Below are 115343 nucleotides of genomic sequence, written 5' to 3'. Positions count from 1 at the left end.
AGTCTTTTTCAAGGTAGAGGCCGCATTATAAGCGGGCATAACCATAACAACTTTTTTACCATTAACCATTTTTAAATTATCTCCTGAGATTGACTGCCATAAATATTTACATGTGCTTTAAGCACTTCTATTCCTGATTGGATTTTGGCTTACCACCAAAGCCCGACCCTAATCAAGTTATGCTGTTGCCTGCGCTTCCTCTTTTTAGTAACCAGGCATCAGTTTTTAATGAACTTTGCAGCAGGAGACAAACAATGCAGGAAGCGGAAATCAAAAAATATATCTACAAAATCATCATGGATAAATGCACTGCCGATGAAGAAGCCCGTCAGGATGCCCTAGGTGAATTCATTGCCATGACCATGCCCAACATTGATGAAGGCGCGGTCCGCAACATCAAATCCATGATCCCGCCCATTACCGATCTTTACGATAAATGGGCCAACATGTTTGTCGAGCGTCTGCTGGAAACCGTGCCCCGCAATCAGATTGAAGAACTTTGCAGCGGTACCCCGGACAACGATTCCGCTCTGGTGTTGGTCTACATCATGTTCATGGAATCCGAACGGATGGAAAAACAGGTTGCTGAAGATATCGCAGCCTTTGCTCCCACTCAGGATGACGACGCCGGAAATATAGCCAGTGCCTACATACGTTCCAAGCTGACACTCATTGCCGAAGAGCAGAAAAAGAAAGACGCGATAATCCAGTAAAGGAGGCTGAAAAATGTTCAGCAAAGCAATCGTCAGGACCCCGGCGGAAAGCCTCGGGGAGGGAATTACCGAAGCGGGCCTCGGCTGCCCGGACATGGAACTGACCCGTATTCAGCACAATAATTATATTAAATATTTTGAACAGGCCGGAATAAGTGTGACCGTACTGCCTGCGGTTGAAGAATTTCCTGATTCCGTCTTTGTGGAAGATACTGCAGTCATGATCCCTCATGGCAATGAAACCGCAGCATTCCTGACCTGCCCCGGAGCGGAATCAAGACGCGGCGAAGTGGATGAAATTGACGCAGCAATTGCAGACCAGACAGACGCTATCATCCGCATGCAGGGTGACGGACTAATGGAAGGCGGCGATGTGCTGCTCATGGGCAAAACATTCTACGTGGGCATCGACAGCCGCACCAATGCAAAAGGATGCGAACAATTTGCCAAGGCCGCAGCCAGATTCGGATACAAGACTGTTCCCGTACCTTTTGACAACGGCATGCCCCATCTCAAGACCGAACTTTCCGCTCTTGATGAAGAAACCCTGATCATGAGCGCCCGTTTTGCCGGGCGCGAAGAATTCGCCGGTTTCAAAAAAATTATCGTTCCCGAAGGAGAGGAGTACTGCTCCAACTGCCTTTACCTGGGACAGAAGCTGCTTGCTCCGCAAGGATTTCCAAAAACAGCAGAGCTGCTGGATAAAAACGGATTTAAAGCTGATTTTATAGATATGTCAGAGTTCCGCAAAATGGACGGCGGGCTGACTTGTTTATCTTTAAGATGGTAGAATAAGAAAAGGGCGTAATGATTGTAATCAACACGCCCCTTTTATTAGATAGCTATCTTATTCAAAACATCCTGCAATATTTCTTCTTCACTCTGATCAGAACGCACTATGTGGTGCGCGGCTTCCATGAAGCTTGGTTCAAAGCGGTTGAGCATAAGCGAAATCTGTTCGCGAGCGTCTTCGGAGCCATCTGATGCATTCAGCAGACTCATAAAATCGCACATAATAAAAATAACCTTGCCGTTATCCTTGAGCATCTGACGAACTTTCTCGGACTTGGCTGCCCCGCGCGGCAGACTGACAATCTGATTATCGTCCCTAGCAACCTTTTCCAGAACCGGGTTACCGTCGCTACGGCTGACCACAAGGTATTTCCGGCCAAGCTTCTCAGCAACCTTGGCGGCAATCGATTTACGCAGTTCATCATTCAGACAAAAAATAAAAACATTACCGGAATCACGACCGCCTATAAGCATATCCTTTGCCATTCCCGGCACGTAAACGCTTCTCTTTTCCTGTTCGTCAACAACATACTCAATGTCAGTCATTTCAATATATTCTTTTGCCATTTCGATTCCTTATATTTCTCAAGATAAAACAGAACAGAAAAAATCTAATCACTTAAGCGCAAGGAGCAAGTTTACCTGCGCTTAAAATGGACGGTATTTTTATAATACCTCTTTTCTGGATGCTCTTTGGAAATATAGGTCATTTCCCAATTCTCAGAATAGAATCCAATCACGTAATCAAGCAGGTTAAACACATCATCTTCAACCTTTGCCTTTGGATATATTTCCAAAAACTCTTCGAGAGTCAGATTCAAATGCCTATCTACTATATAAACTGGACGAAAAGTAAGCAGCATTTCAGATTCGGACCTTTTTTCAAGCCCACGCAGCATTGAATCCAACCAACCGTTTCTTATCCCGGCTTTACCGATGATATCGATAAGCATGCCCATATCAAAGGTCCTGTCCGGCTCTTTTTTCGCAAAATTACAGATGCAAAAATCAACATTATCAACACAGTAAAGCCCGGCTAATTTCTTAGCCCCTGCAACGACTCTGGATTCCAGATCGTAACCTACAACCTCACGCGCACCTTGCTTACGGGCATGAAAAGAAAAATGTCCTATGTTGCAGCCAAGATCACAGACAGTTTTACCAGTGAAATCAAGTTCCTTAAATTCAGGATCAATGCCATCGATTTCATTACCTATCCCCCCTGCAAGGGGCTTGTTTTCCAAATCATAAAGCGGACGCCAGATAAGCTCTTCGCCAACCTCTGCAACAATCTTTTTCAATTCAGCGTTTCTGCTCATGCGGATCTTCCAGCGTATTGTTAATATTAAAAATATACGATTGCATATAGCTTCATAATGTCCTTAACTCAAGATTTGTTTCAGATTGCATGGAGTATTGATGCATGGTACTCCAATAAGCCGAAATAAGGAGTTTATTTTGCAGCAGTTAACTGAGCCCTTTGCCTACGGCAACTCAATCATCCATTCCATGCATCCCGGATTCCGGCTGGCCTGCGCTTTCCTTTTTTCACTTGCAGGGGCACTGGTTACAAATCTTGACGCAGCAGCAAGTGTATTGGCAGCTGGCATCATATTCTCCATTGCAGCCCGTTTATCACTATCAAAACTGCTCAAACGACTGCTTATCGTAAACTTCTTTATTCTTTTCCTCTGGATATTCCTCCCCTTCTCCAGCGCCGGAGAACCTCTTTTCAGCATAGGTCCTTTTACTGCAACCCTTGAAGGAATTCTCTACACTGCAATCATCACCCTGAAATCAAACGGGGTTATCCTCGCCATGACTGCCCTGATCTCCACCATGGAAGTTCAAACCCTTGGGGCAGGCATGCAATCCATGAAACTTCCGGACAAGCTCTGCCGCCTGCTCCTGTTCAGCTGGCGCTACGTGCATGTGATGAGCATGGAATACAACCGCATGCACAGGGCCGCAGCCATGCGCGCATTCAGTCCCCGGACTGATATGAGGACCTACCGCACATATGCGTGGCTTATGGGCATGCTGCTGGTACGGAGTATGGACCGCGCTCAGAGGGTCTGGCAGGCCATGCTTTGCCGGGGCTTTGACGGGACATTCCATACCCTCACTACATACCGCACAGGCAAACGGGACATTGCCCTGCTGCTGGCAACCCTAGGCTGTGTCGCTATTTTCATTTTTCTTGAGTTTAATAAAATCGAGGTCTTGCTGTGAGTTCTTCCATATTTTCCCTGCATAATATTAATTTTTCCTATTCCGGGAATGATGTCCTCACCAACGTTGATTTCCAACTGAACCGAGGACAAAAAATAGGACTGACCGGACATAACGGGTCAGGCAAAACCACCCTGTTGCATATCATAATGGGCCTGCTCAAACCTCAGTCAGGTCAGGTACGCTATCTGGGCCGTGAAATGAAATCCGAGAAAGATTTCCGTGAATTACGCAAAGGCGTTGGCCTGCTTTTCCAACAGGCCGATGACCAGTTATTCTGCCCGACCGTGCTGGAAGACGTGGCCTTCGGACCGCTCAATCTGGGAAAATCACCTGATGAAGCACGGAGAATTGCCGAGTACACCCTCTGCACACTGGGACTGTCCGGCTACGAAGACCGGGTATCCTACCGCCTTTCCGGTGGTGAAAAAAAACTGGTTTCCCTTGCCACTGTGCTGGCAATGAAACCACAGGCTCTGGTGCTGGACGAGCCCACCAACGACCTTGATCCGTCCATGCGCGAAAGACTGATCGACATCTTGAATTCACTTGATATCGCCATGCTTGTGGTTTCCCACGATCTCGATTTTCTGGTAAGAATCACTGAAGTGGAATATTCATGCAACAAAGGTAGAATCCTGCGTGAAGCTTCAAATTTCAAAGACAATCACGACTACGGAAAGTGCGAGCTTTAAGCGGAAAAACAAACAGGAGTCATCATGAATAAATTTCGCAACCTGACACTTATTATAGCAGCCGTCTTTCTGGTTTCCGGCTGTCTCGGAGAAGATAAAACTGTAACTATGAAAGTGGCTTCAACTGCCTACACCTCGCATGTAGACCAGACATCCTCCACTCCTTTTATCGGGGCATGGGGTGATAAGCTCAAACCGGGCATGAAAGCCATCGCTGTTTCACGGGACTTAATCAAAAAAGGGCTTACCCATAACACAAAGGTTAAAATCGAAGGCCTTGCCGGTGAATACGTGGTTAAAGACAAAATGAACAAACGCTGGACCAATAAAATTGATATTTACATGGGCCTCGACAACCAAGCGGCAAAGGACTGGGGAAAACAGGAAGTAACCATCTCTTTTGAAACTGCAGAAACAGAATAATCAGAAAAGGCGCATTCAATAAGAGAATGCGCCTTTTTTGTATATCTATTCAGACCCTTACAAATATTTTTCACTCAAAGTCGATCCGCTCTTTATTTTTCCCACTGATTTACGTAAAGATGGGCTTTCGCGGCCACGGGCAGAGCCCTGCCCTACAAAATAATGCCGCGATTAATGGAGAACAAATTGAGCGAACGGAAAAGAAATCCTCATCAGTCCATCAGGGCCTACTGCCTGTGGTGCATGGGCGGAAGCCCGCAGCTTGTCAGGGAATGTGAGGACAACGACTGCTCTCTTTATGAATTGCGCGGGCCCAAGACCGAAGAGTCACAGCGAACCTGCATCCGGGCTATCCGCAGGCACTGCCTTGCCTGTACAGTCGGTGACCGTCAGGCCATCCGTGATTGCAAAGAAAAAGAATGCGTAATTCGCCGTTTCCGCTTTGGTGTCCATCCCAAAACCATGCAGAAACGCAAAAAACGGAGAATTGAGAAAAGCCATCTCATGCTTCCCGGACTTTAAAATTTAAAAACCGGGAGTCAGTTCAACTGACTCCCGGTTTATTTTTTCTACATATCAGATTGACGCATACTCAGTGATATTCTTTTGCGCTGAATATCTACATCGAGCACCTTGACCTTCAAGGCCTGTCCCGGATGGACAACTGTTGCCGGATCACGCACAAAATCGTCAGCCATACGGCTGATATGAACCAATCCGTCCTGATGAACCCCGATATCCACGAAAGCCCCGAAAGCAGTTACATTGGTCACAATACCGTTAAGGATCATACCTTCGCGCAGGTCTGAAACTTCCTTAACGGAATCATCAAATTTCACTGCTTCAAACTGCTTGCGCGGATCGCGTCCCGGCTTTTCCAGCTCCTTCATAATATCCTTAAGTGTCGGTAAACCGAGATCATCCGAAACATACTTTTCCAGATCAATCTTGCCACGTAACTCTGCAGACTTGATCAAGTCGGCAACATCAGCGCCGAGGTCCTTGGCAATTCCGTCTACAGCTTTGTAGCGCTCCGGGTGCACCGCAGTGCCGTCCAGCGGATTCTTGGCTCCGCGAATGCGTAAGAAACCAGCACACTGTTCAAAAGCCTTGGGTCCGAGACGGGGAACCTTGAGCAATTCCTTGCGGGAACCGAAGGGACCGTTTTCTTCACGAAATTTAATCACATTTGCCGCCAGCACCGGGCCAAGACCGGAAACGGATTGCAACAACCGCGCACTGGCAGTGTTAAGCTCCACACCAACCATATTCACGCAGGATTCAACAACCCTGCCGAGACTTTCCGCCAAACCTTTCTGATCCACATCATGCTGATACTGGCCCACACCGATGGATTTTGGATCGATTTTGACCAGCTCTGCCAACGGATCCATGAGCCTGCGTCCGATGGAAACCGCCCCGCGCACAGTAATGTCATAGTCAGGAAATTCCTCACGGGCGATCTCAGAAGCCGAATAAACCGAGGCCCCTGATTCATTGACCATAATCACCTGAATTGAGCTATCCAAGCCCAGCTCTTTCACAAACTGCTCAGTCTCACGTCCGGCTGTGCCGTTACCGATTGCGACGGCTTCGATGTCATATTTATCGACCAGAGAATGAACTATCCGCGCCGCCTCTTTCTTCTTGCCTTCGGAGGTGACCGGATAAATGGTTTCGTTATGGAGCAAGGTTCCCTGCGCATCAAGGCAGACCAGCTTGGCCCCGGTACGGAAACCCGGGTCAAGGGCCAGCACCCGCTTACCGCCCAAGGGAGGCGCCAGCAGAATTTCACGCAGGTTAGCGGCAAAAATATTTATGGCCTCAGCCTCAGCTTTTTCAAGCAACACTCCGCGCAGCTCAGTTTCCATCTGCGGGGCCAGCAAACGCTTGTAGGAATCGGTTGCTGCCAGCTCGACCTGTCTGGAAGCTGCCGAGTTGGAACGGACCAACTTGCGGTGCAGAATATCCAGACCTTCAGCCTCTTCCGGACGGATGGACACCTTCAGGAACTTATCACGCTCACCACGTAACAAGGCCAGAATGCGGTGACCAGCAGCCTTTTTTGCAGGCTCGCGCCAATCAAACCAGTCCCTGAACTTGGAAGCCTTGTCCTTGTTTTCATCAGCCTGTGCAGCCTTAGTGGACTTGGATTCAATCAATGACTTCCGCTCAAACAAAGACCGAACCGCCTCACGGCTGACCGTGTTCTCGGCAATTTTCTCGGCAATGATATCACGCACCCCGGCAAGAGCATCGTCCACAGACTCCACACCCTTGGCGGCTGAAACATAAGCTTGCGCTTCCTGAACAGGATCGCATTTCTGGGCAAAAATCTTATAGGCAAGCGGTTCAAGACCTTTCTGGATCGCGACCTGCCCCTTGGTTTTACGCTTGGGTTTGTAAGGAAGGTACAAATCCTCAAGCTGACGCATGGTTTCGGCTGCTTCAATTTTCTTGCGCAGACCGTCATCCAGCTTACCCTGTTCATCAATAGATTTGATCACAGTCTCGCGACGCTTATCCAGCTCCTTAAGCTTTTCAAACAAATCACTGACAGCAGCAACCGCCACTTCATCAAGGCTTCCTGTTGCTTCCTTACGGTAACGGGAAATAAAAGGAATGGTGCCCCCCTCATCAAGCAGGGACACAACAGCTTTTACATTTTTTTCAGGAATACTCAGTTCAGACGAAATACGAGAAATATTTTTGGAATTCATAAAGGTAGGGACTTCGAAGGTCGCTTTAGTTCGCTACATACGAAGCATAATAAAAGGTTTTGGAAAAAAGTGTCCGGGGAAGAAAGATTTTCCTTCCCCGGATGTCGGAAACAAATATTTTACTCAGTTGATTCTTCTTTCTTAAGTTCTTCGGTAGAAAGCGACCAGAAGGGAGTACCGTCCTTGGTCAGGCGAAACTTGTATTTACGATCTTCTCCGGCCTTGAACTTTGCGCACATATATTCATACTCGCCGTTAATTTCGACCAGCACACCATAAACTTTCACCCGTGCTCCGGGACGCAAATCCTTGATACGCGGCTCAACAAAATCCTTGGGACCGAGATGAACTAACACTTCATCGCCGTCTTCCTTGTCTTGAACCAAAAGGCCGACACCTGCGGCCATTCCGCTTAAGGGTTCAATTTCCTCAATCTTCAGGAGTGTTCCTTTAATCACATCACGGTCTGTATTGTCATAAAGGGAATCATATTCGCCTCCCTTTTCCCAGCCCTTGATGTTCATTTCTCCGGCAAAGGCGGATGAAACGGTCAGAAGAGTAAGGCAAAATGCAACAAGTAAATTCTGAAAATTTATTTTACTCACGACAAAACTCCTTTTAAATCAAGCGTTCTATTGGGTAAGCCATTTATTAAAGGCACGCAAGGCGACCTGCTTAATCGTATAGTCGGCCCCGCCGTTCGTAAAATCTGTACGATCGAACTCAACCACGACTTTTCCGGTCTTTACATCAACCAAAAACAAACGGACATAGTCAGCACGGTAATCACTCATTTCATCACGAATCCCCAAAGCATTATCAGCCGAAACATCATAAAGAAGTGCCAAGTCGGCATCCAGACCGGAAAGAACAGCCTGCACTTCCGGTACAATCGGATATTGATTCCCATACTTGCGCCGTTCCCACAAGCTGGATTTATTTATATTTTCCAGAAACTCAACAGCACCGCCATTGACGGGATAAGCCGACCATTTCAATTCAAAGGCTCCGGCCTGTTTACAGGCGCTGCGCAAAGACTGGATCATGCGCCAGCGGTATTTCAGATCAAAATCCATAGTGGTTGTCTGCCAAGGAAGCAAAGCCAGCTTGTAAACCTTCCCTCCGGTATCAAAAGGAGTGCTGTAATTCTCGACTTTGGCGCACGAAGCGCAGGCAAGGCAGATCACCAGAATCAACAATATTTTCCTCATGGCAACCTCATACTTTTTGCAGATACATTGTTTTATAACGGAGGTATCCATATGTCCATAGATTGAGTTTAAACTTGGCGTCCGGCTGTTTTGCCGTTACACTCCGGCAGTTTTCAATGCGGAGGAGCACATGTCGGATAAAAAAAAGGCCCAAAAACTTTCCCGGAGAGGATTCCTTTTCGGAGGATTCAGAAAAAAAGAAGACCGTGAACAGGTCCAGAGCGCGGCCAAACCTATTGCCGCCAAAGAAGTCAACTTAGACACCTTAGCCGAAGCAAACGTAGCCTATGAAAACGGGCGTTTTGAAGAAGCTGCCGCCAAGTACAAAGAATTCATCAAGACCGAGCCGCAAAACGCTGATGCCCGCAAAAGGCTTGGACATTGCTTATACAAAGCAGAAAAATACATTCAGGCCAAAGTTGAATTCGAACGGGCAATCCGCATCCTCGGCAAGGACAACTTCTCCTATCTCTACCTCGGCCTATTACTCTGCCGCGCCGGAGCCGGGAAAAAGGCACTCCCTGTCTGGAAACTCTATTTCGATCCGGAAAACATTACCCTGCAGCGCGAAATAAACCTGCAAATAGCGCTCATTGAATCAGATTCCGAAGCATCCTTCGAAGATGCCGCCAACATGGTGGAAAAAGTAATCGAAGAAACTTCTATGATAGCTTAAGAAGCCTCCGGCGGCTGGGGAAGGGGATCTTTTGGAAAAGTTCCCCTTCCCCAGACCCCATCCCCTCAAAACTTTTCAATATGCTTCGCTGCATTGTTTAATAAATTTTGCTGTAAAAAAGCAATTTCGTACAAGCGCACGAAACTTCCCTCTGCTAAAAATTTTCCAAACTACTCAGCAGCAAGTTCTCCAAGCCTTCTTACTCCGGCTTGGATTTCATCGCTCCAGAGTGACCCGCTGGACAGGCGGATGTAATTTGAAAATACATCCTGCGGAGAGAATACGGTTCCGGGTACAATACCGATACCTTCTTCGCGGGCCTTGAAAAAAAGTTCCACCCCGTCTTTTCCTTCGGGCAACTCCACCCAGAGCACTGAACCGCCCTTGGGGTTGGTGACCTTGGTCCCTTCTGGAAAGGCGAGACCGATCTCGGTACGCATCTTCTGCATCTGATCCTTCATGGCCGCACGCAATTTCTTTAGATGGCGGTCATAAAGGGTTTCGCGCAGATAGCGGGCGATAGCCATCTGGGTGACGGCTACGCAAGAGACATTGGTAGTGGCTTTGATCTCAAGGGCTTTTTCCAGATACCGCCCCGGTGCCAACCAGCCCACCCGGTAACCGGGGGCAATGGTCTTTGAAAAGGATGAACAAAGTAATACCCCCCCCTCTTTGTCGTAAGATTTGAGTGTACGAGGCCGGGAATCACCGAAATAAATTTCCCCGTAAACATCATCCTCGACTAACGGAATTTTGCGTTTAGCAAGGAGTTCAACAATCTCCTTTTTACGATCATCTGAAGTAATACTACCGTCCGGGTTGTTGAAAGTCGGCGAAAAAATACAGGCCTTAATGTCGAAAGTGCGTGTAATATCATTTACCCGGTCCGGATTAATACCTTTCTCAGGGCAGGAAGGTATTTCAATTGCCCGCAGGCCAAGATTTTCCACTAACTGCAGGAAGCAATAATATGAGGGTGATTGAATAAGGACCAGATCTCCAGGTCGGGTCAGGGTACGCAAAGAAATGTACAGGGCTTCCATTGCTCCGGTGGTGATGATCAGCTCATCGGCAGTGATTTTGGAACCACAATCTACTGAACGGAAGGCTATCTGACGGCGCAAGTCAAGGTTGCCGGGAATCATTTCATACCCGACTGTATCAAGGGGATTTTCTCGGATTACGCTGTTCATGATCTTGGCCAACTGGCGGGTAGGCAGGAGGTCATTGCTGGGGCAGGGACAAACCACGCCCAACGGAAGCAAGTCTTTATTTCCCACAGTTTCAAGGGCGGTCCGAATAAGCTTATTCTTGGTGACCAGATGCGGTTCAAGCTTCTGGGTAGTTTTAATCTCCGGAGTGGGAATAGTGCGGAATTCGCTACGCACATAATAGCCGGAGCGCGGACGGGATTCGATAAGGCCGCGTTTCTCCAGTTCTTCGTAAGCATGCGCGACAGTCGAAATGGATACTTTAAGAGTTTTGCTCATCTGGCGCAGAGACGGCAGTTTGTCTCCGGGCACAAGATCACCGGCTTCAATATGCCTTGAAAGTTCCTGCTCAACTTTTTTATATCTGTACTGATTGTCTGAACTGTCCAGATTCATTGTGTTTAACCTCAGAAGCTAAAACTGTTACGGTTCATATTTATAAAATCTGTATCTGTACTGATGTCAGATTTTATGTAGACTAGCAAGCAAATCGAACTAGCAAAATTGAATTTCACAAACAGGAGAGGTGAGTATGGAATCAGTAATGAATTCCCAAAAGATAAAACAAAACAACATCTTGATTTCAGCATTCAAACAGGCCCTGCCCATCATGCTGGGATACCTTCCTGTGGGATTTGCTTACGGAGTTCTGGCCCGCAAGTCAGGTATTTCCATTGATAACACGATGATAATGTCCCTGATAGTCTTTGCCGGATCAGCACAGTTCATTGCAGTGGGACTAATTGCTTCCGGGGCTTCAGCTATCTCGGTGATCATTACCACCTTTATCGTCAACCTGCGCCACATGCTCATGTCTGCGGCCCTTTCCCCCTACCTGAAGAAATGGAGCAAACTAGAGATAGCAGGTTTCACCTTTCAGCTCACAGATGAAAGCTTTGCCGTCCACTCCACCCGCTTTGCAAAGGGAGATACACACAAAGGCGAAACCTTCCTGATCAACTCCATCGCCCATGCGGCATGGGTGGGTGGTACCGTACTGGGCATATTTTCCAGCACACTCATAACTGACGTTAAACCAATGGGCCTCGATTACGCTCTTCCGGCGATGTTCATCGCCCTGCTCATTTTCCAGATCAAGGACAAGAGCCACGTCATTGTAGGGCTCATCACCGGACTGTTATCAACCGCACTGGCTCTCGGCGGCGCAGGACAGTGGAATGTAATCATCGCCACCCTGATCGGCGCAACACTCGGCGCAGCAGTTAAATGGGGGAATAAATAATGGACCAGCAGACAATACTTTTCACTCTTTTCGGCATGATGGCGGTAACCTACATTCCGCGCATGCTCCCGGCCATGGCCCTTAGTTCCCGCGACCTGCCGCCCATCGTGGCCAAGTGGCTTTCCTACGTACCCACTGCGGTTCTTTCCGCCCTGCTGATGCCTTCACTACTCGCCCCCGAAGGAGTCATCGACCTGACTTTCAGCAACCTTTACTTTTGGGTAGCAGTGCCTACTTTTGCTGTAGCCATTTTCACCCGTAATTTCTTCGGCACCGTGGCTGTCGGCATGGGGCTGGTGGCAGCAGCCAGATATTTCTTGTAATTTCAGCAACAAAAGGATTTCAAAAATGATTTCACGTGATGAAGCACTTGAACTGCTCAAGTCAAATGTAAAAGAAGAAAACCTGATCCAGCATTCCCTTGAATCCGAGGCAGTTCTCGGCGCATTGGCAGAAAAACTCGGTCAGGATGTGGAACTCTGGTCCATAACCGGACTGCTGCACGATCTAGATTACAGCGAGACTGCCGAGACCCCGGAAAAACACGGACTTATCGCAGCAGAAATGCTCGACGGTAAACTGCCCGAAGAAGCAATTCAAGCCATCCGCGCCCATAACGGCGACATGACCGGAGTGACGCCGCAGAGCGATTTTGATTTTGCCCTGCGTTGCGGCGAAACAGTAACCGGCCTCATCCACGCCAACGCACTCATGCGTCCTGAAAAAATGAATGGCATGGCACCCAAGAGCCTCAAGAAAAAGATGAAAGCCAAGGCCTTCGCCGCCAGCGTTGATCGTGAGATCATCAAAGAATGTGACAAGATCGGCATTGAACTGGGTGACTTTTTCGCCCTGTCCATTGAAGCCATTACCAAAGTCGCACCCGAAGTTGGATTGGAATAAACTAAAATATTTTTAATTGTTTGAACTCCAAACGTTTGTTCCCTGCTGGAACAATCACCCAAAAAAGCGGGCCGACACTTGCCAGAAGTGTCGGCCCGCTTTGAGTTTATTTTATTTACCCCAACCCCCGCCTCCGGGAGTTTCCATGCGTATGATATCGCCCTTCTTGAGCGGCGAATGAAACTTACCGGGCTTCACAATTTCCTCACCATCGCGGATCAGGATATTCTTACCGGGAGTTCCGGGGCTACCGCCCTGCAGGCCGTAAGGCGCATTTACCCGCCGCTCGGAAAGCACAGTGATTTCGCAACTGGAGAGCAGCTCAATCTCACGCACAAGACCGTCACCGCCGGGAATTCTGCCTGCCCCGCCGGTATTCTTGCGGATGCAGTAAGTCTTTACGCGAAACGGATAGCTGTACTCAAGCGCTTCCACCGGAGTGTTCAGGGTGTTGGTCATGTGTGAATGGGTGGCATGCTCACCGCGACAGGTTGCGGATGCGCCCATACCGCCGGCGAGTGTTTCGTAATAGGCAAAAGGCTTGCCGGTACGCTCATCCATACCACCGATGGTCATGTTGTTCATGGTTCCCTGACTTGCTGCGGGGATACGCTGCGGAATGGCTTCAGCCAGCGCACCGAGAACAACGTCAACAACGCGCTGAGAAGTTTCCACGTTACCGCCTGCAACAGCTGCCGGAAAGTTCGCATCGAGGATGGAACCTTTACGGGTCAGCACTTCGATGGGACGCAGAATACCGGCATTGGTGGGTACGTCACCTTCAATGAGTGAACGAAATACGTAAAGCACTGCGGAAAGAGTGATGGAACGTACCGCGTTAACACTTCCGGTAACCTGATCGCCGGAAGCGGTGAAATCGAGCTTAGCACTGTCTCCCTTCACTTCCATGGTCACGGAAATGGGCACATTTTCGCAATCCACGCCGTCACCATCCATGTAATCGGTGAATTGATAGGTTCCGTCAGGGATGGATTTGATAGTGTTTCGGGTGATTGATTCAGCGTAATCGTTCAAGCTGGCAGCGTAAAAATCAACCTTGGCAAGACCGTATTTCGCGATAAGTTCCTTGAGACGGGTAACGCCAGTGATATTAGCCATGATCTGGGCTGCAAAATCGCCTTCGCGTTCCACCGGGGTACGCACGTTGTTGAGCAGCAGGGTCATTACTCCGGGTACGATCTCGCCATTCTCCACGATCTTTACCGGTGGAATGATGATTCCTTCCTGATAAAGGGAAGTGGAAAGCGGCATTGAACCGGAAGCCATACCACCCACATCGGAATGGTGGGCGCGGTTGGCTACGTAGAAAGCAGGCTCGGTGGAACCTTCACAGAAAACCGGAGCAACTAGAGTAATGTCCGGCAGATGGGTTCCGCCTTTGAACGGGTCATTGAGCATGACCATATCGCCGTCTTTAAAATCACTGTGTTCAATAGCTGATTTCACGGAAAGCGGCATGGAACCGAGATGCACCGGAATATGCGCGGCCTGAGCAACCATGTCACCTTTGTGATCGAAAACCGCACAGGAAAGGTCGCGCCTTTCCTTGATGTTGGGGGAGAAAGCGGTACGAGTCAGGGTCACACCCATTTCCTCGGAGATGGCCGCAAACCTGTTCTTGAAAACCTCAAGGAGGATCGGATTCACATTCATTATATATAAACCTCCTGACTACTCGATGTCGAAAATAAGGTTACCGTAAGGATCGACCTCACCCTTGGCAAAGGGCGGGATAACCAGAGTGGAGCTGTATTCGATAATAATTGCCGGACCGTCGACCTTGTTGCCGGGGCGCAGTTTCTCACGGTTGAGAATGCGTGTTTCCATCTTGGTGGAGTCAAATATGGTCTCAGTGGTGCCGAGCAGTGCTTCGGGATCCATTTCAGCAACCAGCGCACCCGCTTCCGGGAACTCCGGCTTGGTAGGCATGCCCTTGGTACGCAAGCGGATATTAACGATTTCAACGGTTTTGTTGTCGTTGCGGTAGCCGTAATTCTGCTTATGCAGGCGGGAGAATTCTTCAATCCAATCACCGCTGAAAGGCACGATAATCTCAAAAGACTGTCCCTGATAACGCATGTCCAGAAAACGCTCGACAATGATGTCATCAGAAGCAAATCCTTCTTCGGCAAGATCAGCACGTCCCTGCGCTTCCAACGGAGCAAAAAGCTCTTCAAGATCCACATCGTTGGTGTTGTGCTGGTCACGCATAACGGTCAGGGAGTAATCCTTGATAACGTCAGCCATGACCATACCTACAGCGGAAAGAATACCGGGGTTGTTAGGAATGAACAGCTTGGGAATGGAGAGCAGCTTGGCAAGGAAGGCACAGTGCATGCCGCCCGCACCGCCGAAGGAGAACATGGTGAATTCGCGGGGGTCAAAGCCGCGTTCAACAGAAATCACGCGGATAGCGCGTTCCATGTTGGTGTTGGCGATATCGAGGATACCTTCGGCCAGTTCAACCGGAGTAAGCCCGGCTTTTTCAGCCATTACTTCCATGGCCTTATTCAGCTTTTCAGTCTCAAGGGACATTTCCCCGCCGAGGAAATGTTCGGGAATGAGGCGGCCAAGATAAAGGTTGGCATCGGTAACGGTGATTTCAGAACCTTTGCCGTAGCAGATCGGTCCGGGATCAGCACCCGCACTTTCAGGGCCTACAGTCAGTGAGCCGCCGGCATCAAGGCGGGCAATGGAACCGCCGCCGGCCCCCACGGTATGGATGTCGATCATGGGAACCTTGACCGGATAATCCTCAATTGCGGACTCCAAGGTCAGGGGCAGCTCTTCATTAATTAATGCAACATCAGAAGAAGTTCCGCCCATATCGAAGGTGATCAGACGGTCATATCCCGCCATCTGCCCGATAGCATGTGCACCGACAGCGCCGCCTGCAGGACCGGAAAGAATGGTCCGTACAGACTCATTCATGGCAGTCTCTGCGGAGATGGAACCGCCGTTGCTCTGCATGATTCGCAGGGGATCATCACCGAGAGTCTTCTGCAACTTAGTCAGATACTTGGTCATTTTCGGTGAGACATAAGCGTTGATAACTGTCGTGGAAGTACGCTCAAACTCACGGAATTCAGCCAGAATTTCATGCGAAACAGAAACAGGGACACCAACGGCGTCCAAAAGTTCGCGCATTCTGTTCTCATGATCGGGATTTAAATATGAAAAAAGAAGACAAAGTGCGACTGATTCAACACCTGAATCTTTAATTCTTTGCAGAATAACTTGCACGTTTTCTTCAGAAAATGGCTCAATTTCATTTCCTTCGTGATCAATTCTTCCGGTTATTCCGAAGCGAAGATCAGAAGGAACAATATGCGGCTTTTTACAAAAAGATAAATCATAGAGGTCGGAACGATTCTGTCGTCCGATTTGAATCACATCTTCAAAACCCTCATTGGTGATCAAAGCGGTCTTTACACCTTTCCGCTCAAGGATTGCGTTGGTGGCGACTGTGGAGCCATGGACCACTTGAACAGCCCGTTCTCCGGCGATATGCTTGATGCCATTAATTACGGCTTCGGAAGGATCGTGGGGAGTTGAAAGACGTTTATGCACGCCCCATTTATCTCCATCCTTATAAATAAAATCGGTAAATGTTCCTCCGGTATCTACTCCAATTATCAGCACTATACATCCTCCGCTAAGTATTTATAAATCGCTCTAGCATGATTTGCTATTTGTCATTTTCATAAGCGTATATTGTTCGATTCGAGCGAACATTACCCAATTTTGTCCACATTTAAAAGATTTTATTTTTGTAAAATTGTGTGTATAAACACTCTTGATTCACAAAATCGTCCCCAAAAACAAATTATCTATTTTTAAAATACTCGCAAAAACCGTTTCCTTTTTTTCGAGTTTTTTAATTTTTACTAAACATTAAAATCTAAATAACGGACATTTTTAAGAAAAGTATTTTTCAAATAACAAAAAAGCAAAAATTCAACACGGAGGTCTCTCATGTTAAAACGGATCATCACTTCCTTACTCATGGTTCTGGCATTTGCCATTTCTGCTCAGGCTGCAGACCTGAAGATGGACTGTAATGCCATCTACGGAGCTACCAACTTCCATTCCCAAGGCGCCAAGCTCTTTGCAGACAAAGTAGCTGAGTACACCTCCGGTTCAGTGCAGATAACCGTCCACCCCGGCGGAAGTCTCGGTTTCAAGGGCCCCGAACTTCTTAAAACCGTTAAAGACGGCACCCTGCCCATGTCCGATATTCTCATGGGTGTTGTTTCCGGTTCCGATCAGGTTTTCGGCGTAAGCTCCATGCCCCTGTTGGCAAAAGACTACGCTGAAGCAAAAAAACTCTACGAAGCAACCAAACCTTATTATGATAAAGCCTGCCGCCGCTGGAATCAGAAAATGCTCTACGCCGCACCTTGGCCTCCCAGTGGACTTTTCACCAAGAAACCGCTGAACAACGTAGCTGACCTCGAAGGCCTGAAGACCCGTACTTACGATAAAAACGGCGCAGAACTGCTCCGCGCAGTTGGTGCCAGCCCCATGTCCCTGCCCTGGGGAGAACTTTATTCCGCACTGCAGACCGGACTTGTTGATTCCGTCCTGACCTCCGCAGTATCCGGCAAAGACGGCAAATTCTGGGAAAACCTTAAATATTTCACTAAAATTAACTACGCATTCCCCCTGAACATGATGGTCATCAACCAGGATTACTGGGATGCCCTGAATCCCAAACAGCAGGAAGCAATGCTCAAAGCTGCTGCAGAAATTGAAGCATACCAGTGGGAGCAGTCTGCAAAAAGCAACGATGATTCTCTCAAAATCCTTGAAGAAAAAGGCATTGTTATTTCAGAACCTTCCAAGGAAATCAGCGACATGCTGAACAGCGATGCCAAGCTTATGCTCGAAAACACCCTCAAAGGTGCAAAGAAAGGTTTTAAAGCAGCCATCAAGGCTTACGAAAAGTAGAATTCTATGCGTGCAATTATCAGGTTAATCGAAGGCCTCTCCATTGGAGGGGCCTTTCTTTCAGCTGCCGGAATGATCTTCATTGTCTGTCTAGTGGTCATTGAAATTTTTCTGCGTTCTGTGCTGAATACATCCACACTTGTTTCCAGTGAATACGGTGGCTATGCCCTCGTTTATCTGATTCTTACCGGTCTTGCTTACACCATGAAAGAGAACGGTCTGATCAGGATCAATTTGCTCACCTCCCATTTTTCCGAGAACGGCAAACGGATCGCTGACATCATTTCCGGACTCATCGGAGCTGCACTCACCGCATTTGCCCTGAATTACACTGTGCAGATGGTCTATGAAACATGGGACCTTGAAATGACAGCGGACACCATTGCCGAAACCCCGCTCTGGATTCCGCAACTGGCTATTCCTGTCGGACTGGCCCTGCTTCTGCTCCAGATTATCGCCTTTATTGCCAGGAGAGCTATTAATGATAAGTGATCCCTTGATGCTGGCCGTTGTCCTTGTAGGGGCTATGGTTATCTTTCTGCTTTTCGGCCTCTGGATCGGATTTTCTCTCTATGCAGCTGCCATCTGCGGCATGCTCTTCTGCAAGATGAACCTGCCGCCGACCATTTCCGTGTGGGATAAAATCGGCGACCTCATGGCTAACTCCCTGTGGAACACCATGAACTCATGGCCCCTTTCGGCCCTGCCCCTGTTCATTCTTATGGGCGAGATTTTGTACCGCACATCCATTTCCACCCGCCTGCTCAACGGGCTGGTGCCATGGCTGTCCAACATCCCGGGCCGCCTCTACCACATTAATGTTGTGGCCTGCTCACTTTTCGCAGCAGTGTCCGGTTCCAGTGCGGCTACTACCGCCACTGTCGGTAAGATTACCTTCAATGAACTTTCCGAACGCGGTTACCATAAGAGCCTTGCCATCGGCTCACTTGCTGGCTCCGGGACTCTGGGCTTTTTGATCCCGCCCAGCCTGATTATGATCATCTACGGCATCCTGTCCGACACATCCATCGGCCAGCTTTTCATTGCCGGAGTTATTCCGGGACTGACCCTTGCTGGTGTATATTCCGTATACATCATTGTGCGTTGCATGATGGACCCCACACTGGTTCCGCAGGACAAGGAAGAGTTCACTACTGCCCAGCGTATTGAATCATTAAAGGATCTTTTTCCGGTTTTCCTGCTCATAACCGTGGTTCTCGGCGGCATCTATGCCGGATTGACCACCCCGACCGAAGCAGCTGTAATCGGTGTTCTCGGTGCTTTAGGTATTGCCTTCTGGTTCAAGAACCTGACTCTTTCCAATTTCAAGGAAGCCCTGCTCTCAGCAGTAAAAACAAGCGGCATGATCTGCTTCATTATCTGCGGTGCGGCCTTCCTTTCTCAGGTTGTCGGATTCCTCGGCATTGCAACAGCACTCAGCAAATACATCGCCACGCTGAACCTCTCACCGTACATGCTCATCTTCGTGCTCGGCATCATGTACGTCATGCTCGGCATGATCCTCGACGGCATATCCATTGTGGTCATGACCCTGCCGATCGTGCTGCCCATTGTAATCGCAGCAGGATTCGACCCGCTCTGGTTTGGTATTTTCGTAGTATTCATGGTTGAGCTGTCGCAGGTAACACCGCCTGTCGGATTCTCCATCTTTGTCATCCAGTATATTACCGGTGACGATGTAAAAGACATCCTCAAGGCGACCTTCCCTTTCTTCGTAATCATGGTTCTGATGGTAATTCTGGTAACAATATTCCCGGAAATTGTATTCTATCTGCCTGAAAAAATGATCGGGACTTAGGAAAATCAAACAAAAAGTCCCCGCAAAGTTAAACTCTGCGGGGACTTTTTTTGCCTGAAATATAGTTTTTAAAACAATTTGGCAGCTACATGTTCGCGAAAATAAGAATACGTTACGTCAAAATCTTCACGGTTGTGCGGCTCAAGGGTAAAAGTCGGTAGGGGATCTATTTCACCTATGCGTGAAATTATGTAATTCCAATTCATACTTCCACGTCCGAGAGCAAGATGTTCATCCTTGCTGCCGTGATTATCATGTAGATGCACATGTTTTATGTGCGGCGCAAATGCATTGAACCAGAGATCAAAATCATCATGTTCTGCTCCTTTGGAAAAAGAAAACCAGTGTCCGAGATCAAAACAGATACCGATATTGTCACGGTCCAAATCTGTTACCAGCCGCACAATGGCGTCCGGTGTAAATTCATAGGTATTCTCAAGGCAAAGCGGCGGATGGTCAGGCCACGAATTGCTCAGGCGGCGAATACCTTCCACGCAATTTGTATAAGAACGTTCAAAAAGAGGCGGCTCAAGCCACGATGTAAATGACGGATGCAAAACCATCCGTTGCGGAGAGAAAAATTTTGCCAGCTCAAAGGCTGTGAGCAAAGTATCGATAGAGGCGTTACGAATGGCAGGGTTCAGGCTGGACGGCTTGAGATCAAGAAACGGCAGATGTACCGTGCATTTCAATTCGGCTTCTTCAAGACGATCCCGTATGGAAATCAGCCAATCCATGCTCAAACATTCATCGCCCAAACAATCCAAGCCTAATTCAGGCTGTATTGAATTTTCAATGAAAAAATCTAGATACTCAGGAGAGTTGTAAATATAGCGCAGGGGGAGATTAACGTAGCAGGTTTCAAATTCTGGCTTCATTACACTTCTCCCTTCCAGCTTATTTCATTTACTGCTCAAGTTTACTCTGCAGATAATCCGTTCCCCTGAACACCATCCGGCCTACCGGAACAAATGTTGTGGTATGACGCATGGTCAAGACCGTTTCCTTTCCGGCCTTAACGTCAAAGGTTTCACCCCATGAAATGGGGATATTATCCACAAAAGGCTGGATCTTGCAACGTTCGCCGTTACTCCAGACATCTTTCAAGACATAGGAGTCAGGGCTGACCTGCCTGACTTCTCCATCTGTCCAGTTGACGAAATCAGACCTGTCTTCTTCGGCTGCCAACTCAAGGGCCTTGATTTCGCGGGGTACTATGGAAATATAAAATTCTGTACGTTCCTTGCCGGGGGTTTCGCGCACAACCCGGTAACGGGAGATACCGTCAGGACCTTTAAGCATGTATTTTTCCATGAAATTGGATGGATCAGCTATAATCTCGTGTCCGACATCCTGACCGCTGTTAACCATTACGGAAGCCACAAAACCCTTGAGGTTGAGAATTTCCTCTTTGCTGCTGCCGAGAATTCCTTCCAGAATAATCTGATCCCCTTCGACCGCCTGCAGAGTTCCCCCGGCGCTTATAAACCGGGGCTGACCATTCAACCAGCAGAGGAAAACCGGACCGTTTACTTCCGGAAGATCAGGCTTGCTGCCCTTCCAGCGCACATTAGCTGAGGCCTGTCTGTTTCCGTCAATACGCACTTCAAGTACCGGAAACTGAGACAAAGCCATACGCGGAGCAGTAAGCAGGTTCAGGTTCGGGCGGTCGCTGGCAAATACAGCCACAGCGGGCTCCAGTTCAGAATCAACCGTAGTCTTCCCGGAAGTTGAAACAGGTGCCCCACGGACCAGCTCAATGCTTTTTCCCCGCAAAGGCTTACCATTGATCAAAACTTCAAAGCCCTGCCCGTTCTGGGATTTAGGAAAAGAAAACTCAGGAACTTCAAGATCGAGACCAAATTCGTGCAACAGGTAGACAGTAGCCCGCAGCTGCTGGCGAACTTTCCAGCCCAGATCCATAATATCCTTGCTGACCTCAACAGCCATGGCCGGAATACCCCGCTCGTGCAGAGCATAGCAGGTCAGGGATTTTAACATTTCCGGATATTGGGTGGCCTTAGCGAAAGTTTTGGTATTGAAAAGTGTAAACCAGTAAGACTTATTATTAATTTCGCTATTAAGCTTATTAATCGTGCGTTCGCACATTTCAGCCAGCTGGATGCCTTTGTAAACAGCGGCATCAATAATTAATGACTGACCATAACGGTTAGGATTGCGCAAGGTATTAACATACTTTGGATTATAAAAACCGCTACCCTCGTGAAGATGGATAAAACCTTCGGCTCCACCGATAAGAAAACGGATCGCCCGGGCAAGGCGATCCTCGTAAAAGCTGTTGTATTCTTTGTCGAAACGACGATTCAAGTCGACGTTTATCTGGCGGGTACGGCGTAAAATGGACGGCTCATTGGCACGGGGGACAATGATAAGATTACCCTTGCGCACGTTGCAGCGGGTCAGCAGCTGGGCAGTAAAAAAACCTGAAAGTTCATCCCCCTGAATACCGCCCTGTACCATGATTGTCGGCCCCGGCTCGTCACCGAAGACCCAGGTAACCCGCAGCGGATATTGCGTACCTTCAAAAAATGTATAGTTCCTTACCTGCTGTGCCGCAGCCGGAAAAGCCAGACACAGCATAAAAAGACTAATTAAGAACGCGCGACAGAGGATATACTTCACTGAAAATCAACTCGCCTTCTTTAGTAGTAATAATCAATCTAATACCGTAAACATCTTTCAGAGACTTTCCGGAAGGAAGCCCAAAACGGGTGCGAACAACCTTAAAACGCTGAATATGAAAAGACATATCATTGGGGTTGGCCTTAATCTGGACCCCCTTACCGTTATTCTCGATCAGTTCGACCGTGGCAAGGCCGCTCAAAGCCGATGCAGTCTGCAAATTGTTAAGATCGAAACTTAAGGCCAGACTGTCTCCGGACTTACGCACCTTAACATTCTCCACTCCGGCACGCATCAGGTTCTTATAGAAAAGCAGTTTATTCAGGTCCACCACAGGTGTGGACTCCACTTTTTTTTCTTCCACCGGAACAGCGGCCAATACAGACTGCAATTCATTAGGATCGTAAGAATCTAAAATCTTGTTGACGTTCTCCAGCCGCTCAAGCTGCACGGAAGCATCGTTAAGAGCCTTCTGCAATTCAATCTTTTCCTGCTTGAGTTGAGCATTCTCATCCCAGAAGGTGTATCCGGCCCATGCACCGGCACCGGCAAAGACAGTCAGCATGAATACAATCCAGAACAAAACCCTCAACCAAAAAGGACTAAGGCGGTAGCGTTTAACGGTGTCATCGTCACGCATGAAAAGAACATTGTACTTGGTATTGCCCATCAGAGCTTTCTCCATTGTTCGTCAACAATCCGCCAACTATCATTCTCAGGGCGGATAACCAGTTTTTTTAATCCCTTATCACTGTATCCGGAAGAGTCCGAATATGTCTGTTTAAAAACAGCTACCAATCCTTTCGGATGTTCACGCAAAGACAGCTTTCCGAACTCTACGAATGCAGGCTTACGTTCTTTCCAGATGGAAGTTTTGTTTTCCCTTATAGAATCTGCTCCCCTCCTGCGCCCTTGTTTGGCATGGGAATCATATAAGGAAATATATTTATCCATATCAGCGGAAAGCCAGCTTTTCTTCCATTCATCAAGAAATTTTAAAACTTCTTCACGCTTGGTTGCGAGATACTTTTTCTTAAGGGAATGGATCGAAGGACCATATTCACGACCGACAATCTTCCACTCTCCATCCACCTTCTGCCAGTAAAGCCTTTTGGAAGATGAAGAAGAAAGCCTGCCGGAGCGATAGTACTGGTCAAACCAGGTTACCCAATAATCAGGACCGCGCAAAGCACGCAGGTTATACAGCTCAATATCTATCCATCCGGCTTGGGAAAAAATTCTTTTCTTCCTATTCTTAAAAGCCTTGAACGGGCTTCTCTCAGACTTGGTAAACAGTTCCGGTGAATAAGCTGAGAAAAAAGCGTCATCACGATCTTCCCAGTCTGCAGCCCATTTATGAACGAGCTTGCCCAGTTCAACAGCCTCAGCAGACTGATCGTCACTGCTGTTGTTCCAGCCTACTTTCTCTCCGATAACAACAGGGGCACCGGGCTGAATATTCTCATCCAAAAAATCCATGTCAGAATTAACTAGAGCAACACATCCCTGAGTATCCATGGGAACAAGTTCTTTTCCACGGCCATGGATCCAAATCCCATATCCGGTCTTACCTTTGATACGGTCCACCGGGTTAGGAAAATCCAAAGGGAAAGCCATGTTCCCATACAGGGTAAAATCTTTAAGCCCGGTGCGTTTACCGGTCGTAAAGTAAATACCTTCAGGGGTCTTGAGATCCCCTTCCACAACCTTGTCACCTGCGACCTGCCCGGTGGCACAAGTTAAACTGGCCTCCGCATGGAGAGGACTTTTGTGAACCAGCAGATGCAGCTTTTGTGATTCCTTATCAACAGCAAGGATATAATCAGGGATCAGCGGGGTCGGGTCAATTACAGGCTCCCATCCCTCAGCAAATGCAAGGGAAGTAAGACCTGCCAGCAACAAAATGGCTGCCGTAAACACTCTAAAAAAATACTTCATTCCCAACCCGACACTCCATCAACTAAAAAGCAATATAACGTAATAACATTAACATATATTAAGGTAGAACCAAAACATCTGCCGAACTTTTGATTCACTAATCAATAGCTTACGCCACTACAAAACTGCAAAAGACGTATTTACAATCAGCTTCCTTACAACACTTTTTCATTATTAAAAAGTAGCTTTTTAAGACCCTAACATGAATGTAAAAGTACTGCAAAAAAGAAGACCCGGCGCAGCCTAAACAACTGCGCCGGGGCTAAAAATCAGTTCAAAATAAAACTTTTCAAGCTATTCACCGAATACTCTTTTGAAGATCATATCTTCATAACGGGTGTAATAGCCCATATCAAAAGCTTCATCGAGGGCACCACTATCAAGGTGGGAATTGATGGTTTCATCCTTGCGCACTTCATCAGGGAAAGAGACCTTGTTCTCCCAGCAGTGCATAGCAACTTTCTGAACCATCTCGTAAGCCTTCTGACGCTCAAGTCCGGTTTCCACCAGAGCGATGAGGACACGCTGGGAGTAGAACAGACCGTAGGAAGCCATGAGGTTGCGATCCATGTTGTCGCCGTTGATCTTCAATCTTTTGATTACGCCAGTCATACGGCTGAGGATGTAATCGGCAAGAATGGTGGAGTCAGGCATGATGACCCTTTCCACGGAAGAATGGCTGATGTCACGCTCGTGCCAGAGAGGCATGTTTTCCATGGAAACAAGACCATTGGTACGCAGCAGACGGGAAAGACCGCAAAGGTTTTCTGCGGAGATGGGGTTCTTTTTATGAGGCATTGCAGAAGAACCTTTCTGGCCTTTGCTGAAACCTTCCTCAACTTCCAGTACCTCGGTACGCTGCAGGTGCCTCAGTTCAACACCGAGACGTTCAATACCGCCACCGAGCATGCCCAGTGCGGTAAAAAAGTCCGCATGGCGGTCACGCTGTACAATCTGGGTGGAAATGGGGTCCACACCGAGACCGAGCAGTTCGCAGGTAATGCGCTCTACTTCAGGATCAAGCATGGCATAGGTTCCCACTGCACCGGAAATCTTACCTACACTGACGCTCTTAAGTGCATCGGCAATACGCTCGCGATGACGGGAGAACTCAGCATAGAAACCGGTCATCTTCAGACCGAAGCTGGTGGGCTCGGCATGAATACCGTGGGTACGGCCCATGCACATACGGCCCTTGTTGGAATGAGCCATTTCCTTGAGGGCTTCCAGAAATTCATCAAGGTCGTCCAGAATCATCTTCCCGGCACGGCTGAGCATAACTCCGTTGGCGGTATCGACAATATCGGAAGAAGTGCAGCCGAGGTGGATGAAACGGGAGGAAGGACCAACCTTCTCTTCCACTGCGGTCAGGAAGGCGATAACATCGTGCTTGGTCTTTTCTTCGATCTCAAGGATGCGATCCAGTTCGAAATCAGCCTTTTCACGGATAATCTCCATGTCTTCAGCGGGGATACGGCCAAGCTTGTGCCATGCCTCGCAAACAGCGACTTCAACTTCGAGCCACACTCTGAAACGGTTTTCCAGAGTCCACAGTTCACCCATAGCGGGACGGGTATATCTTTCAATCATTTTACCAATTCCGGTTAGTTGTTCTGAAAGTAAAGGTAATGTTTAAGACGACCAGGGCCAACCATATTATAAACAGCAGGCCGGGACAAGATACAGGGTAATTTTATCGGTCAGAGTTCAAAGCTCAAAAAAACAGACGGCCCGGAATACACCGGGCCGTCTGGCCTTTATCAGCTAGCTTGATGCGCTGTCGGAACTCTTTGCGGAAGAATCCGAGGATGTAGATGCACTGGTACCGCTTCCTGCCGGACTGGAGTTGCCGGTTTTTCCGGCAGCCGAGTCGGTTTTACAGTACCCGGAAGAATACCAGCCTCCGCCCTTAAGCACGAAGGAGGAATGGGAAAGGACCTTAGTGGCTATACCACCGCAGACCGGGCATTCCAGCTCTTTATCTTCAAAGCTTGTCTGCCATTCTTCAAATATCTGCTGACATTCATGACATTGGTATTCATAAATCGGCATAATACCCTCCAATAAAAAAAGGCACGCCATACCTCGCAATCGAGGCTGGCGGACCTGTCCCTGAAGATGAGGGGGCTGAACCGGATCAGTCCCGCTTTATGCCGGCAAAAAAACCTGCGCGGGGACTGAAACAGATCAGTAAAATAACTTAGCTGGCTGCTGCAGCCTTTGCTTCTGCGATACGAGCTTTGATTCTTTTAGCTCTGCGATGGCGTTTACGCTGAAGTTCTTTCTTTCTTTCGATCTTTTTGTGCCTACCCATTTGGAGGACCTCCTGAATATTTTTTTCGTACTTGCTGCACGATTATATGCTGCAAAGAAGGTGTCAGTACCCTAGAAAGGGGGCAATTGTAAAGAACTTAAGCTAACACAATTGACCTTACAACGTCCCACATTCAATAAAATATTTTTTTCACAAACTAAACACTTGAAATTTAAATACTTTTTATTGCAGACCAGATTTTACCCCTTGACTACAGGCCGCATCATGAACATATAAAACTTTCCCTGCCGGAAGCAGAGTAAATACCCTCCGGCGAAAAACCTGTGAGGAGAAAACCATGAAAAAAGCAAAGCCAAATAAAGCATTCAACCAAGCTGTCGAAGATATATCCGAAGTTTTCATGTTTGACCACTGGGTGAGATTTTACTTCATCTTTGAAGAAGGCAAGAAACTGACAGTGAAGGTCCCTGAAGAAGTCTGTACTCAGATTGATAAGGAGTTCCCTAAATTAAAAGGGTTGCTCGACCTGATGAATAATGAGGAAATCGACCAGCAGAAATCCATGAACACTGTCTGCTCATTCATCGGCGCACGCTTTGACGGCACCAAGTACAACAGCAAGATTGTCCCTAAGGTTTTCGACTCCAAAGATTTCAAAATGGAAATGTATCTTTTCAACCTCTGGATCAAAGGACACGAATCCTACCTTGAATCCGAAGTCATGGCCTTCCATGACTGGCAGGAACTCTATGCCGGCTGGAGAGAACAGGACGAAGTTAAAAACTACGTGGAAAGACTGGGCAATGCCGGAAGCGGTGCACACATCCAGCCTCCGACCTGCTCTACTGTTCAGTAGCGTCAGGATACATCATTAGATTTAAACAAAAGGGAGTCTGCAGTGCAGACTCCCTTTTTTAATTAATGACTCTGCGCGCCCCGATAAAATATTTGCGCCAGTAGTTCTTTTCCATGGACTCTTCGCGGACCGTATGCCCACTCTTGGGACTATGTATAAATGAGTAGCCGTTACCCGAATAAATGCCGGTATGCAGGCTTTTGGCCTGCCCGGGGATCTTAAAAAGCACTATATCACCGGCCTGAATTTCACTTTTGTGCACAGCCCTCCCAGCCCCCTTCTGCTGCCACGAGACCCGGGGCACACTGATTCCATGGCGCTGGTAGACCCACCAGACAAGCCCGGAACAATCAAACCCCTCATTAGGGGAAGAGCCTCCCCATTTATAAGGTTTACCAACCTGAGCCCGCGCAACTTTAACCACCGACGACTTCAGCGATGAATGCGAAGCACGCCCGCTTCCATCTACACCGGGAACTCCGAGCACCTTTTTGCCGCACCCGGAAACCAAAAGCAGCACACAGCAGACAATAACACGCCGCCAAATCCAATTATTCATAATTCCCCATCTATTCATACCATAGTTTCTATCTTGAAAAATCGGCATTAACAATAGATTTAGCCTCTACCACTCAATGAGATGGTTAAATTTTTCACAAAATAATTTTCAATTATCAGTAATTTCTATAGGTAGATAAACCCATTTCATCTCAATTAGCTGTTGACTTTTCTTCAAATTTTGAAGACTAATTTGTACTGTTTAGGTGATAATTGTGAAACATTTTCAAGAGTTGCACGAAACCTAAAAAGTTAACACGGCTGAGGCATTTTTTCCAAAATCTGGTACAACATCGCGTTACAGTGAGGTCCGTATGTTGCCCATGATGTTAGTTCTAGCCATCTTGTTGCCCTTGGTGGCTGCTGTCGGCTGCTACTTTCTGCGAGTAAGCGCAATCAGATCCCTGATCGTTCTTGCTACAGGTGTAGTTCTTGCCGCGGTCTCCCTTGCCCTGCTCGGTCAAGGGACTTTTACCTATTCTCCAGGTACAATTGTAGGAATCAGCTGGGATTCCCTCATAACCCTGGCGGATTTTGCCCTGCTTTTCGTAATGCTCTATTACGCATTCAAACTCAAAAACCAGATGATCAAGATCTTCGTGATCTTACAGATCGTTCCGCTTGCTGCGTTTGAATTGTTCTTCGTCGACCATGCAGTCGAGACTCCCGCTATCTTTGCGGACAGCCTCTCCCTGATTATGGTTGCCGTCATCTCCGTCATCGGATCGCTGATCTGTTTCTTCGCGATTCCGTATATGAAGGAGCATGAGGAACACATGCACTTGGTAAAATCCCGCCAGCCACAGTTCTTTTTCTTTCTCGTTCTGTTCCTCGGAGCAATGAACGGGCTGGTCCTTTCCAACAACATTCTCTGGCTCTACTTCTTCTTTGAAGTGACCACCTTCTGCTCTTTCATGCTCATCGGGCATGACCAGACCCAGATTGCGGTCAAGAATGCTACCCGCGCCTTGATGCTTAACGCACTCGGCGGTGTTGCTTTCGTCTTCGGTATGATCTGGGCCTACGCTGAAACCGGCTCCCTTGACCTGCAGGTCATCATTCAGGCCGGTCCCATGGGCGGCCTCATGCTTGCTCCTCTGGGTCTGCTCTGTCTCGCAGGTTTCACCAAAGCCGCTCAGGTTCCTTTCCAGAGCTGGCTGCTCGGAGCGATGGTTGCGCCGACTCCGGTCTCCGCACTGCTTCACTCCTCCACCATGGTTAAGGCCGGTGTATACATCGTCCTGAGACTCGCTCCCGCTTACGCAGGAACATTCCTCAGCCAGGGTGTGGCACTCTGTGGTGCCTTTACCTTCCTTGCCTGTGCGGCCATTGCGGTCAGCCAGAGCAACGGCAAGAAAATCCTTGCCTACTCCACTATCAGTAACCTCGGTTTGATTATCTGCTGTGCCGGTCTGAACACCAGTTGGTCCATCACTGCAGCAATCATCCTGATTATCTTCCACGCAGCCTCCAAGGCCCTGCTCTTCCTGTGCGTCGGCACAATTGAGCACGGTATCGGCAGCCGCGACATTGAAGACATGCACGGCCTGTATCTCAAGATGCCCCGCACTGCGATCATTACCATCGTGGGCGTCATGACCATGCTCCTGCCTCCCTTCGGTGTTCTGCTCGGTAAGTGGATGGCTATCGAATCCGCATCCGGCGACATGTTCGTAATCACCATGCTCGCTCTCGGTAGTGCGGTTTCCCTCGTATTCTGGGCCCGCTGGGCAGGTATCCTGCTCACCGCTCCCCTGCGCGACAAAGTTCCTGCAGAATCCCAGAGTGTACTGACAAGACTGACCCTGACCGCTCTTGCAGGTCTCGCAGTGGTCCTGTCTTTCTTCTCACCTGTCATCTACACCAAGCTCATTGAGCCTATGGTCGGCAAGTCCTTTGAAATATCTGCTGGCGTATTCACATCACCCATCGGTGTCTTTGCTGTATACCCCATCTTCATCATCCTTGCTGCCGCGTTCATCTACTCATGGATTGAGACCAAGAAGTCTGCAACCAATAAGACTTCCCAGACTTACATGTGTGGTGCCAACGTTCCTGAAGCCGGTGTTCAGTCCTTCATCGGACCCATGAACGGCCCGGTAGAACTCAAGGCAAGCAACTACTACATGAAAGAGTTCTTCGGTGAAGAAAAACTCACCCTCTGGGTCAACTTTGTTGCTCTGGCTCTCATAGTTCTTATGCTGGGAGGGGCTCTGTAATGAAAACTTTAATTCTCATCATACTCGGCATCGTTATTGCTCCTATTCTGGGCGGCCTTATTGCCGGTCTTGACAGACGCCTGACTGCGCGCCTGCAATCCCGCTTCGGTCCCCCGATCCTGCAGCCCTTCTACGATGTTGCAAAGCTGTTCGGTAAAGAAAAAGTTGTCAGCAACTTCTGGCAGGTTTTCTGCTCATGGGTTTACCTCATTGCAGCAGCCCTGTCCGTCGGCCTGCTCTTTGCCGGAAGCGACCTGCTCCTGATCTTCTTTGTTCAGGCTATCGGCGCTGTATTTCTGGTCATGGGTGGTCTTTCCACTCCTTCCCCATACAGCCAGGTCGGTTCTCAGCGCGAATTGATTCAGGTCCTGACCTACGAACCGCTCCTCATCCTCGTTTTCGCATCCATCTTCATGGTTACCGGAAGCTTCAGGATTGATGAGATCATGGCCTACGAACAGCCTCTGCTTGTGCAGCTGCCGCTCATGTTTGTTGTCCTCGGTTATGCTCTGACCATTAAGCTGAGAAAATCCCCCTTTGACTTCTCCACTTCCCACCACGGGCACCAGGAGCTGGTTAAAGGTATGCTTACCGAGTTCTCCGGTCCTTACCTTGGCATCATCGAAATCGGCCACTGGTATGAAACCATCTTCATTCTCGGTATCTGTGCCCTCTTCTGGCACACCAGCCTGGTAGGTTGCGTACTCTTGATCGCCTCCACCTACTTTGCAGAGCTGATCATTGATAACACTATGGCGCGCATGACCTGGCGCTGGATGCTCAAGTACGTATGGAGCATCGGTCTGGCCATGTCTTTCGTCAACCTCATCTGGCTGTACGCAGGTTAAGCTTATGTTCAAGAAATTCATTGGAAATTCACGCGCCAAGTCTCCGTGGATCATGCATTTTGACTGCGGAAGCTGCAACGGCTGCGATATCGAAGTTCTGGCATGCCTGACACCGCTGTACGACGTTGAACGTTTCGGTGTTGTCAACGTGGGTAACCCCAAGCATGCCGATGTCCTTCTGGTAACCGGAACCGTCAACCACAGGAACGCAAAGGTCCTGCGCAACATCTATGATCAGATGCCTGATCCCAAAGGTGTTATCGCCATCGGTGCCTGCGGCCTGTCCGGCGGTATTTTCCGCGAGTGCTACAACGTTCTCGGCGGAGTCGACAAGGTAATCCCGGTTGATGTTTACGTTCCCGGCTGTCCGGCGAAACCCGAAGCCATCATTGACGGCGTGGTCGCAGCCCTTGCCAAGTTTGAAGGCCTTAAAGGCTAAACATTACGAGGGGTAAGATCGTGATTGAAAATCAGATAGATGTAACTCTGGAAAGCCTGGTAGGCGAAGTCTCCAAGATGAAGAGTGGCGGACAGCGTATGGTCACCTTCTCCTGCACCAACATCGGTGACGGAAAAGCGGATATCATCTACCACTTTGATAAAAATGAAGTACTCACCAACCTGCGCCTGACCGTGGACATGGACAAGCCTGTGCCCTCCATCAGCGGCGTGTACTTCGCAGCTCTGCTCATCGAAAACGAAATACAGGACCAGTTCGACATCAAGTTCGACGGCCTCGTACTCGATTTCGGCCGCAAGCTGTACCTTGACGACGAAGTAACCATCATCCCTATGTGTAACAACACTAAGGCGATGAAAGTAAATAAATAACTCGTCTTCCCGGATGAACCCAAGACGATAACAACTATAGGGTAAATTATGGCACGTACCATCATACCTTTCGGTCCGCAGCATCCGGTTCTCCCGGAGCCGCTGCATGTGAAGCTTGTCGTGGAAGACGAGATCGTACTGGAGGCCATTCCCGCACTCGGATACGTTCACAGGGGTCTGGAAAAACTCGCTGAAATCCGCGATTACCACCAGATGATCCAGGTCGTTGAACGCGTCTGCGGTATCTGCTCCAACATCCACTCAATGTGCTACTGTCAGGGCATTGAGGAAATGATGGGTATTGAGGTTCCCGAAAGAGCCGAATACCTCCGCACCGTCTGGTCCGAACTTCACCGTATGCACAGCCACCTGCTCTGGCTGGGTCTCTTTGCCGATGCTTTCGGCTTCGAAGCCCTCTTCATGCAGTTCTGGCGCATCCGTGAACGCATTATGGATATCAACGAAGCTACCACCGGTAGCCGTGTTATCACTTCCGTGAATATCGTGGGCGGTGTCCGTCAGGACCTGACTCCCGAGATGTGCTCCTGGATCCTTTCCGAAGTTGATACCTGTGAAAAGGAAATCAAAGAAATCCAGAACACCATCCTCAACGATTACACTGTATGTGCACGTACCAAGGGCGTCGGCGTTCTGACCAAAGAACAGGCCTACGACCTCGGTGCAGCAGGACCGACCCTGCGCGGTAGCGGTGTTGCTTCCGACATGCGTCTCCTGAAGTACGCAGCATTTGATAAAATCGACTTCGAGCCTGTTGTCGAAACCGACGGCGACTGCTGGGCACGTTCCACAGTACGCTTCAGGGAAACCCTGCAGTCCGCAGACCTCGTAAGACAGGCCCTTGCCGGACTTCCTCAGGGCGACATTGCAGCTCCCTGCAAAGGTAACCCCGAAGGCGAAGTAATAACCCGCGTGGAACAGCCCCGCGGTGAATGCCTCTACTACATGAAAGGTAGCGGCAAGAAGTTCCTTGACAGGGTCCGCATCAGAACACCCACGTTTGCAAACATTCCGCCTCTCCTGGCGATGCTCCCCAACTGCGAACTGGCTGATGTTCCGGTTATCATTCTGTCAATCGACCCGTGCATCAGCTGCACGGAACGCTAGGAGGCCGAGACATGCTTAACATGACTCCCACTGTACTGAAGAACCTCCTTCAAAAAAGCTCCACTCGCATGTACCCCATCGAGAAACGCGAGCCTTTTGAACGCTACAGAGGTGAACTGTTCAACAACATTGACGAGTGCATTTTCTGCAAAAAATGCGAAATGAAATGCCCTTCACAGTGCATTACCGTCACCAAAGATAAAGACAGCGGTACCGGAACATGGGTCTGCGATCCTTTCGCATGCGTCTACTGCTCCATCTGCGTTGACCACTGCCCGACAGGCAGCCTGTACATGAAACCTGTACACCGCGCCCCGTCCGCAGAACGCGACATGATTGAGCAGACCGGCAAAGTCAAACCGCCCAAGAAAAAAGCCAAGAAATAATTCAAAGCTTAGTTCGAACTACAAAAATCCCCGTAACCGTGAGGCTGCGGGGATTTTTATATTACCGACTTAGTATAATGATCATTTACTCATGCCGTAAAGCATCAATAGGATTCATCCGTGCTGCACGTCGTGCGGGGAAATACCCGAAGACAATACCTACCAATCCTGAAAACACAAAACTAATCAGGATAATGCGCATATCAACAACAAAAGTGATCTTCATATAACCGGTCACGAATAGCGGAACCAACAATCCGAGAGAAATACCCAGTACCCCTCCAAAAAGGGAAAGCACCACTGCCTCCACAAGAAACTGAATCAGAATATCCTTTTCCTGCGCACCCACGGCCATACGGATACCGATTTCGCGGGTTCTCTCTGTCACGGAAACAAGCATAATGTTCATAATCCCGATCCCGCCGACCAGCAGACTGATTGCTGCTATGGCGCTGATAAAAGTCGTGAAGGTTCCGGTTTGCTTTTTTACGGTTTTAATAATCTCCTTCATATCTTCAATAGCGAAATTATTCCCGTGTCCGGGCGGAACCGGGCGGCGTTCAACCATAACCTGCTTGAGTTGCCGCTTAAGAGCTGTAGAATCCTGACCTGAACCACAGCCCACAATAATCATACCCACCTCTTTGTTACCGGAAATCCTGCGCTGAAAGACTTTAAGGGGAACAAGAACAATATCATCCTGTTCCTTACCGGCCATAGATCCGCCTTTGGATTTAAGTACACCGATAACCTGATAAGAAAAACGGTCTATACGGATAGACGACCCAATGGGATCCATTCCTTTAAAAAGATTCTTGCTGACCTTTTCACCGATGATACAGACAGATTTACCCGCCCTTTCTTCACTGGTGCTGAAGAACCTACCCGACTTTACCCGCCAATTCCTGATGGCAAAATAACTACTCTCAGTTCCGGTAACTGCTGTTTGGCAATTGTTATTCCCGAACACCGCAACCACTGAGGACTCAGAAACAGGTGCGACCCCGCCGCAATCCGGAAATTCTCGTTTGATAGCCTCAACATCCGCATTCTTGAACGGAATCAGATTGGAAGTTTCCCCGGCAAAACCAACCCCGTTTTCCTCATCAGGGTAGATCATAATCATTTTGCTGCCGAGGCTGGAAATTTCATCAGTCAGCTTTCTGCTGGCTCCCTGCCCTATAACGACCACAGCGATAACCGAGCCTACACCGATAACAATCCCCAGCACTGTAAGACAGGAACGAAGCTTGTTGCGCAGCAGGGTGCGGAAAGATAGCAGTACAGCTTGCAAAAACATCAATGACCTTCCTTGATAATTTTGCCATCACGAAACTCAATGGTGCGCGAGGCCCAGAGAGCCATTTCCGGTTCATGAGTGACCATGACTACTGTAATGCCATGCTCAGCCTGTAACGATGTCAGCAATTGCATAATCTCAGTACTGCGGGCTGAATCAAGGTTTCCGGTCGGTTCGTCTGCGAGAAGCAGAAAAGGATTGCAAACAATGGCCCGGGCAATGGCTACCCGTTGCTGCTGCCCACCGGACATTTCCGTAGTGGTATGCATTGCCCGATCGGCAAGCCCGACCTTATCAAGGGCGGTATAGGCCATATTTCGCCGTTCCTTCTTACCCAAGCCACGATAAACAAGGGGGAGTTCGACATTTTCAAGGGCAGTCGTCCGGCTTAGCAAATTGAATCCCTGAAAAACAAAACCAAGATACCTGCGCCGCAAACGGGCTTTCTGGCTTCTACTCAATGAAGTCACTTCAATACCTTCAAACAGGTAACTGCCTGCAGAGGGTGTATCCAAACAACCGAGAATATTCATAGTAGTTGATTTTCCAGAACCGGAGCTGCCCATGACAGCCACAAATTCACCATTTTCAATGGTCATATCTATGCCGTCCAGTGCACGCACCTCGGCACCGCCAGTATTGTAAACACGGGTGATGTTCTTGAGTTCAATCACTTTCCTGCCCTGCCTACTCTAAGGATAAAATCATGCTGCTGTCGGCAACGGCTTCAACACGGGAGAGGATGACCTCATCCCCTTCAGACAGTTGTCCACCGACAACCTGAGTGAAGCGACCATTGGTACTGCCCTTGCAAATTTCCACTTTTTGCGGATGACCGTCCCTGAGAACCCAGAGGTTTGCATCTTTTGGGGAAGGAGTGTTCATGGCACCCTCAGGAACGGCATCCGCCGGAGAAAAACGCAAGGCGCCGTTGGGAACCAATAATTCATCATGGACCTGTTCAATTTCAATTTTGGCCGCGGCAGTCATTCCCGGTCGCAGCAGTAACTCCCTGTTGTCCACGGAAAATATACCCACATAGGTAACAACACCCTGTACCCGCTGCGGGGCATAACGTAGCTTGATAAACTTGGCAGGAAACTTTCTCCCGGCATAAGCATCAACGGTGAACACGGCTTTCTGCCCGGCCTTGATTTTTCCCACATCAGCTTCGTCAACATTCAGCTCAAGACGCATTTCCGTAAGACTGGTCGCCAGCGTGTAAAGCTCCGGGGTATTCATCCCCGAAGAGACCGCCTGTCCAGCCTCCACATGCCGTGTCAGCACCAATCCATCAATAGGTGAAGTAATGGAAGCTTTTTTAAGATTAGCTTCTGCTTCATTCAGATTTGCTTCCGCCTGACGGACCATAGCCCTTACTTCGGCAAGATGAGCATCGGCCATATCGCGGGCAGCAATCGCACTGTCCAACTGTTTTTGGGAAACAGCATTTTTCTTGCGCAAGTTGCTCATACGCGAGCACTCATTGTTTTTATCTTTCAAGTCGACTTGAGATTTACGCACATTGGCTCGTGAAGATTCAAGAGCAGCCCGAAGTTGATTGACGCGAGCCTGCAATTCATCAGTGCGCATTCGGGCCAGAAGTTCACCCTTAACGACCTTGTCATTGTAATCTTTGAAAATTTTATCAATGGTTCCAGAAATTTCACAGCCCACAATAACCTTGTTGCGCGGCTGCAAAGTTCCGCTGGCAGCAACATCAACAGTGAAATTACCGACACGGGCAACAGCTGTCTTGTATTCGACAACCTCTTCACTGCCATCAAGAACAATCGCCGACACGCCTCCAAGGAGAGCAACCAAAACCAACAGAAAAATCAGTTTTTTCCATTTACCCATCTGACCCTCATTAAGGGAATCTACATCAATATTTCTATTTTCATGCTTAGCTGACATGTATTTTCCTTCCCGGTTTCAGGGAATAAAAAAGGCAGAACCGAATTTCCCCGGTTCTGCCGCAAGCCGAGACAACCATAACCCAGCCTGAATAAGGGGAGTCCTTAAATATTTACACTTCCTTCTTCATCCCGGAACTCAAGAATATCTCCGGGCTGACACTCCAGAAACTTACAGATGGCATCGAGAGTGCTGAACCTGATGGCCTTGGCCTTTCCTGTCTTAAGCACAGACAAGTTCTGCGGGGTAATTCCAACGGCCTCAGCCAGTTCCTTGGATGAAACTTTTCTTTTAGCCAGCATCACATCAAGGTTTATAAGTATCGCCATATCAATCCCTTAAATTGTAAGCTCCGCTTCATCCTGAAGCTTTCGTCCTTCATCCATGACCCAAGAGATGGCTAATATCACACAAGCAATAACGATATTTCCAAGATTAGTTTCATCAAATCCGATAGAAATAAGCCGATCACCCACTGCATTATTCATGGTAGCTATGTACGTAACCGCAGTCTGAGTAAAAGGATAAACGATCTCACCAATGAGCAAAGCCCATGCAGCCTTCCTGTAGCATGCTGAATTCTCGGCAGTAAAAATCTGTCCCTGTGAATACAGCCCGAACAGCTTAGCCAACTGCCAAAAACAGACCATACCCAGTGCCATATAGGGGGTAGAAGCCAGAGCTCCCAATATTTTTTGCCCTTCCGTCAAAGGAGCTAGATAATCAGAATCCAAGGTCAACAAAAATTCAGGGATGAAATACGCATCCGGATCACCGTCAAACAGAACCCAACCGGCGAATTCAAAAACCGGAATTGCAATCAACACCAGCAGAAACGCATATTTCAGGACAATGCTCATCTTCTTAATCTTATCCATCGATGTCTCCTTAAGAGTATTTGTAACCGTTTTATGATTCATGAATTACGGCAAAGAGTTATCGTTTGTCAATAACTTTTAAACCTAAAACAAGAACGGTAATTTTCGTCAGACACAAAAAAAGACAGCTGAACCGAGTTCAACTGTCTAAAAATGCGGACTAAATAACCTGACTGTTCTAAGCTTGTTTATCGAAATATTGATCAGAAATGTCAGGCAGATTTTCCCAATCCGGCAGGCAGCCGGCCGTGAACCAAGGGGTATCAATCCGCAGACAATGAAGTTTCATTCTCCCTTTTTGTCCGCCGTATTTCACATCACCCTCAATAGGAAAACCGCGTGATGAAAGCTGAACCCTGATCTGATGTGTGCGCCCTGTATGCAGCTTAACAATGAGCTGTGAAAACTTATCCCCCGTTGCAACGGGACAGACAGAACTCAAAGCATCCTTGCCGGAACCGACAACAACCTTTTCTCGTCCCTTGGGGCCGCACTTTTCCATCTTGTCGTGCAACTCTACCCAGTCTTCATCTGGCCACCTGCCCTCAACCTCTGCGAGGTAGAACTTACCCCCTTCGCCATGTTCAGCAAAGAAATCGGATAAATCCTTCTGCCCCTGATGGGATTTGCCGGCCAGAATCACACCGGATGTATCCCGGTCCAAGCGATGCGCCGGAGCAGGCTTGTAGGGAGCATCCGCAAACATGGACAGCAGGCGGTCAGCAACGGAATCATCATGTCCGGTACCACCTTGAGTAGGAAGTCCTGCTGGTTTACACACAGCCAGATAATTATCGTCTTCGTAAATGATGGGTAATGACGGAAGTTTTTTATGCTGCGCCGTTTCCTCTGCCTCATATGGAGGGATACGTACGGTCTGCCCTTCCTTAACCAGATCAAAAGCCTTACAGCGCCCTTTATCCACACGGACATTCCCCTTACGAATCCAGCGCATAATTGCCGAACGCGGGACGGCTCCATCCACTCGCCGCTCCAGAAAACGGACCAATTTCTGCCCAGCTTCGGCTTTTGTTACCTGTACAAATTCAGCTGCCATTTTGCCTCCGGCGGCTTAAACCCTTTTGAAAAAGGGTTTAAAAATCCCAAAACATTTTAATTGGGCTTCGCCGACATGTAATCACAAATTATAATAGGCCAGGCAGGAAAGTCACAGTTGCCGGGACCGCGAGCATCAAAGCCACGAGAACTACATAAGCAAGCATGAAATAGCTGACGCCCAGAAAAACCCGGTCAATGGACACATCTTCGGCCATAGAGGCGACAATGAACGTTGTTACACCTACCGGAGGAGTAATCGCTCCAAGAGTTGTCACGATGGTAATCAGGACCCCGAACCAGACCGGATCATAACCCATGGCACTGACAATGGGAAAAAAGATGGGAATGGTGATCAGTAGTAGAGCCAAAGCATCCATGACCATGCCGCCGATGATGTAGATCACACAGATGAGCAGAATGATCACCGTGGGCGGAATGGGAAGCGCAGCCACGAAGTTTGCAGCTTCAAACGGAATACGGGTCACAGCCAGAAAACGCCCGAAGATCACTGCACCAAGCATTACCACCATGATCATACAGGAAACTTTAAGAGTATCACTGACTGCAGCGGCAAAGCGCTTGAAAGTCATCTCTCGTGAAGCAATGCTGATCAGCAGTGCAAAAGCAGAGCCTGCGGCTCCGGCCTCTGTGGGAGTGAACCAGCCTGCGAATAGGCCGCCCATAACCAACACAAAGAGGATGATCATTTCTATGGAGCCGGGCAGGGAGGCCAGCTTTTCCTTGAAAGTAACTTCAGTTCCGGCCGGCCCCCAGTCAGGATGGGCCACACACATCATGTAAACAGTAAGCAGAAAAAGAGCGCAAAGCAGTATTCCGGGAATGACCCCGCCCATAAAAAGCCTGCTGATGGACTCCCCTGTCTGAAGGCCGATAATGATCAGCACCACACTGGGGGGAATGACTACACCGAGGGTAGCCCCGGCAGCAACTGAACCGGTGGAAAGAATGGGATTATACTTGAACTTCTTCATTTCCGGCAAAGCTACAGTGGACATGGTCGCGGCAGTGGCGGTGTTGGAACCGCAGATAGCAGCAAAACCGGCACAGGCCATAACCGTTGCCATGGCAATACCACCTCGAATATGGCCCATCCATGCATATGCAGACTTGTAGAGCCGTTCATTAACTCCGGAATAAAAACAAATCTGCCCCATAAGGATGAACAGCGGGATAACTGTTAAGCCATAGGATGAAAAGACGTTCCAGATTTCAGTACCCAGCATCCCGTATGCGGCCTTGAGGTTCAAAACCTTGGCAAAGCCGATAAACCCGATAATGCCCATGGCAAAACCCACAGGGACACGCAAGACAAGAATAACCAGCAGCAGGCAGAGTACGCCCACAATTCCAACAGTAATCGGTTCCATAATACTAAGCGGGTTTAAGCGGTTCCTTACCGCGCAGAATACGAAGGATATCGAGCATGATGACAAAAGACATTGCCACACAGCCAAAGGCCACAGCAAAGACAAAGGGATAAAAATGAATGCCCAGGGTCTCTGAGACTTCCTCTAGATCGTAGAGAAACATCCCCCATTTATAGGTCTCATTGGCACAAAAGATAAAAAACACACAGGAGACCGTACCGGACAATGCGTCCAGCACAACCTGAACAGGAGCGGGAAAATGCCTGAACAAAAGCCCAACTGCAATATGACTGCGGTGCAGCTGCGAAAATCCAAGCGAAAATCCAGCGGTAACCGCGCCGAGAAAGCCCATCAATTCAAAGGTTCCCTTAACCGGAATCCAAACCGCGCGGGACACCATGTTTGCACAGGCCAGTAAAATCATCAGGGTCAATGCCGCCCCGGCAATTACTGCCAGAATCCGGCATATCCAAACAGCTGCTTTTTCAAGATAATCAATCATAATTATATCAAGAGTCTCCCTGCCACTAGTGACGGAGAGACTCTTTGGTCATACATTCTTTAAATAAGCTACTTGCCTTCATATTTAACGCGAAGCTCTTCCACGTCGGAAAGAACTGCTGCGCCGTCCACACTTTTAGCTTCGGCTTTCGTTTTCCAATCTTCGATCAGCGGCAGGGTCTTATCCTTGATCGCCTGCATGTCTGCATCAGACATTTTAATCATCTCGATGGAATACTTATCCTTGGCCCAAGCCAATGAACGCTTCACATGTTCATCCATATACTTACCGGTCCATTCAGCCTGCTCACGGCCAAGGTCGTTAAGTACCTTTTTGACATCATCAGGCAGGGAATTCCAAGAATTCATATTCATGATGATGGCAAAAGGATAAACAGCAGTGTTGGTTTCGGTCTCATAACGGCAAATTTCAGCAAAGTTCAAGTCCTTGAGAACCTCAAAAGAGGAAAACAAACCTTTGACCACACCTTTCTGCAGAGCTTCAGGAGTGGCGGACATAGGCATGGAAACCGGAGTGGCACCAAGGGATTCCAAAATCTTTGACAGGATGCCGGAAGCACGGACTTCAAGCCCCTTAAGATCGTCAAGTTTGCGCACGGGAACCTTGGTCATGATATTGGAAGGTGCGGAAGCAAACATAGTCAGCACCTTGAAACGTTTAAATTCTTTGGGCTGGTACTTGGTATAAAGATCCCAGAGAGCAAGGCTGGCTGAAGTGGAAGTCGTGAACCCAAGTGGAAGCTCAAACACGGAACAGAGAGGGAACACGCCCGGATGGTAGGCAAGGCTTACACAACCGATATCAGCCTGTCCCTGCATTACACCGCGCAGGGTATTCTTGGCACCGAGCAGGGTTGAACCGGGATAAGTCTGAACCTGAACTTTGCCTGCTGTTCTTTTTTCCACTTCCTGTTTCCAGCGTTCCATCTGGACACAGGGAAAAGTTTTAGCTGGCGGGAAGTTGGCATAACTAAGGCTTATTTCAGCCGCAGAAACAATAGAAGCACTGAAAAGTGCCGCACACAACATTAATACAGCAAGCAACCCGGCGGTTTTTCCGGTTCTCATCACACTCCCTCCATTGTAAGGACATACTTTTTTGATTGAGCAGCGAAGCAGGGCAAGGCGGCTTCGCCGAAAAGGATGGTGGTTTATAACATAAAAAGGGCCCCCCGCAAAGAAGCGGGAGGCCCGGTAAAAACGGACTTATTGGCCCATATTCAGTTCGTAGGCTATAATCAGAGTCTTCCGGTGCTTAACGCCCAGCGCTCCGGGGAAAGTGTTCAGGATACAATACAGTTCATCTTCACCGTCATTATCAATGTCGGCAACACCATAGCTGCTCACTGTTCCTTTGATCCTGCGGGTTTTCCACGCAAGGTTCAGGCCTACGCCATCCCAGAATTCAGCATGGATCTCGCCCTGAGCAAAGTTCTTGTAGTTTGAAAAGATCTGTCCGGCAACGGAAAGGTCTTTATTCAACAGAACTTCCTTTTTGCGGGGATCGGAGATGGAAACAACTGAAACGGGCATGGGAATATAGTAGTTATGCTCCATGCGTTCACTTTTCTTCTCTTCGTTAAATCCCCTGGATTTTGAAACAGTGTCGATAGCAACAGCAGCAGAGTTGTAACTATCGGTACTTTCGTAAATAGGCTCAAGATTCTTGTCGTAAAGGTTGATCCGTCCGTATTTGTTCAGAACAAGAACCTTGTATTCTCCATCAGCAATCGGGAGATAGGTCAGGTTAAAAACGTTACTGAACTCAGGAACATTCAATTTACGAATCGGAACCAAAGCGCCATTGGAGAATGAATACTCTACGAGGTCTTTGGAATAAAATGTCCTGTGCGGATCAAAACGCTGCCCCACAAGAGTTTCAGTAAAGTTCGGCGGAGTTTTGATTACAGAAAGGAAATTCCTGTTACGGTCAAGAAGAACCTTCGGAGTCTTGTTCTTAAAAGAAATAATATAAGAGTAAGGTTTCCTGTCTATTTCAGTACACAAGACAACTTCGTAAACACCATCCCTGTCCAGATCAATACCGTTGATCCGCAGACCGGAAGAACGCTGCCCGTATGAGTAGGAAACAACTTCTTTCAGGTGCTGGCCGTCAATAGCCATGACCTTAATTTCATCTTCGCCCAGAACAACCAGATCTTTTTTACCATCACCGGTCACATCTTCTACAAAACCGCCACGGTTGACGAATTTCATAGTCTGACTGCGCCAGCGACCGGGGGTTTCTGTTCCGCCCTGATATCTGAACTGGGGGTTGATTGTACTTTCAAGGACTTTGCCCGCACCGGCAGCACTAACAAACTCGGGGTTTACAGGGCTGTCAGGACGAGCATCCTCTCGTTTCTTTTCTTCTTCGCTCTTTTTCTGACTGCCGGGTTTCTGGAAAAGCTGTCCCTTGATGTCCTGTGCAATGCCATCAATTGCGGGAATAAGTTCGGAAATTGTTGTCTCTGCGCTTTTGGTCCATGAATTCCCTTCGCCATTAATCATGCGCACGTCGATAGAGGCCTGTTTTCCGACGATGACCACGGATCCGATCGCAATATAATCAACGCCAAGAGCCTGAACGCTCTTAACTTCCCCAACCTTATCCTTGGGTTGATCAGCTGCCTTCAAGCTGGAAGAACCGGCCATGGGCTCAAAATGCCCAGTCCAGTTCAAGCGGGAAATCAGCATGGTCTGAACACCACGGCTCAAATATTGATACTGAGAAGGCCCATTAATCTCAAAAGGGTAAACCGCATAAGTACGGGATTCATTGGCAAATGCCGCAGTTGCAGACAGCATGGTAACGGCGACAATGAAAAAAATAATCAAACGTCGAAACGACATCGTTAATCCTCCAGACTAAAATTTACAGTCAATATATGTTGTGATTACAAATATTATTCATCAAGAATAACACACCGGTAGAACATCATGTCAGCAGCCGGTCCTGCCTAATTTTCAAAAACGGGTAAAACGCTTGTAACAGCTAATGCAACGGTACGCAAAGTCTAAAGATATGGATACCCGCATGATACACTTGTCAAACTGGCATTGCTGTTTTATCTCTCTGGCTCCTGTTTATAAGGGTTTTAAGTTTTTTTTATATCACAGCCTGTTTTGCTTAAGTTCTATCAGGCCAATTTTTTACATTTTTTTACTATTTTCTTGCGGACTCCAGCTCAAAGCCTTTCCAATCTCTCACACCCTCGACCGCAACTTACTTTATATGAATACAGATTTAAGAACATTCAGACTGGTCTGCTCTCCCAATGATGTGGAAACAGTGGAAGAACTGCTCCGCGCGCAAGGCTTCGAATTCAGGCCGGAACCTTTCTATTCCATGGCCCGTATTCTGGAAAAAGAACCTTTTCCGCTGGGAGAATCCGTAGCCGCACGATTCGGTCGAATATACATTCAGGACCGTTCATCAATGCTGCCCCCGCTCATGCTGGCCCCGGAAAAAGGTGATGTGGTGCTCGATATGTGCGCCTCCCCCGGAAGCAAAACCGGCCTGCTCGCACGCTTGGTGGGACGCGACGGATTTGTTCTAGCCAGTGAACCTTCCAGCGACCGGCTGGCCCTGTTGCGCCAAAACCTTCGCAAGGTACAGGCTGTAAATACAGCGACGGTGCACTACGAATCTCAAAAACTGCCCCTGCCCCCCTCAAGCTGGAAAACCATCCAGCTCGACCCGCCATGCAGCGGCTGGGGCACTCTGAATAAAAACCCCAAGGCCATGGAAGTCTGGAAAGGGGAAAAGACCATCCCGCTGGTCAACCTGCAGCGCAAGCTGTTGAACAAGGCCTATGAATTGCTTGCTCCCGGCGGACGGCTGGTCTACTCCACCTGCACCACCAATGTGCAGGAGAACGAAGACCAAACCCGTTTTGCCACAGAAGAGCTGGGCTTTGAACTTTTCGATCTGCCACGCCCGGAAGGATTCACCATAGCCGACCCGTTGCTTCCTAATATGGACGGGGTGCTGCGCGTGGACGGCTCCGGCGGAGGTCAGGGATTCTATCTCTGCGGACTGCGCAAACCGGGTAATGAAGAAACGCAAGTACCGGAGACCTGCAAGCCTCAGGGTAAAAAGGTCAATCTCAAGAAGACAGAAATTCCCGAATCGGTTGATCTTTCCGCCCTGCCCGAAGGTGATATTTACGAATTTAAAGGCAAAGCCATGTTCCTGAACAAACATGCCCTTGAAATCCTGCCCAAGGAACTGCGCTGGCAGGGTTTCCACATCGGCAAGTTCAACCGGGACAAGTTCAAGCCGGACCCTTTTGCGCGCTGTCTGCTACCCAATAAGCCGGACAGTTCGGCACTTGTAATTGAAAATCCGCAGGACATTGCCAATCTTCTGGCCGGACAAAGCCTTCCTGCTCCGTCCAAAGGCAAAGGCCCGGTCGGACTTTATTATAAAGATATGCTGCTCGGATTCACCGGAAAAAAAGGACCCCGGTATATCTGGACAGACAAGTAAGAATATAAGGATCAAAAAAATAATGAACGGAACTAACCGCCGCCTGAAAAGGCTTTTTGACAAAGAAAGCGGAAACGCGCTGATTCTGGCCCTCGACCACGGTGCCAACGAAGGTATGATCGATGGACTCGGTTCCATCCAGTCCATACTTGAGGCCCTGCCATCATCCGGTGTACAGGGGGTTATCCTCAACAAGGGGCTGGCCATGCATTACGGCCATCTGGTGCCGCCGGACGTGAACCTGATCATCCAGCTCAATGCCGGAACAAGGCACGGTTCCCCTTCCTACAACAAGAACATCGTCTGTTCCATTTCCGAAGCCCTGCGCCTTGGAGCGGATGCTGTTTCCATGCACGTAAACATCGGAAACGATCTGGAAGACCGCATGCTGGTGGACCTCGGCGAGATTACCGATGAAGCGCACCAGTATGGAATCCCGGTGCTGGCAACAGTTCTCGCAAGAGGCAGCCAAATCGTAAACGAGCACGATTCCAGCTTGGTGGCACACTGTATCCGCATCGGCGCGGAACTTGGACCGGACATCGTAGCCGTTCCCTACCCCAACAACGGTGACACATTCACGAAAGCTGTAGCCGCCAGCCCGATTCCGGTACTGGTCACCGGAGGTCCTCTGGGACAGAATGTAGAGGGGGCTCTGAGCACCACCACAAAGGGTTTAGAATCCGGTTGCAAGGGCTGCTGCATCGGCAGAAACATTTTCCAGACTGAAAACCCCATAGAAAGCATGGAAAGATTTGCTGAAATTGCACATAAAAACACAAACATTTCAGACGATTAAAATTTATTTTAAATATATTCAAAAAATCGTTTGACAAATCAGGCCGACATCGGCAGTATCCCTCTTCGTGGACGGGGGCAAACAGAATGAACACAAACATTCAAGCCACTTACAAATCCACATCGACAGTGGGCGGATAGCTCAGTTGGGAGAGCATCGGCCTTACAAGCCGAGGGTCACAGGTTCGAGCCCTGTTCCGCCTACCACTTGTCAATAAGCGCAGCTTAACGCGCTTTAAAATATACGCGGAGCCGTAGTTAAGTTGGTTATAACGCCGGCCTGTCACGCCGGAGGCCGAGGGTTCGAGTCCCTTCGGCTCCGCCACTTTTCAAGAGAAAGCCATCAATCGAAAGATTGGTGGCTTTCTCTGTTTTGGGAGCCAGCCCAAAGCCCCCCCCTCTTGATTATGCACAGAGCTTCTTGTAATCATATGTACACTTTATTTCATCAAGATATAGACAGAAGTCTAACTCGCTATGAGAAAAAAGCCTGTTCAATTATGAGTTCATATTTTCTGCAAATATTGGGAGAATAAAAATTGAGTTTAGGAATAATCGAAGTAAAAACACCGGAAGATTTATTATATGTCACCGCACTAGATGCTGCGGGTATCCCTTACAAAGACATCGTATATTCTGGTGATTTGACATTTACGATGATCATATCCGGAAATTCATGGGAAGATCATACTCTCGTTGACTACCGCATAGCGGGTATTGTTGATGCGTTTCAACGAGATTTTCTCGCGATAGTTAATGATTGTACCGGACTCAACATCGCATTGAAGGACCTTCATTTATATCCAAATCTTATCGTCAAATTTAAGCTAGAAAAAGGGTCAATTAAACTTGTTCTTAAATCCGTCAACAAAATACTTGAATACTCTAAAGACTTTACGACAGAGCAAAAGATGAATGTTCTTAAAGCTATAATGTACTCTACGTTGACGTTGAGCATCGGCTGGGTCGCCGTTCATGGCATTGATGCTTATCGAGACATCGTTGTTGCCGACATTGAGAGCAAAACGGCAGTAAGGCTAAAAGAGTTGGATGTGAGTATTGAACAAGTAAGGGCTGGCATTGATCCAATCATCAAACCTGCCCACAATAAAATTACAAAAAACAACCGTACCCCCAAGAAACTTTCTCAGGTAATGGAAGACAAGGACACTGTTTCTATAGGTAACGGATCATCCGTTTCTGGCGAAAGACTTAAAGAAATTTACCCTGAAGACCCGATAGAAACACCACATACAACTTTTTTTGTTGATCAAGAATATAATGTTACGAAATACGACTTTGAAAAACAAAGAGCATACATAAAAGGGACCGGAAGAGCATTCTGGGCGCAAACATCATACTTGGTCGAATCCGAAAGAAAAAGACTAATAAAATTAGCTACAAATGCAATCAACACCGGAACACCACAGAAAGCAAAACTTCAAGTCACCATTGACGTTAATGAGGGAAATATAACAGCCGCAACCATCCTCAAGTTTGGGGAGGCTCGCGAAGCATCCGTGACATTTGCAGAGGCATTACACAAGCATAAACCACGCCTAAAGCGGACAAGATTAAAACAAATATCTCTTCTATAAATAAGGTAGAGGTACACTTTTAACTATTCTGATGCAGGACACCCTCAGTCCGAACTCATTTCGACGTACTAAAAAAACGGAATACAAAAAGATGCCGAAACAGCAATAAAGTTTCAATATCATCTGACATATCCCAAACAACCATCGAGGATTAACCGACTGAATTAATTAGCTGCCGGGCGACTCGGCCTCCTGTCACGCCGGAGGCCGCGAATTCGAGTCTCGTCGTCTCCGACACACTACACATAAAAAAGCCACCAATCTCCCGATTGATGGCTTTCTTATTTTGTTAACTTAGCCCTTTTAAACCTTAACCCTACCCCTCACTCCCCTCCGGAACAGCTCCCAAAAGAGTGTACATTTCTACAGCCGGAGGACTTTCCAGCAGCCCATCAAGGCTATTTACAAGATTTTTATAATGGGCAGAAGCAAAGTGCGAATCTAAAACTTCCTGACTTTCAAACTTTTCGTAAAAGAAAAATGCCCGCTCAGAACTATCGAGCCTGTGCAGCCTGTATTCCAGAACGCCTTGTTCTTTAGCCGTCTCTAAAATCATGCCTGAGAGCAACTTTTCCAACTCAACTTCTTTTCCTTCTTTAGCCTGAAAAGACGCGCTTAAATAAATCATATGAACCTCCATTTGTTTTTAATGAAGGTTGCTAGCTAGCAAAGGCGCGGTCTGCTGGTATTGTAAAAATGCGTCATGCGGGTATCTGATCCTAAAAGATATGATGGAGAATGACCCGTATAGTTCTTAAAATCGTGTATGAAATGGGCCTGATCGTAATATCCGTGCGCAAGGGCACAATCAAGCATGCTGGCATGATCACCAAGAAGGCAGGCCCGGACTGTCTGTTGGAATCGGGAAAGACACATGTACTGTTTAGGAGTTACTCCGACTTCACTCTTAAACCTTCGCTGAAACTGCCTGATTCCCAACCCCACACTTTCAGAAACAGACTTCGAATTCAGGACGGAATGACCGTAATACAGACTATCAGCCGCATAAGGAATCAGCCTGTCTTCATCAGACTCAAGGATCATATTTTCAATCAGGAAATCCTCAAGCAAAGACACCCGCTCATCAAAATCTCCAGCTTCAACAATGCGCTCACCAAGCTCAGAAGCATTTCTGCCGAACAGATCAACGCCATCAGCCAGCGTATCATTTATTTCAAAGGGGGATATTCTGCAGAACGACCGGAACATCCCGGTTTTGAACCTGATGGAGATAAAACCGGAAGTATTACTTGGAAAAAAGGTAGCAACCTTTGAGCGCAAACAGACCAGATGACTAGGCGGCAAAATATTTTTAGCACCTGCATCCAGTTCATATGAGAAAGGCTCCCCATAATGGAAAAACAACTCCTTCCCAGTACCCGGCAAAATTCGCGGCAAGGCCTCTTCCGAAAGAGACTGACCTGACCATTCCCAATAACGGTCAACATAAGGCTGCAACTCTTTTCGCGGATACCGCCACCTATTTGATGGCTTATATTCAAATTTTTCAGACATATATAATATTATTGACTGACGCCTTTTCTGTCTTTCTAACAATCCAGCATGCGTTTCATAATCAATCCGGACTGATCACGTCCCCGCAAAGCCATGCTGAAAGCCCTTTCCTGCCCTTGCTTACGGGCAATTTTCCGTGCCAACGCAAGATTCTGCATCCCCTCATCAAGCCGATAGCTGTGTAAATTGGTCAATGCCAGCTCAAAAAGCAGCCGCCAATCATTGGAATCCTGCATGGCAAGGGAGGTAAGAAAACCGCCCCGAACCTGATCCAATTCCTTACGTGGGCGCAGCATTACATCAATAAGACGCAGGACCTCGGTACCCTGTGGATCATTATCATAAAGAGAGAGCAGGCAATCTAAGGCTGTATGCGGCAGATGGGTCTTGGGTTTAAAGGGAAATCCTCCCCGAAAAACACGTTGCTGACTCTTGAGTTCCTTGGCCCAATAGATGAGCAGATCCTTTGGCTCCTTGGGCGGGAGCTTGGTACTGTTTACAGCCTTCAAGTGCCTGTACCAGAATGCTTTTGCCGTATCCCAATTTCCAAGGCGCAATGCTGCAGCCGACCCCGTAAAATTAACTCCAAAAGAATCTTCAAACAACTTCCCGCCGAGCAAATTCATCAAATTTTCTTCCACTACCGGATTCGCATTGATAACTGTTTGCACTCGAAGCGTGGCGACAACCACATGCTCATCCTGACCAGAGGCGGCAAGCCGGGACAATACTTCGCGAACCGGCAAATCAAGCATACCGGACTCCCACATGGATGCAATCGTCACTGCCAGCCATTTCTCAGCTTCTGAACCAGTTGCCCTGTTACGCGCTGAATCTTTCGCGTATTCCAAAATACGTTCAACTCGATGAATGGGCAGATGCTCGGATTGTACTCGCTCGTGTGCAGCCTGCCCCATCTTTTGGATCAAATGATCATTACCAAGATAAAGCTTCAATTTTTCTTCAAACTCCGCAGCATCCGCATATGTATCAATTTCCCGTCCCGGTTCAAACAACGATGCCTGTTCATCTCCAAGATCCTGTGTGAGCAACAGACTGCCGCATGAAGTCCCCTCGAACAGCCGAAAATTGACCTCGCCCAGAATTGATTCATTAGGAATTATTTTCGTGTCCTGATACAAAGCCAGCATTTCACTGTGGCTCAGTGACTGTTCGACAGGAAAAGAATGATCACCCACCCTGCTCTTGATAAAATCGACCATCCATTTACGGCCCGGACGCTGATCACTCAGCCGTCCCACAAAAGCTATTTCATTCTTACGCTCGGCAATGGGCGGCGAAGCCAGATCGAATGCAAATCTGGGCAGCCAGCGGACATCGGAAAGCCCTTCAAGCTTGAATGGTGGAACCAATGATTGCTGGGTGGATAGAACCTGATCAAATAATCGGCCATAAGTATTATGCCAGTGTATATTCAAATGCGGATCAGTGGCCCAAAAAACAGTTGGGCAATCAAGGGTATCCAAACCTTGAATCAAGGTACGTTTACCGAGGCTTTCGACCTGCAACAGCAAGTCCGGGGTAAAATCATTCTTTTCAAGGATCTCGGGCAGATCACAAAAAAGATCATCACTCTGCGCAATACTGAGTACACTATGGCCCAATTGCCTTAAGGCGGTAACTCCTGTGCCAAATGGCCCGACAATACAGACATTGAGTTTATCTTTCACAATGCATAACCCCATAGAACTAAATCAAATCTACCAATGGCCCACACAATTTATTATTTTTCAATCAATACACTTTCAGAAACTCCAAGCCAAGCCGGATTACCCAGTAAATCAATAAAATAGGTCTAAATCCCGGCTGTAAACCATCCTCATTCATTTTACGCATTTTTTTCATTCATTAATCAGCAAGAGCCTCTTAAATCAAGCTCGCAACACAGGAATTACAAACAAAAACAGCCACCCGGACTAATAAAAATAAATATGTAATATCAGTCGTTTGCACAAAATTAAGTACATCAAACTTATGCTTATAAAACTTTTTATTCTTTATAATTGCGAGCAAATGCGGTTTTACATAGAACCTTCTTCACGAAAGCGCTTTTAAGCGTCACTTAACACGCTTAAATATATATGCGGAGCCGTAGTTAAGTTGGTTATAACGCCGGCCTGTCACGCCGGAGGCCGAGGGTTCGAGTCCCTTCGGCTCCGCCACTTTTCCGAAAAGGGTATTGATCGAAAGATTAATACCCTTTTCTGTTTTGTGCTGCTGCACAATCAAGCCGATCCCACCTGAAGAAAGAAGCGCACGCCGAGTGATCAAATTTTCAACTGTTGATTTTCTTTTCGACTACCCGCATAAAAGTCCAAATAAAGGAGACTCACGATGAAAAATAAACAAATACTAGTCCTCAATATCCTTGATGAAACAGCTTTCAAGATAAGTTTCGACAATAGGGTCGCCGAGGTATTTCAAGCTCTGGGTATTCCTTATGACACCGTATATCTGGCTGACCTTGAAAATGTCTCTGAAATTGAAAGCTACACCCACCTGCTGATTTCCGGCTCTGAAGCAAGCGTAACAGAAGAACATAACTGGGATTTAGCACTGGATTCAATTATTCACAGCTTTATTGCGGCAGACAAATCGATCCTAGGCCTATGCTTCGGGCATCAGTTCTTAATCAAACATATTCTCGGCAAAGCCCACGTGCGGAAGTCACTGACCCCGGAAATAGGCTGGACCGACATATCCATATCCGAGAACAAGATCTTCAGCGGGATACCCACTTTGAAGTCAGCTGTTTTTCATTTTGACGAAGTCTTTGATTTGGATGATAGATTCGAAATCACCGCAAACTCAAACCGTTGTGCTATTCACGGTTTTAAGATGAAAGACAAGCGTATCTGGGGCCTACAGTTTCACCCCGACTTTATGTATGAAGATGTTGATAAATTCACCGAGATAATTCGAAACAATGTTGCTGATTTTGAACAGATTCACTGCCAGACACCTGTATCCTGCACTGAATTCGCGAAGAATAATGAGATCTTTAAAAACTGGATTGAAATATCTTAATTGCCGTCCTTTTCTATTGGAACAGGCTTCAATTCCTCATAGTCAGCATCCAGCTTTATCCCGAAGTACTTAGCCAGTGCGTCCAGATATTCCTGTCCTTCCGGAAGAGCTATCACTTGCTCTTCATCTCTCTGGATCAATTTAAGCCTGTGATTGAATAAGACAGCCCAACCTTCCTCAAACGGTTTAACTGCAAATCGTGATGTCGTAAAAAAAGAGTGCGGACTCGTCGATGTATAATGATTTCCGTAGGCAATATCTGCCTTGCAGACGTGTTCCATGTCAAAGCTGTATAGATTCTTCCACTGCTCCCCTTCGAGCTTTTGCACCATTATCCCGAAAACACCTCCATCCAACAAACGAAATGACTGCCCTTTAAACTCCTGAACCACCCCTATATCCAGGAGCAAAGGACCAAGCGGAGTATCCTTTCCAAACCCCACATCGGCAATCCAATAACGACCACCAACTTTAACAAGAGATATTTGATGCCCGCGACCGGAAGGTTCACCTGTCAAATGGACCCTTCCCAGAAGCGGACGGGCTTCAAAATCAAAAGCCTGAAGCGCCATAAGAAATAAACCGTTTACCTCAAAACAATATCCACCACGAGGACTGCACACCAATTTCTCAAAAAGAGAAGAAGGAGCAAGATCAATACCGCGCCCCAACTGAATATCAAAATTTTCTATGGGAATTGAATAAAGCTGGGCCTGTTGGAGAACGCGCAGGCCTCTAGCTGTATTTGAAATATTTTCTGATAGATGCAGCCGGTCACGATATAATCTTACATCGAAGCTAAAGCCGGACATGTCACCCTCCTTAACTCAACAGAGAAAACCTGAAAAAGTCTCTAACACCGCATAATAAAATTCACCCTACCGAAAATTATCCTCACGCCACAAGATATCATTACCTGAGAAATAAAAACTCCTGTCAAAAATATCAACTTGGAACTATACTATTTTTAAGACCGTATATTTACTAAACTACCTATTCATTTTTTACACTCAGGAGCCCGAAGCCGAAAATGCTTATTAAGTATTGGAGCACACGTTTGTGCTTATTCATCATATTCTACCTTCTAGCTTTATCAGCTATAAGCAACATTTTCCCCTGTTTTGTTTTTGCGGGGCAAAAAGTCGACGTCTGGTGCTACTATTGCGAACCGCCATTTACTATCAACACTGACCAAGGTCTGAAAAAAGACTTCGTAGATTTACTGAATGAAGAAGCAAAAGAAAATTTTTCGTTTGAACTGCTCTCCATGTCCCGAAAAAGACTTGACCTTTTCCTCGCAGAAGGAAGGCCTGGTATTGTTTTATTTGTCAGCCCCATATGGATGAAAGAACAGGACAAAGCTAAATTTGTGTGGAGCCCGCCGATACTTCATGACCGCAATGAAATTGTTTCACGCAAAAATAACCCTGTTAACTACTTAGGGCCAAAATCAGTTTACGGGCTTACTATGGCTGGTGTTTTTGGACATAAATACAAAGACCTGGATGAAGCTGTTGCCCAAGGGAAAATCACACGCAAGGATGCGGCATCCATGGACTTGAATCTGCGCACAGTAGTGGAAAATCGAGGCAGGGATTTCACAACAATACCAAATTCCGTGTTAGGATATTTACTTCATAAATATAATTATGAAGACAGAGTTTATATATCCCCAGCCCCACTGACCAAGTATACTCGCCATATATTGTTAAACACACCTGATCCACTATTAAAAAAATTCATATTTAATTTCACTTCAAGCCTTGAAGATAATAAGAAGTGGAAAAGGATCAAAGATAAATACAAGCTTAAATAACATCAGACAATCCTCACCCTCAAATATTTACAGTACATTTCCTATTGCCTCCACCTCCCCACTACTGTATTTTAATAATCGGTCAGCAGTTCACCAAGGCGCCGTCACCCTTTTGGGAGCTAAACCTGCTGCAAATTTATTCCATTCGACACTTATCCTGTGCCGAGTCGGAAGGACGGCCACCGGCAATCCCTTTTTTATGCGGTAGGCACGAAAACAAGGATAAGCCATGTCACGAACACAACTCCCACTCATCATTACCGATGTTTCCGCTTTGTCGCGTAATCTGCGCAGACAACTGGAAGATGCTGAACGCATTCCCAGCCACGTGGAAATGCTTAATCTGCTGGCTAAGGCCGGAGGTTACAAAAACTTCCAACACCTCAAAGCCGAGCACGACATCCCCCAAAAACACGAGACAGCGCCCCTCGACTTGAAACGGGTTAAAAAGGCCGTTCGCTACTTTGATCTTAACGGACGACTTCAGCGCTGGCCCAAGAAACATAACCAACGGGTTCTATGCCTATGGGTACTCTGGGCCCGGCTGCCGGCACGCACAGCACTGACAGAACTTGAATTGGATGAACAATTGATTCTGAACCATTCATTTTGCGACCACACCATGCTGCGGCGTTGGCTGGTGGATGAGGGGATGATTTCAAGAACTGCTGACGGGAGGGAATATAAACGGGTCGAATCCCGTCCCCCGCTCGAAGCTGTGGAACTGATCAGACAGATCAACTAATAATCAGAAAAGGGTGCCGGACTTAATTGTCCGCACCCTTATTTTATTTGAAACAAAGATAGTGGCTGTTAAAACCGTCTTCGGGAATGTCATTCACCTCAACCCGACTGAATCCGGCCTCCCTGCACATAGAGACTGCTTTTTCCCGGCCCCACATCATACCCAGCCCGGTTCCTCCGTCCACCAGACCGACAGGCATGCAGTGCATCAGGCTGACCGTATAAAGAAATGCCCCCATGGGATGATCCATATTTTCCCCGACCGAAGAACTTGCCTTGATGTCGATCATGGAGAAAACACCACCGGGCTTGAGCATTTTATGAATATTACACAAAGCCTCAAAGGGACGGGTCTGATCATGGATAGAATCAAAGGCTGTAATATAATCAAATCTCACCGAATCAATATCACCACCGGCGGCATCCTGAAGTTGGAAAGTAATATTCTTTAATCCCAATTGCGCAACCCGATTACGACCGTTGTTCAAAGAATCTTCTGAAATATCAATCCCGGTAAATTGCGAAGCAGGAAAGACCTGCGCCATAACTTCTAGGGCAACTCCTTCCGCGCAGCCGATATCACAAACCGAAATACCCTTTTTCATGCGCCGAACAATCTCACCACCCAAGACAGAAGGCAGAAAGGTTTGTACCAGCACATCACGATGCTTGGCATCGGCCAGCTGCTCCATGAATGAATAAAATCTTGGATAACGTTCATAGGGTATACCTGCACCGCTCTTCACGCCTTCAAGCACTCCTTCCCGTGCGCAATCCGTAAGCAAAGGAATTTCCTGCGTATAGACTCCAAGGTTTGAATTCCCCCCCGAACGACAAAGAAAGGAGACATACTCCTCAGGTAATTCAAACAGTTCCTGCCCCTGAGCATCGGTATGGATCTCTACAATTCCCCCGCAAACCATCACTCCCAGCCACTCACGTAAATACCTCTCGCTTACTCCGCCCTCTTCCGCAATAACCGAGCAAGATGACGGAGTATCCATATTGGCAAGTACTTCAAACAAACCAGCTTCATAGCCGATACCCATGGCTAGATTGAGTGCCCCGTAATTTAATATGTCGCACATTTTATTGCTGAATATTTCAGCCTTATTACTCATCTAGAATTCTCCACCTAAATATATTTTTTTATCAACTCTCTATATTCCTGCAATAAAAAGCAACTGTTAACAATGAAACTCCAAAATGGCCAAAGGCTGACTTAACCAAAAAAACTAGCTGTTCATGTTTGCATCCCACCTGAAATAAGCTATTACAATAGACAACCATATAAACTTTCAACCGCCAGCTTTAAGAGGTTTTTGCATGACTCTGCCCACTGATTTTGCACCAGCCGAAAGGACTCCCTTGCCGGAACTTCAGGAGCTGGCAGACATCATACAAAAAAATTCAATGGCAACCGCGTTTCATGCGCTGCCCGTCCCTTTACTGATAATCAATAGCTGCCGCCAAACGGTATTCTGCAATTCTGTATTTCAATCTATGGCTAAAAGTAAAAATCCGCGCGAGACAGTGGGACTTAGGCCGGGAGAAGCATTGGGTTGCATCCACTCAGTTGCGCATGAAGGCGGCTGTGGAACGAGCAAATTCTGCCGCGACTGCGGGGCCGCAACATCAATCATCAAATCCCTTGAAGGAAATGCTCACACTGAAGAATGCCGTATCTTAAGAAAGTCAGCAGACTTCAATGAGGCATTAGACCTGCAGGTTTTTACCTCTCCCTTCAAATATGAAAATTATGATCTTATCATTTTTACAGTACTCGATATCAGCCATGAAAAAAGAAGGAAGAACCTTGAACGCCTGTTCTTCCATGACATATTGAATCTCGCCACAGGACTCCGGTATGCGTCACAGATGCTTTGCCGAAGCTCCGCATCAGACAGGATATACAAGCAATGTCTAAAAATGGACAACACGATTTCTCAACTGACAGAAGAGATTCAAGCCCAACGCGATCTAAGCAAAGCAGAAGAAGGAATCCTGAAAGTATCCATCAGGCCGACCTCCTGCAAAGGAACACTCAGAAAAATATGGGACATGTACAGCAGCCATCCACTCTGCACAGACCGCCGGATTCAGATAGATGAATTCGAGGACTTCTACTTTAATACGGACCCTACAATTTTAATCAGATCTTTGGGAAATATGGTCAAAAATGCCCTTGAAGCATCCGAACCGGGAGAAACTATTACATTAGGATGCCAAAAAGAAGACGGGCAGGCCCACTTCTGGGGCCATAATAATTATTTCATACCTGAAAAAAGCCAAAGGCAGATTTTCAAACGATCTTTCTCTACTAAAGGTGATGGAAGGGGATTAGGAACTTACAGCATGAAACTGTTGATAGAAAAGCACCTCAATGGAAAAGTGTGGTTTGAATCCACTCCCGAAAATGGTACCGTTTTTTCCATATCAATTCCCATGAATGAGCAACTAACTACGGAGTAAACCATGATTGAAATGATTGAAATCGCCCCCAAGGTTCTGGGGCTCAAGATCAACGGCAAAATTCATGAAGAAGATATGAATAAAATGATCGCCGTCTGCAAAAAAAAGATGGAAGAATCAGAAAGGATTGCCGTTTATGTTGAAGTCGAAGAAATGGGCGGAATTTCCTTCAATGCTCTGGTTGAAGATTTGAAGTTTGCCCTGCCCAACTTGAAACGGTTCTCCAAGAAAGCGGTGGTTTCAGAGATCAAATGGCATGAGCCGCTGATCAAAGTCAGCGACAAGCTTTTTCCCTCAATTGAGGTCCGCCATTACAACCCGGATCAAAGGGATGAAGCCCTTGAATGGGTGCAGGAATAACTTTCTGAAACTTTTTTAAAAAAACCTGTTGACAACTTGAGCGAGTATCTTTAGAACTGATTCCTCACTGGGGGCGGATAGCTCAGTTGGGAGAGCATCGGCCTTACAAGCCGAGGGTCACAGGTTCGAGCCCTGTTCCGCCTACCACCCCAGATACTAAACGTTGCTTAACGCGTTTAATATATTGCGGAGCCGTAGTTAAGTTGGTTATAACGCCGGCCTGTCACGCCGGAGGCCGAGGGTTCGAGTCCCTTCGGCTCCGCCACTTTTCAAGAGAAAGCCATCAATCAAAAGATTGATGGCTTTCTCTGTTTTGGTTAACCGTAATCAAGAAAATGAGTTGACGCAGAACGATCAAACGGAGAAATGGATTATGGCAAATGCAACCTCTAGTTGAATGTGATCAAAACAGTTGTTCCATGCTCATCAGAAGTCTGCATAGAAATATCTCCGCCAAGAGCATTAACCATCAGTTTTGCTGAATATGTCCCAAGTCCGGTTCCCTCCCGTTTGCCGGCAGTTGAATATTTATCAAAGAACACGCCGCGGATTGATTCAGGCACTGCCCCTTGATTGTGAATGGATACAGTTTTGGAGGAACCTTCGGTAAAAACGATATTGACCTCCCCACCTTCCGGAGAAGCTTCAAGGCTGTTTTTTATACAGTTTGAAAATATTGAGTAACATAACAATTCTTCCGCTTGAACAATCATCTTCTCCACTTTTTCGTCGGGGGAATTTGATTGTTTTTGCAATACCTGAATATGCTTGCCATCAATTAAATTCCTGTTTTCATCAAGGACACTCTGGACGGTCTGCATAATATCAACCGACTCAGGCATATATTCGTATAAGCCATGTTCTATCTTGTAGATATCCAATGAAAGGTTAATCATGTTCAGCATGCGGTAACCGGACTCTTGAATCTTTTGGACAAGAGTCCGCTCAAGCTCGGTAAGATCAGCCTCTTCCAGTAAAATGGTCGGCGCTCCGATAATCAATTGAAGCGGAGATTTCAAATCATGCTTGGTAATATGTTCAATATCTTCACGCAGCCTGGCGTTCTCTCTCTGCTTATGCACAAAGGACAAGAGCAGCCCGGCAATAACCAGAGAGACTAAAAAGGAATCAACAACACCTATGATAAGGACCTGACTTGAGACTTTGCCCCATAGAGCGTAGCTAACGGAGCAACTCAAGATGAATGTCAACAGCTCAGAAATGAGGACACAGGCCAAAAGCCATTTCCATGTCGGGATTTCCCAAAGCTTTTTCTTCGTCCTGTATGACACAACCAATCTCCCAACTCTTGTGTGCTACTGCATCCCGGAAAACAATCAAAAGGAACAAATTTAATTAATCCCTAAAGTTAAAAACACACTACAATAAACCGGACAAAAAAACACATTATAATTAACCCTACCCACGAATTGACTATTCATTATCAATATATATTTTTAGGATCATGAAATCCTGCTACAATAAAACCAAACTTTTTCAAGAGTAATAAAATGCATAAAAAAATATTTCTGGCACTGACAATTCTCCTTTTATCTACTGTTTCGACCCAAGTTCAAGCTGGCGACCAAGAAATAAGCAATGACATAACAGTCAGAGAAGAAGCCGCTTCGGAAAACTTAACAGCCAAAACCAGACTTGATAAGCTGGCAAAACCCTACGATGATGTTAAGATATCAGATGGAATAAGCGCAGGGATTATTTCTGAACGCGAAGACAAAATGATAGAAAACAAACACGGAACTCCGGACAAGGAAAAAGGACGTGAAGTCGGGGTTGGCATAAGCCTCAGCTTCTAATAATATTTTGAACAAAAAAGAACGGAGGCCGAGCCATGAGAAAGAGGTTCTCAATATTCTTTGCAATCTGTTTCACCAGCTTTTTACTATTTGGATTTTCACAAAAAGAAGTATCCGCAGAGGAAGGAACGCCCTGTCCTTGGATCATCTCGAAAATACAGGTTAGCAAATGGGCCAATGGTAACCAGAAATCAAGAATTTGGGTTAGTGGCAGCTTTCCGATACCTCCTGGAGTTTCAGAAAGACCTACATGGTTTATTAATGGGAATAATGTGGGGCATTCACAAATGTTTTTTGGGCAAAGAGTTATCCCAAACTCCTCCCATTTACTCAGTCCCGGACAAAATTCCATCACGGTTCGTTTTTTAAAAGCTCCGTATAATGGTGCCTCTTTCACAAAAACGATTTCAAATTTCAGTTGGGATGAAGTAGCCCCGGGCCAATACAAAAGTTTCAACTAAACAGAACGCAGAAAATGGTTACTTGAAAAGAACACAGATAATCGCTACTCAGCTTCTGCAACAATTAATTTAAAATAGGCAACGCGCCTGTTCCTGAAAACCACCCCTCCTCAAGAGGGATAAACAAAGAGTTTAACATAATGGAAAATTTACCTAATTGCCCGCAATGTAATTCTGAATATGTATATTCTGACGGAAGCACCCTCATCTGCCCGGAATGCAACTATGAATTTCAGGCTGAAGACGTTGCTGAAAAAGTTTATAAAGACGCAAACGGCAACGTTCTCGTTGACGGTGACACTGTCATCGTCATTCAGGATCTGAAAGTTAAGGGTGCATCTTCATCCATCAAAAAAGGAACCAAAGTCAAAAACATCCGTCTGGTTGAACCTGAAGACGGCGTGCATGACATTTCCTGCAAGATTCCCGGCTTCGGCGCAATGATGCTGAAGACATCCATTGTAAAAAAAGGCTAGTAAGCCCGAACAGCTTTACAGCTTTTTTTACCCCTCAGTGTTCACGCAAAGGCTGCATCAAATGATGCAGCCTTTTTTTATTACCGCCATCACACTGAACGCCTGTTCAGGCCACAATTGTCGCTTTTTCTTTACATTACCACCAAATTTAATGTTATATATTAAGGTAAGCTTAGCATCCGGTTGTCGCACTACATCCACTAAAGGTAGTAAGCTTTTCAGGAATATAACTGTCATCTTCATCGAGGGAGGAATTGCATGAACTTTAAGGACTGGAGCCTAAAAAACAAAATTATCATACCCACTTTCTGCATTGTGGCGATTATCCTTACCGCCAGCACATGGGTAATGACTGATCAGGCAAGAAGCTTAGCAGTAGAGCAAGCCAGCAAGGGTGCTGACACTGAAGCAAAAGGATACGGTAATGAAATATCCGAAACATTAGGGAAAGCTCTTACCGTAACAAGAACTCTAGCCGCCATGTTTGAAGAGGGCGCTAACTACAAAGTCATCCCTGACCGTGAATTCCTCGACTCCGTACTTGTACACACTCTGAAAAAGCACCCCGGCCTTTCCGGTGCATGGTGTACCTTTCCGAGCAAAAGCAGCTACGACAACCGGGAAGATGAATACCGCGAAAAATACAAAGGAGCGTACCGCAACTGGTATTACCGCGACGGCGGAAGCATAGCCGCTTCATATGTAGGAGATGAAAACCTTGAAGGACAGGCATGGTTTGAAAAACCCATGTCCGGCAATGTGGAGACCCTCTCCGAACCATACCCGTGGGAAGTGGATGGAAAGACTTTCTGGCTTTGCTCCACCGGATACCCGGTTAAGAAAAAAGGGCGTAACATAGGTATTGTAGGCGTAGACTTTTACCTGAACGACCTTCTTGATACCGTACTTAAAATCAAACCGTTTGAAACCGGCTATGCGTTCCTGGTAACAAATGAGGGAACCATTGTTGCGCATCCCGATTCCGAGCTGCAGGCTAAAAACATAACCGAAATTCTCACAGGCAAAAATCAGAGCGATATTCTGGCCGCAATCAATAACGGCAGGACCTATTCTTATGTAGCAGACTCTAAATCAGGTAATAAGGAATACATTACCTATGCTCCGATCAAAGTCGGTAAGACTTCTTTCCCATGGTCCATCGCATTGGTAATCCCCATGGACAAGGTTGAAGCACAAGCCAATGCCATTGCCAAGAATAGTATCATGGTCAGTGTTGTGGCAATTCTTATCCTGCTGGCTATTCTCTTTGTACTGGCCGGAGTTATCAGCAAGCCTATCCTCAAGACCGCAGGCTACACTAACAAAGTTTCTGAAGGCGACCTCGATGCCTCACTGGAAATCAACCAGAAAGATGAAATCGGACGTATGGCCGACTCCCTGCGGGCCATGGTCGGAGAACTCAAGAAGACCATCCTTAAAGCGGAAGATGAAACCCGCAAGGCAGAAGAAGAGTCTGCAAAAGCACGCGAAGCAACTGCCGAAGCGGAAAAGGCCCGAGCCAAGGCAGACATGGCCCGCACTGAAGGCCTGCATCACGCAGCAGACCGAGTTGAGCAGGTACTTGAACGGGTAGTCTCCGCTTCTGAACAGATGTCCGTTCAGTCTAACGAAATGCTGCAGGGATCAGAAATCCAAAGCGACCGCATTTCCTCCACAGCAACAGCCATGGAAGAAATGAACGCAACAGTTCTGGAAATCGCCCGCAACGCCAGTGACGCTGCAGAAGCAAGTAACGATGCCCAGATAAAGGCCAGAGACGGAGCTTCGGTTGTCGAGAAATCCAAAACAGCACTGACCCAGACTGTAACCGAGGTAAACAACCTCAAAGGCAACATGGAAGAGCTGGGCAAGCAGGCCAAGGGAACCGAAGCCATTGTCGGTGTAATTACCGATATTGCCGACCAGACCAACCTGCTGGCCCTCAACGCAGCCATTGAAGCCGCACGTGCAGGTGAAGCCGGACGAGGTTTCGCTGTTGTTGCCGATGAAGTGCGCAAACTGGCGGAAAAAACCATGACTGCCACAGGGGAAGTATCTAATTCCATCAACGCGATCCAGCGTGTAGCCGGGGATAACATCCGCTCCATGGAAACTGTCTACACCCGCATTGCTGAAGCAAATGATTTCTCTGAAAGCTCCGGCGGAGTTTTAAAGGAAATCGTTACCGGTGCCGAAGAAAGTGCGATCCAGATTCAAAGTATCGCCACAGCGGCTGAAGAGCAGTCTGCCACCTCAGAAGAAATCAACAACTCCATCGAAGAAATCAGCCGGATTACCGCTGAGACGGCAAATGGAGCACGAGAATTTGCTTTGGCTCTTGAATCGCTCGCTGAACAGGTATCTGAAATGCAGAAAATCGTAGAAGACCTGAAAGATGAATAGAAAACAACTGCAATAATAAGATAGAAGGCCGTATCAACCGATACGGCCTTTCTTTTTGCATCTTCTCTGATTTCAATAAATAAATCTTTTTACAATTTTTCAGCTTCCCCCCTTTACTTTTTCTTAAAGATTGTTGAAACAACCCCTGCAAAACTAGATAAAGTACTGTAATTACTAAATAAAAACACGACAACATTGTCTTAAACACGCCGACAGTGTCGCAAAAACAAGGGGTATTTAATGAATTTCAAAAACTGGAGCCTGAAGACTAAAATTATTTTGCCGACTTTCTGCATAGTGGCCCTTATACTTGCCACAAGCACATTGGTCATGACCAATCAGGCCAAGAAAATGGCTGTAAAACAGGCAAGTGAGGCTGCCGATCATATCGCCAAAGGATTCGGCAATGAAATTTCCGAAACAATGGGTAAAGCCCTGACCGTAACCAGAACACTGGGCATCATGTTTGAAGAAGGTGCCAACTATAGTGTTATCCCGGACCGCGAATATCTCGACTCTGTACTGGTTGGTGTTCTTGAACGGCATCCCGGTCTTGCCGGTTCATGGTGCGCATTTCCCCCGGATGTTTATGACGGCCGGGAAGATGATTACATGGGCAAATACAAAGGAGCCTACCGTAACTGGTACCATCGCGACAATGGACAAATTGCAGAACTGTTTGTCGGTAATAAAGATGTCTCCAATGTGGGCTGGTTTCAAAATCCCATGTCCGGCAATGTGGAAACAATAACTGAGCCATATCCTTGGACAGTAAATGGTAAGACCTATTGGGTATCTTCCACTGGAATTCCGGTCAAAAAAAGCGGGCGGAACATAGGTGTTGTGGGTGTTGATTTTTACTTGAACGATCTTCAGGAAACCATTCTTGAAATCAAGCCTCTTGAAACCGGCTACGCATACCTTGTAACCAACAAAGGGAACATTGTAGCCCACCCCGATTCAGAATTGCAGGCCAAAAATCTCGGTGATGTGATCGACCACGAACACAAAAAGGAAACCCTGAAAGCCATTGAAAGAGGCAGGGCTTACTCTTACGTGACCGAATCTGAAAACGGAGAAAGACAATATATCACCTATGCTCCGATCAAAGTCGGAAAAACATCCTATCCATGGTCTATCGCACTGGTCATCCCCATGGATAAGGTTGAAGCTCAGGCCAATGCCATAGCCCAGAACAGCCTGATCATCAGCGGTATAGCCATCGCCATCCTGCTGGCAGTTCTTTTCATGCTTGCCGGACTGATCAGTAAACCGATCATCAAAACCGCAGCCTACACGACAAAAGTTGCTGACGGCGATCTCGATGCCGATCTCGACATTAACCAGAAAGATGAAATCGGACGCATGGCTGATTCCCTGCGGGCAATGGTAGCTGAACTTAAAAACACTATTCTCAAGGCGGAAGATGAAACCCGCAAGGCTGAAGAGGAATCAGCAAAGGCACGCGAAGCAACTGCCGAAGCAGAAAAGGCACGCGCCAAAGCTGACAGGGCCCGCACCGACGGTCTGCACCACGCAGCAGAACGAGTGGAGCTTATCCTTGAACGGGTAGTTTCCGCTTCCGAACAGATGTCCGTACAGTCCAATCAACTGCTCAGCGGAGCAGAAATACAGAGCGACCGAATCACCTCCACAGCGACAGCAATGGAAGAGATGAACGCCACAGTACTGGAAATCGCCCGCAACGCCGCCGACGCCGCCGGAGAAAGCACTGAATCACAGGACAAAGCCCGAAATGGAGCTGATGTCGTGGATAAATCCAAAAGAGCACTGGGCCAGACTGTTTCCGAGGTGAACAACCTCAAAGTCAACATGGAAGAACTGGACAAGCAGGCCAAGGGAACCGAGGCTATCATCGGCGTAATCACCGATATCGCCGACCAGACCAACCTGCTGGCCCTGAACGCCGCCATTGAAGCTGCCCGTGCAGGTGAGGCCGGACGAGGATTCGCAGTCGTGGCCGACGAAGTCCGCAAGCTGGCGGAGAAAACCATGACCGCCACCGGTGAAGTATCTAATTCCATAGGCGCCATTCAACGTGTTGCCGGAGAGAATATTCGTTCCATGGAAACCGTTTACGCCCGCATTGAGGAAGCAAGTGATTTCTCGGAAAAATCCGGCTGGGTTTTAAAAGAAATCGTAACCGGGACAGAGGAAAGTGCAGTTCAGATTCAAAGCATTGCCACCGCTGCCGAGGAACAGTCTGCAACATCTGAAGAAATCAACGGAGCAGTCGAAGAAATCAGCCGTATCACGACTGAAACAACAGACAGCGCAAGGGAATTCAGCAGAGCACTCGAATCCCTTGCCGTTCAGGTTTCGGAAATGCAGAAAATAGTGGAAGACTTGAAAGCTGAATAAAAAGCTTACAAATTAACTCAAAAACAACGGCCCGGAATGTCATGTTCCGGGCCGTTATCATTTAATATTCTTCATAATGAGCAGGATGCTGGTCCTTGCGCCTGCCGTCAGGTTTATCGAAAGCACTGATAGTTGCCATATCATCAGCTGACAATTCAAAATCAAAGATATTAATATTCTCAAGCTGGCGTGACGGGGATGTGGCCTTTGGAATGGGTATCGCCCCCAGTTGCACGTGCCAGCGCAGGATCACCTGTGCCGCGCTTTTTCCGTACTTATCACCGATAGCCTTGATTGAAGCTTCCTGCATGGCGGAACTGTCACGGCCCAGCGGACTCCATGACTGGGTAATGATCCCATGCTGCCCATGCCAGTCGCGCTGTTCCTGCTGGATAAAGTAAGGATACAGCTCAACCTGATTCACTGCCGGAGCGACGCCGGTTTCATCCATAAGCCGTTGCATGTGTTCAGGCAGGAAATTACTGCAGCCGATAGACCGGACCAGCCCCCTTTTACGGGCTCCAATAAGAGCCTGCCACGCCTCCACGTACAAATCCTGACTGGGATTGGGCCAGTGGATAAGGTAGAAATCATAATAATCCAACCCGGCCCGGTACAAAGATTCCTCTACAGAATAAAGGGCTTCATTGTAACGATGACGCAGACCGGGGACCTTGGAGGTCACCAGCAAATCTTCGCGGGGAACCCCGCTGCGGCGGACAGCCTCACCCACAGCGCCCTCATTCTCGTACTTGAAAGCTGAATCAAGCAGGCGGTATCCGCTGCGGATGGCATTGACCATAGTCTCCACCCCGGCGGAACCGTTGAGTTTGTATGTACCGAATCCCAGTGCAGGGATCGAATTACCATCATTCATCTTCAATTCAGGTACGGAAATAACACTCATATACTTCTCCAGCTTTTAACCTTCGTCATGGTAAATTAATTGCTCGGGCACCCAGAGATAAATTTCAAGATCAATCTGACCGTCAAGGCTGAACTCAACACCTTCGTGTTCCAATAATTCACGCTGCCTTTCATAGCCCTGCCCTTTTTTCAGGGAAATACGCCCTTCACGGTTTACCACCCGCTGCCAAGGCAGATTCTCCTTTTTCCCGCTGCTATGCAGGATACGCACAACCTGCCTTGCTGCACGGGGATTACCGGCCAAAGCCGCAACCTTGCCGTAAGAACAGACTTTTCCTTCCGGAATAGCCTTAATAACCTCGATCGCCTTTTCAGTAAAAACAGTCCTGCCCATGTTAGCTACCTTCAGACTTCAATTAAATACAAAATGCATTTTCCACGCAAGATATACATGTTATATTTATTCAGCTGAAACCGTTTAACAAACGTGAGTTTGCAATGATTGAAATTTTCAGAAGAGTATCCGCACTGTTCCTGCTCTGCCTTGGCGGTTACCTCATGATCTGGCCTGGGGGCAAACTGCTTATTGTCAGCCTCTATGAAGGCTCCACCATTGAGAGTCAAAGAATAACTGTCACTACTCCGGCATGGTTTGAGCTGGCAGCAAGCATGACCAGCCCAGAAGGGGTACCGGAACTGGAAGACAGAGCATACGGATATAACCATAAGCGATATATATTCAAACCGGACGAACCGCCCTTTAATGAAATATCCCATTACCCCGAACAAGCTGTTTTTGTCTCCATTGGCAGCGGTCAAAAATGGCTGCGTATATACGCCAGCCACCCCGGAGATATCTACAGCCTGCCGGAACAATTCAAGCACCCTTATTTTTACCATGGTCCGGGACTGATAATGCTTGGCTTCGCCATCTACTTCTTTATTCCGCGACGCCAATATGAAACGGACGAAATCCATTATCCACGCGGGGCCACGGTAATCGTCCCTGATATTATGGGATTGATCCTCACGCCCATATTCTTCCTGCTGCCCTTCCTCATTGTCTGGGAGATGGATGCCGGGGGGAGCGTATTAAGCCTATCCAAAGGCTGGATATGGTTAACCGGAACCATGTGGCTGATGGCCGCCATCTGGTCGGTGCTACTGCTCACCGCACTGAAATACAGCGATCTCTGCTACAGAATAACAGATCAGGGGCTCCATGTTGTCAAAAGGGGAAAAGATAAACTCATAAAATGGCATGAAATTGAATACTTCAGAAACTACAGAACCCGGCTGGGCGGAAAAATATCCACCCTGCTGCTTATCCTCGGGACAACTTTGCAGGCCCTAGCAACCGGACTGATGCTCCGCCATCAGGAAGAATGGGGCATCCGCATACATCCCAGCAAGGGTAAGGAAATCAAGATAATGGGTAATGCTCTCGATCAGTTCGATGAAATTGTCCGTGCCTTAAAAGATCACGGGGTTAAAAGAAAAAACAACAAGTAATCAAAGAGAGCAATTTTTTACAAGACCGCTGACCGCATGCTGTCTAGCTTGTGTTCCATAAATGTTTATGCAACTCTTGTGTGAAAGCGGTGCTACTAATGAACAAAGGGACAATCAGATACCTGCGGCCTGAGACTATCGAGGGCCTCGAAATTCAGGAAGTTATTAACTCTAACCATTCCTTCCCGAACCATACCCACGGTTTTCATTCCGTAGGCGTCATGGAGGCAGGCGGTTGCTATTGCCGCCAGCCGGGTTCAGGCAGTTCCTTTGTGCGTGGAGGGGAAATAGCCCTCTTCAATCCCGGGCTTGTCCATTCCGGTGTAATTACCGACTCTGACACCCGGCTCACCTACCGAGTTTTCAGCTTTGACAACCGTTTATTTGAGAAAGCCCTCCGCGACCTTAATGAAACAGAAGGATTACCGGAATTCAGGTCCGTTGTAACCGAAGATAAATTGACCACCGGAACCCTGACCGAACTCAACTACGCCGCATCAACAGTAAAAAGCAGGCTGGCCCTTGATACAGCCCTTGCCCGTGCTGCAGCGGCCCTCTTGACCCGCCATTGCGAAGCCCAATCCAAAGTACCGCACACCAAGGAACCTGCAGCGGTAAAAAAAGCCCGCGAATATCTTCACGAGAACCTCTCGGAGAAGGTTTCACTTGAAGAACTTTCACAGGCTACCGGACTATCCCGCTATCATCTGCTGCGGGTATTCAGAAAAACCACCGGACTTCCGCCGCACAATTATCATTTGCAGCTGCGCATTGAACACGCCAAGAGACTGCTGCGTTCCGGAATGTCCTTTGCTGAGACAGCCCTGCAAAGCGGCTTCTCAGACCAGAGCCACTTCACCAACACTTTCCGCCGCTATACGGGCGCGACTCCCTCGCAATACACTAATATTTAATTGTCGCGTATAAAACGGGCATATTTACGGTCACTCTTAATGATGTGCTCAACCAGCCAATTATTCAGATATTCAAGCATATCCTGAAAAGGCACATACTTAGTAAAAACCGCTTCCTTGTAATCTTCCAGCTGGCGGATAAATCCTTCATGTTCTTTAATGTGCTCATCCAGATGAAGGTAACCGTTGTCGCGCATAAGCTTCTCTTCATCCTGAAAATGTTCCTGCGCGTATTTTTCCATACGACTCAAGCATGTACAAGCCGCGCTCTCTTTATCTCCAGGACCGGCTGCAGCCAGATCATTAAGCATTTTAATTAAAAATCTATGTTGCTTATCTACCAGCTCATTTTCAAGGCTATATTTATCTTTCCATTCAGCAAAAACCATATGCATAGCCTCCTTTTCGCTACAAAAGAACACCTACATATTCGAATCATCATTTCTATTATTTTTTCACCATTATCCAAGAGCAATTTTTTCCAAGACCAAGGTCAAACAAGCGGCTACTTTTCTCTTTAAGGAGAAAAATATGAACGCAAACAAATCGAACACATCTATAATTCCTGTATTTTCCATACTGGCGGCGGTGCTGCTTTGGGGAAGTTCTTTTGCGGCAATGAAACATCTTGTAGGAAATTTGAATCCGTGGGCGGTAATGTGGATGCGCACGGGAATAGCCACCCTAGTGCTCACCCCCTTCATTTCAAAACTTGCTGGCCCGGTAAAAAAAGGAAAGGACAGATTTGCACTTGCCATAATGGCTTTATTCATGCCCTGTCTTTACTTCCTCTCAGAATCCTATGCCCTGACCTTCACCACCGCCACACAGGCCGGATTGATCTCCGCCTCCCTACCGCTGATGGTTTCAGCCGGAGCAGGATTCTTTTTCAAGGAAAAAACAACCCTGGCCGGATGGATAGGGCTTGCTCTCTCCATGCTTGGAGTTGCAGCATTGACCTTGAGCGGCAGTCCCTCCGGTAACGGCTCAAACCCGGCACTGGGAAATATGCTTGAACTTCTAGCCATGGTTTGTGCTGCGGGATATATGCTGCTGGTAAAAAGGCTCTCCGCCAGCTACGGTCCATGGACTCTGACCGCAGTCCAAAACAGTGCCGGATGCATATTTTTCCTGCCAGGCATGTACCTGCTTATCCGGGACGGTCTCGGGCAGAACCCGCTGCATGTTATCCTAGTTGCCGGATACCTCGGGGCCTTCGTCACCCTCGGCGCATTTGGACTTTATAATGTAGGAATGAGCCGCCTGCCTGCAGGAAAAGCCTCAGCTTTCATCAACCTTGTACCGGCCATTGCAGCATTTTTCGGATGGTTTCTGTTGGGTGAAACACTGAATTTCACACAACGGCTGGCCTCAGTTGTCATCTTCGCCGGGGTAGGACTTGCCCAAATCGGAGGAAAGATTAACTGGAAATCCATGATCGTCACCCCTCACGGGTCACTTTTAAAACAAAAAAACTAATCTTATTATCCTCAGTTTATATTTAATCCCGGCAAAATTAATTTTGCCGGGATTTCTTCATTGAAAAGACATATGCAGAGCTTGCGGAAATAACCTTTTATAAATTACACTTTTATATTAAGTTACGTTTTATTGAAGATACTTCTAAAAATAAGACAGACCTTAAAGGCATGTTCATTGCTGCACTACACAGCTTTCATTACTCCGGGGTAATTATGAAAAAAATTTTTGTCGCAATTTTATTCTTGTTTTTTGCAATAGGGACAGCTTGGGCGGACCAGCCCGTAGTAGGTTTTGTTACCGGAGCTTCAGGTCTTGGCGACCTTTCATTTAATGATATGTCTTATGGCGGAATCCGCAGAGCACAGCAGGAATTCAATTTTAAATTAATCATTCTTGAGCCGGAAGTGGACGGCGAATCCAGAATCGAAGATTTCACCAATCTTATCAAACAGTCAGATATCCTGATCCTTGTAGGTGCTCAGCATGCGGAACTGGTAAAAAAGACGGCCCCGAAGTTTCCGAATAAAAAATTCATCATCAGCGAAGTTCCTTTGGATGGAATGGAAAATGTTTCGTCGGTCTTCTTTGAGCAGGGTGAAGGATCCTTTCTGGCCGGGGCGTTAGCGGCACTGACCAGCAAGACCGGCAAAATAGGATTCATCGGAGCAACCCCGGTTCCTCCGGTCCGTAAATTTGAACAAGGCTATGTGGACGGGGCAAAATATGCTGTCCCTGACATTAAAGTCGAAGTGACCTACCTGAGTCCGCTGGGAGACTTTTCAGGATTCAATGCTCCGGCCAAGGGCTACAATGTTGCCATGGGGCAGTACAAAGCCGGAGCAGACATTGTTTTCACTGTTGCCGGACTTACCGGAAACGGTGTAATTGAAGCAGCCCGACGCAGCGGCAAATACGCTATCGGTGTTGATTCGGATCAGGATTCACTGGCCAAAGGTTTCGTATTGACCAGTATGATCAAGAAACTGGACGTAGCAGCCTACAATGAACTGAAGGCAGTTATGCAGGGAAAATTCAAATCCGGCCCCACCAGCTACGGCTTAAAGCAGAACGGTGTAGGATTGAGTGAAATGAAATACACTCGAGACAAAATCCCCACTGCTGTATTAAAAACAATCGATGATATCAGGAACAAAATAATAAACGGCGAAATAAAGGTCCAATACCGGAAAAATCCCAAATAGAAACTACGGACCGCACCAAGGTAAATTCAAAACATGGTTATTGTACTGGAATGAAGGACAGCTTACGGTTTAAAATATCTATAGGCACCGGCCTTATCCTGCTGCTCTTCTTTTTTATGCTGGGATATTACATTGTTGATTCCCAAAAGAGGCTGCTTGAAGACAGTCTCTACGAACACGGCAACCGGATAGCCTCCCTTGCAGCACGTTCCTGCGCCGAATACCTGCCCCGTTTCAGCTTCTTCCTTATCGAAGACCTTGCCCTCTCCATCGAACAATCACCGCAAGTTGCTTTCTGCGAAATTTACAACCGCGAAGGAAACCCCATCCTGCAGTCGGGAAATATCGTATCCAAATCCCATATATCTAAAAACACACCTTCATACGGAGCCAATGTACTAATTGTCTCGCGACCGATTATTAGCGGTCAGGAACATATAGGAAGGGTTGAAATCGGCATGAAGCTGGATAAAGTCAGAAACGAAATCCGTGAGAACACGGTCAGCCTGACAATTCTTTTCACCGCTTGCATGCTCTGCACCATTATTGCTCTGGACGCCTTTTTCCAGCGAATCCTGATCTCCCCGCTCCGAATGCTGGCCAACAACACCAGAAAGATTGCCAGAAGGAAATTTGTCACGGTAGATGTCGGTTCCCGCATGGATGAAATCGGGATTCTAGCTCTTAACTTCAACCACATGAGCCGCAATCTTGAAAGCCTCTACAAAAATCTGGAGGTTAATGTTCAGGAACGGACCCACGAACTTGAATCAGCCAACCAACTGTTGGTCAAAGCTATTGCCAAATCTGAAGCGATGGCAGTGGAAGCAGCCAAGGGAACCCGCGCCAAATCCCAATTTCTGGCTGCCATGAGCCACGAGATACGAACCCCTATGAACGCAATTCTCGGCATGGCTGAGATTCTCGCTGACTCAAATCTGGACGATGAACAACGCAGATTTGTGGAAATACTTCAGGAATCCGGAGAATCCCTGCTTCACTTAATCAACGAAATTCTTGACCTGAGTAAAATCGAGGCCGGTGAAGTTGCCTTTGAAAAAAGAGACCTCAATCTCGACCGGATTATCGGCAAGGCCTTCAAGGTTACCGCCCATGCCGGACACGGCAAAGGTCTGGAACTGGCGTATAACATCAACCGGGATGTACCAGAGCAGCTCATGGGCGATCCCTCAAGGCTGCAGCAGATTTTCGTCAACCTCATAGGTAATGCCATCAAATTCACGGAAAGAGGCTTCGTTGTCGTAGAGACCTCTCTTGTTCAGCCGGATATGGCAGATAAAGACGGGGCGCTTAAAATCCATTTTGCAGTCAAGGACAGCGGAATCGGCATAGAGGACGATAAACTGGACTCTATTTTTGACCGCTTCACTCAGGCCGACTCCTCCACTACTCGCAAGTACGGCGGGACCGGACTTGGCCTTTCCATATGTAAATCCCTGTGCGAGGCCATGGGCGGAAGAATCTGGCTTGAAAGCCGTAAGGGATTCGGAACCACCGTGCACATGGAACTTCCCTTTGAAAAAGACCCCCGGGTTTCCATATCCAACTCACCTCTACGCGGGAAATCCATCCTGATCATTAACGATCAGGACTACTCCCGTCAGGCTCTTGCCATCAGGATCAGCACAAGGACCAAAAGAATCAGCAAAGCCCAGAGTATGGAGGAAGGCCGCAGCTTTATCGAAAACAGCCGAAAATCAAACTCCCCTTATGATCTGGTCATTGTCCGCGGAAACATCCACGACTGGAAAAGACAGCGGACTCTGGACGAATTAAGGGCCATGCAGATCGATGAAGAAAAAATCATTCTGATCACCACGGTCGGGCAGGATTATATTAAGGAATTCCACGGAAGTGTTCTACTGGCACCGCTGGACATGCACTCCCTTGAGAATTCGGCAAAAAAAGCCCTAAGCAAAACAAATACGCAGCAGCAACCTATTCCAGTCCAGCCCCCGGGCAGAATTCGCCCTCTCGACATTTTGCTTGTGGAAGACAACAAAGCCAACTGCATGCTGATCCAGCTCTTTTTCAAAGACATGCCCCATAACCTCAGAATTGCCCATAATGGTGAAGAAGGTTTCGGGCAGGCCAGCACCCATAGCTTTGACCTGATATTTATGGATATTGAAATGCCGGTAATGGACGGTTACGAGTGCACCAGAAAAATTAGAGACTGGGAAAACCGGGCCGAGAGAAAACCGAGCATCATTGTCGCCCTCACCGCCCATGCCCTGACTGAAGCAAAGCACAAAATACTTGAAGCAGGCTGTGACTCCTTCCTGACCAAGCCAGTGTCCAAGGACAAAATCATCAGCACCATCAATGAGCTGTGCAGCCCGTATTTCAGATAAATAAAAGACCCCGAAGCGAAGTATAAACTCAGCTCTAGGGCCCTAAAAACAGAAAGGCCGCGTCCTCGGACGCGGCTTTGAAAACTGCTGACAATTCAGATTCAAGAGAGTCGGATTAGCGACCTTTCTGGTTCGGAATAATTATTCCTGTGAGGTCCGTCTTAGTTGATAACGGATATTTTCTGGGCTTCGATTCCGGCGAAGACGAGATCCTGCTCGACCCTGCCTTCAATCTCGATCTCAGCATTAACGTCAGCAGGGAGGGATCCCGCTTTCGGGCTGAGGTCGATGATGATTTCACCGGTCTTGTCCTGAAATACGTATTTATTGTCGTTGATCTTTCTTACAATGTGTCCTTTTACAACTGCTTTGGTGTCAGCACCGGACACACGCGCTTCAGCAACAGTGGTTACGTCTTTGGATTTGAAATCCAGAGTTTCGGAAGTTGCTGCAGCAGCCACAATCACCAGGAGTAAAAGAAAAAGTACGCTCATTTTTTTCATCTCTTATTACCCGTCCCACCTTGGAGGTGGAAGTTAAAGATTTGAAACCTTATTTATGAAAATTATTTTTTTACCTTTATGAAAACGTCCGGATATTTTTTCCGTCCATTTTTTCTAAGAGGACCTGTTCTTGATCCGTTGATCAAGTAATAGTCCTCTCAATTTGATTATGCAATCAAAAAAATAAGCTATTTGTGAAATTTTGTACAAAACACCCCTTAACCCCTCATATTGCTTATAGATATTTTTTTCACAACCATTTTTTTGACATATGTATAACAATTCTAGTTTCGTAACACTATATTTTACCCCTAATTCAACACTGAACCCGGGTTCAACAAGAGCAATATCCCTTTACTGCAGTAGGAAATACAGGGTTATTTCCTTTCAGACCTCAAAATCACCATTTTCATTCTCGAAAAAGACTTATAATACGAATAAAAATCGAATTTATAAGCTCAACACAGTTTACAATTCTGAATGAACAGCAAATAACTTATTTCTTCACATTTAAATCCATTTGCTGTATTCACACTCTTCCATTATAAATACTGATAGCTAAACTTTGTCTAAAAAAATGGACTTAAAACTGATGAACGACGAAAAACTTCTCGACATAGTCTATGCGGACCGCAAAATTGTGGTGGTCAACAAACCCAGCGGGCTTCTTTCCGTGCCCGGACGTGGACCTGAGAATCAGGATTGCGTTGTAACGCGAGTCCAGAAAATGTTCCCGGAATGTCGCAAATTCCCCACCGTACACCGTCTGGATATGGATACTTCAGGATTACTGGTACTGGGATTGACTTCCCGGGCAGTGCGGGAACTGATGGAACAGTTCCAGCAAAGGCAAGTAAAGAAGAGATATGAAGCCTTATTGGAAGGTATAGTAAAGGAAGACAGCGGAGTTATTGAGATGGCTTTCCGCCTTGATCCCTATAACCGCCCGTATCAGGTCTACGATCCGATTCACGGCAAACTGGGCATCACCCACTGGCGCAAGCTGGGGATTGAAGACGGCATGACCCGAGTGGAATTCACCCCGCTGACAGGGCGAACCCATCAATTAAGAGTGCATTCAGCCCATCCCCAAGGACTCGGCTGTCCCATCGTAGGTGACAGACTCTACGGCTCCGGCACTGAGCCCGGACAGCTCAAGCTGCACGCCGGATATCTCTGCTTTGAGCATCCGAAGACAAAAGAAAAAATGGAATTTAAGATTGCGCCCTTGTTTTAAACAATAAAAGCCCTGCCGAATCACTTCAGCAGGGCTTTCATCTTAGAATCCATACAGGATCACCGGACCGCCCGGTTCTCCTATTCTTTAAGACTTTATATTATCCCATGGGACTGTTCTCTACGATATTCCAGATACCGCAGGGACATACATTGGCGCAGAATCCGCAGCCAATACATTTTTCAGGATTGCAGACCATTTCGAAATCCTTGCCTTCGCCGCCCTTGCGGGAAATTGCCGCCTGCGGGCAGACGGTTTCACAAAGACCGCAATCACGGCAGGAACCGCAGGAAGAACATTCCTGAGCACATTCCTGAACATCCTTAAAGTGAGTGAGGCGCGGATCAAAGTATTCGAGGGTCATACGGCTGTAATCGATAACGTCTTTAGGCTCAGCATGAGGACGCTTGCCGGTGAAGATTTCATCGAGAGTCTCAGCAGTTTCACGACCATGACCGATAGCGTGGGTCAGCAAACCGGGACGCACTGCGTCACCGATTGCGTAAACACCGGGTTCGGTGGTCTGGTAATCTTCGTTAACCACGATGTGACCACGGTCGAGAGCAATGGTATCGGGCAGGAAGTCGATATCCGGAGTATCACCGATGGACATGATTACAGTATCAGCCGGAAGAACTTCTCCGGACTTGAGAACCACGCCTTCATCAGTGATTTCCTGAGTAAAGCAGGGGTAACGGAACTTGGCGCCTACGTGCTCAGCTTCTTCACGCTCTTTACCGAAAGCGGCAGGCTTCTGAATGTCGATAAGCAGAATATCCTTCGCGCCGAGACGGGCACATTCGGTAGCAACGTCACAACCAACGTTACCTGCACCGATGATTACTACTTTCTCACCAACTTCTGCCTTGCCTTTCATGGCACTCTTGAGGAACTCAAGGGCCGGAGTGATGCGCTCATGACCGGGAATGGGAATGATGCGCGGCTTCTGGGCACCGATAGCGAGCACCACTGCGTCGTTGTTCTGGCGCAGTTCTGCGAAATCGTCAGCAGTCAGCTTCTTCTGCATGTGTACATGAGGAATAACCTTGGCTACGCGCTCAAGTTCAGCATCCAGTACTTCCTTGGGAATACGGCTGGAAGGAATAGCAGAAGCGATCTTACCGCCAAGCTTCTCCGCCATATCGTATACAACTGCTTCGTGACCCTTGCGGCGAATCTGCCAAGCAACGGAGATACCTGCGGGACCACCACCGATAACCGCTACTTTCTTACCGGAAAGGGGCGGCAGTTCTGGGGCCGGACTGTTAACGCCCTCGCGGCCCAGCTTGGTGATATCCACAGACAGCATATCCTTCACCCCTCTGGTACAACCGGTCATACAGAGGTTGGGGCAAAGATAGCCGCAGACAGTGGCGGGAAAAGGAGTATAAGAAAGAGCAAGGTTCACAGCTTCGTCAACAAGACCGTCACGGACCAACTGCCAGCGCTTCTGTACCGGCATCCCGGTAGGACATGCAGACTGGCAGGGAGCCTGATATTTACGGTTTTCCCAGACCGGAACAAAACGGCGCAGTTCACCGTGGGTGATAAGCGGAATGGGGGAACGATCAAGGTCGGTCAGGTCACCAATGAGGCCACCCTGCCCAAGCTCGCCATCCCATACCTGAGTACGGAACTCAGACATAGAGCGACGCTTGCGCCCGGTTTTCTCAAATGGGGACTTGGCGCGAATGAGCTGCCATTCCTTGCGTTCGGTCAAGGTATCATAAAGATCTTCACGGCCAATTTTGGCAAGGTTCTCTTTCAAGTTACTGCAGAGCCATTCCCAGTCCGCATCAGAGATGGGCTCAAGGATAGCATCGGCTGTGGAGAATTCACCGTGGGGTCCGCGTACGAAAATACGGCCGCCAACCATACCTACACAAGGACGGAAAGCGAGAACATTCTCAGGGTTCTGTGCTTCGTAACCGCAGACTACAGCGGTACCGCCAGCCATGAATTCAGCAAAATAGTCACCAACACCGCCAAGAATCCAAAGCTCCGGGGCATCAAAGCGCGGGTTGGTCTTGGTCATGGTCATACCGCGAGCACCTATATCGCCGTTGATGATAACCTTACCCTGAGCCATGGCGTTACATGCGCCGTTGGACGCATTGCCGTGGACAATGATTTCAGCACCGGCGTTAAGCCAACCTACGTCATCGGAAACTGAACCGTGAACATTGATAGTTGTACCGGGGAAGCCCTTGGAACCGAGACGCTGACCGGAAGTACCGATAACGTCGATCTCAATGGGTTCTTCCTTGGAAATCCAGAGCCGTCCGCCGATGCCGTGTTGGCCCATGGCGTCTATTTCAAGCTTGCGGGCTCCATCGGCAACCGCTTTCTGAATCCGCTCCTCAAGGATGCGGGATTCAATACGGGCGCCTTCTTCAAGACCGCTGATGCATATTTTTTCTGTTGCCATTTTAAATCTCCGTAAATCGTGAGCTGTTGTTAAACCACGTACTTGATGCCGAGTCTGTCAGCAGCATCACGGTCACTGATACCAAGCGCATCCGACATGCCGATAGGCAATGATGTGGAGCGGCCCAGAGGGGCGATAATCTTTTTGATTTCAGTGTCAAAGCTCAGATAGAAGTCAACAACCCTTTCAGCTACCTTTTCAGGATCAAGGCGACGGTAAAGTCTGGGGTCCTGAGAAGTAATACCCTTGGGACATACGCCGATGTTACAGACGTTGCAGCGGTCTTTTTCGGAACCGAGACAGCCTGCACCTGCCTGCATGACGTACTTACCGACCTGGACGGCACTTGCACCGAGCATGATCAGGGCAGCGGCGTTGGCTGCGAGGTTACCGGATTTACCGATACCACCGCCCGCGATAAGGGGCAGTTCGTTCTGCTTACCGGTTGTAACCAGAGCGTTGTAGCAGTCACGCAGGTTGCTGGCGATGGGGTGTCCCATGTGGTTCATGGAGACGTTGTATGCAGCACCGGTACCGCCGTCTTCACCATCAATGGCCAGACCTGCGGCATAAGGGTTACGGGTCAGGTTATTGAGAACCGCCAGCGATGTAGAGGAAGCGGAAATCTTGGGGTAGACCGGTACCCTGAATCCCCAGGCCATACTCATGGACTGGATCATCTTTGCAACTGATTCCTCAATGGAATACTGGGTCTGGTGGGTCGGGGGGCTGGGCAGGCTTACACGCTCGGGAACACCGCGGATAGCAGCGATGAGCTTGTTAACCTTGTACCACATGAGCAGTCCGCCATCACCGGGCTTAGCACCCTGACCGTACTTAATCTCAATTGCGCAGGGGTCGACCTTCATCTCGGGAATGGCGTGGATGATTTCATCCCAGCCGAAGTAACCGGATGCGATCTGGAGAATTACGTATTTAAGGAAACGGGAACGGAGAAGTCTGGGAGGACAACCACCCTCACCTGTGGAAATACGAACAGGCATGTTCAGCTCTTCGTTCAGGTATGCAACACCCATCTGGAGCCCTTCCCACATGTTCGGGGAAAGTGCACCGAAAGACATGCCGCCGATAACCAGTGGATAAATCTCACGTACCGGGGGTTTCCAACCGTTTTCCTGATAAGCCTTGAGACTGTCTTCCGGAGAAAGCACACGACCGAGTAAAGTATTCAGGCGGAACTCATGGCGACCTGCATCAAGTGCGGGGTCGGTAAGCATGGAAATACGCATGAACTTAATCTGGTCCAGCAGGGATTCACCGGAGTTGCGGCGTCCACCACGGGTGCGGGCGTTACCGCCGCGGTCATTGTGGAATTTCTGAGTGGTGGAACCTTCTTCGCGCTTGGGACCGATAGCATTGTTGGGACAGACCATGTTGCACATGGAGCAACCGATGCAAGCATAGGCTGGGTCGGTCTTCTGGCGGATGCCGTAAAAAACTGTATATTCATTCTCGGCTTTTTTCAGCAAGCTTGCGGGAGTCTTGATCTCGCGTTTGCGGAAGACACCGAGTTCAATAGCGTTGACCGGACAGACTGAAGTGCAGCGACCGCACTGGGTACAGAGATTCTTGTCCCACTCGATCTGCCAGTTCAGGTCTTTAACGCCTAAAGTTGACGGGGTAATTGGTCTTTCTGTGAGCATGTCTCTATCTCCTTGCAGTCGGGTCCGACGATTACTGTATCGAGGTGCATGGGCTGGAAGTCTTTTGACTTGTCGCGGTCGGGAATGACAGCGTCGATTCCGCAGACTTCGGAAGAGAAGGCGTAGATGCCGTCTTTACCGCCCACAATGCCGGGACGAAGCTTCTTGCGGTCCTGAACCATGAACATGGAACCGTCATCAAGTGTTCCGATTACACAGTTAGGGCCGTCGATAATCATCTTGCGGCAGGAACGCTTAAGGGTCGCGAGAAACTCGCGGTCCGGATGGTCGGCCATTTCATGATCCATAAGCGGAGTGATGATGTGCTTGTAGGCTCTGATATCCAGTCCCAGACGCTTGGTGGTGTAATGAGCGATATGGGTGAAGACCTCGGAGTCGGACTGATAACCCTCGTAACCAGTCACATTTCTGGACTGCAGATATTCCTTGATGGGGATAAACGCGGTGTTCTCACCATTGGTCATGGAGGCTACGCCTTCAATAAAGAACGGATGACAGGCGTAAAGGTTGATGGCGTAGTTTGTGTTCTGCCTGCCCTGTGCCATAATACGGCGGGCAAAAAGGTTACGGTTGGCACCGAGCTGAAGCCATTCACCGATTTCAAGCGGATCACCTACTTCTTTGACAACGATGGTATCAGGCCAGAAAGAGAAGACCATAATGTCTCCGTCTTCTTCGCCCATCTTGCGCAGTTCAAGACGCATTTCAACCAGCTTCTGACCCTGCTGTTCAGGGGTCAGTTCGTCCCATCCACGGGGAACCTTGTAAGCAATGGCTGCATATGTACCGCGAACAGGAGTGCCTTCCGGCGGTTCGGTATCCGGGGTGTAAAGGATGCTGTACTGGGACTTAAAACCATGATCCATGGTATATTGTTCCAGTCTGCGCAGACCGGCTTCGGTAAAGATACCGGAAAGAATGGGACAGCCCTGCAATTCTTCTTCAAAACGACCGCCCAGTCCCCTGAGGCAGAGCCCAACGCCGGAGCCGTCATGACCTTCTTTCATTGTATTAAGGGCATTGATGGCCAGCATGGGTGAAATCGGATCGCGACTTGTAAGCGCAAATAAACGGCACATATTGTCAGATCACTCCATGATTATAAGGTTCAACAGATACAGCAGCCCGGGGAGGCAGAAGTCGGACGGCTCCGAAACTCTGGAAGGTTTCCGGCAGGCAGCTGACGCGTTTTTTTATTGAAAAAGTATCAGCCAATGCGGCTCTAATCTATTTATATTTCGAAATGAGTAATATGTGCCAGCTCTTTTTTGACATTTTGAGTTTTTCCACCTCTCAAAATTGGCACAAACGCTTTTTCAGGAATCTGAAATTGAATCGAAATCAGAATATAAAGATCATTTTTTTGCAGACTAGAGCGATTCAGAGATTAGACAATGTCAGAAAAAAACAATTTTGGCAAACAAAAATACGAAAATGAAGTTTTTAAATCCGAAACTGACTATTCAAGACTCTCAAACCGGTCATAACACCTCAAAAGCAAGGGAAACCTACCGCCAAGACACACAACGAACAACCCCAGACAATACACTAAAATAAAAAGATATTTAGCTTCAAAAACGAACAAGATATTTGCCGTTTATACCAAAGTGGCAATCTCGAAAAACACTCAATTCTACTTTTAGCAAAAAGCGACAATCAGCCATAAAAAACGCTCTTCAGTCATTATTGATAGCGTAATTATATGGTCACAAATCAAGCTTGCGAACAGAAGAGCGAAACAAGCTCCCCTGCAAAGTGACCGGTCTCCACATCTTAAACCTCAAAAAATTACATTTTTGGAAATTTTCTCAATGAGCATCGAACATACCCTACAAAAATGTAGCCAGAGACCCGACTGAGAAGAAAACAACCCAGAACATCAAAATCAGGTTTCCACCCATACTACTTGCCCATTTTTAAACAAAATAGTTATGCTCAAAACGCAATAAACCTAAGGAGAATGCAAATGAACCGCGCAGACATTAAAAGAATATTTGAAGCCTACTTTGAGAAATACAAAAAAACGGAAGGAGACCGCACTGCATGGTCGGCTGTCTGGCTGGAAAGCACAGCGGCTGGAGTGTTGGAGCTGAATATGACCAAATGCCCCAAGGGGACCACGTTTAAAATTTTCGTAAACAAGAAAAAAGAGTCACAGGTTCTGGGCTGGGATTCATATTTCGCAACCATGGACGAAATATCAGCCAGATTTCCGGACCTCTACGATGAAGACAAGCTTTTCACTGAAATGGAATTTGTTATTTGAGCAAGAACCTATCCAGCATCACTATCATTTGAGCAACAAGACGGTCTTCTCCAACTTCGGAATCAAATACAACCACCCGATGCGAGACCTGCTCTATCACCAGATGAACCAGTTCGGCAGCAGCTTCAAGATCGGCAACCTTTAGTTGTTGCCTCCGGGAACCTAAAAAATCCATTAGCCCTTCGCGAGTCCTACGATCCCGCTCGCGCCCGATAGCTGAAATTTTTTCGTCGGTAGCCTCAAGAGCTATCATTTCCCTGAAAAACATACGGTTGTTGCGATAATACTCCACAGAAGAAACTGCAAGCATGCGCACTACTGCGCTAAACGGCTCTCCATCATCAAGCATAGTCCGAGCCTTGGCAAATAGATCTGAACCTATTCGACCCTGAAGCAGATTCATTACTTCAATGAAAATCACCTTTTTATTTTTAAAGTAGCGGTACACCGATCCCGTGGCCACTCCGGCAGCGGCGGCAATATTCTTGGTATTGGCTCCGGCGTACCCCTTTTCAGAGAAGACCTCCAGAGCTGCTTCCAATATATCATTTCTGGTTACATCCGCCCTGTCCTGCACAATTTCAAAATTCCCGTGTTTACGAACCATATGCCTCGCCATCTAATTGCTTAGTTAAATTATCTTTTGAGAAATAGATGAACTCAATGTCACTTACCGTCAACAAAAAAACCGGAATCAGATAAATCTGATTCCGGCTGCTAATAAATACTGTGACAGATTTAGACCAAAAAACGTGAAAGCTGCTGCATATCAACCCCCAAAGACTGCGGGTCAGGCTGGCGCATAACCTGAACACCCTGACCGTCTTTTTCATATGTAGCAAGATCAAGACACTCGGAGTGCACAGGCTGCATCTTACTATTAAACAAGACTTTAACCTTCGGATGCCGAGGTTTTGTCTCATTGGTTTCCAGAACAAGAGCAAACCGCAAATCATCCAGCTGAACCATGGTTCCCGGAGGATAGATCCCCATCACCCTTATAAATCGGTTCAGGTAGGCAGGATCGAAATCCGTACCCTTCCATTTGAACATCAGACTCAAAGTCTTGGCAGGAGTTACTGCTTTTTTATAAACCCTGACGCTGGTCAGCGCATCATAGACATCACTGATAGCAATAATCCTCCCAAAAGGGTGGATATCTTCACCTGTTACGCCATTGGGATAACCGTTTCCATCAAAGCGCTCGTGATGTTCAAGCACACCACGCAGCACAGCCTGATCAAGCCCCTCAACTCCTTTGAGAACCTCAAGACCTTTACGGGAATGGCTTTTCATGACTTCATATTCAGAATCAGTGAGCTTGCCGGGTTTATTAAGAACCTTGTTGGGAATACGCCCCTTTCCAACATCATGAAACAAGGCCGCAATCCCCAGCATCTCAAGCTCCTCGCGCTGCAAACCAAGAGCCTTTCCCAGCAACAGGGAATAAAGGTTCACATTGATGCTGTGCGTGTATGTGTATTCATCATACCTTTTGAGAAACGCAAGCGTCAGGGCGGCAGGCTCATTGGTTGTCAGGCTGTCGATCACCTCACCTACAATGGGGGCTGCTTCTTCAACAGCCACAGTCTTCCCCTGACGCACGTCCTCAATAAATTTACGAGCATAATTCAGTGCTTCCTCATGAACCCGGCGAGCTTCAGGCAAGGCTTCAGCCATATTACGTGCTGCATCGCCAGCTGTATGAGCCCCCTTCTCACAGGAGAAGCTCATATTCGGCAGGATCTTACCGCTTATTATCTCAACCTGTTGGGTTTCATCAGGCAGATACTTCGCAATATCCTCATACGATTCAATATATTTACCGACTTCAACCAGAGGATCTTTAAACGTACCGGCTCCATAGCGCTGGACATACATTCCCGGTTTTACGTCTTTCTTTTCAATTATCTTTACCTCATCAGACACCACAACACCCTCTCATTCATAAAACAAAAATCTTCCCGCAAGGACAAATAACTTATCCTTAAATTATCAATTTAAAAAGCACCTTTCAGATAAAATAATACCTCAATAAAACCAGTTTATTACCGTTACAATTATAAATTAGATTCAGTCGAAAATGTCCATAACAGGTATCATTGAAAGTAACTCAACACCAGACAACACTTTAATAATATTAAAAAAACACCAAAACAATTTATCTTTTGGCAAATGCGACTTGACCTACTTCAAAGGATGTTCTACCCAGAACTTTCAGCAACTGAAAGGTTGCCCTGCAACCTGTACCCAAAGCAGCCTCACTTCCGGAAAGACCTTTTCGGCAGTGGCTGCATTTTTATTGACAACGACGGAATAATTAGAGGTTTATGGAATGAGCACTATACCCATTTCAAAAGAAGGATTTGCAAAAATCAAAGCGGAGTTGGCATCTCTTAAAAAAGAGCGCCCTGAGGTAATCAAAGCCATTGCGGAAGCTCGCGAAGAAGGCGACCTGAAAGAAAACGGCGGTTACCACGCAGCCCGGGAAAGACAGGGAATGCTTGAAGCGAAAATCAATTACATTGAATCGCGCATCCCCCAGTTCAACGTTGTAGACATGGCCACACTCGGCGGTGAAAAGATCACCTTCGGAGCGACTGTGACTCTTGAAGATATCGATACCGGCAATGAAAAGACTTACACCATCATGGGACCGGATGAGAGCGATTTCAAAAAAGGAATCATCTCCATTGAATCCCCCGTGGGCAAGGCACTTCTCGGTAAAGTTGAAGGCGATGAAGTTGTGGTCAACGCACCCAAAGGCAAAATCGAATACGGAATTGTCTCTGTAATCTTTAACGGACCTATTTCCTAGTAAAACAGGTTTTCCGTCAGCCAGTAACAGGGCCGCAGGTTCTGAACCAATACAATTAAACGGGGGTGCGTCAAGGCGTACCCCCGTTTTTATAATCTTCAGCGAGCGTTCACATGCACGGCACGGAAATATTTACAAACAACATATCCTGCTCCGGCTACTGCTCCCGGTGTGAAACTACCCACGCTTTAGGCCCGGGAAACGCTGTACGGCTATGCATTGAATTGATGCAGAAACTGAACAACGAAAAATGCACTGACTTTGAGCTGCCACCGGAGCAGCGAAACCCTCTTTTTTCAACCGACTATCTTTTCGGAAACGCGCGCGGACAGATGTTTGGAGTCATGACCTATCTGGATCATGATGGATGTGAACAGTATGCCAAGGCTTTTTCCGGACAATACAACGGATACTGGGAAATTCCCGGATGGGTTAGCCCGATTATCGATCCGACCGAATTCATGAACCTTACCGATTCCACGGAAAAGGAAATCAAAAGAATCGGCCGTGAAATGACCGGACTTACTCCCGGGACTGCGGAACATGCAGAACTTTCTTCCCGACGCAAAAAGCTTTCGCAAAACTTGATGCGCGAAATTCACGCCATCTACAGAGTACGTAATTTCCGTTCCGAAACATGTCCCATGCCGGAAATAATATACGGCGCAAAGGGTATTCCCACAGGAACAGGGGATTGCTGCGCCCCGAAACTGCTGAATTTTGCATCCTGCAACGGATTTATTCCGTTGGGAATTGCAGAGTTTTATTACGGCAAAGAGAACCGTTCCCGCACAAAACAACATAAACAATTCTACCCTTCATGCATTGAAAAATGCAGCCTGATCCTCGGCTACATGCTCTGCGGGCTTTAAAAACATTCTTCGGCAATTTCTTTGATATTTTTCTGTCAATAAGGAATCTTTCACAGTACAATCCAATCTACGGAGGAATATTTTAATGACAATTGCTAGTTTTAAAAGACTTATCCTGACCATTTCAACTGTCTGCTTGTTCATATTTATTTCAGGATGTGCACAAAAACAGACCTACTACCCTGTTTATGAAAACCCCACTAACATCAAGTGGATTGCAGAAGATATTGACGGCAAGCCTATCGAAGGATTCACCCATATCTGGATGCGCCTTGACGACAACGGCAAGATTTACGGTTCCGGCGGCTGCAACAGCTTTCGCGGCGAGTACTCCCGCACAAACGGACAATTCAATACCGGACCGCTGGCAATGACCCGCAAGGCATGCCCTAAAAACATAGCCCTGCAGGAGTTCAAATTCATGCAGGCATTGGAGAGGGTCCAAACCATGCAGGAACGAAACGGCATGCTTTACATGGAAGGAGACGGCAACTCCTTACTTTTTTATAAGGGCCACTAATCCGAAAGAACCACGGGATATCGCATGAGTGAAGACGTATACTCTCCGAAGAGTCCGGCCGAGGAGTACAATCCTTGCAGCTCGGACATTCTGGATCAACACGAGAGGATAAAAAAAGACGTTACAGCGGAATTACTAAACTCCGTACCTAACCCGGCCTTTATTCTTAACAGTGACAGAAGAATCATTCTGTATAACCCCACTCTTTCCGAAGTTGCCGGAGAAAAACGGACAGACAAAATTCTCGGACGCCGTCCAGGTGAGCTTTTCCGATGTTGCAACGCACAAGGGAAGAAGTGCGGGGAGTCGATACCATGCGTACAATGTGGAGCATTGCGAGCAATTCAAACAGCAATGACCGGAGAAAGTGCTGAGGAGATCTGTATGCTGCTGTCACACGTGGACGACAAGGTCAAGGCATACACGCTCAAGGTTAACGCATCCCCATTAACAATCGGGGAAGAACAATTTTTTATAGTTCATTTGACGGATATTTCAGACAGTATGCATAAGGAAATGATGGAAAGGGTTTTTCTCCATGACCTTCTGAATGCGGTAAACGGCATAGTCAATGCCGGAACATTACTCAAAGAAGATTCCGAAAGTAGCGAACAACGAGATCTGGCAGGGATGATTGTGGACCGGGCACGTTTTATGGCAAATGAAATTGACGCCCACAGGCTGTTTCTATCCGCCGAGACCAGACAGCTCGAGGTCAACAACGAACCGGTAATCGTAAAGCAGGTACTTGACTCAGTCTGCGCTTTATACACCGGCAGCCAGATGACAAAGGACAAAAACATCTCCTTAAAATCTGAAACCGAAGAGTTTGCTTTAACAACTGACAAACGAATCCTTTACCGCATCATTGAAAATCTGGTCAAAAACGCCATTGAAGCTTCTCCGGCAAACAGCACTGTCGGGATTAAGGCCACGACTAAAAACAATCACGCCCTGTTCACTGTTTCCAACAAGGGGACTATTCCCATGACGAATGCCCACCAGATATTCCAAAAATCCTTCTCGACGAAAGGTAAAGGAAGAGGACTGGGCACATACAGTGTAAAAATATTTACTGAGAATTACCTCCGTGGAAGAGTCTGGTTTGATTCATCACAAGATGACGGAACCAATTTTTATGTGGAAATTCCCCTCAGCCATTCAACGGGAGCATCAGCGGTTGACCCTTGTCCCAATAATCTGCAGAATTAATAAGGAAGGATTTCCATGATTGACAATTCCAAAAAGTTGTCCCTCTGCACGGCAGTTGCTGCACTTGTGACACTGCTGCTCATTATTCCCTTTTATCAATCTTTTGACCTGCCCATAGCCGAAGCCGCCCATTCATTAAAAGGGACGTTTGCAATAACCCTCGGCAAACTGCTCAGCGACCTTGCCTCCAAGCATGCAATCCAAACCATTTCTTTTTTAGCCCTGCTGGGCGGAAGCATTGACGCCATGCTTAATGGACTCAAGTACAGGTCCCGAACTATGCTGCTGATAGCTTTATCAACCATGACCGCCATGCTTATCGGAGACGAACTTAAATGGTTCTTCGGCCGCTGCCGTCCGCCAATGTTTTTTGAAGACGGTTCCTACGGTTTTACTTGGTTTTCCGGCAAATATCTTCAGAACTCGTTTCCTTCAGGACACACCCTGCGCATCTTTTCATTAACAACGACGATAGCCTTGGTCCTGCCACGCAAAAAATATATTCCTATCATTCTGGCCGTGCTGATTGGAATCAGCCGGGTTGTTGTGGGCAAGCATTATCCCTCAGATGTAATTTTCGGATGTTTCATCGGCATTACCTGCGCAGTCTGGACGCATTACTTCCTATACAGAAACGCTAAAAATTGAATTTAATGATTCTAAAAAAAATGGGCCGCCGGAACATTCCGGCGGCCCATTCTATTTAAGCTTGAATTATTAACTACTCTTCAGAAGATTCTGCCTTCTCGACAGATCCCTTCCTGTTCTGGATCTTAATCAATGTCACATAGAACAGCGGCACAAAAAGCACCCCGAGAATTGTAGCTGCGATCATACCCGCAAAGACCGAAGTACCAAGAGCATGACGGCTGGCAGAACCGGCCCCCTGAGCTATTACCAGCGGTACAACACCAAGGATAAACGCAAAAGAAGTCATCAGGATCGGCCGGAAACGTAATTGCGCTGCCTGCACGGCTGCATCGAGAAGGGATGCTCCCTGTTCATACTTGGCCTTAGCGAACTCAACAATCAGAATTGCGTTCTTCGCGGCAAGGCCGACAAGCATGATCAAACCGATCTGGGCATATACGTTGTTGTCCAGCCCGCGCAGGAACTGCCCGGATATGGCCCCGAACACACCAAGCGGTACAGCAAAAACAATCGCCAGCGGGATGATCCAGCTTTCATACTGCGCAGCAAGCACGAGAAAGACCATCATGACTGCCAGCGCAAAGATTACAATAATCTCGCCGCCGGACTTCTTCTCCTGATAGGCGATGTTGGTCCAATCAAAACCATAGCCTCTGGGCAGGGTATCACGGGCGACTTTTTCCATTACCGCCATGGCCTGTCCTGTACTGTAACCGGGAGCGTTGGAGGCTGTGATTTCAATAGCACGGAATAAGTTGTAACGCTGAATGTACTCCTGACCGAAGATCTTCTTCTGGTTCAACAGAGTGGAAAGAGGAATCATCTTTCCGGTATTTCCGCGCACATAAAACTTGGAAACATCCTCAGGACTGGTCCTGAACTCGGAATCGGCCTGAGCCATAACCCGATAGGTCCTGCCGTACTTGTTAAAATCGTTAATGTAATATCCGCCAAGGAAAGTCTGCATTGCTGTGAACACTTCGTTAAGCGGAATACCAAGCTTGCGGACCTTATCACGGTCAACATCAACAAAGAGCTGTGGTACATTGGCACTGAAAGTGGAGAACACGCCGGTAAGTTCAGGACGCTTGCGCAGCTCGGCCATATAATCCTGCGCAGCCTGCGCCAACTCTTCAACTGTTCCGCCGGAACGGTCCTGCAGTTCAAACTGCAATCCGCCAGTAGAACCGATGCCGTTAATTGGCGGCGGGTTGAAGCAAATTACCACAGCCTCCTGAATTCCAAGGACCTTCTGCTGAACTTTTCGCAGAATGGCATTTACATGCAGTTGCGGATCCTTTCGCTCATCCCATGGATCAAGGGAAGCAAACAGAGTCGAGGTGTAGGACGAATAAGCACCGGTAATCAGGTTAAAGCCGCCCAGTGCAAAATAAGTCTTCACCCCCGGCTCATTTCTCAGAATATCCTCAACCTGTTTAACAACCGCATCTGAACGCTCAAGCGAGGCTCCCTCGGGAAGCTGAACGTTAATCATGAAATAGCCCTGATCCTCGTTGGGAACGAAGCCGGTAGGCACTGTTTTGAACAAGGTATATGTTCCAAACATGAGAACCCCGAAAATTCCCAGCGCAACAATTGATTTGCGCAGAATCAGACGGACCCCGGAAGTATAGCCAGACGTGACTTTACTGAAATATTTGTTGAATTTTTTAAAGAACCATCCCAACGGACCGCGCATATCCTTTTGCGGACGCAGCAGCAAAGCAGACATGGCCGGAGAAAAAGTAAGCGCGTTAATGGACGAAATGGCAACGGACACTGCGAGAGTCAGTGCGAACTGCTTGTACAGCTGTCCTGAAATACCACCCATAAAAGCCACTGGTACGAACACGGCGATAAGAACCGCAGTGGTCGCTACAATCGGCCCGGAAACCTCTTTCATGGCTTCCTTGGTAGCAGTCTTGGCGTCCATTCCTTCCTCATCAATCTTGGATTGTACAGCCTCGACCACAACGATAGCATCATCGACAACAATACCGATGGCCAAAACCATACCGAACAGGGTCAAGGTGTTGATGGAGAATCCCAGCACTTGGAAGAAAGCAAAGGTACCGACCAGTGAAACCGGCACCGCAATCATGGGCACGATGGTAGCACGCAGGTTCTGCAGGAAAATGAAGACAACTACGAATACGAGAGCCATAGCCTCGTAAAGTGTATCCATAACTTCATCAATAGATGCAGTTACGAACAAGGTGGTGTCATAAGGAATGTCGTATTTCATCCCGGTGGGGAAATCTTTGGAAAGCTCATTCATCGTGGAACGAACGTTTTCAACAATATCCAGAGCATTTGCACCGGGCAACTGATAAACCAGCAGCATTGCGGCATCAATTTCACCCTGTCTTCCGAAGGCAGAATAGGATTTTGACCCCATTTCCACACGTGCCACGTCACGAATATGTACGGTGCTGCCGTCGGGGTTGGCTTTAACGATAATATTGCCGAATTCCTCCGGTTCACTGAGACGTCCCTTAACCCTGACAGAGAGCTGGAACTGCTGGCCGGAAGCTGCCGGGGGCTGCCCAACCTGACCAGCAGGAGCCTGTAAGTTCTGCTCCTGTACTGCGGCTATGATATCATCCGCTGTAATTGCCAGCCGGGCCATTTTATCAGGATCAAGCCAGATGCGCATACCATAATCCTGATCTCCAAACAGAGAAACGCTACCCACTCCCGGGATACGGGAAATGGCATCAAACAGATTAATCTTGGCGTAGTTGTTCAGAAAAAGAGAATCATATGTTCCTTCCGGTGAAAGGAGGCTAATTACGCAGATCATGCTTGAAGACTGCTTCTTAACACTTACCCCGGACTTGGTTACTTCCGAAGGCAGCTGGGGGGTAGCAAGGCTGACCCTGTTCTGAACATCAACGGTCGCCAGTTCAAGATCACGTCCCAGATCAAAAGTAACGTTGAGCACCATACGTCCGTCGTTGGAGCTGATGGAGTTCATGTAAAGCATGTCCTGCGCACCGTTAACCTGTTCCTCAATGGGGGCCGCAACAGTCTGCTCCACGACATCCGCACTGGCACCGGTGTACTGGGCCGCAATCTGTACCGTAGGCGGGGCTATCTCAGGATACTGGGCAATAGGCAGGGTAAAAATACTCAGCAAGCCCACCATTGTAATAATAATGGAGATAACGGACGAAAAAATGGGTCTGTCGATAAAGAAATTGACCATGGTTCTTCCTGCGAAAAATTATCTCCCCGCGATTGCGGGGAGATTTATTGAATGGGGTTACTATTTATCAATTTTAGAGCTGTCTTGAGAGATTTGCGGGGTAACTGGAGTTCCGGGACGAATCTTGTTCACGCCGTCAGCAATGATCAAGGTTCCGGACTCGATTCCGGTTTTGACAACGGTGTTGCGGTCATCGCTATAATCAACAGTTATGTGCTTTTCTACAACAGTACCGTTAGAAACGGTCAATAACGATTTACGTCCCTGAACATCAAGCAACGCCCTTGTGGGGACCACCAACGCGCTGGGGTATTCCTTAAGGCAAACCACAACCTTGGCATACTGACCATCACGCAGAATCCTTTCCGGATTAGGAAACTCAGCTCTGATTCCAAGTGTTCCGGTTGAAGAATCCACAGCACGGTCAGCCATGTTAAAAGTTCCGTTGTGATCGTAGAAGCCGCCGTCAGCCAGAATGATCCTGAGATTCGTGGGCGTTTCAGGCTTTCCTTCTTTTCTGCGTATTTCCATTTCCCGAGCAGCAACGAGATATTCTTTTTCAGGAATGCTGAAATTTACATAAACCGGATCGACAGCAGAAACAGTAACCAGAACGGTTGCCTCTGCGGCAACCAGAGTCCCCGGTTCAACCTGAGTTCTGCCGATAATGCCATCCATGGGAGACTTGATCTGGGTAAAACCCAAATCCAGATTAGCCTGCTCAACCTGTGCCTTGGCGTTACTTACGTTAGCCTCAAGCACCTGCTTGTCGGTAATCTTGGAATCAAACTCTTCGCGGCTGACCGCTCCTTGATCAAAAAGAGCCTTAAACCGCTGATAGTCCTTCTTAGCCTTGGCAAGGGTTGCCTGAGTACTGGCAAGCTCAGCCTCTGCTTTTTTCAGAGCTTCGCTGTAAGGCCGGGGATCAATGACAAAAAGGAGCTGACCTTCCTCAACCCGCTGACCTTCGGTGAACAGCCTTTCTTTAATATGTCCCTGAACACGGGCTTTGATGTCCACGGTCTTCAAAGCTTGAATCTGAGCTACGTATTCTCCCATTACAGGAAATTCGTGTTCCGTAACTTTGATCACTTTGACCGGCATGGCTTGGGCTGCTGCCTTGTCGTCTTTTTCATCACCAAAACATCCGCCCAGAAAAACCGACATGGTCAACAGGACAAAGAGAAAAACAACGGATGCCTTCAACTCAGCAGCCGCACGAAAAAAAGATTTCACAAATTCCCCCTAAGTAGCATTTCAAAGAAAGGGACCACGCTTGAAACAGTAATCCGACTCCCAATTGCATTATAACAAAAAAAGTAAGGAGACATTAACCGATTACTATTCCAAAAAAAAGTAAATTATTATGTACTGCACTTAAGAAACTAATGATGCAGCCTGCCTTTTATCTGCTCAATTGCCCGCGGAATTTCCTCGGCAGCCAGCAACTTTAAATTGTCATATCCAGCCTTGAATTCAGCGCTGGGATAGGTGCGGTCCACAAGACTGGAGCAATACAAGCTCGGAAGCTTATTTAAAACCACGCAAACAATATCAAATAAGCACTTATCACACTGACAAAACTCAACTTCTGCCCGCTCGATAAAGGCTTGCAACTCGTTATAAACTATCTCTTCAGCAAGATTAACAATTTCATCGCTCGTAAAGAAATCCTTCATTGGCAACATGGTCTCCCCCTATGCTTAAACTATTACACAGTTAATACTTATTATTAAAACTATAGCGCACAACAAGAGCTATTCAAAGCCAATTTTAAAATCCACTAAACAAAAAAATCCGGTACGAAAGCCGCACCGGATCATCTAAAGTATATACTTTGAGTATGCTACCAATCACACAGAACTTTATTTCTCCCTGTTTTTTTGGCCTCATAAAGTCTGTTATCAGCCCTGCTTACCATTGCGGTAAGGGATTCATCCATATTAGCAGTGGCTCCAATTGAAACAGTAAATGTTATAATTTCTCCCTTAAAATCCACAGAAAAACACTCAACCTGTTCTCTAAAATCTTCAAGGAAATCAAGAAGCTCATCAGCCTGAATTCCATCAAGAATAATCGTAAATTCTTCTCCGCCAAACCTTGAAACCAATCCCGAATCACCTACATATTCTGCCAGCAAAGATGAAAATTCCTTTAAAACCTCATCTCCGGCATCATGACCGTAAGTGTCATTAATTTTTTTGAAATGATCGATATCAAGCATCACCACACAAAGATCACTTCCTAAGGTCATAGCCTGTTCATAAATGGGAGTTCCACGCTCAAAGAAATATCTCCTGTTCCACAATCCGGTAAGATAATCCTTGTTAGCACGATCACGGGAGGCCTGAATAAGTTCGATAAATTCAAGGTTTGAGTTTACCCGGCAAAGAATCTCTTCAACAGAGGCTGTCTTCTGAATAAAATCATTCGCTCCTTGTTTAAGAAAAAGCGGTGCAGTGCGTGATTTACTATCTGATGACAGCACTATAATGCTAAGCTCATCCATGGAACGAATGGAACGCAGATGCGCGGTAAGTTCAAGCCCATCCATTTCGGGCATGTAATAATCTGTCAAAACCAGCTTGATATCATTGTTTTTGTAAAAAACTTTTGTAGCAGAGCGGCCATCTTCAGCCTGCAATACTGTCAGCCCCTGCCGCATGAGAATTCTTGAAATCCAGTCTCGTACGGAGGAAGAATCATCAACTACCAGAACTTTGATCCCCTGGTTTTTGAAAACACGACTGACAATACGGGAAATGTATTCGGCCTGATCAGACTTCTTAAGTACGTAATCGACAATACTTTTCTTGGCCAGAGACTCCAGAGCCTTTTCATCCATGGATGCAGTCACAGCAATGGCTGGAATCCTGTTATCAAGCAACAGGTCTATTCCCATGCCGTACTCCGCATCATCAAGCAGCATGCTGCTCAACCCTACAAAATACTCGTTTGCGGCAATCAATTCCTTCGCACTATCATAAGTGCAGGCAAGGTCACATTCAAAACCGGCCTTCAATAGAGTTGCCCGGATAAACTTGGCCGTAGCCTTGCTTGGCTCTATAACAAGAACTCTACTCACAAAAGAACTCCCCCATAGACAATAAAAAGGTTAAGCCTGAACTTAACCTACAATTAACAACTGATTCTTCATAAGCCATTATTTTTTTTGTTAAATGGCACCCTTATTCTCTAACACATGTATCACATCCACACACAGCGTACTTGGATTCAGCTCGTTGCTGCCCAAACAAAAGTTTTATTTTTTTACGCAGTTCTTCCAGCATTGCCGGGTCAACTTCAGTAACAGGGCACCCGACTCCCATCTTAGTGAGGCAAAAAGTATGTACAGGTTCTATCCCCATCTTTTTCAACATAATCTGGGAACAGCCCTTTTCACAGCCATCTATCACGATGAGATCACGGACCTTGCCTGCTTCCGCAATGAACTCGTCCAAGCCGGCACCGATCCCCGCAAGGCAGACCATTTTGGCAAAACCGCTCCTATTCAACTCTACGGCAAGGCTGTTCGCGGCCTGCCCTGAACCTGATCCTCCCGAACAACTGACTACTAAAAAACCGGTTTCATATTCTTCATCTATCATGCAGAACCTCCCGAAAATATTATTCCGTTTCCACAGTATCACAACTTCGACCCCAGAAAAAAGTCAAAAAAAAAACAGCCGCACTGCTGAAACAACAGTGCGGCTGATGAAGACAAATCAGGTCAGTCTAAATGATCATATTAAAAAGATAGCCCACGATGAGGATTCCGCTAGCCACAACCCCGACAAAGACAGCAATCAGCTTGGGTTTAAGAACCTTGCGCAGAATGACCATCTCCGGAAAGGAAAGAGCGATGACGCTCATCATGAAAGCCAGCACTGTTCCAAGAGCTGCCCCCTTACCCAGCAGGGCATCGACAATAGGGATAACCCCGGCAGCATTGGTGTACATGGGGATACCCAGAAGCACAGAAGCAGGAACGGCCCACCAGACATCCTTACCCATAATGGAAGCCATCATATCTTCGGGAACATAGCCATGAATAGCGGCACCGGCTGCAATACCGAGCACAACGTACAGCCAGACCTTACCGACGATGTCCTTTACTGAATCAAGACCGAAAACAATACGGTCCTCAACGCTCATGCCATTCTGCGGGCCGTTGTTCTGTGCAGTAGCCAGCTTAACCCAGCCTTCCACATGCTTTTCCATGCCCAGCCTTCCGATAACCCAGCCGGCTACAATCGCAATGGAAATACCGGTAACAAAATAAAGGGCAGCTACTTTCCAGCCCATAAGTCCATACAAAAGGACCAGCGCCACTTCATTAACCATCGGCGCGGAAATCAGAAAAGAAAAAGTCACGCCCAAAGGAACTTCCCCGGCAACAAAACCGATAAACAGTGGAACTGCTGAGCAAGAGCAGAACGGGGTAACAACACCGAGCAGTGCGGCAAGAACATTACCGTAGGATTCTCGTTTCCCGGCCAGAACTTTCCGAGTCCACTCCACGGTCACGTATGAACGGATAATGCCGATACCGAATACAACCAGCACCAACAGCATCAACACCTTGGGGGTATCGTAGATAAAGAACTGTACAGCTTCACCCAGGTGACTGCCCGGTATCAGGCCGAACAAACCAAAGGCTGCATACTTGGAGAATGGCAACAGCTGTGAATAAATTGCATACCAGAGCAGTAACCCACCGGCCATAGCCGCCCAAAGCGCATTGCCTTTGATGGGTAAAGATGAATCTTTCTGAGCCCCTACACTCGTTTCAGCTTCAGGATTCAAACCCAGAGGTTTCAATCCCTTGGGTTCTGACGAACACGCACACGGTTTGATATTTAACTCTTCCATTACTTTCTCCCATCTTTATATTTTGCCAAATAAGAAACTATTAACTCAAAAAAGAACAGCCGCAACAAAGTCACAGCTGTTCCTGCTTACAATTTTTTTATGGAACTTGCAGCGTAGGCCTTGGCCTGCTCTTCAAATTTTCTGGCAAAAAAGTTTTCAAGACAATTCAGGAATCCCGGCACACAATCCATGTTCAGGCTGTAGTACACGTTGGTCCCCCGCTTGTTGTCTTTAAGCACTCCTGCATCCTTGAGCAGGGAAAGATGCTTGGACACGGTGGAAATGTCCCGGCCCACAATGGGCACAATATCGCAGACGCAAAGTTCGCCATCACACAGGGCTTCCACAATGGCAAGCCTGCTGGGATGCCCCAGTGCCTTGAACACTTTTGATTTTGTCTCGATATTTGCTGTCATGATAACTTCTCCAAACTTTCCTGTTTGGCAAAATATAAAAATTAACTCAATTCTGTCAAGTTCCGGCAATTAAAAGAATCCTGAAACAACAGATCGAGAAAAGATAACTGTTCAATATAGCGCCTAAATAAAATTAAGCGGAATGTCTAGATGATTCCATTTTCCATTCACGAACCATCTCCCGGACATCTTCATACTGCGCACTTTCTTTTTTATAATGCTCAGCAAAAACGTGCAGCGCTGTTCCGCCGCGAGGTGAGAATATTCCTTTCACCCGCATCCACAGGGGGGAAAGACGGCCGACGAAATGATCGAGGATATTGTTGGTGATGGTTTCCATAAAAGACTGATGGTTGCGGTAAGCACCCATGTACAGCTTGAAACTCTTGGACTCAACACAGAGTTCATCGGGAATGTATTCCACAATGATAGTCGCGAAATCAGGTTGCCCGGTAACCGGGCAAAGCGACGTATACTCCGGAAATTCAATGCTGATGATGTAAGGCCTGCCCGGGAAATTGTTCGGGAAGGTTTCAAGTATTTCGGGACCGGGAGCGCTGTAGTTATACTCTGTAGCCCCGGCCTGACCGAGAGACACAAGGGATTCGGTCTTATCCTGACTTTTGGTTGTTTTCATAGTGATCTTCTCCATAGATAAACAGTCTAATCTGAAAAGGGCCTTAAACGAGTCCCGGCTGTTAGCAGCTTGCCCGCCAAAAGAAAACCTTCCCGGACCCATATTTCCATTTTGACTTTTCACTCAAATGCTGGCAACCCTGCACCTTGAATATTTGCCCCGAAACGGATTTGTCGAGGCGCGGGACTTTCTCCCTTTTGCTCGTGTCGGGCGGAATCCGTTTCAAAACAATAACTTCCAACACAAGGGAACCCAATGCTCTCTTCAACATTTGAACGCAAAGCGTTCACTCTTCTGACGAGCCTTTTCATAGGCTCGCTGGTCATGGCCGCGGTTGTATCAACCAAGATCATCAACATCTTCGGCTTTTACGCCCCCGCTGGAGTACTGGCTTACTCTATTACCTTTATTGTCTCAGATATTATCAGTGAAATCTGGGGAAAGGAAAGGGCAAACGAAGTTATCCATTGCGGATTCATCGCCCTGTTGACAGCCATTGCCCTTTCATGGGCCGCCCTGTACTGGACACCCGCCCCCTTCTGGAACGGGCAGGAAGGTTTTGCAAGTGTACTCGGCAATACCCCGCGCATAGTACTTGCCTCTTTGATGGCGTATCTGGTCAGCCAGACCAATGATGTCTGGCTCTTCCATTTCCTGCGCAAGCTGACCAAAGGCAATCATCTCTGGCTGCGCAACAACCTCTCAACCATTGTTTCACAGCTCATTGATTCTACCATCTTCGTTACTGTCGCCTTCTACGGCGTCATGCCCGTAATAGATATCATCATCGGTCAATGGGTCGCAAAAATCTGCATTGCCTTTCTGGACACACCGCTGGTCTATGCCGGAGTAAACCTGCTTAGACAACGTACACCGCTGGCCGCCACAATCTGATCTCCCTGCTCTAAAAATGTTCTCCACGGTCTATACCGGCGGAGTTACATTTAGTTGTTATTCTGATACACTGTCTCCATATTTCGCGTGTAAACATTGAAATATGGAGACAGTAATGAATCTCAGACAACTTACGCCCCTCATATCTCTCTTTTCAATTCTGCTTTTCGCGATACCTGCCAAAGCCGATAAATATATAACTCTCGACCAATATATAAAGCTTCATCCTACTGAAAAAATTCTGGAAGAACGCTTTAATAAAATAGTTAAAAGAAATGACGTTGAACGCCTGAAAGAACAATTCAGCCCTAAAATCGCCATTGTATATCCTGGCGGTCAAGTATCGGACTACTGGCGCAGGAGCAGTAAATCCTTTGAAAACAGGATGAAACAATACGGCGCAACTCCCCGCATTTTTAAATTTTTTATCAATCCCTCGGACTCAATGGGGAAGCAAACCGAAACTTTCCAGAAGGCTCTTGAAACCGAGCCTGACTATCTGTTTTTTACCCTTGATGCCATACGGCACCAAAGAATGATCGAACCTATCCTTATTAAAGAAAAACCGAAAATTATACTCCAAAACATAACCACCCCGCTCACAGCATGGGAAGATAAGCAGCCCTTTATGTACGTAGGTTTCGATCATGCACGGGGCACGAGGATGCTTGCAGAATATTTTGCCCGTAAAACTGATGGACGCGGCAGTTACGCTATTCTTCTGCCGAATCCCGGTTACTTAAATGAGGAAAGGGGCAATACTTTCATTTCATTTATGGACAGCGAAACTTCCCTTAAACTGGCGACAGCTTTCCTTACCGGAATCAATAAAGAAAAAGCACGGGTGGCAACTCTGAATATTGTCAAACAATACCCTGAAGTTAAGTTTATTTATGCCTGTTCCACTGACATTGCCCTCGGAGCAGTTGAAGGGCTGCAGGAGACGGACATGCTTCAACGGATTATGGTTAACGGCTGGGGCGGGGGCTCGCCTGAGATTAAAGCCATCCAAAAAGGAGAACTGGATGTAACGGTAATGCGCATCAATGATGACAACGGAGTAGCTATGGCCGATGCAGTGATTCTTGATATGCTTGGAAAAAAATCACTAATACCCCTTGTTTTTTCCGGCAGGTTTGAAATATTGGAAAAAGGTGTAAGTGCGAAGCGTCTGCACCAACTGCAACAGGAAAGCTTTCGCTACTCCGGAAACGAATAGGATTCATTAATGAAATTTTTTTCAAGGAAAGCTCTGGGCCTTACAATACAACTACTTACGCCGATGCTGGCTTTGGTCGTTGTCATGGGAATATTCATATTTTCATGGTCTTTCTATTTGTCCAAAACCACCCTTGAAAACGAAATAGCCATTGATATTGAAAAGACCGAAAGCATTGTTGCCCTCTCTTTGAACAACACCCTTGAAGACATCAAGGATGACCTCATTGAAATGACCCTTAATCCAAATTTCCGGGGGGCAATCATTTCCGGGGACAGCGAAACCCTTGACCAGAAATTGTATGAATTCATGGACTCACGGCAAGGATATCTTCTGGATGTCCTGACCATTTACCGTGAAGGACGGAATTGGGTTGAAGCAGGGGTTATTGAACTGCCTATCGTACAACTGCGCAACAAATTCAAAAATACGATGACCACTTCTCCGGCGTGGGGTTATCTTTCATTCCGATCATTGAATAACATCAGGACCATGCTGGTCTGCGCTGTCCCGGTCTTTAATGAACATACCGGCGAAGTTGCCGGCATCCTTTACGGCGGAATAGATCTTAACTCCAATGTATCTTTTATTGACCGGCTGAAAAAAGAATCCGCGGCAATCAATGCTGCCCTTGTCAGCAGACACAGGCTGATCATAAGCACATCCAATCCATCCAAACCGGAGATGAAAAAGCTCGTTGACTGGACGCTGGGCATTAAGCCGGGTGAATTCAAAATAGACGAGGAACTGATTTACTCCACTATCCAGCTGCTCCCGCAACAGGCAGACAGCCCGCTGCTGTTCAGTTTTGTAAGGAAAAATCCCTCCTTTCAATCACTGAAAGAAAATTACATGCAGAATCTGGGCATCCTTCTTTCGCTGGCAACCCTCCTAGCTATCTTTACTGCTTGGGGATTACAAAAAAGAATCCTGAAGGCCCTGAAAATGTTGACAGACTACGCCCAAAATGTAGCTGCAGGAGAACGGGAAACAAGCTTCATCCCCGGTCGGGTAAAGGAATTCAACCAACTGGGCTTTATGCTGGAGAACATGGTTGCGAAGCTGGATGAAAACAACGTCTATATTTCCAAACTCTTCTCCTCGGCGAAAGCGCCTATTATCAACTGCGACACAACCGGAGTTATTCTTGATATGAATCCGGCAGCAGCAAAACTTGTGGGCTTCGACGAAAAACAGGTTATCAACAAAACACTGAATAATCTGTTTCCGGGCACCTACAGGGAAACAATAAACAAGGCACTTGAACAAGCCATGAAAGGAGACTTCACCCCGGTTCTGGAATTACCCATCCACCCGATGGAAGGAGATGAAAAATATTTTATCTGGACATTTTCCCCGGTACGAATGGAAGCCAAGGAAGATGCAGACTTTATCCTTCTACAGGGGCTTGATATTACTGAGAGCAAAAAAGCAACTCAGAAAGCGCAGGAAAGCGAAGCACGGCTGAGTCAGGTAATCAACCTGCTGCCGCAAGAAATATTCGCCAACGACCTTGAAGGCAAATTCCTGCTGGTCAACAGCATCAAAGCCGAAAAAATGGGCTTGCCAGCTGCAGATATCACCGGAAAATACCTTCCGGAAATAATCAAGGACCCGGTGGAAGTGACCCGTATTCTTGAAGATGACCGCATGGTCATTGAAAGGAATGAAAAACTTCTGACCGAAGAAAGCTTCCGTGACGAAAACCGGACTACCCACTGGATTGAAACAACACGGGTTCCTTATATTTCGGCTGAAAACAATACCCCGGCCATACTGACTATCTCCACTGACATTTCCCGCATCAAAGAAGTTGAGCAGGAAATGAAATCCTTGAACAAAGAACTGGTGGAAAGGGTCGCAATGCGAACAACGGAATTGGAAAATGCCAACTCCGCACTGCTGAAATCGATGGATGAACTGCGCCAGACTCAGGATAAGCTGGTGGAAACAGAAAAAATGGCTTCCCTCGGAGAGCTTGTTGCAGGTGTAGCCCACGAAATCAATACCCCGCTGGGCATCAGCGTAACCAGTGCTTCTTTTATTAAAGAATTGACTGAAACCCTGCAGCACAGCTTTGAATCGGGAACCATGAAGAAGTCCGATCTTGAAAAATTCCTGAAAACTGGCCGAGAAGCCCTCGACAACATAATGAAGAATCTTGAGCGCTCAGCAACACTTATCAGTAACTTCAAACAACTGGCAGTGGACCAGTCCTCAGAGGATGTCCGCCAGATCAACCTGCACGAATACATACACGGAATCATGCTGTCACTGAAACCAAAACTAAAGAAATACAAGCATGAAATCGTTGTAGACTGCCCCAAGGGGCTGGAAATCAATATCTCACCCGGGTCTTTAATGCAGGTCATAACAAATATTATAACCAACTCTCTGACCCATGCATTCCCGGATACAGACCAAGGCAAAATATCTATTACAGCCGAGCGCAGCGGCAAGGGCGTCAAACTTATCTTCTCAGATAATGGTATCGGTATGGGAACGGAACAGGTGATGAAAGTATTTGAACCGTTTTACACCACGGCCAGAAGTGAGGGATATACAGGTCTGGGCATGCACCTGGTGTACAACCTCGTAACCAGAGCATTGAACGGAAACATTGAATGCCATAGTTCTCCGGGAGAAGGAACCACATACGAAATATGGTTTCCTGAAGGAGAATAGAATCAGGTCAGGTCAGTCCAAAGGACCATATTTCTTCCCCTGCGCTTTGCCTCATAAAGCATGGAATCAGCGCCGATGGTCAAATCCTGAGATTTTGAAAAAGAGGAAGGGACCACAGTCACTCCGCCAAGGCTTACCGTCAGCACGTTACTGACTGAGGAAAAACCGTGCTTGATACCCAATTCGGAAATTAAGACCCTGATCTTTTCGGCAATATACCTGCCGCCATCTGAGTCTGTCTCTGGCAACAGGATGACAAACTCTTCTCCACCGTATCGGGCGGCAACATCAGCAGGGCGCTGAACCTCGGACTGCAGTACATCTGCGACCTTCTTAAGAACCTCGTCTCCGGCTGTATGCCCGTAATTGTCGTTATACTGCTTGAAACAATCCACATCGAGCATGGCCAGAGACATTTTGTCCCCGGAACGGCTGCAACGACGCCACTCTCTGTCCAGAGCAAGCTCAAAGCTTCTGCGGTTGGGCATTTCGGTAAGACCGTCAAGATTGGCAAGGCCTTCCAACAGCTTACGCTGTCTGGCTATGGTCAGGTGGTTCTTGACCCTTGCTTTGACAATCGGAGGATGGAAAGGTTTCCGGATATAATCCACGGCTCCCATTTCAAGCCCACGGGCCTCATCATGCTCGGAATCAAGGGCAGTAACAAAAATAACCGGAATATCTTTACTTTTATCAGAAGATTTGATTTTGCGCAGAACTTCATAACCGTCTATTTCCGGCATAAGCACATCCAGAAGAACCAAATCAGGTGGATTATCAGAATTAACCCGGTCAAGAGCCTGATTGCCATTCTTGGCCAAAACAACCTTGTATTCCTGACGCAATAAATCCGAAAGTACATTAAGATTCAACCGCTCATCATCAACAATCAGAATTTTAGCTCTCTCTTCCATTAATTCTATCCTTTATTCAACTGGATATTCAATTCCACAGCGATTCTGTCCAGCAGGAAACGGGCATCATCAAAATCAAAATTATCAATGAAACGGCTTAACTCTGCAAGCTGCCCTTCAAAACGTTCCGGATTAAAATGATTTCTCAATTCGTCAAGAACATCGCCGCATTCAACATCTCCTTCACCAAGCATTATATACAGCTTATTGATAAGATTAAAACTTTTTTCTTTATCGTACACATATTCACGGGAACTATCCTCATCGGCAACCTTAAGCCCCTGCAATCCCTTGATTACCAAATCAAGCTCCGAAACAAAAAGCAATAAATCTTCCTCATACCCGCTACGCCCTTCCTCCCGTAGATCTCCCTCCAGAAGACGACAGAATTCGTAAAGTTTTACAGCTCCGATATTTCCGGAAATTCCTTTCAAGGAATGAATTTTCATCAAGGCCTGTTCCGGTCCTGAATCTATCAGGGCAGCCTTCAATTCATCTTGAAAATCTACATACCGGTCTTTGAAGCCTTGCAATACTTTCAGGTAACTTGTCTTATTACCACCGATATTACGCAGCCCCCTTGCACAGTCTATTCCTGGCAAATCCGGAAATTCTTCATCCACATCCGGGAAATCACTGGAAGAAGGCACGTAAACAATTTCAGCTGCATTCAGATATTTTACCAAAGTTTTTTTCAATTCTTCCGGTTCAATGGGCTTAGTCAAATGTTCATTCATACCTGCTTCAAGACTCTTCTCCCTGTCCCCCGGCATAGCGTGGGCTGTCATAGCCAGAATAGGCAGATTACCGTAACGCTCATCGGACCGAATTATCCTTGCCGCAGTCAGCCCGTCCATTTCAGGCATCTGAATATCCATGATGACCAGATTGTAAGCCTCAGCTTCCAATGCCTCCAAAGCCTTGCGGCCATTACCTGCCACATCCACTTCAAGGCCCATGCCTTCCAGCATTCTCTTCGCAACCTGCTGGTTGAGCTCATTATCTTCCACAAGCAGAATTTTAGGAATCTGCCCGGTTAAGTCCAAATCAACGGTGCCATGCGCATCTGTCTCGGATAAAACATTCTGCGGGACATCATTAAATTCACCCTGCATAACAGTATACAATGAAAATCGCGAAACCGGCCGGGTAACAAACCCGTCAACACCAGTCAGTGCGGCTTCCCTGCGAAAGGAATCATCCATATTCACAGGGGCCATTAAAATGATCGGAACATGCTTCAACTCGGAAATATTCCGAATCCGCTCAACTACCTCAAAAACATGCATGTCCTGAATTTTTCCAGAAATCAGAATCAATCCGAATCCGTCTATATCTATAGTATTTTCAAGCCGTTCAAGTGCACTTGAAGCCGTGCTGTCCACCACAACTGCAACACCGGATTTTTCCATTGTGGACCGAATGAATTCACGGGCCATCAGATTACTCTCGATCACAAGAGCCTTCAGCCCCTCTTTACCTGCCGGCAAGACCAATGGGCATTCCTTATCCATCGCGGTCAGTTGCACTGTAAAATAAAAGGAGCTTCCCTCTCCGGGCTTACTCTCAACACTGACTGTCCCGCCCATCAGCTCCACGAGGGAACGGGCAATAGCCAGCCCCAGCCCTGTTCCACCATATTTACGGGTAGTAGAGGCATCAGCCTGCGTAAAAGAATTAAAGAGTACAGATATTTCTTCGCTGCTCAACCCGATCCCGCTGTCCCGCACAAGAAACTTTATCTGCCCTTCACCGGTGCAGTTTTCCTCACAGGAGACAACAAGGTTCACTTCCCCCTTCTCAGTAAACTTAACCGCATTGTTTACAAGATTAGTCAGCACCTGTTCAAGGCGCAACGGGTCACCGCGCAGGCTTAACGGAACATCAGAACCAACAGATAGGACAAAATCAATACCCTTGGACTCAGCTTTAACTGCAACCATATTGCAGATTTTTTCCAGCACATGGTCCAATTGGAACTCGACAGACTCCAGCACGAACTTACCGGCTTCAATCTTCGAAAAGTCAAGGATGTCACCGATAATCGACAACAGGGAATCAGCCGAAGACATCATCTTGTTCAAGTACTCGCGATGCGCCGGATCAAGATCGACACTTCTCATCAAGTGTCCGAATCCGATGATGCTGTTCATGGGGGTACGAATCTCATGACTCATATTGGCAAGGAATTCAGATTTAGCACGTGTTGCTGCTTCCGCTGCCAGCCTTGCCCGGTTGAGTTCCTGTTCCACCCTTCTACGTTCAGTAACATTACGCATACACTCAACAGCACCGACAATCTTACCGGAATGATCGCGCAACGGTCCGGCAACTCCCCAAAAATATGCACCCTGTCCATTGAAAGCCCTAGGAGTATATACTTCTCCATAAAGCATTCCGAAACGTCGCTCCAATGACTCATACCGGTCAATCAATGGAGCTAGATCGTCTTTAAGAGCTGAATCAATAAGAATCGGCCTGCGCTCACCATAAAAAGGCAATGCATACTCGTAATTAGACTTGCCGATCATATCCTGCTTGCTGACCCCGGTAACCTCTTCAACTGCTTTATTCCATGCCAGAACAACCCCGTTACTATCGATAACAATTGTCGGGTCAGGCAGGAACTCGATAATATCATTCAGCCGCTGATAGGAATCCCGCAATTCATTTTCGCTCAAACGCCTTCTGGTAACATCTCGAAAACTCCAGACCCTGCCGACAACATCGGCTCCTACACGCTGAGGATTGGAATATTTTTCTACAATTCTTCCATCCCGCAATATGAGTTCCTCAACCTGCCCCGCCTCTGACTCCAGAGAATAATCCCAAAGGCCGTGAACGGAAGAACCCTCTTTCAACTGTTCAGCAATATAACCGAACACGTCCGAGACAACCCCGGAACGCAAGACATGATCCGAAATATTCCACATGCTTGAAAAACGAGAGTTCCATGCCACTACCTGTCCGTAACCGTCCACAGCAAGAATACCGTCAGCAGAGGATTCAATGGTTGCGGTCAGAAGGGAGACAGAGCGTTCAATCTCTTCTTTGCTCCGGCGATTCTCGGTGACATCTCTCAAGGTAGCCTGAATAAAGGGGGTTCCACTGATAACCATCTTGCGCGCACGTACACTGGCAAAAAATTCTTCCCCGTCTGACCTCCGGCAAATAAGGTCAAAATCGAGTCCCCCGGCATCAATAGTTGTACCTACCCACTCGTCCAGAAGTGCACTGGAAGATTTCCCGTCCAGTTGGTTGGGAGAAATCAGGTTCTCCGGCCGAAACGAAAGCAGTTCTTTCTCAGATCCGCAGCGGAACATTGAAACAGCTTCAGGGTTGGCACTAAAGAAATTGTAATCCAAATCCATCAGTAATATTGCTTCACTGGCATTATCGAAAATTGCTCGATACTTTATCTCCCTTTCCTTCAAGGCCTCATTCTTTTTCCTCCCCTGCTCCATAAGATACAGTCGTTCAAAGGCAAACCCCACGTATGAGGAAAGGAACAGCAAAACTTCAAAATCTGTCCTATCAAGAGACTCTTTTTCGCTATAGCTTTGGACAGCCATAACCCCCACAACTTCTCCTTGAAGTTTCAAGGGGACACCAAGCCAGATATCGCATTCAGGACCGATAAGCACGTACTCCCCTTCTTCACGAAGCGTCATACGGGTAGCAAAATCACCGAATAAAGGTTCTCCGGTTTTGACAACATAATCAGTCAATCCGATCCCCATTTTCCGTGACTCCGGGGCCTCCTCCTTCTCATCAGAAAAATACGGGAAGCTGATCATATCAGTTTCCCGGTCATAGGCAGCAATGTAAAAATTTCGCGCATGCATCAGCTGGTTAACCTGTCCCTGCACGAGGGAATAAAACTCATCGATACCTGAAACCCGGGATACTGACAGGGCTATCTCATAAAGAATGCTATGCACCTTCTCCATGCGACGACGCTGCGCAACTTCTGTGTTCAGGGATTCATTCAGCTTGAAAAGTTTACGGTTCCAAAAAATGATTGCGGTAAGAGCAAGAGCCATGAATGCAAAAAGAAGCAAAATCTCGGTATAGTCCACCGACTGTTCATAACGTACGTCGAACCATTTTTTACGAATTTCACGATGGGAATTGTCACTGATGGCAGCAAGAGATTTATTGATAATAGATAAAGCTTGAGGGAACTCCGGGGAGACACCTATCCGATGTTCAAACTTAAATCTGGCGGTTCCTGCAATTTTAAGATTTTCAACTCCGAGTCTGTGCATATTATCTACAACCACGGCAAGATGGCCCACAAAGGCATCCACCTGCCCCTTGGTCAGCAGAAGAAGTCCATCCTCCACATCGGAAGTGCCGACAAGTTCAATATCTGGATAATTTTCTTCAACATAATGGTAACTGGTATATGATTGCCCGGCGGCAACCCTCTTGCCGTTCAGCTGCGACAAATCCCGCACAGAGCCGTACTTTTCACCGGTAACGATAACCAGAGGAAATGAAACATACACATCAGAAAAAAGGACTTTGCGCCCGACCATATCCTCGTTGCTCAAAGCAGGAAGGACATCAAGATCACCGTCAGTATACTTACGTAGAACATCAGCCCATGAATCACTGTTGACAAATTTGAATTTCAAGCCTGATATCTCAGAAATGATATTCATATAGTCAGCAATAATTCCCCTAAACTGCCCTTTATCATCAATTATGGACAATGGCTCCCAGTCCACCTCACTGATTCTGAGCGGCACTCCTTTTCTGATAAACTCCTCTTCTTCGGGAGTTAATTTCAAAGGAAACGATGAATTGTCCTGAACAACATGATCTGCATATACATTTCCGGCAGCGATGCAAAATTTTGGAACTATAAACCAGAACAGCAATAAAAAAGCGTAAAGAAATTTAAAACGAAAAGAAAAATCATTGCCCGAAGTCTTAAAAGTCAATGTCAATGTCCCCTTGTAAAAAACTTTTACTATCAGTTCGAAAATAGCATCAGTAAGTACAATGAACAAGGCTGACATTCTTCCAGCGATTCAAAATCCATTTTACTCCTGAATCACATGGCGGAAACATTTATTACCACAAATCATAATTTTACATATTCATCTCGCACAATTAACGACAACCCAAGACCACTGGAATAAAAAGTTACCACTTTCTCTTTTCTTTCCACTTAGAAAAAGATACTGTCAGACCCAAACAATATGCAAAGCGGGGAACGTATGGTTGAAAACAAAAAGTACAAACTTCTGTTTAAGGACCGAATCGGGATCGTTTTTGACATCACCAAACTTATGCTGGAACACAAGCTGAACATCATCAGCATGGAAGTTCAGCAAAAAGAAGGGTTCGCTCAAATATCAGTAGAAATCGAGGGAGGACATACCCTTGATACCGAAGAAATGCTGGAGCTATTCTCATCACTACCTGGAATAGACAGCCAGACCGAACTCAAAAGACTTCCACAGGAAAAAAGAGAAAAATGGTTCCGGACTCTTTTTGACGGCATGAGCGAAGGGATTGTTTCGGTGAACTCAAAAGGTATCATCAATACTGCAAACAGTGTTGCCTGCCGCATCCTAAATACTCCCTATGAAAGCCTTGTTAACACATATGTCGGTGAAATTACTCCTAAAGACAACCTACTCATGGAGTGCATGGAAAAACGGATTCCGGTCAACAGGAGGAAATCCGCAGTAACCAGCACCGGCCGGGTCGACTTTTACGGATCAGCAAAACCCATCCACGACTCACAAGGCGATTTTGTCGGCGCTGTTCTGCTCATGAAGGATCTGCAGGAAGTAAAAGCCATGGTTGATGCGGTCATGACCCCCATCGATTTCAAATTTGACGACTTCATCGGCGAAAGTCAGGCTATCAAGAATCTGATAACCTTTGCCAAGCGCATTGCTGAACTGGACACAATAGTATCCATCACTGGGGAAAGCGGGACAGGCAAAGAACTTTTCGCCCGGGCCATCCACTTTGAGAGCGGCAGAACTGGCCCCTTTATCCCCATCAACTGCGCCGCCCTGCCCGAACAGCTCATTGAAAGTGAACTCTTCGGTTATATTGATGGAGCTTTCACCGGTGCCAAGAAAAAAGGTAAGCCCGGACTCTTTGAAGCTGCCAAGAATGGGACAATTTTCCTTGATGAAATCGGCGATATGCCTCCCGGTCCGCAAGCCAAAATCCTGCGAGTCCTGCAGGAAGGCTGTGTACGCCGTATCGGCGGGGTGGAAGAAATCCCGGTCAATGCCCGGGTTATCACCGCAACGAACAAAAACCTTAATGACATGGTTGCCGCCGGAGATTTCCGCGAGGACCTTTTTTACCGCATCAACGTCCTTAACATCCAGATCCCCCCTCTTCGCGAACGGCACACAGACATAACACTTATGGCCGGAAAATTCCTGAACCGCTTCAACCGCAAACTGGAAAAGAAAGAACAGACCATCAGCATGGCAGGACAGCAAAAGCTGATGAATTACAACTGGCCGGGCAATGTTCGCGAATTACAGAATGTAATTGAAAGGGCATCAATATTCAGCAATTCAAATGAAATTTCTGCGGCCTCAATCCTCTTGAACTCTAAGCAGCAATCAAGTTGCGGCCAGCAGTGCAAAGCCATACCCACAACAGTCGCAGTCGGGGATTCCCTGAAAGAGATGGTCGGCAAATACGAGATGCAAATACTGCTTGAAGTCCTCAACTCTAACCCAAGCATACGTAAGGCGGCTAAAACGTTAGGAATCTCCCATACAGCATTGCTCAAAAAAATTGAAAAACACCAATTACGTAACGAAAGCCGAACCCTTCCATGGGGATCTGCAGCATCCACCAATTGACTAGGCCGTTCATCCATCCCGCACACTTCCCCGTGACTCTGAATGAGTCACGGGGTTTTTCTTATGGTATCTTTTCGCACCACAAACCACCCCTTTTATTTAAACTGCTCATCACATTATTTTGCCCTCAAAACCTTAATGGAAACATTTACTACCACCTCAAGTAATTCCTTACATTTTCGACCATTAGACCAAAAATACCCTATTTTTGGCAACTTTAATTACCAAAACAACTCCCTTCGAAACATACTCAAATGCATGATTATTTTGTGAATATTCGCACAATATTTAATTTTTTCTCATAAGTTTACGGTTTCATGAATTTTAATCTCATCCCAAAACTTAATTCCACACTCTTAACATTTTTTGGCATGCGGATTGCCTTAGGGAAAATAACCAAGAGTTCAGACTCTAATTTTCAACAGCTGTCCCGTGGTGATTGCGGGACGTAAACAATCAAATCAGGAGAAGTGGAAATGAAAGTTGGTATCTTGAAAGAAATCAAATCAGAAGAGAACAGAGTTTCCATGACACCATCCGGTGTTGAAGTCATGATCGCAAACGGTCATGAGTTGTGGGTTGAAAAATCCGCAGGTGTTGGAAGCGGTTTCTCCGATGAAGACTACATTGCTGCAGGTGCAAAGATCATCGACACCCCCGCTGAAATCTATGCGGAATGTGAAATGGTCATGCACGTTAAAGAACCTCAGGCTTCTGAATACGACATGGTTCGTGAAGGCCAGATCGTTTTCACTTACTTCCACTTTGCTCCTGATGAGCCCCTGACCCGTGCATTCGTCAAGAACAAGTCCATTGCTATCGCCTACGAAACCGTTGAAGGTGACAAAGGCGACCTGCCCCTGCTGACCCCCATGTCTGAAGTTGCAGGACGTATGTCCGTTCAGGAAGGCGCCAAATACCTCGAACGCTACTACGGCGGACGCGGAATGCTCATGGGCGGCGTAACCGGTGTTACTCCTGCAAACGTTGTTGTTATCGGCGGCGGTGTTGTTGGTACCAACGCAGCAATGATGGCCTGCGGTCTGGGCGCCAAAGTTACTATTCTCGACATGAACCTCGAAAGACTGCGTTACCTCTCCGAAATCATGCCCAAGAACTGTTTCCCCATGATGAGCAGCCCCGCACTCCTTCGTGAGCTGGTTCAGGAAGCTGATGTTGTAGTTGGTGCAGTTCTGGTTGCCGGTGCTAAAGCACCCAAACTGGTTACCCGCGAAATGCTTAAAACCATGAAAGACGGTTCCGTTATCGTTGACGTTGCCATCGACCAGGGCGGTTGCTTTGAGACCTCCAAACCCACCACCCACGGTGATCCCGTCTACGACGTAGAAGGCGTTATCCACTACTGCGTTGCCAACATGCCCGGTGCAGTACCCATGACTTCCACCATGGCCCTGACCAACGCAACCCTCCCCTACGCACTCCAGATTGCAAACAAGGGTTGGAGACAGGCAGCTCAGGACAGCCACGCCATCAAGACCGGTCTGAACATTGTTGGCGGCAAGGTTACCTACAAGGGCGTTGCCGATGCATTCGACCTCGAATACACCCCCGTTGAAGGCGTTCTTTACGACAACTAAAAACACAACAATCTGCTGACAATTCAGATAAATAAGTCAAATCAGGAAGACTGTTGAGAATGAGTTAGAAATAATCGCACAAATACACTGGGGCAGTGCGCAGGCTGTTCTGCGCACTCCTCAGTGTTTTCCTATAACCCCACAGGAAAGAGAGGGAAGGTCTGCTCACCGGAACTCTTTACACCACAGCTGGAGTTTTCTCGGCAGTCTTGGATGTAACCTGAAACACTTACAAGGGGATGATATGGAATTCTTGACTTTACTGGACGGACTGGTTGGAAAAGTAGGGGCCTTTGCTTGGGGCCCGCCCATGTTGGTTCTGCTCGTAGGAACCGGAATATGGTTAACTTTCTCTCTGCGCGGACTGCAGTTCAGAAAATTGTGGTACGCACTTTACCTTGCCCTTATTAAACGCAAGGAAGACACTGACGAACCCGGCGATATCACCCACTTTCAGGCTCTGATGACCGCCCTCTCCGCAACAGTCGGAACCGGTAACATTGCCGGTGTTGCAACAGCCATCGCAGTTGGTGGCCCCGGTGCACTGTTCTGGATGTGGATGACCGGCCTCGTGGGTATGGCCACCAAGTACGCGGAAGCTGTTCTGGCTGTTAAATACAGAGTCGTTGATGAAAACGGCGAAATGAGCGGTGGACCAATGTACTACATATCCAAGGGCCTCAACATGCCCTGGCTGGGAACCCTCTTCGCTATCTTCGCATCAATCGCCGCTTTCGGTATCGGTAACATGGTTCAGTCCAACTCCGTTGCCGATGCAGTTGAAGCAACTTACGGGCTCTCCCCCTATATTACCGGCCTCGTGCTGACAATCCTGACCGCAGCAGTTATCCTCGGCGGTATCAAAAAGATCGGTAAAGTTACCGGACTGCTCGTTCCTGTCATGATCGTTTTCTACATGGCCGGCGCATCCTACGTCATTCTGCTCAACATCACTGAAGTTCCCGCAGCCCTTGCTTTCATCGTAGAACAGGCTTTCAGCCCCACCGCTGCAGTTGGCGGATTTGCAGGTTCCACCATCATGCTGGCTGTCCGCATGGGTGTTGCCCGCGGTGTATTCTCCAACGAATCCGGTCTCGGTAGTGCTCCTATTGCAGCAGCTGCTGCCCAGACCAAGCAGCCCGTAACTCAGGCTCTGGTTTCCATGACCCAGACCTTCATTGACACCATCATCGTCTGTACCATGACCGGCCTCGTTCTGATCCTTACTGGAACATGGTCCTGCGGTGCCACCGGTGCTGAACTGACCACCATCGGTTTCGGCGCAGGTTTCTCAGGCGGTGAACACGTTGTAACCATCGGCCTTATTCTTTTCGCCTACTCCACCATCCTCGGCTGGTGTTACTACGGTGAAAAATCAATTGAATACCTGCTCGGTGTAAAGGCAGTACTGCCCTATCGCATAGCATTCATCTGCTTCGTAGGTATCGGCGCCATTGCAAAGCTCAGCTTCGTATGGAACCTTTCCGATACCTTCAACGGTCTCATGGCTATCCCCAACCTTATCGGCCTCCTCCTGCTGACTCCGGTTGTAGTATCTGAGACCAAGAAATACTTCGCAAGACAGGAAGAAAAATCCACAGATATGAAAACCTCCACTGCTACTGAAACCGAAAAATAGTTTCATAAAAGCATAAGACATACGGACCCCACATCGCACCTCTTCCGGGCGCATGCCACCGCCCGGAAGAGGTTGCCAAAAAAGTTCATCAAGTATGCAGTAACACGAGGTGTGACATGAATAATCCCAAAACTTTCGCCCCCATATGGGCAGAAGTGGACCTGTCCGCAATCAAACATAACTTCAATGAAGTTCAACGTCTGGTAAACAAACAGTCAAAGATAATGGCTGTTGTAAAAGCTGATGCATACGGACACGGTCTCACAAAGATAGCGGACTGCCTGAACAGAGCCGGAGCCGATTATTTTGCCGTGGCGCGACTGGATGAAGCTGTTGCCCTGCGCAATCACGGCATTGAAAAGCCGATTCTGATTCTCGGCTACACTCCCCCTGAAGCAACAGCGGAACTGCTTGAATACAACATCACCCAGACAGTATTTTCAAAAGATTATGCCAGTCAACTGAATGCAGCCGCCAGTCAGATCGGAAAAATTTTAAAAACACATATTAAAGTCGATACCGGAATGGGTCGGTTAGGCCTTGTTGACGCCAGCCATGACGGAACTTTTCTGGAATCGATAAGCGCAATCAATCGCCTACCCAACCTTGAAACAGAAGGTCTCTTCACCCATTTCGCAGCCAGCGATGAAGCGGACAAGTCCAGCGCGTTCGAGCAACTGGGCCAATTCAAAAATATTATTGCAGCAATTGAACGCAAAGGGATCAACATCCCCCTCAAACATGCTGCCAACAGTGCCGCAATAATTGACCTTCCGGAATCATACTTGGACATGGTCCGTCCAGGAATCATGCTTTACGGACTTTATCCGTCAAACGGAGTCCACCAGCAGAATGCCGATCTCCGGCCTGCCATGCAGATAAAGGCCCGCATTGCGCAAACCAAAGAAGTCCCTGCAGGATTCAGGATCAGCTACGGTCACACCTACACAACACCGATCGCAACAAAACTGGCGACAATTCCGCTTGGCTATGCGGACGGCTACAGAAGACAACTGTCTTCAGCCGGAAAAGTACTGGTCCACGGACAACATGCACCTATAGTGGGAAGAGTCTGTATGGATCAAAGCGTAGTAGATGTAGGAAAAATCGATAATGTTGAAGACGGAGATGAAGTCGTCATTATCGGCAGACAGGATCAGGCTGAGATTTCTGCAGAGAGAATGGCCTGTGAACTCGGGACAATCAATTACGAGATCGTGTCCACACTTATGGCCAGAGTGCCGCGAATTTATAAGGATCAATAAACTTATTTCATAAATTTTCTGACTGAATCCATACATGCACATTCCCTCAAAATCTGTGCAACCCGCTTCAGGACACCACTGCCCGGAGCACAGGCTTCATCAGGAAACTGCTCTCGGCCTAACAGCGTTCTTCCAATCCGCATAACGGAACAACGCACTCAGCCACAGGAGCTATCTGGAAGTTCATGAAAATGGACATTGCCCGCCGACAGAAGATACCCCGACACCTTCTGCCGGATACGACCTAAGACACCGCTGGAAAGAACATGAAAACAATTCATGCATGACAACGGCGAATGGAGGTACTTATCAAACCGAAAGTATATACTCTGAAACCAAAAAAGTCCGGGACAGCCTCATGGCTAGACATGGCTGCATAACCGGAAACACGCCGTTCAACTCTGGCGGCAAACGAATTCTTAAGCTGAAAGTACAGACAGAGTTAATGGATTCTTACCCAAACACTGCCGTTTGGGGTCATGGCTAAGGCGTGTATTATTAAAGCCCAGTCCCGTATTAGCGGGGCTGGGCTATTTTTAAAAAAACACAGCATGTCTAGCTAATTGATATTAAAACTAGGATTATTTATTTTGAAATCTCTAAGTAAACGAAGAGCTTTAGGATCAGCTTGAGCAGCAGCTTTATTGACCCATTTTAATCCTTCAACATTATTCTCGTATCCACCCAAGCCGAATAAGAGTGCGGCTAAATTAACCTGTCCTCTTGAGAAACCATCTTTAGCTAATTTTAAATATAGCCTTTTGGCTTCTTCTATATTTATATCAACACCAATGCCATGCTCATAACAGAACCCAAGAAGAAGTTTCGCATCTTTAGAACCCATCGCTGAAGATTTTTTTAGCAAGGACACTCCCATATTATCATCCTTTGGAATACATTCACCTTTGAAATACATATTAGCCAAATTGAACATTGCTTGAACATCATTACTTCCAACTGCTGTTTTATAAAATTTTACAGCCTGCTCGCAATCAACAGCAACACCTATTCCAGTCTGATAAAAATAACCTAGTATACCAGCAGCATCAACAACACCATGATCATAGGCTGCTTTATACCAGTGTATAGCCTTCTCGTAATCAACGGATCCACTAAGCCCATGTTCAAATAAATATCCTAACTCATAAAAAGCTCTAGCATGTCCTAACTCCGAAGCTTTTTTCAACAAGGATATCCCCTTATGGATATCTTTATTTAAACACCTTCCATCAATATACATCTTTGCCATAAACATCATAGAAGGAAGATCATTTGCTTCAATAGCTTTTTTATACAACCGTACGGCCTCAACACAACTAGGCTGAACCCCTTGCCCATGCTCATACAATGAAGCTAATGCTCTTGTTGCAACAATGCTCCCTTGTTCATGAGCAGACCTTACCCAATATGCAGCCTTTTTATTGTCCACAGGTCCACCCAAACCTTCGTGGTACAACACCCCCAAATTATATTGAGCATTTATATTTCCATCATCGGCTAGTCGCAACAGAAGTTGGCGTTCTTTTACGTACTCAGCTCTATCATGATAGAACAATCCTATAGTGCACATCTGGAGATCACCGAAATACTGACTCTTGAGGAACATGATCACTAATCCCCCAAGAAGCCAGCAAAGCATTATGACTATATTTTTTCTGTTTAATTTCAAATTCATAAAGACATTTTCTGCAAAGAGGAAACAACACCAAGCTAAACAATGACAACCACTCAATTTAACATTACAAATACAGATCAACAAAATGGATCATATAAAGTCTTATCTCCGAAGCTAATCACAGTAGACAATTAACAATTCTAAGTCATTAGCCGAGCTCGCACAATTGTAAAATACAAATGATCACAA

General features: G+C 47.2%; 104 protein-coding genes and 5 tRNA genes (1 of these 109 cut by a window edge). 57 read left to right on the top strand and 52 right to left on the bottom strand.

Features of this window, described 5'->3' with window-relative positions; all coding sequences use genetic code 11:
• Positions 1-69, bottom strand: partial view of a glycosyltransferase family 2 protein gene (locus tag ACKU40_RS19120; protein WP_320174371.1) — the start only. The gene continues 696 nt to the left of window position 1, outside the view; only the first 69 of its 765 coding nucleotides appear in the window; its start codon is at positions 67-69; its stop codon lies off the left edge, out of view.
• 185 nt (positions 70-254) lie between these two features.
• Here ACKU40_RS19120 and ACKU40_RS19115 point away from each other — a divergent pair, with 185 nt between their 5' ends.
• Both ACKU40_RS19115 and ACKU40_RS19110 read left to right on the top strand, forming a co-directional pair.
• On the top strand, positions 255-713 hold the full coding sequence (locus tag ACKU40_RS19115; protein WP_320174370.1) for a hypothetical protein: 459 nt from the start codon (positions 255-257) through the stop codon (positions 711-713).
• 13 nt (positions 714-726) lie between these two features.
• Entirely contained in the window at positions 727-1503 is a 777-nt protein-coding gene (locus ACKU40_RS19110; RefSeq protein WP_320174369.1) for an arginine deiminase family protein, read from the top strand.
• A 44-nt stretch (positions 1504-1547) separates the two neighbouring features.
• Here the strand turns inward: ACKU40_RS19110 and ACKU40_RS19105 are convergent, their stop codons facing one another.
• Both ACKU40_RS19105 and ACKU40_RS19100 read right to left on the bottom strand, forming a co-directional pair.
• Positions 1548-2072, bottom strand: coding sequence for a shikimate kinase (locus ACKU40_RS19105; RefSeq protein ID WP_320174368.1), 525 nt, complete (start codon positions 2070-2072; stop codon positions 1548-1550).
• A 71-nt stretch (positions 2073-2143) separates the two neighbouring features.
• Positions 2144-2824, bottom strand: a complete 681-nt coding sequence (locus ACKU40_RS19100) for a methyltransferase domain-containing protein (RefSeq protein ID WP_320174367.1) — start codon at positions 2822-2824, stop codon at positions 2144-2146.
• A 139-nt stretch (positions 2825-2963) separates the two neighbouring features.
• On the opposite strand from ACKU40_RS19100, the gene cbiQ reads away from it, so the two are divergent.
• The 4 genes from cbiQ (at position 2964) to ACKU40_RS19080 (ending at position 5377) form a co-directional block, all read left to right on the top strand.
• Positions 2964-3737 (top strand): cobalt ECF transporter T component CbiQ, encoded by a 774-nt coding sequence (gene cbiQ / locus ACKU40_RS19095; protein WP_320174366.1) that lies wholly within the window; start codon positions 2964-2966, stop codon positions 3735-3737.
• Positions 3734-4432: an ABC transporter ATP-binding protein gene (locus tag ACKU40_RS19090; RefSeq protein WP_320174365.1), complete on the top strand. Its 699-nt coding sequence runs from the start codon at positions 3734-3736 to the stop codon at positions 4430-4432. Before cbiQ ends, ACKU40_RS19090 begins: the two co-directional genes overlap by 4 nt.
• A 24-nt stretch (positions 4433-4456) precedes the next feature.
• Positions 4457-4855, top strand: a complete 399-nt coding sequence (locus tag ACKU40_RS19085) for a hypothetical protein (protein WP_320174364.1) — start codon at positions 4457-4459, stop codon at positions 4853-4855.
• A 186-nt stretch (positions 4856-5041) separates the two neighbouring features.
• Positions 5042-5377 (top strand): restriction endonuclease, encoded by a 336-nt coding sequence (locus ACKU40_RS19080; protein WP_320174363.1) that lies wholly within the window; start codon positions 5042-5044, stop codon positions 5375-5377.
• Between the two features lie 47 nt (positions 5378-5424).
• Here ACKU40_RS19080 and ACKU40_RS19075 read toward each other — a convergent pair whose 3' ends face one another.
• The 3 genes from ACKU40_RS19075 to ACKU40_RS19065 form a co-directional block, all read right to left on the bottom strand.
• The gene (locus ACKU40_RS19075; RefSeq protein WP_320174362.1) at positions 5425-7575 is read right to left on the bottom strand and encodes a Tex family protein; all 2151 of its coding nucleotides are present in this window, start codon (positions 7573-7575) and stop codon (positions 5425-5427) included.
• A 119-nt stretch (positions 7576-7694) separates the two neighbouring features.
• Positions 7695-8180: a hypothetical protein gene (locus ACKU40_RS19070; protein WP_320174361.1), complete on the bottom strand. Its 486-nt coding sequence runs from the start codon at positions 8178-8180 to the stop codon at positions 7695-7697.
• Between the two features lie 27 nt (positions 8181-8207).
• On the bottom strand, positions 8208-8786 hold the full coding sequence (locus ACKU40_RS19065; protein ID WP_320174360.1) for a hypothetical protein: 579 nt from the start codon (positions 8784-8786) through the stop codon (positions 8208-8210).
• 130 nt (positions 8787-8916) lie between these two features.
• On the opposite strand from ACKU40_RS19065, the gene ACKU40_RS19060 reads away from it, so the two are divergent.
• A complete protein-coding gene (locus ACKU40_RS19060; protein ID WP_320174359.1) occupies positions 8917-9462 on the top strand; it encodes a tetratricopeptide repeat protein in 546 nt (181 codons plus the stop codon).
• A 170-nt stretch (positions 9463-9632) separates the two neighbouring features.
• Here the strand turns inward: ACKU40_RS19060 and ACKU40_RS19055 are convergent, their stop codons facing one another.
• Positions 9633-11069: a PLP-dependent aminotransferase family protein gene (locus ACKU40_RS19055; protein ID WP_320174358.1), complete on the bottom strand. Its 1437-nt coding sequence runs from the start codon at positions 11067-11069 to the stop codon at positions 9633-9635.
• A 136-nt stretch (positions 11070-11205) separates the two neighbouring features.
• Between ACKU40_RS19055 and ACKU40_RS19050 the strand changes: the two genes are divergently transcribed.
• From ACKU40_RS19050 to ACKU40_RS19040, 3 genes are read left to right on the top strand one after another with little or no spacing between them, the layout of a single operon-like run.
• Positions 11206-11916, top strand: coding sequence for an AzlC family ABC transporter permease (locus ACKU40_RS19050; RefSeq protein ID WP_320174357.1), 711 nt, complete (start codon positions 11206-11208; stop codon positions 11914-11916).
• Complete coding sequence (locus tag ACKU40_RS19045; protein ID WP_320174356.1) at positions 11916-12239, top strand: AzlD domain-containing protein; 324 nt, start codon at positions 11916-11918, stop codon at positions 12237-12239. The genes ACKU40_RS19050 and ACKU40_RS19045 overlap by 1 nt, the downstream gene beginning before the upstream one ends.
• A gap of 25 nt (positions 12240-12264) precedes the next feature.
• Entirely contained in the window at positions 12265-12819 is a 555-nt protein-coding gene (locus tag ACKU40_RS19040; protein WP_320174355.1) for an HDIG domain-containing metalloprotein, read from the top strand.
• Positions 12820-12930: 111 nt separating this feature from the next.
• Here ACKU40_RS19040 and ACKU40_RS19035 read toward each other — a convergent pair whose 3' ends face one another.
• Both ACKU40_RS19035 and ACKU40_RS19030 read right to left on the bottom strand, forming a co-directional pair.
• Positions 12931-14493: a hydantoinase B/oxoprolinase family protein gene (locus tag ACKU40_RS19035; protein WP_320174354.1), complete on the bottom strand. Its 1563-nt coding sequence runs from the start codon at positions 14491-14493 to the stop codon at positions 12931-12933.
• A gap of 18 nt (positions 14494-14511) precedes the next feature.
• A complete protein-coding gene (locus ACKU40_RS19030) occupies positions 14512-16482 on the bottom strand; it encodes a hydantoinase/oxoprolinase family protein (protein ID WP_320174353.1) in 1971 nt (656 codons plus the stop codon).
• Positions 16483-16815: 333 nt separating this feature from the next.
• Here ACKU40_RS19030 and ACKU40_RS19025 point away from each other — a divergent pair, with 333 nt between their 5' ends.
• From ACKU40_RS19025 to ACKU40_RS19015, 3 genes are read left to right on the top strand one after another with little or no spacing between them, the layout of a single operon-like run.
• A complete protein-coding gene (locus tag ACKU40_RS19025) occupies positions 16816-17790 on the top strand; it encodes a TRAP transporter substrate-binding protein (protein ID WP_320174352.1) in 975 nt (324 codons plus the stop codon).
• A 6-nt stretch (positions 17791-17796) separates the two neighbouring features.
• Positions 17797-18282 (top strand): TRAP transporter small permease subunit, encoded by a 486-nt coding sequence (locus tag ACKU40_RS19020; protein ID WP_320174351.1) that lies wholly within the window; start codon positions 17797-17799, stop codon positions 18280-18282.
• Positions 18272-19609, top strand: a complete 1338-nt coding sequence (locus tag ACKU40_RS19015) for a TRAP transporter large permease subunit (protein ID WP_320174350.1) — start codon at positions 18272-18274, stop codon at positions 19607-19609. Before ACKU40_RS19020 ends, ACKU40_RS19015 begins: the two co-directional genes overlap by 11 nt.
• Positions 19610-19677: 68 nt before the next feature.
• Here ACKU40_RS19015 and ACKU40_RS19010 read toward each other — a convergent pair whose 3' ends face one another.
• From ACKU40_RS19010 to ACKU40_RS18985, 6 genes are all read right to left on the bottom strand, one after another.
• Positions 19678-20487 (bottom strand): sugar phosphate isomerase/epimerase family protein, encoded by an 810-nt coding sequence (locus tag ACKU40_RS19010; protein WP_320174349.1) that lies wholly within the window; start codon positions 20485-20487, stop codon positions 19678-19680.
• A gap of 28 nt (positions 20488-20515) precedes the next feature.
• The gene (locus ACKU40_RS19005; protein ID WP_320174348.1) at positions 20516-22210 is read right to left on the bottom strand and encodes a M99 family carboxypeptidase catalytic domain-containing protein; all 1695 of its coding nucleotides are present in this window, start codon (positions 22208-22210) and stop codon (positions 20516-20518) included.
• A gap of 7 nt (positions 22211-22217) precedes the next feature.
• Positions 22218-22922, bottom strand: a complete 705-nt coding sequence (locus tag ACKU40_RS19000) for a hypothetical protein (RefSeq protein WP_320174347.1) — start codon at positions 22920-22922, stop codon at positions 22218-22220.
• Positions 22922-24190, bottom strand: coding sequence for a L,D-transpeptidase family protein (locus ACKU40_RS18995; RefSeq protein ID WP_320174346.1), 1269 nt, complete (start codon positions 24188-24190; stop codon positions 22922-22924). Before ACKU40_RS18995 ends, ACKU40_RS19000 begins: the two co-directional genes overlap by 1 nt.
• A 294-nt stretch (positions 24191-24484) precedes the next feature.
• Complete coding sequence (gene purB / locus ACKU40_RS18990) at positions 24485-25780, bottom strand: adenylosuccinate lyase (RefSeq protein WP_320174345.1); 1296 nt, start codon at positions 25778-25780, stop codon at positions 24485-24487.
• A 174-nt stretch (positions 25781-25954) separates the two neighbouring features.
• Entirely contained in the window at positions 25955-26242 is a 288-nt protein-coding gene (locus tag ACKU40_RS18985; RefSeq protein ID WP_320174344.1) for a zinc ribbon domain-containing protein, read from the bottom strand.
• Positions 26243-26802: 560 nt separating this feature from the next.
• On the opposite strand from ACKU40_RS18985, the gene ACKU40_RS18980 reads away from it, so the two are divergent.
• Positions 26803-27321, top strand: coding sequence for a hypothetical protein (locus ACKU40_RS18980; RefSeq protein ID WP_320174343.1), 519 nt, complete (start codon positions 26803-26805; stop codon positions 27319-27321).
• Between the two features lie 58 nt (positions 27322-27379).
• On the opposite strand, the gene ACKU40_RS18975 is transcribed toward ACKU40_RS18980, so the two are convergent.
• Entirely contained in the window at positions 27380-27880 is a 501-nt protein-coding gene (locus ACKU40_RS18975) for a C40 family peptidase (RefSeq protein ID WP_320174342.1), read from the bottom strand.
• A 313-nt stretch (positions 27881-28193) separates the two neighbouring features.
• On the opposite strand from ACKU40_RS18975, the gene ACKU40_RS18970 reads away from it, so the two are divergent.
• Genes ACKU40_RS18970 through ACKU40_RS18945 form a run of 6 tightly spaced genes read left to right on the top strand, consistent with a single transcriptional unit; the run spans position 28194 to position 33288 of the window.
• Positions 28194-30098 (top strand): proton-conducting transporter membrane subunit, encoded by a 1905-nt coding sequence (locus ACKU40_RS18970; RefSeq protein ID WP_320174341.1) that lies wholly within the window; start codon positions 28194-28196, stop codon positions 30096-30098.
• On the top strand, positions 30098-30946 hold the full coding sequence (locus ACKU40_RS18965; protein ID WP_320174340.1) for a complex I subunit 1 family protein: 849 nt from the start codon (positions 30098-30100) through the stop codon (positions 30944-30946). The genes ACKU40_RS18970 and ACKU40_RS18965 overlap by 1 nt, the downstream gene beginning before the upstream one ends.
• Positions 30947-30950: 4 nt before the next feature.
• On the top strand, positions 30951-31385 hold the full coding sequence (locus ACKU40_RS18960; RefSeq protein WP_320174339.1) for an NADH-quinone oxidoreductase subunit B family protein: 435 nt from the start codon (positions 30951-30953) through the stop codon (positions 31383-31385).
• A gap of 20 nt (positions 31386-31405) precedes the next feature.
• Positions 31406-31777 carry an NADH-quinone oxidoreductase subunit C gene (locus ACKU40_RS18955; RefSeq protein WP_320174338.1) on the top strand — a complete coding sequence of 124 codons (372 nt, stop codon included), beginning with the start codon at positions 31406-31408 and terminating at the stop codon, positions 31775-31777.
• A 48-nt stretch (positions 31778-31825) separates the two neighbouring features.
• Complete coding sequence (locus ACKU40_RS18950) at positions 31826-32902, top strand: nickel-dependent hydrogenase large subunit (protein ID WP_320174337.1); 1077 nt, start codon at positions 31826-31828, stop codon at positions 32900-32902.
• Positions 32903-32913: 11 nt separating this feature from the next.
• A complete protein-coding gene (locus tag ACKU40_RS18945; protein WP_320174336.1) occupies positions 32914-33288 on the top strand; it encodes a 4Fe-4S dicluster domain-containing protein in 375 nt (124 codons plus the stop codon).
• 85 nt (positions 33289-33373) lie between these two features.
• Here the strand turns inward: ACKU40_RS18945 and ACKU40_RS18940 are convergent, their stop codons facing one another.
• The 10 genes from ACKU40_RS18940 to ACKU40_RS18895 form a co-directional block, all read right to left on the bottom strand.
• Positions 33374-34588, bottom strand: coding sequence for an ABC transporter permease (locus ACKU40_RS18940; protein ID WP_320174335.1), 1215 nt, complete (start codon positions 34586-34588; stop codon positions 33374-33376).
• On the bottom strand, positions 34588-35262 hold the full coding sequence (locus ACKU40_RS18935; RefSeq protein ID WP_320174334.1) for an ABC transporter ATP-binding protein: 675 nt from the start codon (positions 35260-35262) through the stop codon (positions 34588-34590). Before ACKU40_RS18935 ends, ACKU40_RS18940 begins: the two co-directional genes overlap by 1 nt.
• Before the next feature lie 13 nt (positions 35263-35275).
• On the bottom strand, positions 35276-36505 hold the full coding sequence (locus tag ACKU40_RS18930) for an efflux RND transporter periplasmic adaptor subunit (protein WP_320174333.1): 1230 nt from the start codon (positions 36503-36505) through the stop codon (positions 35276-35278).
• A 104-nt stretch (positions 36506-36609) separates the two neighbouring features.
• Positions 36610-36834, bottom strand: coding sequence for a helix-turn-helix transcriptional regulator (locus ACKU40_RS18925; RefSeq protein ID WP_320174332.1), 225 nt, complete (start codon positions 36832-36834; stop codon positions 36610-36612).
• Between the two features lie 9 nt (positions 36835-36843).
• On the bottom strand, positions 36844-37383 hold the full coding sequence (locus ACKU40_RS18920) for a DUF2975 domain-containing protein (protein ID WP_320174331.1): 540 nt from the start codon (positions 37381-37383) through the stop codon (positions 36844-36846).
• A gap of 178 nt (positions 37384-37561) precedes the next feature.
• Positions 37562-38440, bottom strand: coding sequence for an RluA family pseudouridine synthase (locus ACKU40_RS18915; protein WP_320174330.1), 879 nt, complete (start codon positions 38438-38440; stop codon positions 37562-37564).
• Between the two features lie 88 nt (positions 38441-38528).
• Entirely contained in the window at positions 38529-39830 is a 1302-nt protein-coding gene (locus ACKU40_RS18910; RefSeq protein ID WP_320174329.1) for a TRAP transporter large permease, read from the bottom strand.
• A gap of 4 nt (positions 39831-39834) precedes the next feature.
• Positions 39835-40332, bottom strand: coding sequence for a TRAP transporter small permease (locus tag ACKU40_RS18905; protein ID WP_320174328.1), 498 nt, complete (start codon positions 40330-40332; stop codon positions 39835-39837).
• A 68-nt stretch (positions 40333-40400) separates the two neighbouring features.
• A complete protein-coding gene (locus tag ACKU40_RS18900; protein ID WP_320174327.1) occupies positions 40401-41420 on the bottom strand; it encodes a TRAP transporter substrate-binding protein in 1020 nt (339 codons plus the stop codon).
• Between the two features lie 138 nt (positions 41421-41558).
• Entirely contained in the window at positions 41559-43205 is a 1647-nt protein-coding gene (locus ACKU40_RS18895; protein ID WP_320174326.1) for an FG-GAP-like repeat-containing protein, read from the bottom strand.
• 382 nt (positions 43206-43587) lie between these two features.
• Between ACKU40_RS18895 and ACKU40_RS18890 the strand changes: the two genes are divergently transcribed.
• The 5 genes from ACKU40_RS18890 (at position 43588) to ACKU40_RS18870 (ending at position 47240) form a co-directional block, all read left to right on the top strand.
• A complete protein-coding gene (locus tag ACKU40_RS18890; protein ID WP_320174325.1) occupies positions 43588-44844 on the top strand; it encodes an RsmB/NOP family class I SAM-dependent RNA methyltransferase in 1257 nt (418 codons plus the stop codon).
• Positions 44845-44866: 22 nt separating this feature from the next.
• Entirely contained in the window at positions 44867-45643 is a 777-nt protein-coding gene (locus tag ACKU40_RS18885; protein WP_320174324.1) for a 2-amino-3,7-dideoxy-D-threo-hept-6-ulosonate synthase, read from the top strand.
• Between the two features lie 130 nt (positions 45644-45773).
• Positions 45774-45849, top strand: a tRNA-Val gene (locus ACKU40_RS18880).
• Positions 45850-45890: 41 nt separating this feature from the next.
• A tRNA-Asp gene (locus ACKU40_RS18875) sits at positions 45891-45967 on the top strand.
• A gap of 214 nt (positions 45968-46181) precedes the next feature.
• Positions 46182-47240, top strand: coding sequence for a hypothetical protein (locus ACKU40_RS18870; RefSeq protein ID WP_320174323.1), 1059 nt, complete (start codon positions 46182-46184; stop codon positions 47238-47240).
• Positions 47241-47556: 316 nt separating this feature from the next.
• On the opposite strand, the gene ACKU40_RS18865 is transcribed toward ACKU40_RS18870, so the two are convergent.
• Genes ACKU40_RS18865 through ACKU40_RS18855 form a run of 3 tightly spaced genes read right to left on the bottom strand, consistent with a single transcriptional unit; the run spans position 47557 to position 50446 of the window.
• Complete coding sequence (locus ACKU40_RS18865) at positions 47557-47868, bottom strand: putative quinol monooxygenase (RefSeq protein WP_320174322.1); 312 nt, start codon at positions 47866-47868, stop codon at positions 47557-47559.
• Between the two features lie 35 nt (positions 47869-47903).
• Positions 47904-48755, bottom strand: coding sequence for a helix-turn-helix domain-containing protein (locus ACKU40_RS18860; RefSeq protein ID WP_407944300.1), 852 nt, complete (start codon positions 48753-48755; stop codon positions 47904-47906).
• Between the two features lie 35 nt (positions 48756-48790).
• On the bottom strand, positions 48791-50446 hold the full coding sequence (locus ACKU40_RS18855) for a glycosyltransferase (protein ID WP_320174320.1): 1656 nt from the start codon (positions 50444-50446) through the stop codon (positions 48791-48793).
• Positions 50447-50861: 415 nt separating this feature from the next.
• Between ACKU40_RS18855 and ACKU40_RS18850 the strand changes: the two genes are divergently transcribed.
• Together ACKU40_RS18850 and ACKU40_RS18845 are read left to right on the top strand one after the other, a co-directional pair.
• Positions 50862-50938: transfer RNA gene (locus tag ACKU40_RS18850), tRNA-Asp, on the top strand.
• 172 nt (positions 50939-51110) lie between these two features.
• Complete coding sequence (locus tag ACKU40_RS18845) at positions 51111-51803, top strand: glutamine amidotransferase-related protein (RefSeq protein ID WP_320174319.1); 693 nt, start codon at positions 51111-51113, stop codon at positions 51801-51803.
• Here the strand turns inward: ACKU40_RS18845 and ACKU40_RS18840 are convergent.
• Positions 51800-52615 (bottom strand): arylamine N-acetyltransferase, encoded by an 816-nt coding sequence (locus ACKU40_RS18840; RefSeq protein WP_320174318.1) that lies wholly within the window; start codon positions 52613-52615, stop codon positions 51800-51802. The two genes, ACKU40_RS18845 and ACKU40_RS18840, sit on opposite strands and share 4 nt — an antisense overlap.
• A gap of 218 nt (positions 52616-52833) precedes the next feature.
• Here ACKU40_RS18840 and ACKU40_RS18835 point away from each other — a divergent pair, with 218 nt between their 5' ends.
• Both ACKU40_RS18835 and ACKU40_RS18830 read left to right on the top strand, forming a co-directional pair.
• The gene (locus ACKU40_RS18835) at positions 52834-53619 is read left to right on the top strand and encodes a transporter substrate-binding domain-containing protein (RefSeq protein WP_320174317.1); all 786 of its coding nucleotides are present in this window, start codon (positions 52834-52836) and stop codon (positions 53617-53619) included.
• Between the two features lie 229 nt (positions 53620-53848).
• Positions 53849-54364: a DUF2087 domain-containing protein gene (locus tag ACKU40_RS18830; RefSeq protein WP_320174316.1), complete on the top strand. Its 516-nt coding sequence runs from the start codon at positions 53849-53851 to the stop codon at positions 54362-54364.
• Between the two features lie 43 nt (positions 54365-54407).
• Here the strand turns inward: ACKU40_RS18830 and ACKU40_RS18825 are convergent, their stop codons facing one another.
• Complete coding sequence (locus tag ACKU40_RS18825; protein WP_320174315.1) at positions 54408-55484, bottom strand: class I SAM-dependent methyltransferase; 1077 nt, start codon at positions 55482-55484, stop codon at positions 54408-54410.
• Between the two features lie 382 nt (positions 55485-55866).
• Between ACKU40_RS18825 and ACKU40_RS18820 the strand changes: the two genes are divergently transcribed.
• From ACKU40_RS18820 to ACKU40_RS18805, 4 genes are all read left to right on the top strand, one after another.
• On the top strand, positions 55867-56835 hold the full coding sequence (locus tag ACKU40_RS18820; RefSeq protein ID WP_320174314.1) for a HAMP domain-containing sensor histidine kinase: 969 nt from the start codon (positions 55867-55869) through the stop codon (positions 56833-56835).
• Between the two features lie 3 nt (positions 56836-56838).
• Positions 56839-57195 carry an STAS/SEC14 domain-containing protein gene (locus ACKU40_RS18815; RefSeq protein WP_320174313.1) on the top strand — a complete coding sequence of 119 codons (357 nt, stop codon included), beginning with the start codon at positions 56839-56841 and terminating at the stop codon, positions 57193-57195.
• A 71-nt stretch (positions 57196-57266) separates the two neighbouring features.
• Positions 57267-57342 (top strand) — tRNA-Val (locus ACKU40_RS18810).
• A gap of 41 nt (positions 57343-57383) precedes the next feature.
• Positions 57384-57460: transfer RNA gene (locus tag ACKU40_RS18805), tRNA-Asp, on the top strand.
• 124 nt (positions 57461-57584) lie between these two features.
• On the opposite strand, the gene ACKU40_RS18800 is transcribed toward ACKU40_RS18805, so the two are convergent.
• Positions 57585-58487, bottom strand: a complete 903-nt coding sequence (locus ACKU40_RS18800) for an ATP-binding protein (RefSeq protein ID WP_320174312.1) — start codon at positions 58485-58487, stop codon at positions 57585-57587.
• 219 nt (positions 58488-58706) lie between these two features.
• Here ACKU40_RS18800 and ACKU40_RS18795 point away from each other — a divergent pair, with 219 nt between their 5' ends.
• The 5 genes from ACKU40_RS18795 (at position 58707) to ACKU40_RS18775 (ending at position 64734) form a co-directional block, all read left to right on the top strand.
• Positions 58707-59012: a hypothetical protein gene (locus ACKU40_RS18795; protein ID WP_320174311.1), complete on the top strand. Its 306-nt coding sequence runs from the start codon at positions 58707-58709 to the stop codon at positions 59010-59012.
• A 35-nt stretch (positions 59013-59047) separates the two neighbouring features.
• A complete protein-coding gene (locus ACKU40_RS18790) occupies positions 59048-59473 on the top strand; it encodes a hypothetical protein (RefSeq protein WP_320174310.1) in 426 nt (141 codons plus the stop codon).
• A gap of 140 nt (positions 59474-59613) precedes the next feature.
• A complete protein-coding gene (locus ACKU40_RS18785) occupies positions 59614-59949 on the top strand; it encodes a zinc ribbon domain-containing protein YjdM (protein ID WP_320174309.1) in 336 nt (111 codons plus the stop codon).
• Positions 59950-60207: 258 nt separating this feature from the next.
• Positions 60208-62352 (top strand): methyl-accepting chemotaxis protein, encoded by a 2145-nt coding sequence (locus ACKU40_RS18780; RefSeq protein ID WP_320174308.1) that lies wholly within the window; start codon positions 60208-60210, stop codon positions 62350-62352.
• 240 nt (positions 62353-62592) lie between these two features.
• A complete protein-coding gene (locus tag ACKU40_RS18775) occupies positions 62593-64734 on the top strand; it encodes a methyl-accepting chemotaxis protein (protein WP_320174307.1) in 2142 nt (713 codons plus the stop codon).
• Positions 64735-64795: 61 nt separating this feature from the next.
• On the opposite strand, the gene ACKU40_RS18770 is transcribed toward ACKU40_RS18775, so the two are convergent.
• Both ACKU40_RS18770 and ACKU40_RS18765 read right to left on the bottom strand, forming a co-directional pair.
• Entirely contained in the window at positions 64796-65641 is an 846-nt protein-coding gene (locus ACKU40_RS18770) for an aldo/keto reductase (protein ID WP_320174306.1), read from the bottom strand.
• 15 nt (positions 65642-65656) lie between these two features.
• Positions 65657-65995 carry an MGMT family protein gene (locus ACKU40_RS18765; RefSeq protein ID WP_320174305.1) on the bottom strand — a complete coding sequence of 113 codons (339 nt, stop codon included), beginning with the start codon at positions 65993-65995 and terminating at the stop codon, positions 65657-65659.
• A gap of 104 nt (positions 65996-66099) precedes the next feature.
• Here ACKU40_RS18765 and ACKU40_RS18760 point away from each other — a divergent pair, with 104 nt between their 5' ends.
• Positions 66100-67113 (top strand): hypothetical protein, encoded by a 1014-nt coding sequence (locus ACKU40_RS18760; RefSeq protein WP_320174304.1) that lies wholly within the window; start codon positions 66100-66102, stop codon positions 67111-67113.
• A 98-nt stretch (positions 67114-67211) separates the two neighbouring features.
• Positions 67212-68027: an AraC family transcriptional regulator gene (locus tag ACKU40_RS18755; protein WP_320174303.1), complete on the top strand. Its 816-nt coding sequence runs from the start codon at positions 67212-67214 to the stop codon at positions 68025-68027.
• Here ACKU40_RS18755 and ACKU40_RS18750 read toward each other — a convergent pair.
• A complete protein-coding gene (locus ACKU40_RS18750) occupies positions 68024-68416 on the bottom strand; it encodes a bacteriohemerythrin (protein ID WP_320174302.1) in 393 nt (130 codons plus the stop codon). The two genes, ACKU40_RS18755 and ACKU40_RS18750, sit on opposite strands and share 4 nt — an antisense overlap.
• A 142-nt stretch (positions 68417-68558) precedes the next feature.
• On the opposite strand from ACKU40_RS18750, the gene ACKU40_RS18745 reads away from it, so the two are divergent.
• From ACKU40_RS18745 to ACKU40_RS18735, 3 genes are all read left to right on the top strand, one after another.
• Positions 68559-69506, top strand: coding sequence for a DMT family transporter (locus ACKU40_RS18745; RefSeq protein ID WP_320174301.1), 948 nt, complete (start codon positions 68559-68561; stop codon positions 69504-69506).
• Positions 69507-69721: 215 nt separating this feature from the next.
• A complete protein-coding gene (locus ACKU40_RS18740; RefSeq protein WP_320174300.1) occupies positions 69722-70711 on the top strand; it encodes a BMP family ABC transporter substrate-binding protein in 990 nt (329 codons plus the stop codon).
• A 50-nt stretch (positions 70712-70761) separates the two neighbouring features.
• On the top strand, positions 70762-73086 hold the full coding sequence (locus tag ACKU40_RS18735) for an ATP-binding protein (RefSeq protein WP_320174299.1): 2325 nt from the start codon (positions 70762-70764) through the stop codon (positions 73084-73086).
• Positions 73087-73247: 161 nt separating this feature from the next.
• Here the strand turns inward: ACKU40_RS18735 and ACKU40_RS18730 are convergent, their stop codons facing one another.
• The gene (locus ACKU40_RS18730; RefSeq protein ID WP_015853143.1) at positions 73248-73580 is read right to left on the bottom strand and encodes a NirD/YgiW/YdeI family stress tolerance protein; all 333 of its coding nucleotides are present in this window, start codon (positions 73578-73580) and stop codon (positions 73248-73250) included.
• Between the two features lie 601 nt (positions 73581-74181).
• Between ACKU40_RS18730 and ACKU40_RS18725 the strand changes: the two genes are divergently transcribed.
• On the top strand, positions 74182-74826 hold the full coding sequence (locus ACKU40_RS18725; RefSeq protein WP_320174298.1) for an RluA family pseudouridine synthase: 645 nt from the start codon (positions 74182-74184) through the stop codon (positions 74824-74826).
• A gap of 100 nt (positions 74827-74926) precedes the next feature.
• On the opposite strand, the gene ACKU40_RS18720 is transcribed toward ACKU40_RS18725, so the two are convergent.
• The 3 genes from ACKU40_RS18720 to ACKU40_RS18710 are packed head-to-tail and all read right to left on the bottom strand — an operon-like array spanning position 74927 to position 80018.
• The gene (locus ACKU40_RS18720; protein WP_320174297.1) at positions 74927-77254 is read right to left on the bottom strand and encodes an FAD-dependent oxidoreductase; all 2328 of its coding nucleotides are present in this window, start codon (positions 77252-77254) and stop codon (positions 74927-74929) included.
• Positions 77255-77283: 29 nt separating this feature from the next.
• Positions 77284-78918 carry a glutamate synthase-related protein gene (locus ACKU40_RS18715; protein WP_320174296.1) on the bottom strand — a complete coding sequence of 545 codons (1635 nt, stop codon included), beginning with the start codon at positions 78916-78918 and terminating at the stop codon, positions 77284-77286.
• Positions 78882-80018: a glutamate synthase gene (locus ACKU40_RS18710; protein WP_320174295.1), complete on the bottom strand. Its 1137-nt coding sequence runs from the start codon at positions 80016-80018 to the stop codon at positions 78882-78884. Before ACKU40_RS18710 ends, ACKU40_RS18715 begins: the two co-directional genes overlap by 37 nt.
• 887 nt (positions 80019-80905) lie before the next feature.
• Here ACKU40_RS18710 and ACKU40_RS18705 point away from each other — a divergent pair.
• Positions 80906-81205, top strand: coding sequence for a hypothetical protein (locus ACKU40_RS18705; RefSeq protein ID WP_320174294.1), 300 nt, complete (start codon positions 80906-80908; stop codon positions 81203-81205).
• Here ACKU40_RS18705 and ACKU40_RS18700 read toward each other — a convergent pair.
• Complete coding sequence (locus ACKU40_RS18700; protein ID WP_320174293.1) at positions 81198-81812, bottom strand: TetR/AcrR family transcriptional regulator; 615 nt, start codon at positions 81810-81812, stop codon at positions 81198-81200. The two genes, ACKU40_RS18705 and ACKU40_RS18700, sit on opposite strands and share 8 nt — an antisense overlap.
• Before the next feature lie 131 nt (positions 81813-81943).
• Positions 81944-83134 carry an HD-GYP domain-containing protein gene (locus tag ACKU40_RS18695; RefSeq protein WP_320174292.1) on the bottom strand — a complete coding sequence of 397 codons (1191 nt, stop codon included), beginning with the start codon at positions 83132-83134 and terminating at the stop codon, positions 81944-81946.
• Between the two features lie 406 nt (positions 83135-83540).
• Here ACKU40_RS18695 and greA point away from each other — a divergent pair, with 406 nt between their 5' ends.
• The 5 genes from greA (at position 83541) to ACKU40_RS18670 (ending at position 87275) form a co-directional block, all read left to right on the top strand.
• Entirely contained in the window at positions 83541-84023 is a 483-nt protein-coding gene (greA, locus tag ACKU40_RS18690) for a transcription elongation factor GreA (protein ID WP_320174291.1), read from the top strand.
• A 227-nt stretch (positions 84024-84250) separates the two neighbouring features.
• On the top strand, positions 84251-84895 hold the full coding sequence (locus ACKU40_RS18685) for a hypothetical protein (RefSeq protein ID WP_320174290.1): 645 nt from the start codon (positions 84251-84253) through the stop codon (positions 84893-84895).
• Between the two features lie 85 nt (positions 84896-84980).
• Positions 84981-85415 (top strand): META domain-containing protein, encoded by a 435-nt coding sequence (locus ACKU40_RS18680; RefSeq protein ID WP_320174289.1) that lies wholly within the window; start codon positions 84981-84983, stop codon positions 85413-85415.
• Positions 85416-85439: 24 nt separating this feature from the next.
• Positions 85440-86627 (top strand): ATP-binding protein, encoded by a 1188-nt coding sequence (locus tag ACKU40_RS18675; protein WP_320174288.1) that lies wholly within the window; start codon positions 85440-85442, stop codon positions 86625-86627.
• A 15-nt stretch (positions 86628-86642) separates the two neighbouring features.
• Complete coding sequence (locus ACKU40_RS18670; protein ID WP_320174287.1) at positions 86643-87275, top strand: phosphatase PAP2 family protein; 633 nt, start codon at positions 86643-86645, stop codon at positions 87273-87275.
• A 73-nt stretch (positions 87276-87348) separates the two neighbouring features.
• Here the strand turns inward: ACKU40_RS18670 and ACKU40_RS18665 are convergent, their stop codons facing one another.
• From ACKU40_RS18665 to queF, 8 genes are all read right to left on the bottom strand, one after another.
• Positions 87349-90486 (bottom strand): multidrug efflux RND transporter permease subunit, encoded by a 3138-nt coding sequence (locus tag ACKU40_RS18665; RefSeq protein ID WP_320174286.1) that lies wholly within the window; start codon positions 90484-90486, stop codon positions 87349-87351.
• Positions 90487-90546: 60 nt separating this feature from the next.
• A complete protein-coding gene (locus tag ACKU40_RS18660) occupies positions 90547-91722 on the bottom strand; it encodes an efflux RND transporter periplasmic adaptor subunit (RefSeq protein ID WP_320174285.1) in 1176 nt (391 codons plus the stop codon).
• A 149-nt stretch (positions 91723-91871) separates the two neighbouring features.
• Entirely contained in the window at positions 91872-92174 is a 303-nt protein-coding gene (locus ACKU40_RS18655; protein WP_320174284.1) for a late competence development ComFB family protein, read from the bottom strand.
• A 158-nt stretch (positions 92175-92332) separates the two neighbouring features.
• Positions 92333-93571, bottom strand: coding sequence for a diguanylate cyclase (locus ACKU40_RS18650; RefSeq protein WP_320174283.1), 1239 nt, complete (start codon positions 93569-93571; stop codon positions 92333-92335).
• Between the two features lie 103 nt (positions 93572-93674).
• Positions 93675-94094, bottom strand: coding sequence for a putative zinc-binding protein (locus ACKU40_RS18645; RefSeq protein WP_320174282.1), 420 nt, complete (start codon positions 94092-94094; stop codon positions 93675-93677).
• 127 nt (positions 94095-94221) lie between these two features.
• Complete coding sequence (locus ACKU40_RS18640; RefSeq protein WP_320174281.1) at positions 94222-95358, bottom strand: permease; 1137 nt, start codon at positions 95356-95358, stop codon at positions 94222-94224.
• Positions 95359-95444: 86 nt separating this feature from the next.
• The gene (locus ACKU40_RS18635; RefSeq protein WP_015853162.1) at positions 95445-95774 is read right to left on the bottom strand and encodes a helix-turn-helix transcriptional regulator; all 330 of its coding nucleotides are present in this window, start codon (positions 95772-95774) and stop codon (positions 95445-95447) included.
• Between the two features lie 133 nt (positions 95775-95907).
• Positions 95908-96411: a preQ(1) synthase gene (gene queF / locus ACKU40_RS18630; protein ID WP_320174280.1), complete on the bottom strand. Its 504-nt coding sequence runs from the start codon at positions 96409-96411 to the stop codon at positions 95908-95910.
• A gap of 255 nt (positions 96412-96666) precedes the next feature.
• On the opposite strand from queF, the gene ACKU40_RS18625 reads away from it, so the two are divergent.
• The 3 genes from ACKU40_RS18625 to ACKU40_RS18615 all read left to right on the top strand — a co-directional run bounded on the left by ACKU40_RS18625 (position 96667) and on the right by ACKU40_RS18615 (position 101209).
• The gene (locus ACKU40_RS18625) at positions 96667-97305 is read left to right on the top strand and encodes a queuosine precursor transporter (RefSeq protein ID WP_320174279.1); all 639 of its coding nucleotides are present in this window, start codon (positions 96667-96669) and stop codon (positions 97303-97305) included.
• Between the two features lie 115 nt (positions 97306-97420).
• The gene (locus tag ACKU40_RS18620) at positions 97421-98524 is read left to right on the top strand and encodes a substrate-binding domain-containing protein (protein WP_320174278.1); all 1104 of its coding nucleotides are present in this window, start codon (positions 97421-97423) and stop codon (positions 98522-98524) included.
• Between the two features lie 9 nt (positions 98525-98533).
• Positions 98534-101209 carry a PAS domain S-box protein gene (locus ACKU40_RS18615; RefSeq protein ID WP_320174277.1) on the top strand — a complete coding sequence of 892 codons (2676 nt, stop codon included), beginning with the start codon at positions 98534-98536 and terminating at the stop codon, positions 101207-101209.
• Between the two features lie 2 nt (positions 101210-101211).
• On the opposite strand, the gene ACKU40_RS18610 is transcribed toward ACKU40_RS18615, so the two are convergent.
• Both ACKU40_RS18610 and ACKU40_RS18605 read right to left on the bottom strand, forming a co-directional pair.
• Positions 101212-102123, bottom strand: coding sequence for a diguanylate cyclase (locus ACKU40_RS18610; protein WP_320174276.1), 912 nt, complete (start codon positions 102121-102123; stop codon positions 101212-101214).
• 5 nt (positions 102124-102128) lie between these two features.
• Positions 102129-107072 (bottom strand): response regulator, encoded by a 4944-nt coding sequence (locus tag ACKU40_RS18605; RefSeq protein ID WP_320174275.1) that lies wholly within the window; start codon positions 107070-107072, stop codon positions 102129-102131.
• A 279-nt stretch (positions 107073-107351) separates the two neighbouring features.
• Between ACKU40_RS18605 and ACKU40_RS18600 the strand changes: the two genes are divergently transcribed.
• The 4 genes from ACKU40_RS18600 (at position 107352) to alr (ending at position 113479) form a co-directional block, all read left to right on the top strand.
• The gene (locus tag ACKU40_RS18600) at positions 107352-108977 is read left to right on the top strand and encodes a sigma 54-interacting transcriptional regulator (RefSeq protein ID WP_320174274.1); all 1626 of its coding nucleotides are present in this window, start codon (positions 107352-107354) and stop codon (positions 108975-108977) included.
• A gap of 476 nt (positions 108978-109453) precedes the next feature.
• Positions 109454-110575 (top strand): alanine dehydrogenase, encoded by a 1122-nt coding sequence (gene ald / locus ACKU40_RS18595; RefSeq protein WP_320174273.1) that lies wholly within the window; start codon positions 109454-109456, stop codon positions 110573-110575.
• Positions 110576-110819: 244 nt separating this feature from the next.
• A complete protein-coding gene (locus ACKU40_RS18590) occupies positions 110820-112214 on the top strand; it encodes a sodium:alanine symporter family protein (RefSeq protein ID WP_320174272.1) in 1395 nt (464 codons plus the stop codon).
• A gap of 116 nt (positions 112215-112330) precedes the next feature.
• The gene (alr, locus tag ACKU40_RS18585) at positions 112331-113479 is read left to right on the top strand and encodes an alanine racemase (protein ID WP_320174271.1); all 1149 of its coding nucleotides are present in this window, start codon (positions 112331-112333) and stop codon (positions 113477-113479) included.
• A 559-nt stretch (positions 113480-114038) separates the two neighbouring features.
• Here alr and ACKU40_RS18580 read toward each other — a convergent pair.
• Positions 114039-115049 (bottom strand): SEL1-like repeat protein, encoded by a 1011-nt coding sequence (locus ACKU40_RS18580; RefSeq protein ID WP_320174270.1) that lies wholly within the window; start codon positions 115047-115049, stop codon positions 114039-114041.
• Between the last annotated feature and the right edge of the window lie 294 nt (positions 115050-115343).

This window comes from Maridesulfovibrio sp. (genome assembly GCF_963666665.1).
Lineage (GTDB): Bacteria > Desulfobacterota > Desulfovibrionia > Desulfovibrionales > Desulfovibrionaceae > Maridesulfovibrio.
Note: the sequence above shows the minus strand (reverse complement) of the source record. Positions and strands in the feature narration are given on the sequence as shown.

What these genes read in the sequence shown, in the direction of transcription:
- ACKU40_RS19115 (WP_320174370.1), top strand. Translation starts at nt 255, where the DNA reads ATGCAGGAAGCGGAAATCAAAAAATATATCTACAAAATCATCATGGAT.
- ACKU40_RS19110 (WP_320174369.1), top strand. Translation starts at nt 727, where the DNA reads ATGTTCAGCAAAGCAATCGTCAGGACCCCGGCGGAAAGCCTCGGGGAG.
- ACKU40_RS19105 (WP_320174368.1), bottom strand. Translation starts at nt 2,072, where the DNA reads ATGGCAAAAGAATATATTGAAATGACTGACATTGAGTATGTTGTTGAC.
- ACKU40_RS19100 (WP_320174367.1), bottom strand. Translation starts at nt 2,824, where the DNA reads ATGAGCAGAAACGCTGAATTGAAAAAGATTGTTGCAGAGGTTGGCGAA.
- ACKU40_RS19085 (WP_320174364.1), top strand. Translation starts at nt 4,457, where the DNA reads ATGAATAAATTTCGCAACCTGACACTTATTATAGCAGCCGTCTTTCTG.
- ACKU40_RS19075 (WP_320174362.1), bottom strand. Translation starts at nt 7,575, where the DNA reads ATGAATTCCAAAAATATTTCTCGTATTTCGTCTGAACTGAGTATTCCT.
- ACKU40_RS19065 (WP_320174360.1), bottom strand. Translation starts at nt 8,786, where the DNA reads ATGAGGAAAATATTGTTGATTCTGGTGATCTGCCTTGCCTGCGCTTCG.
- ACKU40_RS19060 (WP_320174359.1), top strand. Translation starts at nt 8,917, where the DNA reads ATGTCGGATAAAAAAAAGGCCCAAAAACTTTCCCGGAGAGGATTCCTT.
- ACKU40_RS19055 (WP_320174358.1), bottom strand. Translation starts at nt 11,069, where the DNA reads ATGAATCTGGACAGTTCAGACAATCAGTACAGATATAAAAAAGTTGAG.
- ACKU40_RS19050 (WP_320174357.1), top strand. Translation starts at nt 11,206, where the DNA reads ATGGAATCAGTAATGAATTCCCAAAAGATAAAACAAAACAACATCTTG.
- ACKU40_RS19045 (WP_320174356.1), top strand. Translation starts at nt 11,916, where the DNA reads ATGGACCAGCAGACAATACTTTTCACTCTTTTCGGCATGATGGCGGTA.
- ACKU40_RS19040 (WP_320174355.1), top strand. Translation starts at nt 12,265, where the DNA reads ATGATTTCACGTGATGAAGCACTTGAACTGCTCAAGTCAAATGTAAAA.
- ACKU40_RS19035 (WP_320174354.1), bottom strand. Translation starts at nt 14,493, where the DNA reads ATGAATGTGAATCCGATCCTCCTTGAGGTTTTCAAGAACAGGTTTGCG.
- ACKU40_RS19025 (WP_320174352.1), top strand. Translation starts at nt 16,816, where the DNA reads ATGTTAAAACGGATCATCACTTCCTTACTCATGGTTCTGGCATTTGCC.
- ACKU40_RS19020 (WP_320174351.1), top strand. Translation starts at nt 17,797, where the DNA reads ATGCGTGCAATTATCAGGTTAATCGAAGGCCTCTCCATTGGAGGGGCC.
- ACKU40_RS19015 (WP_320174350.1), top strand. Translation starts at nt 18,272, where the DNA reads ATGATAAGTGATCCCTTGATGCTGGCCGTTGTCCTTGTAGGGGCTATG.
- ACKU40_RS19010 (WP_320174349.1), bottom strand. Translation starts at nt 20,487, where the DNA reads ATGAAGCCAGAATTTGAAACCTGCTACGTTAATCTCCCCCTGCGCTAT.
- ACKU40_RS19005 (WP_320174348.1), bottom strand. Translation starts at nt 22,210, where the DNA reads ATGCTGTGTCTGGCTTTTCCGGCTGCGGCACAGCAGGTAAGGAACTAT.
- ACKU40_RS19000 (WP_320174347.1), bottom strand. Translation starts at nt 22,922, where the DNA reads ATGGGCAATACCAAGTACAATGTTCTTTTCATGCGTGACGATGACACC.
- ACKU40_RS18995 (WP_320174346.1), bottom strand. Translation starts at nt 24,190, where the DNA reads ATGAAGTATTTTTTTAGAGTGTTTACGGCAGCCATTTTGTTGCTGGCA.
- purB (WP_320174345.1), bottom strand. Translation starts at nt 25,780, where the DNA reads ATGATTGAAAGATATACCCGTCCCGCTATGGGTGAACTGTGGACTCTG.
- ACKU40_RS18985 (WP_320174344.1), bottom strand. Translation starts at nt 26,242, where the DNA reads ATGCCGATTTATGAATACCAATGTCATGAATGTCAGCAGATATTTGAA.
- ACKU40_RS18980 (WP_320174343.1), top strand. Translation starts at nt 26,803, where the DNA reads ATGAAAAAAGCAAAGCCAAATAAAGCATTCAACCAAGCTGTCGAAGAT.
- ACKU40_RS18975 (WP_320174342.1), bottom strand. Translation starts at nt 27,880, where the DNA reads ATGAATAATTGGATTTGGCGGCGTGTTATTGTCTGCTGTGTGCTGCTT.
- ACKU40_RS18970 (WP_320174341.1), top strand. Translation starts at nt 28,194, where the DNA reads ATGTTGCCCATGATGTTAGTTCTAGCCATCTTGTTGCCCTTGGTGGCT.
- ACKU40_RS18965 (WP_320174340.1), top strand. Translation starts at nt 30,098, where the DNA reads ATGAAAACTTTAATTCTCATCATACTCGGCATCGTTATTGCTCCTATT.
- ACKU40_RS18960 (WP_320174339.1), top strand. Translation starts at nt 30,951, where the DNA reads ATGTTCAAGAAATTCATTGGAAATTCACGCGCCAAGTCTCCGTGGATC.
- ACKU40_RS18950 (WP_320174337.1), top strand. Translation starts at nt 31,826, where the DNA reads ATGGCACGTACCATCATACCTTTCGGTCCGCAGCATCCGGTTCTCCCG.
- ACKU40_RS18945 (WP_320174336.1), top strand. Translation starts at nt 32,914, where the DNA reads ATGCTTAACATGACTCCCACTGTACTGAAGAACCTCCTTCAAAAAAGC.
- ACKU40_RS18940 (WP_320174335.1), bottom strand. Translation starts at nt 34,588, where the DNA reads ATGTTTTTGCAAGCTGTACTGCTATCTTTCCGCACCCTGCTGCGCAAC.
- ACKU40_RS18930 (WP_320174333.1), bottom strand. Translation starts at nt 36,505, where the DNA reads ATGTCAGCTAAGCATGAAAATAGAAATATTGATGTAGATTCCCTTAAT.
- ACKU40_RS18925 (WP_320174332.1), bottom strand. Translation starts at nt 36,834, where the DNA reads ATGGCGATACTTATAAACCTTGATGTGATGCTGGCTAAAAGAAAAGTT.
- ACKU40_RS18920 (WP_320174331.1), bottom strand. Translation starts at nt 37,383, where the DNA reads ATGGATAAGATTAAGAAGATGAGCATTGTCCTGAAATATGCGTTTCTG.
- ACKU40_RS18915 (WP_320174330.1), bottom strand. Translation starts at nt 38,440, where the DNA reads ATGGCAGCTGAATTTGTACAGGTAACAAAAGCCGAAGCTGGGCAGAAA.
- ACKU40_RS18910 (WP_320174329.1), bottom strand. Translation starts at nt 39,830, where the DNA reads ATGGAACCGATTACTGTTGGAATTGTGGGCGTACTCTGCCTGCTGCTG.
- ACKU40_RS18905 (WP_320174328.1), bottom strand. Translation starts at nt 40,332, where the DNA reads ATGATTGATTATCTTGAAAAAGCAGCTGTTTGGATATGCCGGATTCTG.
- ACKU40_RS18900 (WP_320174327.1), bottom strand. Translation starts at nt 41,420, where the DNA reads ATGAGAACCGGAAAAACCGCCGGGTTGCTTGCTGTATTAATGTTGTGT.
- ACKU40_RS18895 (WP_320174326.1), bottom strand. Translation starts at nt 43,205, where the DNA reads ATGTCGTTTCGACGTTTGATTATTTTTTTCATTGTCGCCGTTACCATG.
- ACKU40_RS18890 (WP_320174325.1), top strand. Translation starts at nt 43,588, where the DNA reads ATGAATACAGATTTAAGAACATTCAGACTGGTCTGCTCTCCCAATGAT.
- ACKU40_RS18885 (WP_320174324.1), top strand. Translation starts at nt 44,867, where the DNA reads ATGAACGGAACTAACCGCCGCCTGAAAAGGCTTTTTGACAAAGAAAGC.
- ACKU40_RS18865 (WP_320174322.1), bottom strand. Translation starts at nt 47,868, where the DNA reads ATGATTTATTTAAGCGCGTCTTTTCAGGCTAAAGAAGGAAAAGAAGTT.
- ACKU40_RS18860 (WP_407944300.1), bottom strand. Translation starts at nt 48,755, where the DNA reads ATGTCTGAAAAATTTGAATATAAGCCATCAAATAGGTGGCGGTATCCG.
- ACKU40_RS18845 (WP_320174319.1), top strand. Translation starts at nt 51,111, where the DNA reads ATGAAAAATAAACAAATACTAGTCCTCAATATCCTTGATGAAACAGCT.
- ACKU40_RS18840 (WP_320174318.1), bottom strand. Translation starts at nt 52,615, where the DNA reads ATGTCCGGCTTTAGCTTCGATGTAAGATTATATCGTGACCGGCTGCAT.
- ACKU40_RS18835 (WP_320174317.1), top strand. Translation starts at nt 52,834, where the DNA reads ATGCTTATTAAGTATTGGAGCACACGTTTGTGCTTATTCATCATATTC.
- ACKU40_RS18830 (WP_320174316.1), top strand. Translation starts at nt 53,849, where the DNA reads ATGTCACGAACACAACTCCCACTCATCATTACCGATGTTTCCGCTTTG.
- ACKU40_RS18825 (WP_320174315.1), bottom strand. Translation starts at nt 55,484, where the DNA reads ATGAGTAATAAGGCTGAAATATTCAGCAATAAAATGTGCGACATATTA.
- ACKU40_RS18820 (WP_320174314.1), top strand. Translation starts at nt 55,867, where the DNA reads ATGGCTAAAAGTAAAAATCCGCGCGAGACAGTGGGACTTAGGCCGGGA.
- ACKU40_RS18815 (WP_320174313.1), top strand. Translation starts at nt 56,839, where the DNA reads ATGATTGAAATGATTGAAATCGCCCCCAAGGTTCTGGGGCTCAAGATC.
- ACKU40_RS18795 (WP_320174311.1), top strand. Translation starts at nt 58,707, where the DNA reads ATGCATAAAAAAATATTTCTGGCACTGACAATTCTCCTTTTATCTACT.
- ACKU40_RS18790 (WP_320174310.1), top strand. Translation starts at nt 59,048, where the DNA reads ATGAGAAAGAGGTTCTCAATATTCTTTGCAATCTGTTTCACCAGCTTT.
- ACKU40_RS18785 (WP_320174309.1), top strand. Translation starts at nt 59,614, where the DNA reads ATGGAAAATTTACCTAATTGCCCGCAATGTAATTCTGAATATGTATAT.
- ACKU40_RS18780 (WP_320174308.1), top strand. Translation starts at nt 60,208, where the DNA reads ATGAACTTTAAGGACTGGAGCCTAAAAAACAAAATTATCATACCCACT.
- ACKU40_RS18775 (WP_320174307.1), top strand. Translation starts at nt 62,593, where the DNA reads ATGAATTTCAAAAACTGGAGCCTGAAGACTAAAATTATTTTGCCGACT.
- ACKU40_RS18770 (WP_320174306.1), bottom strand. Translation starts at nt 65,641, where the DNA reads ATGAGTGTTATTTCCGTACCTGAATTGAAGATGAATGATGGTAATTCG.
- ACKU40_RS18765 (WP_320174305.1), bottom strand. Translation starts at nt 65,995, where the DNA reads ATGGGCAGGACTGTTTTTACTGAAAAGGCGATCGAGGTTATTAAGGCT.
- ACKU40_RS18760 (WP_320174304.1), top strand. Translation starts at nt 66,100, where the DNA reads ATGATTGAAATTTTCAGAAGAGTATCCGCACTGTTCCTGCTCTGCCTT.
- ACKU40_RS18755 (WP_320174303.1), top strand. Translation starts at nt 67,212, where the DNA reads ATGAACAAAGGGACAATCAGATACCTGCGGCCTGAGACTATCGAGGGC.
- ACKU40_RS18750 (WP_320174302.1), bottom strand. Translation starts at nt 68,416, where the DNA reads ATGGTTTTTGCTGAATGGAAAGATAAATATAGCCTTGAAAATGAGCTG.
- ACKU40_RS18745 (WP_320174301.1), top strand. Translation starts at nt 68,559, where the DNA reads ATGAACGCAAACAAATCGAACACATCTATAATTCCTGTATTTTCCATA.
- ACKU40_RS18740 (WP_320174300.1), top strand. Translation starts at nt 69,722, where the DNA reads ATGAAAAAAATTTTTGTCGCAATTTTATTCTTGTTTTTTGCAATAGGG.
- ACKU40_RS18735 (WP_320174299.1), top strand. Translation starts at nt 70,762, where the DNA reads ATGAAGGACAGCTTACGGTTTAAAATATCTATAGGCACCGGCCTTATC.
- ACKU40_RS18730 (WP_015853143.1), bottom strand. Translation starts at nt 73,580, where the DNA reads ATGAGCGTACTTTTTCTTTTACTCCTGGTGATTGTGGCTGCTGCAGCA.
- ACKU40_RS18725 (WP_320174298.1), top strand. Translation starts at nt 74,182, where the DNA reads ATGAACGACGAAAAACTTCTCGACATAGTCTATGCGGACCGCAAAATT.
- ACKU40_RS18720 (WP_320174297.1), bottom strand. Translation starts at nt 77,254, where the DNA reads ATGGCAACAGAAAAAATATGCATCAGCGGTCTTGAAGAAGGCGCCCGT.
- ACKU40_RS18715 (WP_320174296.1), bottom strand. Translation starts at nt 78,918, where the DNA reads ATGCTCACAGAAAGACCAATTACCCCGTCAACTTTAGGCGTTAAAGAC.
- ACKU40_RS18710 (WP_320174295.1), bottom strand. Translation starts at nt 80,018, where the DNA reads ATGTGCCGTTTATTTGCGCTTACAAGTCGCGATCCGATTTCACCCATG.
- ACKU40_RS18705 (WP_320174294.1), top strand. Translation starts at nt 80,906, where the DNA reads ATGAACCGCGCAGACATTAAAAGAATATTTGAAGCCTACTTTGAGAAA.
- ACKU40_RS18700 (WP_320174293.1), bottom strand. Translation starts at nt 81,812, where the DNA reads ATGGTTCGTAAACACGGGAATTTTGAAATTGTGCAGGACAGGGCGGAT.
- greA (WP_320174291.1), top strand. Translation starts at nt 83,541, where the DNA reads ATGAGCACTATACCCATTTCAAAAGAAGGATTTGCAAAAATCAAAGCG.
- ACKU40_RS18685 (WP_320174290.1), top strand. Translation starts at nt 84,251, where the DNA reads ATGCAGAAACTGAACAACGAAAAATGCACTGACTTTGAGCTGCCACCG.
- ACKU40_RS18680 (WP_320174289.1), top strand. Translation starts at nt 84,981, where the DNA reads ATGACAATTGCTAGTTTTAAAAGACTTATCCTGACCATTTCAACTGTC.
- ACKU40_RS18675 (WP_320174288.1), top strand. Translation starts at nt 85,440, where the DNA reads ATGAGTGAAGACGTATACTCTCCGAAGAGTCCGGCCGAGGAGTACAAT.
- ACKU40_RS18670 (WP_320174287.1), top strand. Translation starts at nt 86,643, where the DNA reads ATGATTGACAATTCCAAAAAGTTGTCCCTCTGCACGGCAGTTGCTGCA.
- ACKU40_RS18665 (WP_320174286.1), bottom strand. Translation starts at nt 90,486, where the DNA reads ATGGTCAATTTCTTTATCGACAGACCCATTTTTTCGTCCGTTATCTCC.
- ACKU40_RS18655 (WP_320174284.1), bottom strand. Translation starts at nt 92,174, where the DNA reads ATGTTGCCAATGAAGGATTTCTTTACGAGCGATGAAATTGTTAATCTT.
- ACKU40_RS18645 (WP_320174282.1), bottom strand. Translation starts at nt 94,094, where the DNA reads ATGATAGATGAAGAATATGAAACCGGTTTTTTAGTAGTCAGTTGTTCG.
- ACKU40_RS18640 (WP_320174281.1), bottom strand. Translation starts at nt 95,358, where the DNA reads ATGGAAGAGTTAAATATCAAACCGTGTGCGTGTTCGTCAGAACCCAAG.
- ACKU40_RS18635 (WP_015853162.1), bottom strand. Translation starts at nt 95,774, where the DNA reads ATGACAGCAAATATCGAGACAAAATCAAAAGTGTTCAAGGCACTGGGG.
- queF (WP_320174280.1), bottom strand. Translation starts at nt 96,411, where the DNA reads ATGAAAACAACCAAAAGTCAGGATAAGACCGAATCCCTTGTGTCTCTC.
- ACKU40_RS18625 (WP_320174279.1), top strand. Translation starts at nt 96,667, where the DNA reads ATGCTCTCTTCAACATTTGAACGCAAAGCGTTCACTCTTCTGACGAGC.
- ACKU40_RS18620 (WP_320174278.1), top strand. Translation starts at nt 97,421, where the DNA reads ATGAATCTCAGACAACTTACGCCCCTCATATCTCTCTTTTCAATTCTG.
- ACKU40_RS18615 (WP_320174277.1), top strand. Translation starts at nt 98,534, where the DNA reads ATGAAATTTTTTTCAAGGAAAGCTCTGGGCCTTACAATACAACTACTT.
- ACKU40_RS18610 (WP_320174276.1), bottom strand. Translation starts at nt 102,123, where the DNA reads ATGGAAGAGAGAGCTAAAATTCTGATTGTTGATGATGAGCGGTTGAAT.
- ACKU40_RS18600 (WP_320174274.1), top strand. Translation starts at nt 107,352, where the DNA reads ATGGTTGAAAACAAAAAGTACAAACTTCTGTTTAAGGACCGAATCGGG.
- ald (WP_320174273.1), top strand. Translation starts at nt 109,454, where the DNA reads ATGAAAGTTGGTATCTTGAAAGAAATCAAATCAGAAGAGAACAGAGTT.
- ACKU40_RS18590 (WP_320174272.1), top strand. Translation starts at nt 110,820, where the DNA reads ATGGAATTCTTGACTTTACTGGACGGACTGGTTGGAAAAGTAGGGGCC.
- alr (WP_320174271.1), top strand. Translation starts at nt 112,331, where the DNA reads ATGAATAATCCCAAAACTTTCGCCCCCATATGGGCAGAAGTGGACCTG.
- ACKU40_RS18580 (WP_320174270.1), bottom strand. Translation starts at nt 115,049, where the DNA reads ATGTGCACTATAGGATTGTTCTATCATGATAGAGCTGAGTACGTAAAA.